General features: G+C 71.9%; 104 protein-coding genes, 7 tRNA genes and 1 pseudogene (2 of these 112 running past the window's edge). 41 read left to right on the top strand and 71 right to left on the bottom strand.

Features of this window, described 5'->3' with window-relative positions:
- From hrpA to IE182_RS04640, 3 genes are all read left to right on the top strand, one after another.
- Positions 1-2442, top strand: the 3' portion of a protein-coding gene (gene hrpA / locus IE182_RS04650; RefSeq protein ID WP_190108316.1) for an ATP-dependent RNA helicase HrpA. The gene continues 1524 nt to the left of window position 1, outside the view; 2442 of the gene's 3966 nt are visible here — the last part of the coding sequence; its start codon lies off the left edge, out of view; it ends in the stop codon at positions 2440-2442.
- Between the two features lie 112 nt (positions 2443-2554).
- Positions 2555-2629, top strand: a tRNA-Asp gene (locus tag IE182_RS04645).
- Between the two features lie 141 nt (positions 2630-2770).
- Positions 2771-3037 carry a DUF6274 family protein gene (locus IE182_RS04640; protein ID WP_190108315.1) on the top strand — a complete coding sequence of 89 codons (267 nt, stop codon included), beginning with the start codon at positions 2771-2773 and terminating at the stop codon, positions 3035-3037.
- 487 nt (positions 3038-3524) lie between these two features.
- Here IE182_RS04640 and bldC read toward each other — a convergent pair whose 3' ends face one another.
- Together bldC and IE182_RS04630 are read right to left on the bottom strand one after the other, a co-directional pair.
- The gene (gene bldC, locus IE182_RS04635) at positions 3525-3731 is read right to left on the bottom strand and encodes a developmental transcriptional regulator BldC (RefSeq protein ID WP_003949541.1); all 207 of its coding nucleotides are present in this window, start codon (positions 3729-3731) and stop codon (positions 3525-3527) included.
- Positions 3732-4214: 483 nt separating this feature from the next.
- Positions 4215-5072, bottom strand: coding sequence for a DUF8083 family protein (locus IE182_RS04630; RefSeq protein ID WP_190108314.1), 858 nt, complete (start codon positions 5070-5072; stop codon positions 4215-4217).
- 192 nt (positions 5073-5264) lie between these two features.
- Here IE182_RS04630 and IE182_RS04625 point away from each other — a divergent pair, with 192 nt between their 5' ends.
- Positions 5265-6392 carry a Leu/Phe/Val dehydrogenase gene (locus IE182_RS04625; protein WP_190108313.1) on the top strand — a complete coding sequence of 376 codons (1128 nt, stop codon included), beginning with the start codon at positions 5265-5267 and terminating at the stop codon, positions 6390-6392.
- Positions 6393-6793: 401 nt separating this feature from the next.
- Positions 6794-7054, top strand: a complete 261-nt coding sequence (locus IE182_RS04620) for a DUF3073 domain-containing protein (protein ID WP_126914880.1) — start codon at positions 6794-6796, stop codon at positions 7052-7054.
- 101 nt (positions 7055-7155) lie between these two features.
- Here IE182_RS04620 and purM read toward each other — a convergent pair whose 3' ends face one another.
- The 6 genes from purM to purS all read right to left on the bottom strand — a co-directional run bounded on the left by purM (position 7156) and on the right by purS (position 14176).
- Entirely contained in the window at positions 7156-8235 is a 1080-nt protein-coding gene (gene purM / locus IE182_RS04615; protein ID WP_190108312.1) for a phosphoribosylformylglycinamidine cyclo-ligase, read from the bottom strand.
- A 40-nt stretch (positions 8236-8275) separates the two neighbouring features.
- Positions 8276-9793 (bottom strand): amidophosphoribosyltransferase, encoded by a 1518-nt coding sequence (gene purF, locus IE182_RS04610; protein WP_190108311.1) that lies wholly within the window; start codon positions 9791-9793, stop codon positions 8276-8278.
- Between the two features lie 149 nt (positions 9794-9942).
- Positions 9943-10779: a sterol carrier family protein gene (locus IE182_RS04605; RefSeq protein WP_190108310.1), complete on the bottom strand. Its 837-nt coding sequence runs from the start codon at positions 10777-10779 to the stop codon at positions 9943-9945.
- A gap of 136 nt (positions 10780-10915) precedes the next feature.
- Positions 10916-13165, bottom strand: coding sequence for a phosphoribosylformylglycinamidine synthase subunit PurL (purL, locus tag IE182_RS04600; RefSeq protein ID WP_190108309.1), 2250 nt, complete (start codon positions 13163-13165; stop codon positions 10916-10918).
- Between the two features lie 91 nt (positions 13166-13256).
- Positions 13257-13934: a phosphoribosylformylglycinamidine synthase subunit PurQ gene (purQ, locus tag IE182_RS04595; RefSeq protein WP_190108308.1), complete on the bottom strand. Its 678-nt coding sequence runs from the start codon at positions 13932-13934 to the stop codon at positions 13257-13259.
- Positions 13931-14176, bottom strand: coding sequence for a phosphoribosylformylglycinamidine synthase subunit PurS (gene purS / locus IE182_RS04590; RefSeq protein WP_006604673.1), 246 nt, complete (start codon positions 14174-14176; stop codon positions 13931-13933). Before purS ends, purQ begins: the two co-directional genes overlap by 4 nt.
- A gap of 315 nt (positions 14177-14491) precedes the next feature.
- Here purS and IE182_RS04585 point away from each other — a divergent pair, with 315 nt between their 5' ends.
- From IE182_RS04585 to IE182_RS04550, 8 genes are all read left to right on the top strand, one after another.
- Positions 14492-14809: a histone-like nucleoid-structuring protein Lsr2 gene (locus IE182_RS04585; protein WP_190108307.1), complete on the top strand. Its 318-nt coding sequence runs from the start codon at positions 14492-14494 to the stop codon at positions 14807-14809.
- 114 nt (positions 14810-14923) lie between these two features.
- Positions 14924-14995, top strand: a tRNA-Gly gene (locus IE182_RS04580).
- Between the two features lie 47 nt (positions 14996-15042).
- A tRNA-Gly gene (locus IE182_RS04575) sits at positions 15043-15114 on the top strand.
- 47 nt (positions 15115-15161) lie between these two features.
- Positions 15162-15233 (top strand) — tRNA-Gly (locus tag IE182_RS04570).
- A gap of 77 nt (positions 15234-15310) precedes the next feature.
- Positions 15311-15386, top strand: a tRNA-Gly gene (locus IE182_RS04565).
- A 108-nt stretch (positions 15387-15494) separates the two neighbouring features.
- Positions 15495-16817, top strand: coding sequence for a sensor histidine kinase (locus IE182_RS04560; RefSeq protein ID WP_190108306.1), 1323 nt, complete (start codon positions 15495-15497; stop codon positions 16815-16817).
- Positions 16814-17443 carry a response regulator transcription factor gene (locus tag IE182_RS04555; protein ID WP_190108305.1) on the top strand — a complete coding sequence of 210 codons (630 nt, stop codon included), beginning with the start codon at positions 16814-16816 and terminating at the stop codon, positions 17441-17443. The genes IE182_RS04560 and IE182_RS04555 overlap by 4 nt, the downstream gene beginning before the upstream one ends.
- A 34-nt stretch (positions 17444-17477) precedes the next feature.
- Positions 17478-17550: transfer RNA gene (locus IE182_RS04550), tRNA-Gly, on the top strand.
- Between the two features lie 61 nt (positions 17551-17611).
- Here the strand turns inward: IE182_RS04550 and IE182_RS04545 are convergent.
- The 6 genes from IE182_RS04545 to purD form a co-directional block, all read right to left on the bottom strand.
- Complete coding sequence (locus tag IE182_RS04545; RefSeq protein WP_190108387.1) at positions 17612-18967, bottom strand: sensor histidine kinase; 1356 nt, start codon at positions 18965-18967, stop codon at positions 17612-17614.
- Positions 18968-19053: 86 nt separating this feature from the next.
- Complete coding sequence (locus IE182_RS04540) at positions 19054-19746, bottom strand: response regulator transcription factor (RefSeq protein ID WP_190108304.1); 693 nt, start codon at positions 19744-19746, stop codon at positions 19054-19056.
- A gap of 131 nt (positions 19747-19877) precedes the next feature.
- Positions 19878-20780, bottom strand: a complete 903-nt coding sequence (locus tag IE182_RS04535; RefSeq protein WP_190108303.1) for a phosphoribosylaminoimidazolesuccinocarboxamide synthase — start codon at positions 20778-20780, stop codon at positions 19878-19880.
- A gap of 70 nt (positions 20781-20850) precedes the next feature.
- Entirely contained in the window at positions 20851-22329 is a 1479-nt protein-coding gene (locus IE182_RS04530; protein ID WP_190108302.1) for a N,N-dimethylformamidase beta subunit family domain-containing protein, read from the bottom strand.
- 166 nt (positions 22330-22495) lie between these two features.
- Positions 22496-24175, bottom strand: coding sequence for a hypothetical protein (locus IE182_RS04525; RefSeq protein WP_190108301.1), 1680 nt, complete (start codon positions 24173-24175; stop codon positions 22496-22498).
- Positions 24176-24478: 303 nt separating this feature from the next.
- The gene (purD, locus tag IE182_RS04520) at positions 24479-25729 is read right to left on the bottom strand and encodes a phosphoribosylamine--glycine ligase (protein WP_190108300.1); all 1251 of its coding nucleotides are present in this window, start codon (positions 25727-25729) and stop codon (positions 24479-24481) included.
- Positions 25730-26073: 344 nt separating this feature from the next.
- Between purD and IE182_RS04515 the strand changes: the two genes are divergently transcribed.
- A complete protein-coding gene (locus IE182_RS04515; protein WP_190108299.1) occupies positions 26074-26817 on the top strand; it encodes an SLATT domain-containing protein in 744 nt (247 codons plus the stop codon).
- A 42-nt stretch (positions 26818-26859) separates the two neighbouring features.
- On the opposite strand, the gene IE182_RS04510 is transcribed toward IE182_RS04515, so the two are convergent.
- The 4 genes from IE182_RS04510 to IE182_RS04495 form a co-directional block, all read right to left on the bottom strand.
- Positions 26860-27510 (bottom strand): putative DNA-mimic protein, encoded by a 651-nt coding sequence (locus IE182_RS04510; protein WP_190108298.1) that lies wholly within the window; start codon positions 27508-27510, stop codon positions 26860-26862.
- 139 nt (positions 27511-27649) lie between these two features.
- Entirely contained in the window at positions 27650-30136 is a 2487-nt protein-coding gene (locus IE182_RS04505; protein ID WP_190108297.1) for a dolichyl-phosphate beta-glucosyltransferase, read from the bottom strand.
- Positions 30137-30242: 106 nt separating this feature from the next.
- Positions 30243-30974, bottom strand: a complete 732-nt coding sequence (locus IE182_RS04500; protein ID WP_190108296.1) for a GntR family transcriptional regulator — start codon at positions 30972-30974, stop codon at positions 30243-30245.
- A gap of 162 nt (positions 30975-31136) precedes the next feature.
- Positions 31137-32501 (bottom strand): aspartate aminotransferase family protein, encoded by a 1365-nt coding sequence (locus IE182_RS04495; protein ID WP_190108295.1) that lies wholly within the window; start codon positions 32499-32501, stop codon positions 31137-31139.
- 335 nt (positions 32502-32836) lie between these two features.
- Here IE182_RS04495 and IE182_RS04490 point away from each other — a divergent pair, with 335 nt between their 5' ends.
- On the top strand, positions 32837-33040 hold the full coding sequence (locus IE182_RS04490) for a cold-shock protein (protein ID WP_190108294.1): 204 nt from the start codon (positions 32837-32839) through the stop codon (positions 33038-33040).
- Between the two features lie 144 nt (positions 33041-33184).
- Complete coding sequence (locus IE182_RS04485; RefSeq protein ID WP_190108293.1) at positions 33185-34927, top strand: serine/threonine-protein kinase; 1743 nt, start codon at positions 33185-33187, stop codon at positions 34925-34927.
- 65 nt (positions 34928-34992) lie between these two features.
- Here the strand turns inward: IE182_RS04485 and IE182_RS04480 are convergent, their stop codons facing one another.
- Positions 34993-36279, bottom strand: a complete 1287-nt coding sequence (locus IE182_RS04480) for an adenylosuccinate synthase (RefSeq protein ID WP_190108292.1) — start codon at positions 36277-36279, stop codon at positions 34993-34995.
- A 176-nt stretch (positions 36280-36455) separates the two neighbouring features.
- Here IE182_RS04480 and IE182_RS04475 point away from each other — a divergent pair, with 176 nt between their 5' ends.
- Positions 36456-37340: a diacylglycerol kinase gene (locus tag IE182_RS04475; protein ID WP_190108291.1), complete on the top strand. Its 885-nt coding sequence runs from the start codon at positions 36456-36458 to the stop codon at positions 37338-37340.
- Between the two features lie 16 nt (positions 37341-37356).
- On the opposite strand, the gene IE182_RS04470 is transcribed toward IE182_RS04475, so the two are convergent.
- The 12 genes from IE182_RS04470 to IE182_RS04415 all read right to left on the bottom strand — a co-directional run bounded on the left by IE182_RS04470 (position 37357) and on the right by IE182_RS04415 (position 48477).
- Entirely contained in the window at positions 37357-38016 is a 660-nt protein-coding gene (locus IE182_RS04470; protein WP_190108290.1) for a response regulator, read from the bottom strand.
- Positions 38013-39305, bottom strand: a complete 1293-nt coding sequence (locus tag IE182_RS04465) for a sensor histidine kinase (RefSeq protein ID WP_190108386.1) — start codon at positions 39303-39305, stop codon at positions 38013-38015. Before IE182_RS04465 ends, IE182_RS04470 begins: the two co-directional genes overlap by 4 nt.
- An 83-nt stretch (positions 39306-39388) precedes the next feature.
- Positions 39389-40096 carry a prolyl oligopeptidase family serine peptidase gene (locus IE182_RS04460; protein WP_190108289.1) on the bottom strand — a complete coding sequence of 236 codons (708 nt, stop codon included), beginning with the start codon at positions 40094-40096 and terminating at the stop codon, positions 39389-39391.
- Positions 40093-41355, bottom strand: coding sequence for a kynureninase (gene kynU / locus IE182_RS04455; protein ID WP_190108288.1), 1263 nt, complete (start codon positions 41353-41355; stop codon positions 40093-40095). The genes IE182_RS04460 and kynU overlap by 4 nt, the downstream gene beginning before the upstream one ends.
- Positions 41348-42190 (bottom strand): tryptophan 2,3-dioxygenase family protein, encoded by an 843-nt coding sequence (locus IE182_RS04450; protein WP_229844558.1) that lies wholly within the window; start codon positions 42188-42190, stop codon positions 41348-41350. The genes kynU and IE182_RS04450 overlap by 8 nt, the downstream gene beginning before the upstream one ends.
- A gap of 120 nt (positions 42191-42310) precedes the next feature.
- Positions 42311-42724 carry a DUF3151 domain-containing protein gene (locus IE182_RS04445; protein WP_190108286.1) on the bottom strand — a complete coding sequence of 138 codons (414 nt, stop codon included), beginning with the start codon at positions 42722-42724 and terminating at the stop codon, positions 42311-42313.
- A gap of 33 nt (positions 42725-42757) precedes the next feature.
- On the bottom strand, positions 42758-44245 hold the full coding sequence (locus tag IE182_RS04440; RefSeq protein ID WP_190108285.1) for an MFS transporter: 1488 nt from the start codon (positions 44243-44245) through the stop codon (positions 42758-42760).
- 98 nt (positions 44246-44343) lie between these two features.
- The gene (gene fbaA, locus IE182_RS04435; RefSeq protein WP_190108284.1) at positions 44344-45366 is read right to left on the bottom strand and encodes a class II fructose-bisphosphate aldolase; all 1023 of its coding nucleotides are present in this window, start codon (positions 45364-45366) and stop codon (positions 44344-44346) included.
- Between the two features lie 224 nt (positions 45367-45590).
- Entirely contained in the window at positions 45591-46136 is a 546-nt protein-coding gene (pyrE, locus tag IE182_RS04430) for an orotate phosphoribosyltransferase (protein WP_190108283.1), read from the bottom strand.
- 4 nt (positions 46137-46140) lie between these two features.
- Complete coding sequence (locus tag IE182_RS04425) at positions 46141-46953, bottom strand: aldose epimerase family protein (RefSeq protein ID WP_190108282.1); 813 nt, start codon at positions 46951-46953, stop codon at positions 46141-46143.
- A gap of 57 nt (positions 46954-47010) precedes the next feature.
- Positions 47011-47748, bottom strand: a complete 738-nt coding sequence (locus IE182_RS04420) for an SRPBCC domain-containing protein (protein ID WP_190108281.1) — start codon at positions 47746-47748, stop codon at positions 47011-47013.
- 78 nt (positions 47749-47826) lie between these two features.
- Positions 47827-48477 (bottom strand): NAD(P)-dependent oxidoreductase, encoded by a 651-nt coding sequence (locus IE182_RS04415; protein WP_190108280.1) that lies wholly within the window; start codon positions 48475-48477, stop codon positions 47827-47829.
- A 97-nt stretch (positions 48478-48574) separates the two neighbouring features.
- On the opposite strand from IE182_RS04415, the gene IE182_RS04410 reads away from it, so the two are divergent.
- A complete protein-coding gene (locus IE182_RS04410) occupies positions 48575-49504 on the top strand; it encodes a helix-turn-helix domain-containing protein (RefSeq protein ID WP_190108279.1) in 930 nt (309 codons plus the stop codon).
- Here IE182_RS04410 and IE182_RS04405 read toward each other — a convergent pair.
- From IE182_RS04405 to IE182_RS04395, 3 genes are all read right to left on the bottom strand, one after another.
- Complete coding sequence (locus IE182_RS04405; protein WP_190108278.1) at positions 49492-51003, bottom strand: polyamine aminopropyltransferase; 1512 nt, start codon at positions 51001-51003, stop codon at positions 49492-49494. The genes IE182_RS04410 and IE182_RS04405 overlap by 13 nt on opposite strands.
- 87 nt (positions 51004-51090) lie before the next feature.
- Entirely contained in the window at positions 51091-51609 is a 519-nt protein-coding gene (locus IE182_RS04400; protein ID WP_190108277.1) for a DUF2617 family protein, read from the bottom strand.
- A gap of 343 nt (positions 51610-51952) precedes the next feature.
- A complete protein-coding gene (locus IE182_RS04395; protein WP_190108276.1) occupies positions 51953-53155 on the bottom strand; it encodes an aminotransferase class I/II-fold pyridoxal phosphate-dependent enzyme in 1203 nt (400 codons plus the stop codon).
- Between the two features lie 274 nt (positions 53156-53429).
- On the opposite strand from IE182_RS04395, the gene IE182_RS04390 reads away from it, so the two are divergent.
- Positions 53430-54656: a putative hexosyltransferase gene (locus tag IE182_RS04390; RefSeq protein WP_229844557.1), complete on the top strand. Its 1227-nt coding sequence runs from the start codon at positions 53430-53432 to the stop codon at positions 54654-54656.
- A gap of 59 nt (positions 54657-54715) precedes the next feature.
- Here IE182_RS04390 and IE182_RS04385 read toward each other — a convergent pair whose 3' ends face one another.
- Both IE182_RS04385 and clpB read right to left on the bottom strand, forming a co-directional pair.
- Positions 54716-55252: a YbjN domain-containing protein gene (locus IE182_RS04385; RefSeq protein ID WP_229844556.1), complete on the bottom strand. Its 537-nt coding sequence runs from the start codon at positions 55250-55252 to the stop codon at positions 54716-54718.
- Positions 55253-55330: 78 nt separating this feature from the next.
- Entirely contained in the window at positions 55331-58003 is a 2673-nt protein-coding gene (gene clpB, locus IE182_RS04380; protein ID WP_190108274.1) for an ATP-dependent chaperone ClpB, read from the bottom strand.
- 190 nt (positions 58004-58193) lie between these two features.
- On the opposite strand from clpB, the gene IE182_RS04375 reads away from it, so the two are divergent.
- Entirely contained in the window at positions 58194-58598 is a 405-nt protein-coding gene (locus IE182_RS04375; RefSeq protein WP_190108273.1) for a pyridoxamine 5'-phosphate oxidase family protein, read from the top strand.
- A gap of 4 nt (positions 58599-58602) precedes the next feature.
- Here the strand turns inward: IE182_RS04375 and IE182_RS04370 are convergent, their stop codons facing one another.
- The 5 genes from IE182_RS04370 to dnaK all read right to left on the bottom strand — a co-directional run bounded on the left by IE182_RS04370 (position 58603) and on the right by dnaK (position 63866).
- On the bottom strand, positions 58603-59538 hold the full coding sequence (locus IE182_RS04370; RefSeq protein WP_190108272.1) for a type IV toxin-antitoxin system AbiEi family antitoxin domain-containing protein: 936 nt from the start codon (positions 59536-59538) through the stop codon (positions 58603-58605).
- A gap of 132 nt (positions 59539-59670) precedes the next feature.
- A complete protein-coding gene (locus IE182_RS04365) occupies positions 59671-60135 on the bottom strand; it encodes a heat shock protein transcriptional repressor HspR (protein WP_190108271.1) in 465 nt (154 codons plus the stop codon).
- Between the two features lie 3 nt (positions 60136-60138).
- Complete coding sequence (gene dnaJ / locus IE182_RS04360; RefSeq protein WP_190108270.1) at positions 60139-61323, bottom strand: molecular chaperone DnaJ; 1185 nt, start codon at positions 61321-61323, stop codon at positions 60139-60141.
- 33 nt (positions 61324-61356) lie between these two features.
- Positions 61357-62013: a nucleotide exchange factor GrpE gene (gene grpE, locus IE182_RS04355; protein ID WP_190108269.1), complete on the bottom strand. Its 657-nt coding sequence runs from the start codon at positions 62011-62013 to the stop codon at positions 61357-61359.
- Complete coding sequence (dnaK, locus tag IE182_RS04350) at positions 62010-63866, bottom strand: molecular chaperone DnaK (RefSeq protein WP_190108268.1); 1857 nt, start codon at positions 63864-63866, stop codon at positions 62010-62012. The genes grpE and dnaK overlap by 4 nt, the downstream gene beginning before the upstream one ends.
- 287 nt (positions 63867-64153) lie before the next feature.
- Between dnaK and IE182_RS04345 the strand changes: the two genes are divergently transcribed.
- The 4 genes from IE182_RS04345 (at position 64154) to IE182_RS04330 (ending at position 68750) form a co-directional block, all read left to right on the top strand.
- Entirely contained in the window at positions 64154-66418 is a 2265-nt protein-coding gene (locus tag IE182_RS04345) for a (Fe-S)-binding protein (protein ID WP_190108267.1), read from the top strand.
- Between the two features lie 123 nt (positions 66419-66541).
- A complete protein-coding gene (locus IE182_RS04340) occupies positions 66542-67108 on the top strand; it encodes a Uma2 family endonuclease (protein ID WP_190108266.1) in 567 nt (188 codons plus the stop codon).
- Between the two features lie 50 nt (positions 67109-67158).
- Positions 67159-67647 carry a MarR family winged helix-turn-helix transcriptional regulator gene (locus tag IE182_RS04335; RefSeq protein WP_190108265.1) on the top strand — a complete coding sequence of 163 codons (489 nt, stop codon included), beginning with the start codon at positions 67159-67161 and terminating at the stop codon, positions 67645-67647.
- A 158-nt stretch (positions 67648-67805) separates the two neighbouring features.
- Positions 67806-68750, top strand: coding sequence for a Yip1 family protein (locus IE182_RS04330; RefSeq protein ID WP_190108384.1), 945 nt, complete (start codon positions 67806-67808; stop codon positions 68748-68750).
- Between the two features lie 78 nt (positions 68751-68828).
- Here the strand turns inward: IE182_RS04330 and IE182_RS04325 are convergent, their stop codons facing one another.
- The 3 genes from IE182_RS04325 to IE182_RS04315 all read right to left on the bottom strand — a co-directional run bounded on the left by IE182_RS04325 (position 68829) and on the right by IE182_RS04315 (position 70199).
- Positions 68829-69326 (bottom strand): phosphoribosyltransferase, encoded by a 498-nt coding sequence (locus IE182_RS04325; protein WP_087927366.1) that lies wholly within the window; start codon positions 69324-69326, stop codon positions 68829-68831.
- Positions 69327-69355: 29 nt separating this feature from the next.
- Complete coding sequence (gene dcd / locus IE182_RS04320) at positions 69356-69931, bottom strand: dCTP deaminase (protein WP_071962992.1); 576 nt, start codon at positions 69929-69931, stop codon at positions 69356-69358.
- An 85-nt stretch (positions 69932-70016) separates the two neighbouring features.
- On the bottom strand, positions 70017-70199 hold the full coding sequence (locus IE182_RS04315) for a hypothetical protein (protein WP_190108264.1): 183 nt from the start codon (positions 70197-70199) through the stop codon (positions 70017-70019).
- Between the two features lie 264 nt (positions 70200-70463).
- On the opposite strand from IE182_RS04315, the gene IE182_RS04310 reads away from it, so the two are divergent.
- Positions 70464-70537, top strand: a tRNA-Gly gene (locus IE182_RS04310).
- A 65-nt stretch (positions 70538-70602) separates the two neighbouring features.
- On the opposite strand, the gene IE182_RS04305 is transcribed toward IE182_RS04310, so the two are convergent.
- From IE182_RS04305 to IE182_RS04285, 5 genes are all read right to left on the bottom strand, one after another.
- Positions 70603-71301: a nucleotidyl transferase AbiEii/AbiGii toxin family protein gene (locus tag IE182_RS04305; protein ID WP_190108383.1), complete on the bottom strand. Its 699-nt coding sequence runs from the start codon at positions 71299-71301 to the stop codon at positions 70603-70605.
- 66 nt (positions 71302-71367) lie between these two features.
- Positions 71368-72003, bottom strand: a complete 636-nt coding sequence (locus tag IE182_RS04300; protein ID WP_229844555.1) for a hypothetical protein — start codon at positions 72001-72003, stop codon at positions 71368-71370.
- 20 nt (positions 72004-72023) lie between these two features.
- Positions 72024-74144: a hypothetical protein gene (locus IE182_RS04295; protein ID WP_190108262.1), complete on the bottom strand. Its 2121-nt coding sequence runs from the start codon at positions 74142-74144 to the stop codon at positions 72024-72026.
- Positions 74145-74239: 95 nt separating this feature from the next.
- Positions 74240-74458 (bottom strand): hypothetical protein, encoded by a 219-nt coding sequence (locus IE182_RS04290; protein WP_190108261.1) that lies wholly within the window; start codon positions 74456-74458, stop codon positions 74240-74242.
- A 70-nt stretch (positions 74459-74528) separates the two neighbouring features.
- A complete protein-coding gene (locus IE182_RS04285) occupies positions 74529-74744 on the bottom strand; it encodes a hypothetical protein (RefSeq protein WP_190108260.1) in 216 nt (71 codons plus the stop codon).
- 233 nt (positions 74745-74977) lie between these two features.
- Here IE182_RS04285 and IE182_RS04280 point away from each other — a divergent pair, with 233 nt between their 5' ends.
- Both IE182_RS04280 and IE182_RS04275 read left to right on the top strand, forming a co-directional pair.
- Positions 74978-75373, top strand: coding sequence for a helix-turn-helix domain-containing protein (locus tag IE182_RS04280; RefSeq protein ID WP_190108259.1), 396 nt, complete (start codon positions 74978-74980; stop codon positions 75371-75373).
- Positions 75374-75527: 154 nt separating this feature from the next.
- A complete protein-coding gene (locus IE182_RS04275; protein WP_086573506.1) occupies positions 75528-75794 on the top strand; it encodes a hypothetical protein in 267 nt (88 codons plus the stop codon).
- Positions 75795-75901: 107 nt separating this feature from the next.
- Here IE182_RS04275 and IE182_RS04270 read toward each other — a convergent pair whose 3' ends face one another.
- The 3 genes from IE182_RS04270 to IE182_RS04260 form a co-directional block, all read right to left on the bottom strand.
- On the bottom strand, positions 75902-76360 hold the full coding sequence (locus tag IE182_RS04270; RefSeq protein WP_190108258.1) for a rodlin: 459 nt from the start codon (positions 76358-76360) through the stop codon (positions 75902-75904).
- A 162-nt stretch (positions 76361-76522) separates the two neighbouring features.
- On the bottom strand, positions 76523-76942 hold the full coding sequence (locus tag IE182_RS04265) for a rodlin (RefSeq protein ID WP_190108257.1): 420 nt from the start codon (positions 76940-76942) through the stop codon (positions 76523-76525).
- Between the two features lie 135 nt (positions 76943-77077).
- Positions 77078-77374: a hypothetical protein gene (locus tag IE182_RS04260; protein ID WP_190108256.1), complete on the bottom strand. Its 297-nt coding sequence runs from the start codon at positions 77372-77374 to the stop codon at positions 77078-77080.
- A gap of 254 nt (positions 77375-77628) precedes the next feature.
- Between IE182_RS04260 and IE182_RS04255 the strand changes: the two genes are divergently transcribed.
- Positions 77629-78204 (top strand): TetR/AcrR family transcriptional regulator, encoded by a 576-nt coding sequence (locus IE182_RS04255; RefSeq protein ID WP_190108255.1) that lies wholly within the window; start codon positions 77629-77631, stop codon positions 78202-78204.
- 219 nt (positions 78205-78423) lie between these two features.
- Here the strand turns inward: IE182_RS04255 and IE182_RS04250 are convergent, their stop codons facing one another.
- The 4 genes from IE182_RS04250 to IE182_RS04235 all read right to left on the bottom strand — a co-directional run bounded on the left by IE182_RS04250 (position 78424) and on the right by IE182_RS04235 (position 82255).
- Positions 78424-79284, bottom strand: a complete 861-nt coding sequence (locus tag IE182_RS04250; protein WP_229844554.1) for an NAD(P)H-binding protein — start codon at positions 79282-79284, stop codon at positions 78424-78426.
- Positions 79281-80036: an SDR family NAD(P)-dependent oxidoreductase gene (locus IE182_RS04245; protein WP_229844573.1), complete on the bottom strand. Its 756-nt coding sequence runs from the start codon at positions 80034-80036 to the stop codon at positions 79281-79283. Before IE182_RS04245 ends, IE182_RS04250 begins: the two co-directional genes overlap by 4 nt.
- A gap of 120 nt (positions 80037-80156) precedes the next feature.
- On the bottom strand, positions 80157-80822 hold the full coding sequence (locus IE182_RS04240) for a ScbR family autoregulator-binding transcription factor (RefSeq protein WP_190108253.1): 666 nt from the start codon (positions 80820-80822) through the stop codon (positions 80157-80159).
- A 167-nt stretch (positions 80823-80989) separates the two neighbouring features.
- Complete coding sequence (locus IE182_RS04235) at positions 80990-82255, bottom strand: cytochrome P450 family protein (protein WP_190108252.1); 1266 nt, start codon at positions 82253-82255, stop codon at positions 80990-80992.
- 146 nt (positions 82256-82401) lie between these two features.
- On the opposite strand from IE182_RS04235, the gene IE182_RS04230 reads away from it, so the two are divergent.
- Entirely contained in the window at positions 82402-83385 is a 984-nt protein-coding gene (locus IE182_RS04230; protein ID WP_190108251.1) for a ScbA/BarX family gamma-butyrolactone biosynthesis protein, read from the top strand.
- Positions 83386-83403: 18 nt separating this feature from the next.
- On the opposite strand, the gene IE182_RS04225 is transcribed toward IE182_RS04230, so the two are convergent.
- Positions 83404-84717, bottom strand: coding sequence for an alpha/beta hydrolase (locus tag IE182_RS04225; RefSeq protein WP_308432058.1), 1314 nt, complete (start codon positions 84715-84717; stop codon positions 83404-83406).
- 380 nt (positions 84718-85097) lie between these two features.
- Here IE182_RS04225 and IE182_RS04220 point away from each other — a divergent pair, with 380 nt between their 5' ends.
- Both IE182_RS04220 and IE182_RS32580 read left to right on the top strand, forming a co-directional pair.
- Positions 85098-86480: a carotenoid oxygenase family protein gene (locus IE182_RS04220; protein WP_190108249.1), complete on the top strand. Its 1383-nt coding sequence runs from the start codon at positions 85098-85100 to the stop codon at positions 86478-86480.
- Between the two features lie 160 nt (positions 86481-86640).
- A complete protein-coding gene (locus IE182_RS32580) occupies positions 86641-87894 on the top strand; it encodes a vWA domain-containing protein (protein WP_190108248.1) in 1254 nt (417 codons plus the stop codon).
- On the opposite strand, the gene IE182_RS04210 is transcribed toward IE182_RS32580, so the two are convergent.
- Together IE182_RS04210 and IE182_RS04205 are read right to left on the bottom strand one after the other, a co-directional pair.
- Entirely contained in the window at positions 87836-88882 is a 1047-nt protein-coding gene (locus IE182_RS04210) for a sensor histidine kinase (protein ID WP_190108247.1), read from the bottom strand. The genes IE182_RS32580 and IE182_RS04210 overlap by 59 nt on opposite strands.
- The gene (locus IE182_RS04205; RefSeq protein ID WP_190108381.1) at positions 88879-89532 is read right to left on the bottom strand and encodes a response regulator transcription factor; all 654 of its coding nucleotides are present in this window, start codon (positions 89530-89532) and stop codon (positions 88879-88881) included. Before IE182_RS04205 ends, IE182_RS04210 begins: the two co-directional genes overlap by 4 nt.
- A 218-nt stretch (positions 89533-89750) precedes the next feature.
- Between IE182_RS04205 and IE182_RS04200 the strand changes: the two genes are divergently transcribed.
- Entirely contained in the window at positions 89751-90098 is a 348-nt protein-coding gene (locus tag IE182_RS04200; protein WP_190108246.1) for a DoxX family protein, read from the top strand.
- Positions 90099-90188: 90 nt separating this feature from the next.
- Here IE182_RS04200 and IE182_RS04195 read toward each other — a convergent pair whose 3' ends face one another.
- On the bottom strand, positions 90189-90725 hold the full coding sequence (locus tag IE182_RS04195) for a DUF1203 domain-containing protein (RefSeq protein ID WP_190108245.1): 537 nt from the start codon (positions 90723-90725) through the stop codon (positions 90189-90191).
- A gap of 186 nt (positions 90726-90911) precedes the next feature.
- Here IE182_RS04195 and metG point away from each other — a divergent pair, with 186 nt between their 5' ends.
- Both metG and IE182_RS04185 read left to right on the top strand, forming a co-directional pair.
- Entirely contained in the window at positions 90912-92633 is a 1722-nt protein-coding gene (metG, locus tag IE182_RS04190; RefSeq protein WP_190108244.1) for a methionine--tRNA ligase, read from the top strand.
- Positions 92634-92771: 138 nt separating this feature from the next.
- Positions 92772-93149 carry a DNA-binding response regulator gene (locus IE182_RS04185; RefSeq protein ID WP_190108243.1) on the top strand — a complete coding sequence of 126 codons (378 nt, stop codon included), beginning with the start codon at positions 92772-92774 and terminating at the stop codon, positions 93147-93149.
- A 76-nt stretch (positions 93150-93225) separates the two neighbouring features.
- Here the strand turns inward: IE182_RS04185 and aspS are convergent, their stop codons facing one another.
- Positions 93226-95013, bottom strand: coding sequence for an aspartate--tRNA ligase (aspS, locus tag IE182_RS04180; RefSeq protein WP_190108380.1), 1788 nt, complete (start codon positions 95011-95013; stop codon positions 93226-93228).
- 161 nt (positions 95014-95174) lie between these two features.
- Here aspS and IE182_RS04175 point away from each other — a divergent pair, with 161 nt between their 5' ends.
- Positions 95175-97313: an ATP-binding SpoIIE family protein phosphatase gene (locus tag IE182_RS04175; protein WP_190108242.1), complete on the top strand. Its 2139-nt coding sequence runs from the start codon at positions 95175-95177 to the stop codon at positions 97311-97313.
- A 31-nt stretch (positions 97314-97344) separates the two neighbouring features.
- Here IE182_RS04175 and IE182_RS04170 read toward each other — a convergent pair.
- Positions 97345-98154: pseudogene (locus IE182_RS04170) on the bottom strand (pirin family protein); the annotation flags it as partial.
- Positions 98155-98308: 154 nt separating this feature from the next.
- Between IE182_RS04170 and IE182_RS04165 the strand changes: the two are divergent.
- Positions 98309-99223, top strand: a complete 915-nt coding sequence (locus IE182_RS04165; RefSeq protein WP_190108240.1) for a trypsin-like serine peptidase — start codon at positions 98309-98311, stop codon at positions 99221-99223.
- 45 nt (positions 99224-99268) lie between these two features.
- On the opposite strand, the gene IE182_RS04160 is transcribed toward IE182_RS04165, so the two are convergent.
- Positions 99269-99721, bottom strand: a complete 453-nt coding sequence (locus tag IE182_RS04160; RefSeq protein ID WP_190108239.1) for an SseB family protein — start codon at positions 99719-99721, stop codon at positions 99269-99271.
- A 130-nt stretch (positions 99722-99851) separates the two neighbouring features.
- Here IE182_RS04160 and IE182_RS04155 point away from each other — a divergent pair, with 130 nt between their 5' ends.
- The 4 genes from IE182_RS04155 to IE182_RS04140 all read left to right on the top strand — a co-directional run bounded on the left by IE182_RS04155 (position 99852) and on the right by IE182_RS04140 (position 104069).
- Positions 99852-101678, top strand: a complete 1827-nt coding sequence (locus IE182_RS04155) for an acyl-CoA dehydrogenase (protein ID WP_190108238.1) — start codon at positions 99852-99854, stop codon at positions 101676-101678.
- Between the two features lie 87 nt (positions 101679-101765).
- Positions 101766-103058, top strand: a complete 1293-nt coding sequence (locus IE182_RS04150; RefSeq protein WP_190108237.1) for a M18 family aminopeptidase — start codon at positions 101766-101768, stop codon at positions 103056-103058.
- 54 nt (positions 103059-103112) lie between these two features.
- Positions 103113-103751, top strand: coding sequence for a DUF4232 domain-containing protein (locus IE182_RS04145; RefSeq protein ID WP_190108236.1), 639 nt, complete (start codon positions 103113-103115; stop codon positions 103749-103751).
- A 93-nt stretch (positions 103752-103844) separates the two neighbouring features.
- A complete protein-coding gene (locus IE182_RS04140) occupies positions 103845-104069 on the top strand; it encodes a hypothetical protein (protein ID WP_190108235.1) in 225 nt (74 codons plus the stop codon).
- A gap of 4 nt (positions 104070-104073) precedes the next feature.
- On the opposite strand, the gene IE182_RS04135 is transcribed toward IE182_RS04140, so the two are convergent.
- The 3 genes from IE182_RS04135 to IE182_RS04125 all read right to left on the bottom strand — a co-directional run bounded on the left by IE182_RS04135 (position 104074) and on the right by IE182_RS04125 (position 107617).
- Positions 104074-105906, bottom strand: coding sequence for an NHL domain-containing thioredoxin family protein (locus tag IE182_RS04135; RefSeq protein WP_190108234.1), 1833 nt, complete (start codon positions 105904-105906; stop codon positions 104074-104076).
- A gap of 397 nt (positions 105907-106303) precedes the next feature.
- Complete coding sequence (locus IE182_RS04130) at positions 106304-106636, bottom strand: recombinase zinc ribbon domain-containing protein (protein ID WP_190108233.1); 333 nt, start codon at positions 106634-106636, stop codon at positions 106304-106306.
- A gap of 177 nt (positions 106637-106813) precedes the next feature.
- On the bottom strand, positions 106814-107617 hold the full coding sequence (locus tag IE182_RS04125; RefSeq protein WP_190108232.1) for a carbon-nitrogen family hydrolase: 804 nt from the start codon (positions 107615-107617) through the stop codon (positions 106814-106816).
- Between the two features lie 150 nt (positions 107618-107767).
- On the opposite strand from IE182_RS04125, the gene IE182_RS04120 reads away from it, so the two are divergent.
- Positions 107768-108598: a maleylpyruvate isomerase family mycothiol-dependent enzyme gene (locus IE182_RS04120; protein WP_190108231.1), complete on the top strand. Its 831-nt coding sequence runs from the start codon at positions 107768-107770 to the stop codon at positions 108596-108598.
- Here IE182_RS04120 and IE182_RS04115 read toward each other — a convergent pair.
- From IE182_RS04115 to IE182_RS04095, 5 genes are all read right to left on the bottom strand, one after another.
- Positions 108588-109916 (bottom strand): MFS transporter, encoded by a 1329-nt coding sequence (locus IE182_RS04115; protein ID WP_190108230.1) that lies wholly within the window; start codon positions 109914-109916, stop codon positions 108588-108590. The two genes, IE182_RS04120 and IE182_RS04115, sit on opposite strands and share 11 nt — an antisense overlap.
- The gene (locus IE182_RS04110; RefSeq protein WP_190108229.1) at positions 109913-110575 is read right to left on the bottom strand and encodes a GntR family transcriptional regulator; all 663 of its coding nucleotides are present in this window, start codon (positions 110573-110575) and stop codon (positions 109913-109915) included. Before IE182_RS04110 ends, IE182_RS04115 begins: the two co-directional genes overlap by 4 nt.
- A gap of 82 nt (positions 110576-110657) precedes the next feature.
- Positions 110658-111467, bottom strand: coding sequence for a helix-turn-helix transcriptional regulator (locus tag IE182_RS04105; RefSeq protein WP_190108228.1), 810 nt, complete (start codon positions 111465-111467; stop codon positions 110658-110660).
- A gap of 228 nt (positions 111468-111695) precedes the next feature.
- Positions 111696-113198 carry a dihydrolipoamide acetyltransferase family protein gene (locus tag IE182_RS04100; RefSeq protein WP_190108227.1) on the bottom strand — a complete coding sequence of 501 codons (1503 nt, stop codon included), beginning with the start codon at positions 113196-113198 and terminating at the stop codon, positions 111696-111698.
- 21 nt (positions 113199-113219) lie between these two features.
- A protein-coding gene (locus IE182_RS04095; RefSeq protein ID WP_190108226.1) for an alpha-ketoacid dehydrogenase subunit beta crosses the window boundary here: on the bottom strand, positions 113220-113942 show its 3' portion. The gene runs 258 nt beyond the window's last position; the window shows 723 of its 981 coding nt (coding positions 259-981); the start codon falls outside the window, past its right edge — the gene reads right to left on this strand; its stop codon occupies positions 113220-113222.

The following is a 113942-nucleotide window of genomic DNA, read 5'->3' as shown; positions in this document are numbered from 1 at the left end:
GACCCGCGCCTGGCCCGCATGGTGCTGGAGGCCGACCGCAACGGCTGTGCCCGCGAGGTCATGGTCATCGCCGCCGCGCTCTCCATCCAGGACCCGCGCGAGCGGCCTTCGGAGAAGCAGGCGCAGGCCGATCAGCAGCACGCCCGGTTCAAGGACGAGACGAGCGACTTCCTCGCCTTCCTGAACCTGTGGCGCTACATCCGCGAGCAGCAGAAGACGCTGTCGTCGTCCGCCTTCCGCCGCATGTGCAAGTCGGACTACCTGAACTACCTGCGCATACGCGAGTGGCAGGACATCTACTACCAGCTGCGCACGGTCGCCAGGACGATGGAGATCCACCTCGCCGAGGAGGACGCGGCACCCGACCGCGTGCACCAGTCCTTGCTGGCGGGTCTGCTGTCGCACATCGGCCTGAAGGACACCGAGAAGAACAACGAGTACGTCGGTGCCCGCAGCGCCAAATTCGCGGTCTTCCCCGGTTCGGCGCTGTTCAAGAAGCCGCCGCGCTGGGTGATGTCGGCGGAGCTCGTGGAGACCTCCCGGCTCTGGGCCCGGGTGAACGCGAAGATCGAGCCGGAGTGGGTCGAGCCGCTCGCCCAGCACCTGGTGAAGCGCACCTACAGCGAGCCGCACTGGGAGCAGAAGCAGGCCGCGGTGATGGCGTACGAGCGGGTGACGCTCTACGGCGTACCGATCGTGGCGCAGCGGAAGGTCAATTACGGGCGCATCGATCCGGAGACCAGCCGTGAGCTGTTCATCCGCAACGCGCTCGTCGAAGGGGACTGGCGCACGCACCACCAGTTCTTCCACGACAACCGCAAGCTCCTCGGCGAGGTCGAGGAGCTGGAGCACCGTGCCCGTCGCCGCGACATCCTCGTGGACGACGAGACGCTCTTCGACTTCTACGACCAGCGGCTGCCCGAACACGTGGTGTCCGGCGCGCATTTCGACTCGTGGTGGAAGCACAAGCGTCGCGACGAGCCGGAGTTGCTCAACTTCGAGCACTCGATGCTCATCAACGAGAACGCCGAGGCGGTCACCAAGGACGACTACCCGGACTCCTGGCGGCAGGGCCGGCTGAAGTTCAAGGTCACCTATCAGTTCGAGCCGGGCGCGGACGCGGACGGCGTGACCGTCCACATCCCGCTGCAGGTGCTCAACCAGGTCTCGGCCGAGGGCTTCGACTGGCAGATCCCGGGGCTGCGCGAGGACCTGGTGACGGAGCTGATCCGTTCGCTGCCCAAGCCGATCCGCCGCAACTGCGTCCCGGCCCCGAACTTCGCCCAGCGTTTCCTGGACTCCGCGGTCCCCCTCCAGGAGCCGCTGACGACGGCGCTGGCCCGTGGGCTGCACCGGATGACGGCCGTGCGCATGGAGGCGGAGGACTTCGACCTCGCCAAGGTCCCCGGCCACCTCAAGATCACCTTCCGGGTGGTCGACGAGCGCAAGCGGAAGATCGCCGAGGACAAGGACCTGGAGGCGCTGCGGCTGAAGCTCAAGCCGAAGACGCAGGCGGCGATCACCAAGGCGTTCGAGAAGGCCGCCGAGTCCTCGGGCGGCGCGCGCCTGGAGCAGCGCACGGGCCTGACCGCCTGGACGATCGGCGCGCTGCCGCGCACCTTCGAGACCCGCCGCGCCGGCCAGCCCGTCAAGGCGTACCCCGCGCTCGTCGACGAGGGCGCCTCGGTCGCCGTGCGCCTCTTCGACACCGAGCCGGAGCAGCGCGAGGCCATGTGGCGCGGCACCCGCCGCCTCATCCTGCTGAACCTGCCGTCGAACCCTGCGAAGTTCGCCCAGGACAAGCTCGGCAATCAGCAGAAGCTGGCCCTGTCGCGCAATCCGCACGGCTCGATCCAGGCGCTCTTCGACGACTGCGTTGCCGGTGCCGCGGACAAGCTGATGGCGGCCCACGGCGGGCCCGCCTGGGACGAGGAGTCGTTCCGCAAGCTCTTCGACGCGGTACGCGCCGACATCGTGGACGCGACGCTGGACACGATCCGCAGGGTGCAGGAGGTGCTGGCCGCCTGGCAGGCGTGCGAGCGCCGCCTGAAGGCCACGACGAGCCTGACGCTGGTGCCGTCGCTGACGGACGTCAAGGAGCAGCTGGCCGAGCTCATCAAGCCGGGCTTCGTGACCGCGCACGGCGTGCACCGCCTGCACGACCTGCTGCGCTACCTCGTCGCCGTCGACCGGCGCCTGACGCAGCTGCCCACCAACGCCGACCGGGACCGCGCCCGGATGGCCAAGGTGAAGGAGATGCGCGACGAGTACCTGTGGCTGCTGGAGCAGTTCCCCCGGGGCAAGCCGGTGCCGCAGGAGGCGCGCGACGTCCGCTGGATGATCGAGGAGCTCCGGGTGAGCTACTTCGCGCACGCGCTGGGCACCGCCTATCCGATCTCGGACAAGCGGATCGTCAAGGCGATCGACCAGTTGGCGCCCTAGGCGGCCGGCGTCGGCACTGTGCTCCACGCCTCACCGGCCGGGGTTCGACCGCACCCCCTGACCTGCTGTAGAGTCTTGTTTCGCAGCCCCGCGGAAGCGGGAAAGCAAGCAAGGTCCTGTGGAGCAGTTTGGAGTGCTCGCCACCCTGTCAAGGTGGAGGCCGCGGGTTCAAATCCCGTCAGGACCGCATTATGGTGAGGCCCGTAGCCCCTGGCTACGGGCCTCACTGCTGTTGCCCGGATCCCTTCGCGGATCCGGGCCTTCGTGCGTTCGACCTTGACTGCGACACGTGCCAGGGGTACCCAGTCAGTGGGAGGTGCTGCGCCACATGACGACGACCACCCGGCCCGAGGACAGGCAGACCGAGAGCGTCCGGCATGAGACCCGTGCGCTGCTGCGTGCCCACCTCTCCGCCGCCGTCGGCTATCGCCACCTGACCAGACACTGCCCCGTCTGCCACCGGCTGCTGCGACTCGCCCAGGAGGCCGGGAACGCCCCGCAGGCGGCCACGGACGGTCTGGACGCCACAGACGGCGTGAACGGCGCGGGCAGCCGGGACGGCGCGGAGGGCCTGGACAGCGTGGACGGCGCATAGGGAAAGTCCCTCGTCCCGGTGACGGCCCCGACGGCCCCCGTGGTGACGGCCGGCCGCCCGCGGCTCAACAGGGCCGTGCGGACACGCCTTTGCCCCGATGGGCCTTTACCTCAGGGGCACAATGAGTGACAAGCACGAGCCGGTGTGACGGGAGTCACCGAAAGAGTTCCTGGAGTGGGGGAACTTACCCCCCTCCTACGCCCGGTCAATTTAATATGTGCAATTGCACCGGCCTTCGGGGTGCCCCGGCGGGCCGTCAACGCCCGCCCTCGGGCGGCGTCCGGGCGGCCTGCAGCCGGTGTCCGGGCATAAAAAGATCGCGCTGGACCCGGCGGAGTCCAGCGCGATCGACGACCAGCCCAAGTCGGTGGGCACGGATGCTGTTGGGGCAGCATCCCGTCGCTTGTTGCTTGTGGAGCTTCAGATGGAGCTCAAAAGGGCGGCAGCCGGGTTGGGGGCCCCGGAAATCGCCCGGTCATTCAGTTGTTCAGGCCTCGCTGCGCTGCTGCGGAATGCCCGCCAGCAGGGCGCGGACCTCCGCTTCGCGGTAGCGCCGGTGTCCTCCGAGCGTGCGGATGGACGTGAGCTTGCCAGCCTTGGCCCAGCGGGTGACCGTCTTCGGGTCCACGCGGAACATCGTGGCAACCTCAGCCGGGGTCAGCAGCGGCTCGGCATCAGGGGTGCGAGCGGTCATGAGCGGCCTCCTCGGGAGAACCGAACCATCACGTCGGTTCTTTCCTCTAAATTCTGCACCTTGACCCGCGTTGCCCGAAATGGCGGACGCGGGCCGAGTCGGTTATAGGACGAACGGCTTGTCCTCGGCACTACAACTACACCATCTGTCCAGCCACGTCGGCCAAACCGATGGAATTGCCCTCTCAGGTGTTCAACCTCGACGGAAGCCGATGGACCATGCCATAGCGGACAGTCACGCCACCGTGACGATCAGTCACAGCGGGATCAGAGGCCACCAGACCCTTCAAGGTGTGCAATACCGAACTATCCGCCCTTACTTGGACGGAAGGAGCCCTTCCTGGACTCCTTGTCCTATTTTGCCACGAGGGTGGGCGATGGGCGCAAGACCTTACGTAAGTGCGTTAGATCACGGTTGCGGCAATGGCCCGGATCGGGACCTAGGTCCTGACCCGCGCTCCCGGCCGGCCCCGCAGCCGCCGGATCAGTTGGCGAACTGGCGGTTGCGGACCGCCCTCCAACGTTCCGTCAGCCGCTCGTACGCCGCACCGGCCCGTGCTCCGTCTCCCGCCCGCAGCGCGGCCAGCCCCTCCGCCGTGTCGGCGGCGGAACGGTCCTCGGCGAGCTGTGCCTCGGGAACCATATGCACAAGTCCGCCGTAGTCGAGTTCCACCAGCGACCGCGGGTGGAACTCTTCCAGCCACCGCCCCACCTCGACCAGCCCGTCGATCAGCGGCCCCTCCTCGATCGCGTCCCGCAGCGTGCGCAGCGCCCGGGCCACCCGCCGCCGGGCCTGGACCATGGGCGTGCGGTAGCGCAGCAGCAGGCCGTCGTGCGCGTCGTCCGCGCCGGGCTCGCCCTTGCCGTACTCCCGCTCGTCGTCCGAGAAGAGCACGAACCAGCGCAGCGGCACCTGCCAGGTGGCCGTCCTGATCCACGGGCGGGCGTCCGGGTTGCGCTCCGCCCAGCGCTCGTAGTCCGCCTGGGCCTGGCGGCGCACCACCGGCGGCAGGACCGCGTCCAGGACGGGCGGCGGGAAGCGCTCGGCCAGCTCCTCCAGCGCCAGCCAGCCCCGCAGCCTGGTCCGCCAGGGACAGACGCACACCACGCCGTCCACGACCGCCACGAAGGCGTCCCCGCTCTCGTGCACCGGGACGGGCACCGGCGGGGTGGGCAGCAAGTCCGCCAGTGACCTGCGCAGTTCGTCCTGGGCCGTGGGGAGCGCCGCCCGGCGCGCGTAGCGCAGCCAGTGCGAGCGCTCCGGTTCGGGGAATGCGCCCAGCGGCTCGTAGACCCGTAGATATGCCGCGTACGGGACGGTCACCGACGACGCCACGCCCACGCTCGCTCCCTCAAGCCGTAGGTCACCCCCGGGGAGTTGCGCCGCGCGCCTCCCCATACCGTCCAAATCGTCCCATGGCGCAGGAGCCCGGGAGGGTGATCCTCGGCAGGGGACGGATACGGCCGGACGCCAGGTCTTACCCTCTTGGGCAACCGGCCCTCCACCACCCCCGGAGGGCGCCCTCCGCGACATATGGGAGTCACCACCGTGACTGACGTACGTCCCCCCTCCGACGCCGACGGCGGCGTGCTGCACACCCTGTTCCGATCGGACCGGGGCGGCCACGAGCAGGTCGTGCTCTGCCAGGACCGCGAGAGCGGCCTCAAGGCCGTCATCGCCCTTCACTCCACCGCCCTGGGCCCGGCCCTGGGCGGCACCCGCTTCTACCCGTACGCCTCCGAGGAGGAGGCGGTGCAGGACGCGCTGAACCTCTCGCGCGGCATGTCGTACAAGAACGCCCTGGCGGGACTCGATCACGGCGGCGGAAAAGCGGTGATCATCGGTGACCCCGATCTGATCAAGACCGAAGAACTGCTGCTCGCGTACGGACGGTTCGTGGCCTCCCTCGGCGGGCGCTACGTCACCGCGTGCGACGTCGGCACCTACGTCCAGGACATGGACGTCGTCGCCCGCGAGAACCCCTGGACCACCGGCCGCTCGCCGGAGAACGGCGGCGCCGGCGACTCCTCCGTGCTCACCGCCTTCGGCGTCTTCCAGGGCATGCGGGCCGCCGCGCAGACGCAGTGGGGCGAGCCCACGCTGCGCGGCCGCCGGGTCGGCGTCGCGGGCGTCGGCAAGGTGGGCCACCACCTGGTGGACCACCTCGTCGAGGACGGTGCCGAGGTCGTCGTCACGGACGTGCGGGCCGAGGCCGTGGAGCGGGTCGTCGCCCGGCACCCGCAGGTCACGGCGGTGACCGATGCCGACGTGCTCGTCCGCACCCCGCTCGACGTCTACGCCCCCTGCGCCCTGGGCGGCGCCCTGAACGACGACTCCGTGGCCGCGCTCACCGCGGCGGTGGTCTGCGGCGCGGCCAACAACCAGCTCGCCCACCCCGGCGTCGAGAAGGACCTGGCCGACCGCGGCATCCTCTACGCCCCGGACTACGTGGTGAACGCCGGTGGGGTGATCCAGGTCGCCGATGAGCTGCACGGCTTCGACTTCGACCGGGCGAAGGCCAAGGCGACGCTGATCTTCGACACGACTTTGGCCATATTCGATCGCGCCAAGGCGGACGGCATCCCGCCGGCCGTCGCGGCCGACCGCCTCGCCGATCAGCGCATGGCCGAGGCGCGCGCGGTGGCCACGGCCGCCCGGTAGAGCCGGCCAGGGACGGTTCCACGCCGTCACGGCGGTTCACGGTCCGTAGACCGTTCACCCGCTCGGGTGATCTGCTTCGCCCGAGCGGGTGGTCGGCGGCCGCACAGCGGTCCCCACAGAAAGCGGCACCGGCCGGTACGGAAGGAGAGATCTCTCACCACCCCTCGGCGGGTCGGCGCCCAGGACACGTTAAAATCGCAGCTGACCAGCGAGTACAGGGTTCTGCGTCGTATGTGCTCCGTGGCACGTCATGCGGGCGACGTACCGTATGGCCGCGGAAGCAGGTACCGTTGAAGCTCTACAGGCCGGACACCTTCACAGGGGTCCGCTCTGCACTCATGAACGTGAACGCGTGTCAAGACTCTGGGGCCGTCGAGCCCCGTCAATGAGGGGGTCGAGCCATGGGGCGCGGCCGGGCCAAGGCCAAGCAGACAAAGGTCGCCCGCCAGCTGAAGTACAACAGCGGCGGGACCGACCTCTCACGTCTGGCCAATGAGCTGGGCGCAACGCAGCCGGCAGCGATCAAGCCGCCGCCGGAGAGCGAGCCGCTCGAGGACGAGCTGGACGACGACCCGTACGCTCAGTACGCGGCGCGTTACAACGACGATGAGGACGAGGACGAGCAGTCGTCCGACCAGTCCGCATACCGTCGCCGCGCTTGACGCGACAGCCATAGCTTTCACCGACCCGGTCCGGGGCCTCGCCCCGGACCGGGTTCTGTGCTGCCCGGAGCCGGTGGCCCCGGGCAGGCACCCGCAGCAGGTCAGCTGCTGTAGTCGCCGGTCAGGGCCACGGCCTCGGCGTGATCACCGCGCTCGGTGACCTCACCCGCCACCCATGCCTCCACGCCCCGGTCGGCGAAGGTGGCCAGCGCGACGTCCACGGACTCCTGGGGCACGACGGCCATCATGCCGACGCCCATGTTGAGGGTCTTCTCCAGCTCCGCGCGCTCGACCCCGCCCAGCCTGCCGACCAGGTCGAAGACCGCGCCCGGCGTCCACGTGGAGCGGTCCACGGTCGCGTGCAGGCCGTCCGGGACGACCCGGGCCAGGTTGTTGGCGAGCCCGCCGCCGGTGATGTGCGAGAAGGCGTGCACGTCCGCCGTACGGGTGAGGGCCAGGCAGTCCAGCGAGTAGATCTTCGTGGGCTCCAGCAGCTCCTCGCCGAGCGTGCGGCCGAACTCCGGAACCTCCCGGTCCAGCTCCCAGCCGGCCCGGTCGAAGAGCACATGGCGGACGAGTGAGTACCCGTTCGAGTGAAGTCCGGAGGAGGCCATCGCGATGACGGCGTCACCCGGACGGATGCGCTCCGCGCCCAGCAGCCGGTCCGCCTCGACCACGCCCGTGCCGGCGCCGGCCACGTCGAACTCGTCGGGGCCCAGCAGGCCCGGGTGCTCGGCGGTCTCGCCGCCGACCAGCGCGCAGCCCGCGAGGACGCACCCCTCGGCGATGCCCTTGACGATGGCGGCCACGCGCTCGGGGTAGACCTTGCCGACGCAGATGTAGTCGGTCATGAACAGCGGCTCGGCACCGCAGACGACCAGGTCGTCGACGACCATGCCGACGAGGTCGTGACCGATGGTGTCGTAGACGCCCATGCGACGGGCGATGTCCACCTTCGTGCCCACGCCGTCCGTGGCGGAGGCGAGGAGGGGGCGCTCGTAGCGCTTGAGGGCGCTGGCGTCGAAGAGGCCGGCGAAGCCCCCGAGACCGCCGACGGCCTCGGGGCGGGTGGCCTTCTTGACCCACTGCTTCATCAGCTCGACGGCGCGGTCGCCCGCTTCGATGTCGACGCCCGCGCTTGCGTAGCTGGCGCCGCCTTCGGCACTAGCAGTCTCAGACATGAGTTTGAGATCTTTCGTGTCGTTCGGTACTACGGGGGCGTTACGGGCGACGGAGCGCGTCGGCGGCGTCCGTGCCACCGGCCAGCTCGGTCTCCAGAAGCTGCTTGCCGAGCAGCTCGGGGTCGGGCAGGTCCATCGGGTACTCGCCGTCGAAGCAGGCACGGCACAGGTTGGGCTTGGCGATGGTGGTCGCCTCGACCATGCCTTCGAGGGAGATGTACGCCAGGGAGTCCGCGCCCAGCGACTTGCCGATCTCCTCGACCGTCATGCCGTTGGCGATCAGCTCGGCGCGGGTGGCGAAGTCGATGCCGAAGAAGCACGGCCACTTCACCGGCGGCGAGGAGATCCGCACGTGGACCTCGGCGGCCCCGGCCTCGCGCAGCATCTTCACCAGAGCGCGCTGGGTGTTGCCGCGGACGATCGAGTCGTCGACGACCACCAGGCGCTTGCCCTTGATGACTTCCTTGAGCGGGTTGAGCTTGAGCCGGATGCCGAGCTGGCGAATGGTCTGGCTCGGCTGGATGAAGGTCCGGCCGACGTAGGAGTTCTTCACCAGGCCCGTGCCGTACGGGATGCCGCTGGCCTCCGCGTAGCCGACCGCGGCCGGGATGCCGGACTCGGGAGTCGGTATCACCAGGTCGGCGTCGACCGGGGCCTCGGCGGCGAGCCGGCGGCCCATCTCCACGCGGGAGAGGTAGACGTTCCGGCCGGCGATGTCGGTGTCGGGGCGCGCGAGGTACACGTACTCGAAGACGCAGCCCTTGGGGCGGGCCTCGGCGAAGCGGCTGCTGCGGACGCCGTTCTCGTCGATGGCGACGAGCTCTCCGGGCTCGACCTCGCGGACGAAGGTCGCACCGCAGATGTCGAGGGCGGCCGTTTCGGAGGCCACCACCCAGCCGCGCTCCAGGCGGCCGAGCACCAGCGGGCGGATGCCCTGCGGGTCACGGGCGGTGTACAGCGTGTGCTCGTCCATGAAGACGAGGGAGAAGGCACCCTTGACCTGCGGAAGCACCGTGGTGGCGGCTTCCTCGATCGTCAGCGGCTTGCCGTCGTCGTCGGTCTGGCCGGCCAGCAGGGCCGTGACCAGGTCCGTGTCGTTGGTCGCCGCGACCTGGGTGGCACGGCCGTTCTCCCGGGGGAGGGCGGCGACCATCTCGGCCAGCTCGGCGGTGTTGACCAGGTTCCCGTTGTGGCCCAGGGCGATGGAGCCGTTGGCGGTCGCCCTGAAGGTCGGCTGCGCGTTCTCCCACACCGACGCTCCGGTGGTGGAGTAACGGGCGTGACCGACCGCGATATGGCCCGTGAGGGAGCCTAGGGAGGTTTCGTCGAAGACCTGGGAAACCAGTCCCATGTCCTTGAAAACGAGGATCTGGGAGCCGTTGCTCACCGCGATGCCCGCGGACTCCTGTCCACGGTGCTGCAGCGCATACAGCCCGAAATAGGTGAGTTTGGCGACCTCTTCACCCGGAGCCCAGACACCGAAGACGCCACAAGCGTCCTGGGGGCCCTTTTCGCCGGGAAGCAGGTCGTGGTTGAGTCGTCCGTCACCACGAGGCACACCTGAAGTCTATGGCAGGGATGAGGTTCATCCGAACCGGGGACGGCCTGAAATGGCTCACACCACGGACAGCCACTCGACAGGCACAGCGAATCACCTATTCGTGGCAGGAACGTGCCACGAATAGACCGCTGAATTTCGGGGTCGGCTCAGGTGAGCAGAGGTAGTTGCGCGGAAATGTCCGCGCGTTCGCCACTGGCCGTGACGGTCGCTTCCGCGAGGGAAACCGCCCAGTCCGCGCGGCCGGTGGCCAGCCGGATCCAGGTGAGCGGATCGGTCTCCACCACGTTGGGCGGCGTGCCGCGGGTGTGCCGGGGACCGGCGACGCACTGCACCACGGCAAACGGCGGAACGCGCACTTCTACGGACCCGCCGGGGGCCTTGACCGCCAGGGCGTCGGTGAGCAACCGGGTGACGGTCGCCAGCGCCTGCCGGTCGTGGCGCACGGCGATGCCCGTGGCATCGGCCAGATCGTCGGCGTGGACGACGAGTTCCACCAGTCGGGTGAGCAGGAAATCGGCCACCGTCATGGCCCCGAAGGCCGTCGGCACGACGGAGGCGGGATCCGTCCCGGCAGCCGCGCCGAGCAGGCGCTCACCGGCCCGGTCCAGCCTGTCCGCAACGGTGTTGGGATCCGCGGAGGCGAACACCGCGGCCCCCTCGGCCGTCGAGGCGGCGACGTGCGCGGCCTGCGAGCCCAGGCCGTTCACATAGTCGAACAACCCGGCTTCGGCACGTGCGGGAACGGCCGGCCGCTCCGCCAGCCGGTGCGGCAACAGCTCCAACGCACCGACCAGATGGACGATCAGCTCCCTGACTGTCCACTCCCCCGCCCGGGTGCGCACGGCCAGCAGCCGCTGCGCGTCCGGTTCCGTGCACGCCACCGTGACCACGTCCCGGACGGCCCGGACCTGCCCTTCGAGGGCGGCCCGCACCTTTGCGGGATCGTAGGTGCGAACACGGGGCTTGCGCGGTGCTGGAGGCATGGCGCGAGCCTAATCGTTGGCCAGGCTTCGGGTGGGCCCAATCGGCTCAGTGCCCGCTGCCCGCCCCCCGTGGGCAGGACCCGGTCCACGACCGGGCCCGACCCACGGGCCTGTTACGGGAGTTGCAGGAGTGACGTCAGGCGAGCAGCGCCGGAATGGTGGCCTCGTGGGCCGTGCGCAGCTCCGCCAGCGGCAGGACGAACTGCCCCTGGACGTCGATCTCTTCGCCGTCGACGACGCCGATCCGCGTCGCCGGCAGGCCGCGCGCACCGCACATGTCGGTGAAGCGCAGCTCCTCGCTGCGCGGCACGGCGACGACCGCACGGCCGGCGGACTCGGAGAAGAGGAAGACGAACGCGTCCAGGCCGTCGGGGACGACGATCCGGGCGCCCTTGCCACCGCGCAGGCACGACTCGACGAGGGCCTGGATCAGGCCGCCGTCGGAGAGGTCGTGCGCCGCGTCGACCATTCCGTCGCGGGAGGCCGAGATGAGGATCTCGCCGAGCAGCTTCTCCCGGTCGAGGTCGACGGCCGGCGGCAGTCCGCCGAGGTGGTCGTGGATCACCTGCGACCAGGCCGAACCGCCCAGCTCCTCCTTGGTGTCACCCAGCAGGTAGAGCAGGTGTCCCTCGTCGGAGAACGCCATCGGCGTACGGCGGTTGACGTCGTCGATCACGCCCAGCACCGCGACCACGGGGGTCGGGTGGATGGCGGTCTCGCCGGTCTGGTTGTAGAGCGAGACGTTGCCGCCGGTCACCGGGGTGCCCAGGGCCAGGCAGCCGTCCGCCAGGCCACGGGTGGCCTCGGCGAACTGCCACATGACGGCCGGGTCCTCGGGGGAGCCGAAGTTGAGGCAGTTGGAGATCGCCAGCGGGCGGGCGCCGGTGGCGGCCACGTTGCGGTACGACTCGGCGAGCGCGAGCTGGGCGCCCGCGTACGGGTCGAGCTTGGCGTAGCGGCCGTTGCCGTCCGTGGCGACCGCGACGCCGAGGTCGGTGTCCTCGTCGACGCGGACCATGCCCGAGTCCTCGGGCTGGGCGAGCACGGTGTTGCCCTGCACGAACCGGTCGTACTGGTCGGTGATCCAGGACTTGGACGCCTGGTTCGGGGAGGAGATCACCTTCAGGACCTGCGCGCGCAGCTCCTCGGGGCTCTGCGGGCGGGCGAGCTTGTTCGCGTCGTCGGCCTGCAGGGCGTCCTGCCAGTCGGGGCGGGCGTACGGGCGCTCGTAGACCGGGCCCTCGTGGGCGACCGTACGCGGCGGTACGTCCACGATCTGCTCGCCGTGCCAGAAGATCTCCAGCCGCTCGCCGTCGGTGACTTCACCGATGACGGTGGCGATGACGTCCCACTTCTCGCAGATCTCCAGGAAACGGTCGACCTTGCCGGGCTCGACGATCGCGCACATGCGCTCCTGCGACTCGCTCATGAGGATCTCCTCGGGCGAGAGCGTCGCGTCGCGCAGGTGCACGCGGTCCAGCTCGACGCGCATGCCGCCGGAGCCGGCGCTGGCCAGCTCGCTGGTGGCGCAGGACAGGCCGGCGCCGCCGAGGTCCTGGATGCCGTCGACCAGGTCCTCGCGGAAGATCTCCAGGGTGCACTCGATGAGGAGCTTCTCCTGGAAGGGGTCGCCGACCTGGACGGCGGGGCGCTTGGTCGGCTTCGAGTCGTCGAACGTCTCGGAGGCCAGGACGGACACGCCGCCGATGCCGTCGCCGCCGGTGCGGGCGCCGTAGAGGATGACCTTGTTGCCGGCGCCGGACGCCTTGGCGAGGTGGATGTCCTCGTGCTTCATCACGCCCACGCACAGGGCGTTGACCAGCGGGTTGCCCTGGTAGCAGGCGTCGAAGACGACCTCGCCGCCGATGTTGGGCAGGCCCAGGCAGTTGCCGTAGCCGCCGATGCCCGCGACGACGCCCGGCAGGACGCGCTTGGTGTCGGGGTGGTCCGCGGCGCCGAAGCGCAGCGGGTCCATGACGGCGACGGGGCGGGCGCCCATGGCGAGGATGTCGCGGACGATGCCGCCGACGCCGGTGGCCGCGCCCTGGTAGGGCTCGATGTACGACGGGTGGTTGTGCGACTCCACCTTGAAGGTGACCGCGTAACCCTGGCCCACGTCGACGACGCCGGCGTTCTCGCCGATGCCGACGAGGAGGGCGTCGTTCTCCGGGGCCTTCTCGCCGAACTGGCGCAGGTGGACCTTGCTGGACTTGTACGAGCAGTGCTCGGACCACATGACGGAGTACATCGCGAGCTCGGCGCCGGTGGGGCGGCGGCCGAGGATGGTGCGGATGCGCTCGTACTCGTCCTGCTTCAGGCCGAGTTCGGCCCAGGGCTGGTCGACGTCGGGGGTCTCGTTCGCGTGCTTGACGGTGTCGAGAGTCATGAGGCACCCACATTCTTCGCTTCTCCGCCCGCGCGGCGCAGAGGTGCGGCGTTCGTGTTCGTCTGCGGCTGGGCGGCCGCCCGTGCGACGCTCATGCGACCAGCTTCTTCAGGATCGAGGTGAAGAATCCGAGCCCGTCGGTCCGACCGGTGCCGACGAGGGGCTCGACGGCGTGCTCGGGGTGCGGCATCAGGCCGACGACGTTGCCGGCGGCGTTGGTGATGCCGGCGATGTCGCGCAGCGAACCGTTGGGGTTGACGTCCAGGTAGCGGAAGACCACGCGGCCTTCGGCCTCCAGCTCGTCCAGGGTGCGCTCGTCGGCCACGTAGCGGCCGTCGATGTTCTTCAGCGGGACGGAGATCTCCTGGCCCGCCTCGTAGTCCGTCGTCCAGGCGGTGTTCGCGTTCTCGACGCGGAGCTTCTGGTCGCGGCAGATGAAGTGCAGGTGGTTGTTGCGCAGCATCGCACCGGGGAGCAGGTGCGTCTCGGTGAGCACCTGGAAGCCGTTGCAGATGCCGAGGACGGGCATGCCGCCCTTGGCCCGGTCGATGACGGACTCCATGACCGGCGAGAAGCGGGAGATGGCACCCGCCCGCAGGTAGTCGCCGTAGGAGAAACCGCCGGGCAGGACCACGGCGTCCACCTGCTTGAGGTCCTTGTCGCGGTGCCAGAGGGGCACGGCCTCCAGACCGGCGATCCGGACGGCGCGCTGGGTGTCGCGGTCGTCCAGGGTGCCGGGGAAGGTGATGACCCCTACGCGTGCGGTCACGAGTCCACTCGCACGGTGAAGTCCTCGATCACGGTATTGGCGAGAAACGTTTCCGCCATCTCGTGGATGCGGGCGAGGGCGGCGTCGTCCACCGGACCCTCCACCTCAAGTTCAAAGCGCTTGCCCTGACGGACGTCCGCGATCCCCTCAAAACCCAGGCGTGGCAGCGCGCGCTGCACCGCCTGGCCCTGCGGGTCGAGGATCTCCGGCTTGAGCATGACGTCGACTACGACGCGTGCCACTGGCACTCCCGGTGTGTGGTGCGTGAGCTGAAGCGGTAGGGCCAGAGTACAGTCCCGAAAAATCTACGCGCATAGATATGCTGGGCTTATCCTCCGCGTTTAGCGGGGGCCGGGCGAACCCGGTGGAAAAGTTCGGGAAAAAACAACGGAAGATCGCACCGTCGTGATTGCGATGAGGCGCACCGACAGAATTAACTGGGCTTCACCAGGCATTGCTCTTTGTTGTACAAATGAATATGTATTGACCGAGAACAACCGCAACCCTCACATCACCGCAGGTCAAAGTGGTGATACTGGCCGAAAGGACCGATTTCCGTGGCGCAGCGCGTAGTGGTCACACTCTCCGACGACATCGATGGCGGGGAAGCCGCGGAGACCCTCATCTTCGGGCTCGACGGCAAGTCGTACGAGATCGACCTGAACACTGCCAATGCGAAGAAACTGCGGGGTGTCCTCGCGCCTTACGTGGAGGCCGGCCGCAAGCAGTCCCGCTCCGGCAAGGTCTACCGCCGCACGTCCGTGGCGCCCGACCCGGCGGCGGTCCGGGCCTGGGCCCGTTCGAACGGCATGGAGGTGCCGCCGCGCGGCCGCATCCCCAAGAAGGTCTACGAGGCGTTCAACGCCGCGGGCTGAGCCGGGGCCGGACCTCGCTCCCGGCCCGACTTGCCAAGCACCCCGGATGATCAGCTAGAGTCTGGATCACGCCGAGGGGCAAGGCCGGGAAACGGGCCGGAACTTCGGGGTCATGCGGGTGTAGCTCAGTAGTAGAGCGCCCCCTTTCCAAGGGGGAGGCGCAGTGTGCGATTCCTGTCACCCGCTCTGACCGTTCGGTCGTCCACCTCTCGGTGGGCGGTCCGGATGGACGCGCGGGTGTAGCTCAGTAGTAGAGCGCCCTCTTTCCAAGAGGGAGGCGCAGTGTGCGATTCCTGTCACCCGCTCTGACCGTTCGGTCGTCCACCTCTCGGTGGCCGGTCCGGATGGACGCGCGGGTGTAGCTCAGTAGTAGAGCGCCCCCTTTCCAAGGGGGAGGCGCAGTGTGCGATTCCTGTCACCCGCTCTCATCGCTTACCGACCACGGCTGTGGATCAGGTAGAGTGATGCACGCGCCGCCCGGTGAAAGCCGGTCGGAGGCATGCGGACGTAGCTCAGTTGGTAGAGCACCACCTTGCCAAGGTGGATGTCGCGAGTTCGAGTCTCGTCGTCCGCTCCACTGAATGAAGGCCCCGGTCGGGAATCGACCGGGGCCTTCGTCGTTCAACGGCGACCGGACATCCGGGTGGCAGCCGGGACATCGGGTGACAAGGGGGCGGACGGGCGCATGGGCATGCGGTCACGGGTGCGCGAGTGGCGGGGGCGGAGCAAGGTCGCCCAGGTCGACAGCTACATGCGGTGGACGCTCTACGGGCTGCCGTGGCTGTTCCCGCTGACCACGGCCCTGTCCTGGCTCTCCGGATCCGGGCGGCGCCCGGCCCCGGCGGTGTGGCTGCTGCTGGGTCTGTGCCTCGTCCAGTGCGCGCAGGGCGTCGGGCTGCTGCGGCGTTCGCTGGACCACTACCTGCGCAAGCGGCCCGCCCCCTGGTGGGGCCTGGGCGTCTCCGCGGCCTTCTTCGTGCTCACCCTTGCGGCGTTCGTGGCCGTGGTGCGGGTGGAGGGGGTGAGACACGTCACGGCGAACGCGACCGTGCTGCTGCACGGGGGGCTGATCGTCTTCGGTTCGTACAGCCTCCTCACCCGCCGGATCCGCACGTACCTCGCCGGGTGCGCGCTGGCGGGGCTCGTGGTGGGCGGGACGCTCGCCGCGGTGGCCGCCCGGGATCCCGGTCCGGCGATGCTGGTCGCCGTGCTGATCGCCGCCTCGCTGGTGTTCGCGCTCGGAGTGTGGGGCATGGCCGCCGTGCGCGCCTCGGCCTGGTTCCTGCGGGTGCTGTGGGAGCTGGAGGCCGCGCGGGGGACCCAGGCGCGGCTGGCGGTGGCGGAGGAGCGGCTGCGGTTCTCGCGGGACATGCACGACGTGCTCGGCCGGAACCTCGCGGTGATCGCGCTCAAGAGCGAGCTCGCCGCCCAGCTCTCCCGGCGGGGCTCCTCCGCCGCGCTGGACGAGATGACCGAGGTCCAGCAGATCGCGCGGGAGTCCCAGCGGGAGCTGCGGGAGGTGGTGCGCGGCTACCGCGAGGCCGCCCTCCACACCGAACTGGTCGGGGCCCGGAGCGTCCTGGCCGCGGCGGGCATCGAGTGCCGGACCGACGACGCGGGCGGGGCGGAGCTGCCGCCGGCCGTCCAGTCGGCGCTGGGGTGGGTGGTCCGCGAGGCCACGACGAACGTGCTGCGGCACGCGGAGGCCACCCGCTGCACGGTGCGGCTGCGGGTCGACGACGGGGCGGCCGTGCTGGTCATGGAGAACGACGGCGTGCGCGCCGCCGGCGGCGCCGGTCCGTCCTCCGGGGGCGGCTCGGGGCTGGCGGGTCTGCGGGAGCGCCTGGCGGCACTGGGCGGCACGGTCTCCTCCCTGTACGACGCGCGCCGCACGTTCCGGCTGACGGCGAGCATCCCGCTGTCGGGCCACGGCACCGGTGCGGAGGATCCGGCGGAAGGGTCCGAGGCCGTCCTGGCGGCGGGCGGCGAGAAGAGGAGGGGCGCATGAGCGAGGAGAGGGGCACGGGGCCCGTGCGGGTCATGCTCGCCGACGACGAGCACCTGATCCGGGGGGCCCTGGCCGCGCTGCTGGGTCTGGAGGACGACCTCCAGGTCGTCGCGGAGGCGGCCTCGGGCCCTGAGGCGCTGGCGATGGCGAGGGCGCACCGGCCGGACGTGGCGGTGCTGGACCTGCAGATGCCGGGGGCGGACGGTGTGATGGTGGCCACATCGCTGCGGTCCGAACTGCCCGACTGCCGCACCATGATCGTGACAGGTCATGGCAGACCGGGACATCTGAAACGGGCTCTAGAGGCGGGGGTCCGCGGCTTCGTCCCGAAGACGGTCTCGGCGCAGCGGCTGGCCGAGATCATCCGTGCCGTGCACGCCGGAAGCCGGTACGTGGACCCGGAGTTGGCGGCCGACGCGATCAGCGCGGGCGACTCGCCGCTCACGGCGCGCGAGGCGGAGGTCCTCGAACTGGCCGAGGACGGCGCGTCCGTCGCGGAGATCGCCAGGCGGGCGTCGCTGACGCCGGGCACGGTCCGCAATTACCTCTCGGCGGCCGCGCTGAAGCTCGGTGCGGAGAACCGTCACGCGGCGGCGCGCATCGCACGCTCTCAGGGTTGGCTATAGTGGTGTCCGCACCGCACGGAAGCGCGGAGCGAATGCGGACGTAGCTCAGTTGGTAGAGCACCACCTTGCCAAGGTGGATGTCGCGAGTTCGAGTCTCGTCGTCCGCTCAGAGAACGAAGGCCCCGGTCGGGAATCGACCGGGGCCTTCGGCGTTCCTGCGCCTCGTCCCTACGCCGCGCCCCCGAGGGGGAAGGCCAGCCGGAAGCGGGCGCCGCCGGTCTCCGCCTGCTCGGCGGTGAGCTCGGCGCCGTGGGCCCGGGCGATCTGGCGGGCCATGGCGAGGCCCAGGCCGGAGCCGGGCAGGGCCCGGGCCTGCCGCGAGCGGTAGAAGCGGTCGAAGACGTAGGGCAGGTCCTCGGCCGGGATGCCGGGGCCGTGGTCCCGGACGGTGAGCTCGGCGGTGCCCTCCGTGCGCGTCAGCCGGACCTCCACCACCGCCCCGGCCGGGCTGAACTTGGCGGCGTTGTCGAGCAGGTTGGACAGCAGCCGGGCCAGGCGGGCCGGCACGCCGGGGACGGTGACCTCCGTCACGTCGGCGGTGAAGGCCGTGGCCGGCCAGTGGCCGCGCGCCTCGGCCACGCAGCGCTCGGTGAGGCGGTCGAGCCGCACCTGCTCGACCAGCGGCTGCGGCTCCTCGTCGCGCGCGAGCTCGATCAGGTCGTTGACCATGCCCGTCACCTCGCGCAGCTGACGCCCCAGGGCGTCCGAGGCGCGCTCGCGCTGGGCGGCGGAGAGCCGGTCGGCGCGGGCGAGGAGCTCGGCGTTGGTGCGCAGCGCGGTGAGCGGGGTGCGCAGCTCGTGGGAGGCGTCGGCCACGAGGCGGCGCTGGGCGGCGACGGCCTCCTCCAGCTCGCCGAGCATCGTGTTGAAGCTGGTGGCCAGGCGCGTGATCTCGTCCTGGCGGCGCGCCTCGTAGGGCGGCAGCTCGATGCGGTGGGCGGGGTCGCGGGTGGCGGCGATGCGTTCCGCGGTGGCGGTGAGCCGGGTGACGGGGCGCAGCGAGGTGCGGGAGGCGGCGTAGCCGAGCACGGCCGCGAGGAGCACGCCGACGGCGCCGACCGCTCCCAGGTACAGGCCGGCCTGCCGCACGCCGAGATCGACGGTGTCGGAGCGGGTCGCCACCTGCAGGGCGCGGCCCTTCCTGTCCTGCAGCGGGACGGTCAGCATGCGCATGGGCCGGCCGTCGTGGGTGATGTCGCTGTAGTACGGGCCGAGGGTGCCGGCGGCGACGCGCCGGGTGGCGCCGGTGACGGGCAGGACGAGGTCCTGCTGGCCGGGTGCCGTCGGGTCGGCGGGGACGATCTGGGCGCAGGCGGGGGCGGCCCGCCAGACGCACTGGTTGAACAGGACGCCCTTGCCGGTGCCGCCGTGGGTCTGCTGGGCGATGGTGCCGGCCTGCTGCTTGAGCTGGAGGTCGAGCTGGCGCACGAGCTCGTAGCGGATGACGACGTACGCGGCGGCCAGCACGCCGAGGGCGACGAGCGCGACGGCGGTGGCGGTGACGAGCGCCAGGCGGGCCCGCAGGGGCCTGCGGCCCAGCAGCCTGCGCCGCAGGCCGCTCCCCCGGCCCCTGCGCGGGCCCTCGCCCCGGTGCGGTGGGGCGGCCGGGGTCACCGTTCCGCCAGCTGGTAGCCGATGCCGTGCACGGTGTGGACGAGGCGGCGGGCGCCGCCGGCCTCCAGCTTGCGCCGCAGGTATCCGATGTAGACGGCGAGGGAGTTGGACTCCGGTCCGAAGTCGGTGCCCCAGACCCGCTCCTGGATCACTTCGCGCGGCAGCACCTGGCCCGGGTGGCGCAGGAACACCTCCAGCAGCGCGAATTCGGTGCGGGTGAATTCGAGGTCGACGCCCGCGCGCTCGCCGGTGCGGGTGGCGGGGTCGACGGTGAGATCGGCGAAGTGCAGCTCCGGGCACGCCCCCGTGGCCTCGGGGGGTGCTGCGCGGCGCAGCAGGGCCCGCAGCCGGGCCAGGAGCTCGTCCAGGGCGAAGGGTTTGACGAGGTAGTCGTCGGCTCCCGCGTCCAGGCCGGCGACCCGGTCGGAGACGGCGTCGCGGGCGGTGAGGACGAGCACGGGGGTGCGGTCGCCGAGCTCGCGGAGGCGGCGGCAGACGGCGAGGCCGTCGAGGACGGGCATGGCGAGGTCGAGCACGATGGCCGCGGGGGGCACCGCGGCGACGGCGGAGAGCGCTTCGAGCCCGTCGGCGGCGGCCCGTACCGCGTAGCCCTCGACGGTGAGGCCGTCGACGACGGCGGCGCGGACGTCGGGGTCGTCGTCGACGACGAGTACGGACGTCTCGGCCACGGTCTTGCCTCCGGCGGGGTGCACATGGGTTCGGGCTCCCCACGATGGCAGACGTTGTCTGAGAGGGCTCTTAGACGGCGGGCCCCCGGGGGGGCGGATCAGGCCCCCGGGTCGCCCGCCTCAGGCGGTGGCTACGCCCACTTCGTGCCCGTCAGGCGCTCGTACGCCTCCGCGTACTTGGCGCGGGTGCGCTCGACGACGTCCGCGGGCAGCGGCGGGGGCGGGGTGTCGGTGGTGCGGTCCCAGCCGGAGGCCGGGGACGACAGCCAGTCGCGGACGAACTGCTTGTCGAAGGACGGCTGGGACCGGCCCGGCTCCCACGCGTCGACGGGCCAGAAGCGGGAGGAGTCCGGCGTGAGCACCTCGTCGGCGAGGACCAGCGTGCCGTCCTCCCCGAAGCCGTACTCGAACTTGGTGTCGGCGAGGATGATGCCGCGGTCGCGGGCGATCTCCCGGGCGCGGCTGTAGACGGCGAGGGTGCTCTGGCGCAGCATGGCGGCCGTCTCGGCGCCGATGCGGCGGGCGACCTCCTCGTAGGAGACGTTCTCGTCGTGCTCGCCGACCTCGGCCTTGGTGGCCGGGGTGAAGATCGGCTGGGGCAGTTCGGAGCCGTCGGTGAGGCCCTCGGGCAGGGCGAGCCCGCAGACGGTGCGGGTCTCGCGGTACTCGGCGAGGCCGGAGCCGGTGAGGTAGCCGCGGGCGACGCACTCGACCGGGACCATGTCGAGGGACTTGCAGATCAGGGTGCGGCCGGCCCAGTCGGCGGGGGCGCCGGCGGGCACCTCGGCCGACAGGACGTGGTGCGAGGCCAGGTCGGTGAGGCGGTCGAACCACCACAGGGACAGCTGCGTGAGGATGCGGCCCTTGTCGGGGATCTCGGTGGGCAGCACCCAGTCGTACGCGGACAAGCGGTCGCTGGCGACCATCACCAGTCGCCCGGCCTCGTCGCGGTAGAGGTCGCGGACCTTGCCCGTGTGCAGGTGCGTCAGTCCGGGGACCTCGACGGGTTTGGGCTTCTCGACGAATCCGGACACACGGGCCTCCTGGTGGTTTGTCCAAGCACCTCGATTCTGCCGTACGGACCCGCCCGGCCGCCCGGAGGGGTCAGACGCGCTTGCAGATGCGGTCCAGCAGGTTGGCCGTGGCCCGCTGGACGCGGGCGTCGACGTGGCCCGGGCGGTCCAGGGCGGGGGACCAGGCGAAGGTGCCGGAGGCGAAGACCAGGGCGCCGCTGGGGGCGCGGTAGAGGGAGGTCTCCTGGTGGCGCCGGACGCCCTGGCCGTCCTCGTACGGGGAGTGGGCGAGCAGGATGCGGCGGGTGTGCTCGGGCAGGGCCGTACGGGGGAAGTAGCGGTCGGCCTCGCCGGCGACGAGGCCGGGCAGCTCGTCGCCCTCGCCGGCGCCGGTGGCCTCCCACAGCCAGTGCCCGGCGTTGCGGACGACCAGGGGGGCCGGCTCGGGGACGCGGCCGGCGTACTGGATGCCGAGCAGCTGCTGCTCGGGGGGCGACACCTCGCGCCAGAGGGCGGAGCGGCCGGGGCCGCGGCGCTTGCGGCAGGTGAGCAGGCGGTCGGGGCCGGCCGGGGAGGGGGCGAGCTCGACCTGCCAGTACATGGTGTTGGCGGAGAGGAAGACGAGCGAGGTGCCGCAGTCGCGGGCATCCTCGACGGCGCGGCGCATGGGCGCCGACCAGTACTCGTCGTGGCCGGGGAAGACCAGGCCGCGGTAGCGCGCCGGATCGATTCGCCCGGCGTGCAGGTCGCGGGTCTCGGCGTAGGCGAGGCCGTAGCCGTAGCGCTCGGCCCAGCGGATGAAGTCGTAGGCGTGGCCGACGTGCAGCGGCAGGCCGGCGCCGGCGTAGGGGCGGTCGAAGGAGACCGTGGTGGCCGCGTCGGCCTCGCCGAGGAGACGGCCGTCCTCGTCCCAGGCGTGGTAGAGGCTGGCGCCGGTGCGGCCGTTCTCCGGGTAGAGGTTGTACGCCTGCCAGGTGATGTCGGGCAGGACGAGCAGCAGGTCGGCGGGGCCGCTGTCGCGCACGGTGAAGGGGATGTGGCTGCGGTATCCGTCGGCGGTGGTCAGGACGGCGACGTAGGCGCCGGTGCTCCAGAAACTGGGGATCTGCAGCCGCCAGGACAACCACCAGTGGTGGCAGGAGACGGTGCGGTCCACGGTGAGCGGCGGGGGCTGGACGATGCCCGACAACCGGGGGCTGGTGGTGATCTTCGCGGCGCCGACGCCGCCGTAGTGGCCGATGCGGTAGACGTCGACGCCGAACTGCTGGGGCGGGTCGACGGTGATGCGGAAGTCCAGGGCCTCGCCGGGGGCCACGGAGCTGGCGGAGGCGAAGCCCTTGATCTGGCAGCGGACGTCGTCCGCGGCGCGCGGGCCCGGTCTGCGCGGCGCGGGGACCCGGGCGTCGGCCGTGGTGGTGCCCGCCTCGACGTACCAGGGGATGATCCGGCCGGTGCCGTCGAAGTAGAACTCGCCGCCGCGGAGCCAGGGCAGCGGGCCCTGTCCGAAGGGATCCGAGACGGCGTGCGCGAGTGCACCGGACTCCCAGCGGCCGACCTGGTCGGTCCCCATGCGTGCTCCCTCCCCTAGGCCCCCGCATACCTTTTCGGTTTCCCAGCAGATACCCAGCAGATCACACGACGCGCGCGACTTGTCACTGTTCGTGGGGAAATTCCCCGGAAGTGATGGCTCGGCCCCTACGGAACGTCACCACGTCACCGTGCGTCACGTGCGCTCGTCACATCAGTCGGACCGGCTTCTCCGGGCGGACCCCCACGTCCCCCAGCCAGGCCCGCAGCGGCTCGCCGTCGCCGTCCTCGATCAGGCTCAGGACCGTCCGGGCGAGGTCGGCGCGGCGGGCACCGCCGACCAGGAGGGCCGGGCCGTCCAGCCAGTCCAGCCCGGGGGCCGCGCCGGCGGTGTCGACGGCCGCGCAGCAGACCATGGCCGTCACGTGGTCGGTGAGCAGCTCCCGTCCGCTGCGCGGGGGCTGCAGGGGGAAGAGCGGCGCCAGCCCGTCGATCCACGAGCCGGCCGCGGCGCCGAACGCGCCCCGCTCGGCCGCGCGCTCCTCCTGGGCCGCCTCGCGCGCCACCTCGGCGCTCAGCCGCACCTCCAGCTCCTCGCCCACGCCGCTGCCGGCCGGGCCGGTGAGGCGGTCGAGGATGCGGGCCACGGTGGGCGCGGCGGGCACGGCGTCCGGCCCGGGGCCGGGCCGTGTGCCGTCCTGCGCTCCGGGGACGGCGCCGGTGGCGGCTATGTCGTCGAGGACGCGGTGCAGCCGGGCGGCCTCCAGGCGCCAGGTGCGGTCCACGACCTCGTCCGGGTACTGGTTCCAGGCCACCGGCGACCAGTCGGGGCCGGAGTGGGCGGGGCCGCCGTGGAAGAGCCGGGCGGCCAGCAGGGAGGCGGCCTCGTCGATGACGCCGGGCTCCTCCAGCAGGTCGCAGGCGGGCCGCTCGCCCAGCCGGGAGGCGAAGCCCTCGGCCAGCCGGTCGCGGCGGGAGAGCTCGGTGAGCGCGGAGACCACGCCGGCGTCGAGCCGCGAGGGCCAGCGGCCCATGCGCCACGCGGGCAGGGCGACCCGGTTGAGCAGGCGGTCCCAGCCGGCGTAGGCGAGGCCGACCTGCTCCTGGGCGACGATGCGCAGGCCGTAGTCGACGCTCTGGGCGCGCTCGGAGGCCGCGGCGGCCACCCCGCGCTCCATCTCGGCCGCGTGGTCGCGGCAGGAGCGCAGCAGGACCCTGGCGGCCCAGCCCACGAACGCGAGCTGGGGCCGGGTCGCCGCGACGGCCACGGCGGCGTCCAGACCCCTCACGAAGCGACGGGCCGCGGCTATGTCGGGGTGGGCGGCCGGGCCGGTGCCCGCCACCACGGGGGCCAGCAGGGCACGGAGCTCGGCCACGCGCATCCACCACAGGAAGGGCGAGCCGATCACCAGGACGGGCGAGGCCCCGGCCCGCCTGCGCAGCCGCAGCACCCTCCGGGGCACGGTGTGCGCGGGGTGGGTGCGGTCCTCCAGCCAGCTGTCGCAGTCGGGCGTGAGGGCCATGGCGGAGGGCACCGGGACGTCCAGCCGCTCGGCCAGGTCGCGGACCAGGCGGTAGAGGTCGGGGGCCGTCTCCTCCGGGATCGGGACGGTGGGGCTGAGCGCCGGGCGGGCCCGGGAGACGACCACGGCCACGGCGGCCGCGAGCGCCAGGGCCAGCAGGGCGACGGCGGAGACGACCGGGCGGACGACGTCCCAGGCGGAGCCGTCCGGGATCCGGCCCATGGCCGAACCGGCCGCCAGCACGACGGCCGCGGCCGCCGGCACGAGGGCGACGGCCAGCGCGGCGCCGCGCACGCGCAGCACGGCGAGGGCTCTGGCACGCGCGGCCAGCGCGCCTGCTTCAGGACCTGCCACGGGACCGATCACCCCCAGTTGCCTTCAGTGCTCTGCCGAGGTGCTTGCCTTACCTCCCCCACTGTGGCACCGGCCTCTGACATCGCAATGCCGGTGGGCCGGTCGGGCCGATGCGTCAGCCACGCGGCAGCCGGCCTGCGCCGCACCCTAGTTGGGGGCGCGGCGCGCGTCAGCCGGTTGGGCGAGCGGTCACCCGATGGAATGGCTTTGGGCAAAGCCTCTGCGGATCCCGCTCCGTTCTGTTCGACAGGACAGAGCGGTACCGAACGGGGCGGAGCGGGACAAGTGTGCGGAGAACGCCCGGGCAGCGGCCGCTCAGGCGGACGCGGCGGCCTTCTCCGCGATGTCCGTGCGGTGGTGCGAGCCGTCCAGCCGGATGCGGGACAGGGCCTCGTACGCCTGCGTCCGGGCGTCCGCCAGGTCGTCGCCGGTCGCGGTGACGGACAGGACGCGCCCGCCCGCGCTGACCACCCGGCCGTCGGCGTCGTGCGCGGTGCCCGCGTGGAGCACGTACGCCCGCTCGACCTCCGCCGCCTGTGCCAGGCCCTCGATCACGTCGCCGGTACGCGGGGTGCCGGGGTAGTTGTGCGAGGCGACGACGACGGTCACGGCGGCGCCCTCGCTCCAGCGCAGCGGCGGCTCGGCGGCCAGGTTGCCGGTGGCGGCGTTGAGCAGGACGCCCGCCAGCGGCGTCTTCAGGCGGGCCAGGACGACCTGGGTCTCCGGGTCGCCGAAGCGGGCGTTGAACTCGATGACCCGCACGCCGCGCGAGGTGATCGCCAGGCCCGCGTAGAGCAGCCCGGAGAAGGGCGTGCCGCGGCGGCGCAGCTCGTCCACGGTGGGCTGCAGGACGGTCCGCAGCACCTCGTCGACCAGCTCGGGGTCGGCCCAGGGCAGCGGCGAGTAGGCACCCATGCCGCCGGTGTTGGGGCCCTCGTCGGCGTCCAGGGCGCGCTTGAAGTCCTGGGCGGGCTGCAGGGGCACCACCGTCTCGCCGTCGGTGATGGCGAAGAGGGAGACCTCGGGGCCGTCGAGGAACTCCTCGATCACCACGCGGTCGCAGGCCAGCGCGTGCTCGCGGGCGGCGGCCAGGTCCGCGGTGACGACGACGCCCTTGCCGGCGGCCAGGCCGTCGTCCTTGACGACGTAGGGGGCGCCGAAGGCGTCCAGGGCCGCGTCGATCTCGGCCGGGGTGGTGCAGACGTAGCTGCGGGCGGTGGGGACGTTCGCGGCGGCCATGACGTCCTTGGCGAACGCCTTGGAACCCTCCAGCAGGGCCGCCTCCGCGGACGGGCCGAAGACCGGGACGCCGCGCTCGCGCAGCACGTCGGCGACGCCCGCGACCAGCGGCGCCTCGGGGCCGACCACCACCAGGTCCGCGCGCAGCGACGTGGCGAGCTCCGCGACGGCAGCGCCGTCCAGGGCGTCCACGGGGTGCACCTGAGCGACCTCGGCGATCCCGGCGTTGCCGGGGGCGCAGTGCAGCGCGGTGACGTCGGGGTCGAGGGACAGGGAGCGGCACAGGGCGTGTTCGCGGGCGCCGCCGCCGATGACGAGGACCTTCACGGGGCCACCCTATTGCCTGCCTTGTGGATCAGTACGACTCGGGCCCCTTCCCCGGCTCGTAGGAACCTCTTGAAGGCCCCCGGCCGGGGGCGCCGCCGCGAGCGCTCGCGAGCCCGCTCCTCAGAACGTTCCGGCGCCCCGTGCGTCGTCACTGCGGGCGCCGGGCCACACTCTTTCGGGTGAAGGCCGTGGGGCCCTATACCCGATCCCGCTGCACTTACGGACGGAAAAGGCTGGATCTTGTGCCCAACGCCAACCGTTCGGCGGTAGGAAGGAGGCTGCCCTCACGGATATCGCAACCGGATGCGGCACACGGCGACAGACGGCGGAGAAGGAGTGCAGGGGTGAGCCAGCCTGAGATGCAGCCCGAGGGGCTTCCGCGCGAGCAGGGAGGCCACCCAGCAGGGCAGCACCGGGGCGACCTGCGCGGCCGGACCTTCCCCCTCGGCGACTGGGGAGAGCCCGCCGAGCGGCTGGACGAGCTGTACCGGTGGGTCGAGGGCGGTGCGCTCAACCTCGCCGACTGGTACCTGACCGACCGCGCCTGGAAGCGCCGCTGGGCGCGCGGGCTGCGGCTGGGGACCGCGTTCTGCGCGGTGGTGGGGGCGGCCCTGCCCCTGCTGGAGCTGACCAAGGTGCTGCGCACCGGTTCGGCGTGGGCGTTCCTGGCGCTGCTCGGGGCGGTGGCCTGCGTGGCGTGCGACCGCTACTTCGGGCTGACGTCGGGCTGGATGCGCGGCGTGGCCACGGCGCAGGCCGTGCAGCGGCGGCTGGAGGTGCTGCAGTTCGACTGGGCGTCGGAGTGCGTCCGCGAGGTGCTCGGCCCGACCGAGGGCACGGCCAGCGAGGCGGCCGAGCGCTGCCTGACGGTGCTCCGGCGCTTCTCGGAGGACGTCTCGGAGCTCGTCCGGGCCGAGACGGCCGACTGGATGGTGGAGTTCCGGGCCGGGCCGGCGCCCTTGCTGACGCAGTCGCTGGTCGCATGGGGTCCGCGCGGTGAGTCGGGCGGGCCGGTGGGGCGCTTCCCGATGCCGCCCCACACGCGGCCGAACATGCCGCGGCAGCGGCCGCCGGAGTCACCGCGCTAGAGCTGGAGCAGGCGCGGCCTGACGGGCCGGGCGGCCGGCCCGTCAGCTGAAGACGATCATCGAGCCCTGACCCAGGCTTCTGGTCGCCGCCGCGTGCAGGCCCCGCCACACATGGCGCTCCCGGGCGAACGGGCTGTCGTCGTCCGGGCCCGGGGCCGCACGCTCCTCCAGGGCGGTGGGACGGTCCGGAGCGGCCGGCGGTGCGGGCGGGTTGGCCGGGTCGATGCCCAGCACCGGTGCCACCGCGAGGAGTTCGCGCAGCAGGCCGTGGCTGGAGCCCAGCGGCCCGCCGCCTTCGAGGAGTTCGTCGTTGGACAGCGGGTGCGCGAAGTCGACGGGGACGTACGCGCCGGCGTGGTCGTAGTGCCAGACCAGGTGCGACTGCTGGGCCGTGCTCTCGAACATCTCCAGCAACTGCTCGTAGTCGCCGCCCAGTTCGTCCACCGGGGTGACCGCGAGCCCGCACAGGTTCAGCAGATGGGCACGGCGCAGGAAGTGCAGGGCGTCGTAGTCGAAGCCCGCGACCGGCGCCACGTCCCCCGACAGCCCCGGCATGTAGCCGAAGACGGGCACCGGCGGGAGCCCGGCCTCGCCGAGAACCTTGTCGTAGGCGGAGATCTCCTCGGCGAAGGGGTTGTCGGGGCTGTGGCACAGCACGTCGACGAGGGGCACCAGCCAAAGGTCACAGGCCACGTGAGCTCACTCTCGTTCCCGGATTCATGCGATGGTCGGGGCATGCGATGGTCGGGCCAGAGTAGTGCCGCCCAGCCGGTTGTCACACAGGGGCGACGGAGATGGACGCCTGAATTCCCCTTGGTGTCCGGCCGGCGGGTCAACCCCGGTCGCGCACGTCCCACACCCACGTGTCGCCGAGCTGCCGCGGCTGCTGTCCCGACAGCTTCGTGACCGCCTCGCGCAGGGCCGGCGCATGGTCCCGGGGCGTGAGCACGAGCACGTCCGCGCGCCAGAAGTCGAGGTCCCAGTCGAACTGCCGCTGCTGCTGCGGGCCGATGTCGGGCACCTTGCCGCTCTCGGCGACCTTGCCCAGCAGGTCGGAGGTGAAGCGCGGCTGGGGTCCGTAGATGCCGATGCGCTCCGGCCCCCAGGGCCCGTTGAAGTAGCCGCCCGGGAAGGCGAAGCCGAGGCCGGCGTCGATCTGCCAGCCGAGGGCGGCGGTGTCGGCCGGGCTGGGCACCGGCACGGGCACCAGCGAGCGGCCGGGGCGCACGTACTGCTGCCAGGTGCCGTCGGCGATGAACGCGGGCACCGGGGCGCGCTGGACGGTCGGGTAGGGCGTCGGCAGCAGCGGCAGGAGCGCCACGGTCAGGGCCGTCCAGCCGAGCATGCGGCGGGAGGTCTCGCGCTCGCTGCGCAGCCGTCGCACGGCGAGCCGGTCGCAGCCGAGGGCGAGGAGGATGCCGAGGGCGGGCGCGCAGACCATGGCCGTGCGGGACTCGATGACCGATTCGAAGAGCGGCATCTGTGCGACCAGGCGCCACGGGCCGGGCAGCGTCTTGTCGGTGCCGAGCAGCGGGATGTTCTGGCCGAGGGAGAGGACGGCGGCGGCCAGCGCGGTGAAGCCGAGGGCGCGCACGCGCGGCTGGTCGCGCAGGCGGACGACGAGGGCGACGGCGAGGACGACGAGCGGCCAGCCGAAGAAGGCGTTCTCCTCGGTCCGGTTGAGTGAGAGGGACGCCGCGACCTTCGCGTCGCCGGCCAGCGAGCGGGTGGCGAACTCCAGCAGTGCCATGGGGTTGTTGCCGACCTGCCCGTGCAGGACGCTCTGGTAGCTCTGCGGGCCCTTGAACTGCCAGGCGAGGGGGACGGCCACCAGCGGCAGGGACACCAGCGCGGCGATGCCGAGGCCGCGCAGCAGCGGCCGGGCGACGGCCTTCGCCACGTCCGGGGCGGCGATGGCGTAGCCGAGGGCGAAGAGCGCGAGGCCGGTCACGGCCAGCAGCAGCACCTCCTCGCCGAGGAAGATCTGGTAGGCGAGGAACAGGCCCAGGACGATGCCGTCGTGGCGGACGCGGCGGCCCTCGCACAGCCGCAGCAGCCGGTCGGTGATCAGCGGCATCATGAACAGCACCACGAAGTTGGGGTGCGCGGTGCCGTGCGAAATCATCGGCGGGGCGAAGGCGCAGGAGCCGCCGCCGAGCGCGGCCGCCCAGCGCGAGCGCACGAAGCGCTTGGCTATCAGCCAGTACCAGGAGCAGGCGGTCGCGGCCAGCCCGCCGGTGAGGACGACGGCCCAGGTGACGGGGGCGCCGAGGGCGAGCGTGAGGGGTGCCAGGGGCACGGAGAGCCCCAGCATGGCGGTGTTCGCCATGAGGTTGACGCCGAGCGGGGCGTTCTGCAGACCGGTGAAGAGCGGGTTGCGCAGGTGGGCGACGTTGTCCGCGGTGACCGCGAAGAACCACTCCCACTGCTGCTGGTCGGAGCCGGAGTCGGTGAGGTAGCTGCTGCCGGGTCCGCTCCACAGTCCTCCGTAGAGGAAGAACGCGAGGAGGAGGAAGATCCCGGGTATGACGAGCTGCACCGGGCGCACGGCGTGCAGGCGGATGCGCAGCAGGTCGGCGAGGACGGTGGGGTAGGCGAGCGGGCGGACCTTGGAACCGGGCTGGTGGGCCCAGCGGACGGGCACTTCGGCGACCTCCCAGTCCTTCTGGTGGAAGAAGCGCAGGATCTCGACGTCGAAGCTCCAGCCGTCCAGCCGGGAGCCGGCGAAGGCGGTGCGGACCTTGTCGCCGTCGAAGAGCTTGAAGCCGCACTGGGTGTCCCGTATGCCGGGCACCGCGGCGGCGCGTATGAGGCGGGCGCCCAGGCGGCCCATGACCTCGCGCAGTGCGTTCTGGCGCACCGCGATCCGGGACTCGGGCAGGGCGCGGGAGCCCACGGCCGCGGCGGCGCCGGCGTCCATCCGCTCGGTCAGGAGGCCGAGCTCCTCGATGGGGGTGGCCAGGTCGGCGTCGGTGACCAGGACCCGGCGGCCGCGCGAGGCGAGGACGCCGGTGCGCACCGCGTGGCCCTTGCCTCTGTTGGCGGGCGTGGTCAGCAGCCGGATGCGGGGTTCCTCGGCGGCCGCGGCACCGGTGACGGCGCTCGTGCCGTCGGTGGAGCCGTCGTCGACGACGATCAGCTCCCACCGCAGGGGCGCGAGGGTGTCGAGGTGGGCCCGGACCGCGCGCAGCGTCGGGGCGAGCCGCTGCTCCTCGTTGTAGGCGGGGACGATCACCGTCAGGTCGACGGGGCCGGCTCCGGCGGGTATGTGGGGGTCCGGCGACGAGGAGGACCGGTCCGACGGCTGGGTCTGTGACATCACGTGACTGGGACGTCCTCAAAAGGTCGAAGGTTGCATATCCGACATCGGCGCCTTCTTCATTTCGAATCCCGTTCCGTTGGTCGACGACAGCGCGACGTCGACCCTATGTGGTGGGACCTCGATCGGTCCCGACCGTGTCCGACGGCTCCCGACCGGATGCGGCGTCGTCGCACAACCCGTTGATCAGCGCCAGCGAATGCTCGTTGTACGCCACGACGATCTGCTGCGCCCGCTCCACGTCACGGCTCGCCACCGCCTCGACCAGCTCGGCGTGCTGGTCCCACAGCAGCCCCCGCAGATCCCCCAGCGCCCGGAGCAGCGGCACCGTGAAGATCCAGCTCTGCACCCGCACCCGGTCCAGGAAGTCGGATATGTACGGATTGCCGACCAGGCCGGCCATCTCCCGCCAGAAGCGCAGGTCGTAGCCGATGAGGATGTCCAGGTCCCCCGCGAGCGCGGCCCGCGACGCCTCCTCGGCCCGTCGCCGCACCGAGGACAGAGCCTGCGGGGTGGCCGCCTGCAGCGCCCGCGCGGCCGAGCGGCGGAACATGCCCTCGACGATCAGGGTGCGCGCCTCGATCATGTCCCGGAAGTCGGCGTACGAGAACTCCCGCACCCGGTAGCTCCGGTGCAGCTCCACGTCGAGCAGTCCCTGCGAGCACAGGTCGAGCAGCGCCTCGCGGACGGGCGTGGCCGAGACCCCGTACTGCTCGGCGATCTCCTTGACGGTGAACTGCCCGCCCGCCGGAAGCCGTCCCGCGATCACCTCGTCGCGCAGCGCGTCCGCGATCTGCGAGCGCAGCGTCGTGCGCTTGACCGCGTCGCTGCCGGGCATCTGGTCTCCGTCTCCCCTTCGTGACCGCGCGCCTGGCATGCGAACGGCCCTCGCACAAGATAAGCGAGGGCCGACGCGAAGCAGTATGACCGTACGCACGGGGAGACCGAACGCTACCGGATCGGCCCGGAGGCGGAATGGGCGGCTCCGCCCAGGGCCGGGTCAGACGGTGCAGCGGTCCGCCACCGTCAGCGCCTCGTCCAGGGCCGCCAGCCCCTCCTTCGCCTCCGCCTCGGTGATCGTGCACGGCGGGACGACGTGGGTGCGGTTCATGTTCACGAACGGCCACAGGCCGGCCTTCTTGCAGGCGCCCGCGAAGGCCGCCATGGGGGCGTTGTCCTCGCCCGTCGCGTTGTACGGCACCAGCGGCTCGCGGGTGGCCTGGTCCCTGACGAGCTCCACCGCCCAGAACACGCCGAGGCCCCGCACCTCGCCCACCGAGGGGTGGCGGGCGGCGAGTTCGCGCAGGCCGGGGCCGATGACCTCCTCGCCGATGCGGGCGGCGTTCTCCACGATGCCCTCCTCGGCCATCGTGGTGATCGTCGCCACGGCGGCGGCGCAGGCGAGCGGGTGCCCGGAGTAGGTGAGCCCGCCGGGGTAGGGGCGCCGCTCGAACGTGGCCGCGATCTTCGCGGAGATGGCGACGCCGCCGAGCGGTACGTAGCCGGAGTTGACGCCCTTGGCGAAGGTGAGCAGGTCGGGGACGACGCCGAAGCGGTCGGCCGCGAACCAGTGGCCCGTCCGCCCGAAGCCCGCCATGACCTCGTCGAGCACGAGGACGATGCCGTACCGGTCGCACAGCTCGCGGACGCCCGGGAGGTAGCCGGCGGGCGGGACCATGATCCCGGCGGTGCCGGGCACCGTCTCCAGGACGATCGCGGCGATGGTCGACGGCCCCTCGAAGACGAGGGTGTCCTCCAGGTGGCGCAGGGCGCGCTCGCACTCCTGCTCCTCGCTCTCCGCGTGGAACGGCGAGCGGTAGAGGTACGGCGCCCAGAAGCGGACCACGCCCGCCGAGCCGGTGTCGGAGGGCCAGCGGCGCGGGTCACCGGTCAGGTTGATCGCGGCGGCCGTCGCCCCGTGGTACGAGCGGTAGGCACTGAGCACCTTGGGACGGCCGGTGTGCAACCGGGCCATCCGGACGGCGTTCTCGACGGCCTCGGCCCCGCCGTTGGTGAAGAAGATCTTGTCGAGGTCGCCGGGGGTGCGCTCCGCGATGAGCCGCGCGGCCTCGGAGCGCACGTCCACGGCGAAGCCCGGCGCCATCGTGCACAGCCGCCCGGCCTGCTCCTGGATCGCGGCGACCACCTTGGGGTGCTGGTGACCGATGTTGGTGTTGACCAGCTGCGAGGAGAAGTCGAGGTAGCGGTTGCCGTCGTGGTCCCAGAAGTACGAGCCGCCGGCGCCGGCCACGGCGAGCGGGTCGATGAGGCCCTGGGCGGACCAGGAGTGGAAGACGTGCGCGCGGTCGGCGGCCTTGACGGCGGCGCCCACCGCGGGATCGGGCTGCGGGCTGACGGTGCTCACGGGGCATGACCTCGCATCAGGGGGCTCGGTGGTCCGGCCGGGGGCTCGGTGGTCCGGCCGGCCCGCCCGAGCCTAGGCAGGCCGGACCCGCCCCGGTACCGGCACTGTGTCGGCCGCTCGGCGCGCCCGCCGACACAGTGCCGGGTCACCACGACACACGGCGCCGGGCGGCAGGAAATACCAATTCGACGCCATTTGCCTGCTACGGTCATTTCCAGTTGCAGTTTTGGTACCCATTTGTCATGTGCGCCTGAAGGTCTGTGACCTCGGGCGCACTTGCGTTTTTCCTGGAGCACGCAATTCCGCCGTGCACCCGATTGAGGAGAAAGATCAGCTTGGCTACGGGCATCGTGAAGTGGTTCAACTCGGAAAAGGGCTTCGGCTTCATCCAGCAGGACGGCGGCGGCGCGGACGTGTTCGCCCATTACTCCAACATCGCGACACAGGGGTACCGGGAACTGCAGCAGGGCCAGAAGGTGACCTTCGACATCACCCAGGGCCAGAAGGGCCCGCAGGCGGAGAACATCCTGCCGGTCTGACGACCCGTCGGCGCACCCTCGCCGGCCGCCCCGGGCGGCCGGCACATCCGGGGGCCGGGAACCGCACTTTTCGCCGTGCGGATACCCGGCCCTTTGCCGTGCCGCTATTCTCCGCGGAGAAACATGGGGGAAGGAGTGCCCGGCATGGAAGATCTGTCGCCGGAGGACCCGCGCACGCTCGGCAACTACAGGCTGCTCGGCAGGCTCGGCGCGGGCGGCATGGGCCGGGTCTATCTCGCCCGTTCCGACCGGGGCCGCACGGTCGCCGTCAAGCTGGTCCAGCCGGAGCTCGCGGGCCAGGAGGAGTTCAGGCGCCGCTTCCGGCAGGAGGTCACGGCCGCGCGCCGGGTCGGCGGGGAGTGGACCGCTCCCGTCCTGGACGCGGACACCGAGGCCACCGTGCCGTGGGTCGCCACGGGCTACATCGCCGGGCCCTCGCTGCGCCAGGTCGTCGGGCAGGACTACGGGCCGCTGCCCGAGCAGTCCGTGCGCATCCTGGCGGCCGGGCTCGCCCGCGCCCTGCAGGCCGTCCACGCCGCCGGCATCGTCCACCGCGACCTCAAGCCGTCCAACGTCCTGATCACCCTGGACGGCCCGCGTCTGATCGACTTCGGCATCGCGCGCGCCCTGGAGACCGTCACCGACGGGGGCCTCACCCGCACCGGCGCGGCCGTCGGCTCGCCCGGCTTCATGTCGCCGGAGCAGGTGCGCGGCGGCCGCATCACGCCCGCGAGCGACATCTTCTGCCTGGGCTCGGTCCTCGCCTACGCGGCCAGCGGCCGGATGCCCTTCGGTACCGCCGACAGCGGCGTGCACGCCCTGATGTTCCGCATCGCCGAGGAGGAGGCGGACCTCACCGGCGTGCCGGCCGGACTGCACCCGCTGATCTCCGCGTTCCTCGCCAAGGACCCCGCCGACCGGCCCACGCCCGAGCAGGCCCTGGAGCGCTCGGGCGCGGCGGACCTGCTGGCGGACCTGGGATCGGCCGAGCCCTGGCTGCCGGGCGGCCTCGTCGCCCAGCTCGGCCGGCACGCCGTGCGGCTCCTCGACGTCGAGAACCCCGCGCAGGCGGCCGGCATACCGCCGCACTCCATAGCCGGGCCGCCCACGCAGGTCGACCCGCCGCAGGACGCCCGGCCGGTGGACCCGCCCACGCTGACCGCGCCCGCCGCGGCCTCCCAGCCCCTGCCCCCGCAGGCGCCGCACGCCCCGTACGGCTACCCGGCGCCGGGCCCGTACGCGGGCAGCCCGTACCACCACCCGGCCGTCCAGGTCCCGGCCCCGCCGGCGCACCGCTCGAAGACGCCCTACATCGTGGCCGCGATCGTGGCCGCCGGACTGCTCACGGGCGGCGGCACGGTCTATCTGCTCAACCGCGACACGAGCAACGCCGCGCACAACAGTGCGGGCGCGGCCCCGGCGACGACGCCCTCGGCCTCCTCCCAGGGCCCGGCGCCGTCCGCCGCGCCCGCGCCCCCCACGTCCGGGCCGGCGACCGTCGGCAGCCCCACGCCCACGCCCAAGCCCACTCCCGAGGCCGGGCAGCAGGCGTACATCGGCACCTGGCAGTCGAGCTTCGGCAGCGGCTCGCGCGTCAACACCCGGACCATCACCATCTCCGGGAGCTCGGTCACCATCGACGGAAGCGGCGTCCTGGACGACGGCACCTCCTACGTCTGCACGTGGCAGGCGACCGCAACCGGCGGCGGCACCGAGGGCAGCCCGATGCGCGTCGGCCCCTCCAGCGTCACCCGGGCCATGCCCACGTCGGCCTGCCAGCCGGGCTCGTCGTCCGACCTGGTCCTGCTCCCGGACGGCAGGATGCGGCGCGATTTCACCGACTCCGCCACGAAGGACGCGTCGCTGGTCTACCGCAAGATCTCCTGAGAACGGACGACGGCGCCCCGGTGGCAGTGAGCCACCGGGGCGCCGTCGTCATGTGCGCGTGCCGCTTACGACAGGAACGAGTTGATCTCGATCGTCTCGGTGCGGCCCGGGCCGACGCCGATCGCGGAGATCGGGGCGCCCGACATCTCCTCCAGGGCCTTCACGTACGCCTGCGCGTTCTTCGGCAGGTCGGAGAAGGTCTTGGCCTTGGAGATGTCCTCGGTCCAGCCCGGCAGCATCTCGTAGACCGGCTTCGCGTGGTGGAAGTCGCTCTGGCTGTAGGGCAGCTCCTCGACGCGCTTGCCGTCGATCTCGTACGCGACGCAGACCGGGATCTGCTCCCAGCCGGTGAGGACGTCGAGCTTGGTGAGGAAGAAGTCCGTCAGGCCGTTCACGCGGGTCGCGTAGCGGGCGATGACCGCGTCGAACCAGCCGCAGCGACGGTCACGGCCGGTGGTGACACCGCGCTCGTGGCCGATGGTGCGCAGCTTCTCGCCGTCCTCGTCGAAGAGCTCCGTCGGGAACGGGCCGGCACCGACGCGCGTGGTGTACGCCTTGAGGATGCCGATCACGCGGTTGATCTTCGTCGGGCCCACGCCCGCACCCGTGCAGGCGCCGCCCGCGGTCGGGTTCGAGGAGGTGACGAAGGGGTACGTGCCGTGGTCGACGTCCAGCAGGGTGCCCTGGCCACCCTCGAAGAGGACGACCTTGCCCTCGTCGATGGCGTTGTTCAGGATCAGCGTGGTGTCGGCGACGAACGGCTTGATCTGGTCCGCGTAGGCCAGCAGCTCGTCGACGATCTTCGCGGAGTCGATCGCGCGGCGGTTGTAGAGCTTCGCCAGGATCTGGTTCTTGAAGTCGAGGGCCGCCTCGACCTTCTGGGTCAGGATCGACTCGTCGTACAGGTCCTGGACGCGGATGCCGACGCGGTTGATCTTGTCCGCGTAGGTCGGGCCGATGCCGCGGCCGGTGGTGCCGATCTTCCGCTTGCCGAGGAAGCGCTCCGTCACCTTGTCGACCGTCGTGTGGTACGGCGTGATCAGGTGAGCGTTACCGCTGAGCAGCAGCTTGGACGTGTCGACGCCGCGCTCGTTGAGTCCGCTCAGCTCGGAGAGCAGGACCGCCGGGTCGACGACCACACCGTTGCCGATGACCGGAGTGCACTCCGGCGAGAGGATCCCGGAAGGGAGGAGGTGCAGCGCGTATTTCTGGTCACCGACGACGACCGTGTGGCCGGCGTTGTTGCCACCTTGGTAGCGCACCACGTAGTCCACGGAGCCACCGAGCAGGTCGGTGGCCTTTCCCTTGCCCTCGTCACCCCACTGAGCACCGAGCAGCACAAGTGCGGGCACAGGCGTACACCCCTTCCGGGCGGGGCATGTCCAACGTGCACAGGTGGCCTCCGCCCGCTTGATACGGGCGTTCACCACCGCTAGAGCCGTCGAACCGGTGCCCCGGATAGACGAAGCCCCTGGCGCAACAGCGACAGGGGCTCTTGCACCGAGAGATTACCTGAGGAAGGACGAAGGTGTCGGCTGCAGACCCGAGCGGAGCGCAGCTGCTCGTCGTCATCGACCCGGTTGCACGCCGTGTGGACGGCGAGTCCACACGGATCGCGAGGGACGTGCTGTGCGCCGGAGCAGTGGCGAAAATCTGCCTCCCGAACGGGCCGGAGGAGGTGGCGCGGGCGCTCGCCCGGCGGGGTCGGCGCCGGACCGTCGTCATCGGCGACGACCGCGCCCTGTTGCGCGTCGTCGGTCTGCTGCACCGCCGCCGCGAGCTGGCCGACGCGCCCCTGGCGTGGGTGCCGGTGGGCGCCCTGCCGGCGGTGTCGGTGGCCCGGGTGCTCGGCGTCCCGCTGGGAGCCGTGGCGGCCGCACGGGCCGTTCTGGAGGGCGCGGAGCGCCGTCTGGGGCTGCTGGCCGACGACAGCGACGGCGTCGTCCTGGGCGGTCTGTGGGTGCCCGCGGGGGGCGGCCGGGGCCGGGCGCCGGCGATGGCCCCGCTGCCGCCGCGCGCCCGGGAGGGGGCGGACGTGCCGTCCGGGGCCCACGCGTGGTGGTGGACGCCGGCCGCGCGCACGGCGCGCACGGCCCTGACGCTGCTGTCCGGGCCCTCGGCCCGGCACCCGGTCCCGGCGTGCACCCGGCTGCGGGTGGAGGCCGACGGGGTGCTGCTGGCGGACCTGGACCGGCCGGTCGGGCGGGTCGCCGTGGCGGCCGTGGACGGGGCGGCGGAGGTCGTGGTCCACGAGCACGCGGCGCCCGAGCCGGTGCGCACCCGGGCCCGTACCGTCACCGTCTCCGGCCCGGACTTCCGCTACCGCGCCGACAACCGCGTCCGCGGCCCGGTCCGCACCCGCACGTGGACGGCGGTGGCGGACGCGTGGCGGCTGACGCTGCCGCGCGCCTGAGGGGGCGCCGGGGGCCTCAGCCGCCCGGGGTGACCAGGCCCGCTTCGTAGGCGAAGACCGCCGCCTGGGTGCGGTCGCGCAGGCCCAGCTTCACCAGGATGCGGCTGACGTGCGTCTTCACTGTCGATTCGGCGACGACGAGGTGCGCCGCGATCTCGGAGTTCGAGCGGCCCTGGGCGACCAGCACCAGCACCTCCGTCTCCCGCTCCGTCAGGTCGGCCACCCGCTCCAGGGTGGGCACCCGGGGCGATCCCAGGCGCGAGAACTCCTGGATGAGCCGCTTGGTGACCGTGGGCGCGAGCAGCGCCTCCCCCGCGGCCACCACGCGCACGCCGTCCGCGAGCTGCCGGGCGGAGGCGTCCTTGAGCAGGAAGCCGCTCGCCCCGGCCCGCAGCGCCTGGTAGACGTACTCGTCCAGGTCGAACGTGGTCAGCACCAGCACCTTGGCGTCCGCGTCGGCGGCCACGATCTCGCGGGTCGCGTCCAGGCCGTTCAGCCCGGGCATGCGGATGTCCATCAGGATCACGTCCGGGCGCAGCGCCGCGGCCTTCTCGACGGCCTGGCGGCCGTCCACGGCCTCGCCGACGACCTCGATGTCGGGCTGGGCGCCCAGCAGCACGGAGAAGCCCTCACGGACCATCATCTGATCGTCCACGATCATCACGCGGATGCTCATGCCGCGGCCTCGCCCGCCACGACCGGCAGGAACGCGGCGACCTCGTAGCCGCCCTCCGCGGTGGCCTGTGCCGTCATCGCGCCGCCGAGCATCGAGACCCGCTCCTGCATGCCGAGCACGCCGTGCCCGGCGCCCGGGGAGGGCTTGGCCAGGCGGTCGGGGCGGCCGTTGACGACGCGCAGGCCGAGCCCGCCCAGCACGTGGCTGACCTCCACCCGGGCCGCGGCTCCGGGGGCGTGGCGCAGGACGTTGCTGAGCGCCTCCTGGACGATGCGGTACGCGGACAGCTCCACGCCCTGCGGCAGCGGCCGCACCGAGCCCGTCGTCACCTGCTCGACGGTCAGCCCGGCGGAGCGGACGTTGGCGAGCAGGCCGCCGAGGTCGGCGAGGGTGGGCTGCGGGGCCTCGGGGGCGGCGAAGGCGTCCGGGTCCTCCGACCGGACGACGCCGAGCACGCGGCGCAGCTCGGTGAGGGCCGCCACGGCGTTCTCCCGGATGGTGACGAAGGCGGCGGCCAGCTCGGGTGGCGTGTCGGCGACGCGGTAGGGCGCGGCCTCGGCCTGGATGGCCACCACGGACATGTGGTGGGCGACCACGTCGTGCAGCTCGCGGGCGATGGTGGTGCGCTCCTCCAGGACGGTGCGGCGGGACCGCTCGACCTCGGTGACGGCGACCTGGGCGGCGACCTGCTCCTTGGACTCGCGCATGCCGCGCACGGCGGCGACGGCGAGGAGCAGGACGCCGGAGAGGACGGACATCTCGAAGGTGCCGCTGTCGTAGCCGTAGCCGCGCACCAGGGTCACGAAGGCCCCGAAGGCCGCGGTGATCAGCCACATCTCGGCGGCCAGGCGGGGCCGGGTGCGCAGCGTGACGATCGTCATGACGGCGAGGTGGGAGACGAACCCGCTCGCCGTCCAGGGCGTGATTCCGATGACCAGGCTGGAGAGGAAGGCGGCGCCGATCGACAGCCACCAGGCGCCGACGGGCCGCAGCAGCGTGGTGACCAGCGGTATGCCCGCGAAGGCCGCCAGCAGCACGCCGCCCGTCTCCGGCCGTTCGGACAGGGCGGCCAGCATGATCATCGCGGTGAGACCGGCGACGGCCGCGTGCGGCAGCCACCGCGTGTACCGGCCGGTGGCCCCGGGGGCCCGGCGCACCAGCACGTGACCGTCGCCGAGCGGCGGCAACGGGCGGAAGGCGAAGGCGTCGGTGAACAGGTCCTTGCGCACCCCCTCGGTGGCGCTCTCCAGGAGGCGCATCTCGCTGCGCAGGCCGTTCGTGTCATGCATCTCGGTCACACCCACCACGGTAGGCACCGTGCGGTGCCGGTGGCGTCCGCGCGGGTGGGGATTGTCGGGGTCCGTCTTAAGGACTACGCGCGGGCGGGGTGCGGCCCGCGGGTGAGGGGCAGGACCCACCGGGCGCACTCCGGCGTGCCCGGCGTGATCAGCTCGTAGTGGCCCGCGCCCGGGAGCACGGTGAGGTCCACCGCCGCTCCCGCCGCGCGCGCCGCGGCCGCGTAGGCCCGCGACAGCTCCACGGGCACGTCCTCGTCGTCCGTGCCGTGGACGATGGCGACCGGCACCCGCGGCGGCGGCAGCCGCAGGGGGTCGGCCAGGTGCTCCTGCTCCGGGGCGACGAGCCCGGCGACCGCGTCCCCGCTCAGCCCCAGCGCCCGCGCGCGGGCCAGGTCGGCCACCGGGGCGAGGGCGATCACGCGGTCGACGCCCGTGGCGGCCGCGGAGGCCGCCCACAGCGCCAGGTGGCCGCCTGCCGAGTGCCCCACCACCACGTGGCGTGCGGGGGCGGCGGCGCCGCGGCCGGTGCCGATCGCCCGGACGACGTCGCCGAAGGTCTCCGGCCAGCCGCCGCCCCCGCCCACCCGGCGGTACTCCGCCAGCGCTACCTCCAGGCCCTGGCCGGCCAGTGCCGCCGCCAGCGGAGCGAGGTGGTGGCGGTCGTACGTCTCGCGCCAGAAGCCGCCGTGCAGCAGCGTCACCCGCGTGCCCCGTGCCGTGCCCGGCGCGGGCGGGTGGACGTCCACGACCTGGCTGGGGTGGGGGCCGTAGGCGACCCTCACGCCAGCACCTCCCCCAGCACCCTCGCCGCCCGTTCCGTCTCCGCGAAACCCGTGTACAGCGGGGTGAAGCCGAAGCGCAGGACGTCCGGGCGGCGGAAGTCGCCGACGACGCCCCGGCGGACGAGCTCCGCCATGGTCTCCTGCCCGTCGGCGGTGCACCGCAGCGACACCTGGCTGCCCCGTTCGTCGTGCGCGGCGGGCGTGAGGGACCGCACCCGGCCCCGCGGTGCGTACGCCTCGACGCAGCGCAGGAAGAAGTCGGTCAGGGCGAGGCTCTTGGCCCGTACGGCGTCGATGCCGACGCCCTCCCACACGTCCAGGGCCGCGTCGAGGGCGAGGAGGGAGAGGATGTCGGGCGTGCCGACCCGGCCGCGGAGCGCGCCGTCGGCTGGCGCGTAGGCGGGCGCCAGGGCGAACGGGTCGGCGTGGGAGTTCCAGCCGGGCAGCGGGGAGTCGAAGCGCGGCTGCAGGTCGCGGCGGACGTAGAGGTAGGCGGGCGAACCGGGGCCGCCGTTGAGGTACTTGTACGTGCAGCCGACCGCGAGGTCCACGCCGTGCGCGTCGAGCGCGACGGGCAGCGCGCCCGCGCTGTGGCACAGGTCCCACACCACCCGGGCCCCGGCGGCGTGCACGGCGGCGGTGATGCCGGGCAGGTCGTGCAGCCGCCCGGTGCGGTAGTCGACGTGGTTGACGAGGGCGACGGCCGTGCGCGGCCCTGCGGCGGCGGCCATGGCGCCGGCCTCGACGGAGCGGATCCGGCAGCCCGTCATGCGCGCCGCGGACTCGGCGATGTAGCCGTCGGTCGGAAAGGTCTGCGCGTCGACGAGGATCTCGTCGCGGCCGCTCGCACCGGCCAGGCGCACGCCGACGACAACCGCCTTGAAGACGTTGACGCTTGTCGAGTCCCCGGCCACCACCTGCCCGGGCGCCGCCCCGACGAGCCGGCCGATGCGGTCGCCGACCCGCTCGGGCGCCGTCCACCAGCCGGACTCGGTCCACGAGCGGATGCCCAGCCGCCCCCACTCGCGGTCGACGACGTCGGCGAGCCGGCCGCGAACGCCCCGGGGCAGCGCCCCGAGGGAGTTGCCGTCCAGGTACACCACGCGGGCGGCCGCGTCCCGGCCGTCTTCTCCCGCACCCTCGTCGCCGCGCCCGTCCTGCCCGTCCTGCCCGTCCTGCAGCACGAAGTCGGCGCGCTTGGCGCGCAGTACGTCGGCGGCGTCGAGCGCCGCCGCCTCGCCCGCGAGGTCGTCAGACACGGCTGCGGGCCGTCCACAGCTCCGGGAAGACGTGCTTGGTGACGCGCTTCTCCAGCCAGGCGACGCCCGCCGACCCACCCGTCCCCACCTTCGCGCCCATCGCCCTGCGCGTGGCCACCAGATGGTCGTTGCGCCAGCGCCACACCAGCTCGGCGACCTCGGTGAGGGCCTCGCCCAGCCGGCACTCCTCGCTGCTCTGGTCGCCCGCGTAGACGCGCTGCCAGACGTCCTCGACCGCCGGGTCGCCGGTGTACCGCTCGCTGACGTCACGCTCGCGCACGGCCGCGGGTACCGCGTGGCCGCGCCGGGCCAGGAAGCGCAGGACCTCGTCGTACAGGCTCGGCGCGTGCAGCGCCTTCTCCAGCTCCGCGTGGACGTGCGGCACGCCGCGGTAGGGGACGAGCATGGCGGGGGACTTCTCGCCGAGCAGGAACTCAAGGCGGCGGTAGGTCGCCGACTGGAAGCCCGAGGCGTCGCCCAGCGCCGAGCGGAAGGCGTTGAACTGGGCCGGCGTCAGGTGCCCCAGCGGCTTCCAGGAGGCGTTGAGCGATTCGAGCTCGTACGCGGAGCGCCCCAGCGCCGCCATCGCGACGGGCAGGTCGTCCTCACGCAGGGCCCGGGCGGCGGTCTCCCACTCGTGCACGATGACCGTGAACCACAGCTCCATCACCTGGGTGGTGACGAGGAAGACCATTTCACCGGGATCGTCGGAGAGCGGTTCCTGCAGGTGGGAGAGGGTGTCGGCGCGTACGTACTCCTCGTACGGGGTCGCGCCCGCGAAGTGCCGGACGGGGCCGGGGGTGGTGGTCTGGCCGAGCTGTGGTTCGAAAGTCACGCGTCGCCTCCACTGCCGTCGCTCCCGGGATCGCCGGGGCTCGCCGGGGTACGCCGCGATCATCCGTGCCGGACGCCGCCACGGCAAGGGCCGTGACGGCGCCGGGGCGCGGGGCGCCCGTCAGCCCAGGGTGTTGGCGGCCGTCGGGGAGCTGTCGCGCAGGAACGCCGTGCAGCGCTCGTACTCCTCCTGCTCGCCGATCGACTGCGCGGCCCGCGCGAGGGCGTGCAGCGCGCGCAGGAAGCCGCGGTTCGGCTCGTGCTCGAACGGCACCGGGCCGTGGCCCTTCCAGCCGCTGCGGCGCAGCGCGTCGAGGCCACGGTGGTAGCCGGTGCGGGCGTAGGCGTACGACTCGACGACCCGGCCGCCCTCGAACGCCTCGTCGGCGAGCTGTGCCCACGCGAGCGAGGACGACGGGTACTTGGCCGCGACCTCGGCGGGAGCCGCCCCGGAGGCGAGCAGCTCGCGCGGCTCGGGGTCGTCGGGGAGGTGGGTCGGGGGCGGTCCCCCGAGCAGGTTCTCGTGAATGGACATGCGCTCCAGTCTGCCCCAGCCACCGGCGGGGGCCTACGCGTCGCCCGGATCCAGCGGCGGCGCCGACACACCGCAGTGGTACGTGCACTCGGGGTGGCAGGCGGCGGTGCGCGGCACCGGCGACCGGACGGTGGTCCAGGCCAGCAGCGCCCCGGTCACCAGCGCTCCCGCGCACAGGAGCATGGCCCGGTCGAAGGCGGCGGAGAAGGCGGGCGGGTCGCGGTAGACGTCGGGGTCCATGCCGGCGGCCAGGGGCAGCGCGGCCACCGCGATCAGCCCGGCCGCGCGGGCGGCGGCGTTGTTGATGCCGCTGGCCAGGCCCGCGCGGGAGACGTCGACGGAGGCCAGCACCGTCGCGGTCAGCGGGGCCACGAGCACGACCATGCCCAGGCCCAGCACGGCGAGGGCGGGCAGCACGTCCCGCCAGTACACCGCGCCCGCGCCGACCCGCGTCATCAGCAGGAGCCCGACCGCGCACAGCAGGGGCCCGAGGGTCAGCGGGAGGCGCGGCCCGGTGCGCTGGGCGATCCGGCCCGAGCGGGCGGAGAGCAGCAGCATCAGCACCGTCGTGGGCAGCAGCGCCGTGCCCGCGGCGAGGGCGGACCAGCCGGCGACGACCTGCAGCTGCAGCACCGAGAGGAAGAAGAAGCCGCTGAAGGCCGCGTAGACGAAGACGGTGACGGCGTTGACGGCCGAGAACTGGCGGACGGCGAAGATGCCCAGCGGCAGCATCGGGTCGGGCCGCCGCCGCTCGACGTACACGAATGCAACGCCCAGCAGTACGCCGACGACGGCGGGCACGACGACCCCGGGCGAGGCGCCCTGGTCGGGCGCGGCGATCAGGGCGTACGTGACCGCGGCGAGGGCGAGCGCGCCGAGCGCGGCACCGAGGACGTCGAAGCGGCCGTGGGCCGCGGGATCGCGGGTCTCGGGCACATGGCGCAGGGCGACCAGGACGCAGACGACGGCGAGCGGCAGGTTGATCAGGAACACCCAGCGCCAGCCGGGGCCGTCCACCAGCCAGCCGCCGACGAACGGGCCGACCGCCGAGGCGACGCCGCCCAGCCCGGACCACGCACCGACCGCGCCCGCCCGGTCGTCGGGGTGGAAGACGGCCTGGATCAGCGCGAGCGAGCCGGGGGTGAGCAGCGCCCCGCCGACGCCCTGCAGCGCCCGGGCCGCGATCAGGACCCTGGCGTCGGGCGCCACCCCGCACAGCAGGGAGGCCAGCGCGAACCACACCACGCCGACGACGAACACCTTCCGCCGCCCGTAGCGGTCGCCCAGCGCACCGCCGAGCAGGATGAGCCCGGCGAGGGTGAGCATGTAGGCGTTGACGATCCACTGGAGGGCGCCGAGGCCGGCGTCGAGGTCGCGGCCGATGTGGGGCAGGGCGACGGTGACGACCGTGCTGTCCAGCATGGCCATGCCCGACCCGAGGACGGCCGTCAGCAGGACCCCGCGCCCGGCGGCGGTGCCCAGGCGCACCGCGGGCGTGCCGCTTCCGGGGGCGCTGCTCATGGCCCGATCATCCCCCGCGGGGCGGGGGGCGGCCACGCGAAGGGGCCCGGCGCCCGCTCGGTGAGCGGAGGCCGGGCCCCTGGCGACCGTGGTGGCGCTTACTTGAGCCTGGTGCCCGTGGCGCGCAGGTCGGCGCAGGCGCGGGTGACGCGCTCGGCCATGCCGGCCTCGGCCAGCTTGCCCCAGCTGCGCGGGTCGTAGGTCTTCTTGTCGCCGACCTCGCCGTCGACCTTCAGGACGCCGTCGTAGTTGCGGAACATGTGGTCCGCGACCGGGCGGGTGAAGGCGTACTGGGTGTCGGTGTCGAGGTTCATCTTCACGACGCCGTTCTCCAGCGCGGTGCGGATCTCCTCCTCGGTGGAGCCGGAGCCGCCGTGGAAGACGAAGTCGAACGGGTCGGCCTTGCCGTGCTTGGCGGCGATGCCGTCCTGCAGCTCGCGCAGCAGCTCCGGCTTCAGGACGACGTTGCCCGGCTTGTAGACGCCGTGGACGTTGCCGAAGGAGGCGGCCAGCAGGTAGCGGCCCTTCTCGCCCAGGCCGAGCGCCTCGGCGGTCCGCTCCACGTCCGCGACGGTGGTGTAGAGGTCGTCGTTGATCTCGTGGGAGACGCCGTCCTCCTCGCCACCGGTCGGGGTGATCTCGACCTCAAGGATGATCTTCGCCTTCACGGCCTCGGCGAGGAGCTCCTTCGCGATCGCAAGGTTCTCGTCGAGCTTCTCGGCGGAGCCGTCCCACATGTGGGACTGGAACAGCGGGTTCTGACCGGCGGCGACGCGCTCCTGCGAGATGGCCAGCAGCGGGCGGACGTAGCCGTCCAGCTTGTCCTTCGGGCAGTGGTCGGTGTGCAGCGCGATGTTCACCGGGTACTTCTTGGCGACCACGTGCGCGAACTCGGCGAGCGCGACGGCACCCGAGACCATGTCCTTACTGTACTGACCGCCCAGGAACTCCGCGCCACCGGTGGAGATCTGGATGATGCCGTCGCTCTCCGCCTCGGCGAAACCGCGCAGCGCTGCGTGCAGAGTCTGCGTCGAGGTCACGTTGATGGCCGGGTAGGCGAACTTGCCTGCCTTCGCCCGGTCGAGCATCTCGTTGTAGACCTCGGGGGTTGCGATGGGCATCTGTCCGCTCCTTGTGATGTGCGGGTACGGGCGTGTACGGGCCCTGACCTAGGGGGCGACGGTCATCGTCGGACCCATCTTCCCAGACTCCCTGCGGAGCTCCACATGACGCACACCTCATGGATGCGCGAAGGGCGCGTGGTTTCACGTGAAACCACGCGCCCTTCGGCACGCCATGGGACGAAACGCCAGGTCAGACCGGGGGCACCCCCGGTCGGCCAGGGTTACGACAGGTCGAGGTCGCCCAGCGAGTAGCCCGTCACGTAGCGCAGGCCGGCGCCCTCGATGGCCGACTCGGCACCGCGGTCGACGATGGTGGCGACCGCGACGACCTCGGCGCCCGCCTCGCGGGCAGCCTCCACGGCGGTCAGCGGGGAGCCGCCGGTGGTGGAGGTGTCCTCGACCACGAGGACCCGACGGCCCTTGATGTCCGGGCCCTCGATGCGGCGCTGCATGCCGTGCGTCTTCTGGGCCTTGCGGACCACGAAGGCGTCCAGCTTGCGGCCGCGCGCGGCGGCGGCGTGCAGCATCGAGGTGGCGACCGGGTCGGCACCCAGGGTGAGACCGCCCACGGCGTCGAAGTCGAGGTCGGCCGTGGCGTCGAGCATCACCTGGCCGACCAGCGGCGCCGCCTCGGCGTCGAGGGTGATCCGGCGCAGGTCGATGTAGTAGTCGGCCTCCTTGCCGGAGGAGAGGGTCACCTTGCCGTGCACCACGGCCTTGTCCTTGATCTGCTGCAGCAGGGCGTCACGCGCATCCGTCATGGCCATGAGCTTAGGCCAGGGACCGCCAGGTCCACGTCGTGGAGATCTCCAGGGGGTCGATCGGAGTGACCAGGCGCGGGTGGCTGTTGAGCCCGTTGGGCGGGCCGGACTGCGGCTCGACGCAGACGGCCTCGGACTGCTCGTCGTAGACCACGACCCATTCGGCGCGGCTGGTGACCTTCAGCTCCAGGGCGCCGGGCCAGGTGAGGGTGACGTCGACCCCGTCGGGCATGCCGAAGCAGTCGTCCCAGGGGCCGGGGCGCGGGTCGATGCGGCGGCCGGTGGGGAGGTGGTCCTCGCCGCGCTCCTCCTGCCACTCGGGCCGGAAGCCGATCTCGACGTCCTTGCCGGTGCCGAGGTTGCGCAGGAACCAGGGGTGCCAGCCGGCCTGCGCCGGGAAGGAGTCGCCGTAGGTCTCGACGCCCATGGTGAGGGTGAGGGAGTCGCCCGTCAGCTCCACCAGCTGGGTGACCCGGCCGCTGTACGGCCAGGGGTCGGCGAGGTCGTAGGTGAACGCGGCCGAGGTGCCGCCCTCGGATGCCGTCCGCGCGGTGCGCCAGGCCGTGTCGCGGCCGGTGCCGTGGATGGCGTGGGGCGGGGAGTTGAGGGGCAGCCGGTGGATCTCGCCGCCGTTGCGGAACTGGCCGCGGTCGGTGCGGCCGCACCACGGCACCATGGGGAAGGCCCCGTAGCGGGGGCCCTGCCGGAGGAGTTCCAGGCCGCCGACGCGAAGGCCGGCGATCCTGCACCCGTTGCGGGGGTCCACGACCACTTCGGCACCGTCGGCGGCCAGCGTCACGTTTTGGCTCACTTCGTCGCTCACCCTCACGACCCTAGGGCCTGTGGCCTGGCCGGACCGGCGGAACCCGGCCGGAGCGGCTCAGCGCTTGCGCCGCAGGGCGCGCGTCACCACCACCGCGCCCGCCAGGGCGATCGCCGCGGCGGGGGCCGCCCAGCGCAGCACCGCCGTGCCGGAGGTGGTCTCCGGCGCCGGGACGGGGGCGTACCGGCCCCGCGGGGGCGCGTGGTCGACCTCTTCCGCACTGCGGCCGATCATCGTGCGGCGGGCGTGGGCCGCCTCGGCCGGCGGCTCGTCGTCGAGGGCGTTGCCGTCGAGCGGCGTGGAGGCCGTGAGGGTTGTGTCCTCGCCGGTGACGGGGACCTCCGGCGCCGGGGCGGCGGCCGCGGCGTCCTCGCGGAGCTCCTCCGCCAGGGCCGCGCCGAAGCGGTCGAGCAGCCGCCGGGCGGCGGACTCCGCGGTCTTGGCGTCGAACTCGGCCAGCCGTCCCGCGCCGCTGACGGTGCCCAGGCAGCTCAGCCGCGTGCCGCCCGGCATCTCCTCCGGCAGCGCGCTCAGCGCGAGCGTCACCGTGCCGGACCCCCGGGCCTCGGTGCCCTCGCCGGACAGCTCGTACGAACCGTCCCGCTCGGTCAGGCGCAGCGCGCCCCGGTAGGTGATCGTGGAACCGCCGATGCGCAGCCGGAGCCGCCCCGCGAGCGCCGCGCCGGACGAAGCGTCCTGCTGCAGGCCGGGGACGCACCGTGCGACGCGTGCCGGGTCGGAGAGAACCCGCCGTACCGCACCGACGGGAAACGGAACGAACACCTCATGCTCCATAGCAAGCGAGCCTACCCACCGGGCCCCTCACCAGGCCCGCCCCGGTCGAATCCGATCGAACTTTCCGTCAGAAGACGGTCAGTATCCGACCGTGAACCGCTCACCGACGTGCTTCGGCGTCTCGATCTCGTCGATGACCGCCACCGCGTAGTCCTCGGCGGAGATCCGGCTCTTGCCCTCCGCGTCCACGACGAGGTCGTCGAGCGCGGTGCGGTAGCTTCCGGTGCGCTCACCGGGCTCGATGAGGCCGGCCGGGCTGATGTTCGTCCAGCGGACGTCGGTGACCGTGCGGTAGAAGTCCAGCGCGTCCCCGTGCGCGTGCATGATCTGCAGCAGGAAGTCCGGGATCCCCTCCGCGTCCCAGACCTGCTTGCCGTCCGGGGTGCGCAGCGAGCCGGCACCGCCGACGGCGATCAGCCGCGGGGCATCGCCGCCGAGCCGGTGCAACCCGTGGACCAGCGACTTCGCAGCCGGCGCGATGGTCGCGACATGGCCGGGGCCGTCCCCGCCGCCGACCGCGCTGACCAGCACGTCATGGCCCTTGGCCACGGCGGCGACCGAGGCCGCGTCGAGCACGTCACCACTGACGACCATCAGGTTCGGGTGCTGCACGGTGAGCTTCAGGGGGTCGCGCTGGGCCGCCGTCACGTGGTGTCCGCGGTCCAGCGCCTCGCGCAGAATGCGACTGCCGATCGTGCCGGTCGCGCCGAAGAGAGCGATCTTCGCCATGGGGATCTCCTGTTGATGCGCGGGTGAACCGCTGTTGTCCGTGACGACCACGCTAGATCCGGCCCCTGCCCCCGGCCAGGTAGGCTCGCGTCTCCCCATGGTGAAAAAACGACATGATGACCCGGTCGGCGAGGGCGGCCGAACGCCCGGGATACCCGGCGTCCCCGACATCGTCGACCTCGCCTACGACGCCCCGCCCGGCACCCCGGCAGGCCTGGAGGTCCTCACCCTCGCCGAGCTGCGCGAGCGCGCCCCCGAAGGGCTGCTCACCCGGCCGCAGCGGCTGGACTTCCACCAGATCGTCGCCGTCGACTTCGGTTCCGCCCCGCACGTCGTCGACTTCACCGCCCACACCCTCGGCCCCGGCGCGGTGCTGTGGGTGCGGCCCGGCCAGGTCCAGCAGTACGGCGACGCCGGCGCCCTCGACGGCACCGTCGTCCTCGTCCAGCCCGGTTTCCTGCCGCCCGGCACGGCGGTCTCGGAGGCGGCCGACGATCCCTTCCGTCCCGTGCTCTGGCGCCCCGCCGGCGGCGACCGGGAGGCCGTCTTCTGCGCCGTGCGCCACCTGGCCACCGACTTCCGCACCGGCAGCCACCTGCCGCCCGGCATCCACGCGGACGTCCTGCGCCACCTGCTGTCGGTGCTGGTGCTGCGCATGACCCACGGCAGTGCCGCCGCGAGCGGCGTACCCGCGCCCGCCGAGGCGTTCGTCCGCTTCCGCGCCGCCGTCGAGCGCGGCTTCACCACCCGCCGCCGGGTCACCGACTACGCCCGGGAGCTCGGCTACGCGCCGCGCACCCTGGCCCGGGCGACGCTGGCCGCGGCCGGGGTGGGGGCGAAGGAGTTCATCGACCGGCGGGTGATGCTGGAGGCCAAGCGGCTGCTGGCGCACAGCGACCTGCCCGCCGCCCGGATCAGCGAGCGGCTCGGCTTCGACGACGCCGCCAACTTCTCCGCGTTCTTCCAGCACCGCGCGGGCGCCACCCCGGGCGCCTTCCGCAGGTCCCTGCGCGATCACCGCGCATAGCGCGGGTGCATCAGGGTGGACGGCAGCAGCCCGGCCTCCCCCGGCGCCGGCCGGACGGGGGACCCGGCGCCGGCCGGCAGCTCCACGGGCGGGCGGGAGGCGAGCACGATGCCCCAGCCCCGGCGCTCGCTGCGCGGCGCGGGCAGCGCCGGGACCCGGTAGGGGGCGGTGCGCAGGCCCACGGAGCGGATCGTGGCGTCGACGGTCCAGAAGGTGTGCGGGCGGGCGTCGGGATCGCCGCCGTGCACGGCCATGCGCCCGCCGGGGGCGAGGGCGCGGGCCACCAGACCGTAGAACTCCTGGGAGTACAGCTTGGTGCTGGGCGTGAGCCCGGGGTCGGGCAGATCGGAGATCACCACGTCGTACGGGCCGGTCGCGCCGCCGCGCGCCTCCCGCAGCCAGTCGAACGCATCGGCGGCCACCACCCGCACGCGCGGGTCGCGGTACGCGCGGCGGTTGAGGGCGGCCAGCTCCGTGTCGGTGGCGGCCAGCCGCAACACGGCCTGGTCGAGCTCGACGACGGTCACCGAGGCGACGTCCGCGTGGCGCAGGACCTCCCGGGCGGCCAGCCCGTCCCCGCCGCCCAGGACGAGGACCCGGCGGTGCGGCCCGGCCATGGCGGGCTGGACGAGCGCCTCGTGGTAGCGCAGTTCGTCGCCGCCGACGCGCAGCCGGCCGTCGAGGAAGAGGGAGAGCGGCCGGCCGCTCCGGCCACCGCCGGTCAGCACCACCTCCTGGACCTCCGTCTGCACCGCGACCCGCACGTCCGCCCCGTAGACGGCGTGCCGGGCGGCCCGCTCGAAGGGGCCGGTGAGCGCGGAGCAGACGGCCAGCACCACCAGGACCAGGCCGTTGGCCGCCAGGAGCGCCCAGCGGGCCCGGGCGGAGAGATCGCCGCGGAAGAGCCAGAGCACCAGCGCCCCGCCGGCGACGGCGTTGACCGCCCCGGTCAGCAACGCCCCCGTCAGCTGCCCCAGGACCGGCAGCAGCAGGAAGGGGAAGGCGAGCCCGCCGACGAGCGCGCCCACGTAGTCGGCGGCGAAGAGGTCGGCGACGGCACCGCCCGCGTCCTGGCGGCGGATGCGCTGGATGAGCGTCATCAGCAGCGGGACCTCGGCCCCGATGAGCACCCCGATGACGAGCGAGAAGCCCACCAGGGCGAGCCGGGCCTGGCCGTACCAGGCGAAGCAGGCGTACAGCGCCATGGCCGAGAGGCCGCCGGTGACCGCCAGCACCGCCTCGACGGCCGCGAAGCCCAGGGCGGCGCGTCTGCGCAGCCGTTTGGCGAGCAGCGAGCCGACGCCCATGGCGAAGACCATGACCGACAGCACGACGGACGCCTGGGTGACGGAGTCGCCGATCAAGTACGAGGCGAGAGCGACCAGTTCGAGCTCGTACACCAGCCCGCAGGCGGCGCAGACGAAGACCGTCGCCAGGACGAGGAGGCGGCCGAGCCCGGCCGGTACGGGCAGCCGCGCTGGTACCGGACGGTGGACCATGCGGGAACGCTACGTCACGAGCCCGTACCCCCTTGTCACCCACACGGGTTTAATACTCACGCGTTGGGGTGACATCTCCAGGCCTCTTCAGAGGGCGGCGGCCGTGCGCACCCCCACCCGGGTCCGGGTGGCGACCAGGCACCCTTCCTGCGGATACGCGTGCCAGGTGCGCCAATTTATCTGGCCCTCGCGGCGCTGGGCCAGCAGCGCGGTGAAGGCGTGCGGGTCGCCGGGGAAGGTCCCGGCCAGGCCCTGGGGGTGCTCCGCGACCAGCGCCAGCAGCTCCTGGGCGCGGCCCGCGAAGGAGCTTCTCGACAGGGTCTCGACGCGCGCCGCGAACTCGTACTCCCAGGCGCCCACCCGCTTGGCGACGCCGAGGGGCAGCGGGGTGCTGCTGCCGGGTATGCAGGCGACCGTCTCCGAACAGACTCCGCCCTCCTCTTCGAGTATGACCTGGTGGGAGGCGCCCAGCAGGCGCAGTTGCACCGCCGATCCAGCGAGCTGGAGGTCGAGCACGGCCAGCGCGGGGAGGGGTTCCCTCCCCAGGCACCAGGCGAGGTCGGCGGCGCGGGTATCGGTGTAGGTGGTTTTGAGGGTGGTGAGCATGGGTCGGCTCCGCGAGCGGCAAGTGGAGGGTGGGCCGGCCCGCCCCGTGGAGGACCAGATTCCTTTCGGGTGCGCCGGCTCATGCCCACATGTGAGCTCCTTGGCTCCGGTCCGGTGGATGTGATTCCGGGTGGCGGGGATTCCCAGGAGTTGTCTCTCAGTGGCTCTGAAAGAGAGGGAATCACGAATGAGCGGCTCCCACAGCGGTTTTACCCATCATCTGCAACTTTCCATCCACGCGAGGGCCATGCAGTTCACATGTTCAACAGACCGGTGTCCGGTGGAAGTCGAAAACCACCGGACGCATATGCGGACCGGCATGAGCCACTTGCAAATCCTTTGATCAAATAGCGCCCACCAGCTTCTCCACGGCCTCGGCCACCGACTTCTCCCGCCGGCAGAAGGAGAAACGCACCAGATAGGACGGGGCGTCGGGGCGCAGATGGAAGGCGGACGTGGGAATGGCCACCACCCCGGCGCGCAGCGGCAGTTCACGGCAGAATCGCACGCCGTCCGCGTGCCCCCACGCGCGGATGTCGGCCTGTACGAAATAGCCGGCGTCCGCGCGATAGGGGCGCAGACCCGCGCGCGCAAGCCCCTCACTGAGCAGATCGCGGTTACGGCGCAGAATTCCGCGAAGCTCCCCGGCCCACTCCTCCACGCCCCCCAGCGCCCGCGCGAGCGCCTCCTGGTAGGGCGTGCCCGAGGCATAGGTGAGGAACTGCTTCACGGACGCCACCGCCCGCACCAGGTGGGCCGGTCCGCACACCCAGCCGACCTTCCACCCGGTGACGTTGAAGGTCTTGCCGGCCGACGAGATGGTCAAGGTCCGTTCCCGCATCCCCGGCAGGGCGGCGATCGTCCGGTGCACGGCGCCGTCGTAGACGAGGTGCTCGTAGACCTCGTCCGTCACCACCGTGAGGTCGTGCTCCCGGCAGATGCCGGCGATGACGGCCAGTTCGGCCTCGTCGAACACCTTGCCGGTGGGGTTGTGCGGGGTGTTGAGCAGCAGGACGCGGGTGCGCCCGGTGACGGCGGCGCGCAGCGCGTCCGCGTCGAGGACGAACCCGGCCTCCTCCCCCGTCCCCTCGGCCAAGGGGACGGGCACGAGCCGGGCGCCCGCGAAGCGCGCCACGGCCGGGTAGGCGTCGTAGCAGGGGTCGAAGGCGATGACCTCGTCGCCGGGGTCGCACAGCCCCAGCAGTACCGCCGCGATGGCCTCCGTCGCCCCCGTGGTGACCAGCACCTCGCCCTCGGGCGCGTACTCCAGCCCGTAGCGCCGGCGCTGGTGGTCCGCGACCGCCTCGCGCAGGGCCGGGAAGCCGTAGGCGGGCGGGTACTGGTTGGCGCCTGCGAGCATCGCCTCGGCGGCGTCGCGCAGCAGGGACGCGGGGCTGTCCAGCTCGGGCACGCCCTGGCCCAGATTGACCGCCCCGGTGCGCCGCGCCAGTTCGGTCATCTCCGTGAAGACCGACGCGCCCATGCCCTGCACCCGTGCCGCCGGGCTCCAGCCCGCCCCCGTGAGGTCCTCGGCGTTCCTGGTCATGCGTCCCCGCTCTCCCCTCGGGCCGGCCGCGGCCGGCGTCAGTTCAGACGATCTCGCTCACGATAGGCGCGGCGGGGGCGGGGGCACAGCACATCGCGGGGCCGGGCCGGGCCGCGACACACCGTGGTGCGGCCGAGCGGGTGGAAGGCGCACCGCTTACGGGCGTTCCCGCTCGCGCGCGCGGGGCAGCGGCCGCATGGTCGGTATGCCGCCGGGATGTCGTCGGCGTGCCTCCCTCTCCCTTACTCCCGCGTACCCGCACCGGAGGTGCCCCGTGTCCGCCGGGCCAGCCGTTCAGCACGACGCAGCACCCGTCCGCGCCCCGGAGCAGCACCGCGGCCCGCGTGCGCACCGCGGGGCCGGCCGCGCGGACCGGGTGCGGGAGGCGCTGCGCCGGGCACTGCCCGCGCTCGGGCTGTACGCGGCCGCGCGGCTGAGCGGCATGACGGTGATGGCCGCCTGGGCCTGGACGATCGGCAAGCACCCGCGGACGCTGCTCGGCCACCTGTGGGACGGCATCTGGTACACGGGCATCGCGCGCAACGGCTACGGCCTGGTGCTGCCCTCCCCCACCACGCGCGGGGTCGTCTTCAACGACCTGGCCTTCTTCCCGCTCTTCCCCGGCCTGGTGCGGGCCGTGGCGACCGTGCTGCCGCTGACCGTCGTCACCGCGGGGCTGCTGGTCGCCTGGGCCTCGGCGGGCGCCGCGGCGTGGGGCGTCTACGCGGTCGGCGAGCGGCTGCACGGACGGCGGGTGGCGACGCTGCTGGTGCTGCTGTGGGGGCTGCTGCCGCACGCGATCGTGCAGACCATGGCGTACACCGAATCGCTGATGACGGCCCTTGCGGCGTGGGCGCTGTACGCCGCGCTGACCGGGCGGTGGCTGTGGGCCGGGGGGCTGGCCCTGCTGGCCGGGCTCTCGCGCCCCAACGCCATCGCCGTGGCCGCGGCCGTCGGCTGCACCGCCGCGCTCGCCCTGTGGCGGGACGGGCGGACGCGCGGGGACTGGCGGGTGTGGGCGGGCGCGGCCGTCGCACCCGTGGGCTGGGCGGGCTACATCGTCTGGGCCGGCTACCGCTCCGGGGGCGGGCCGCTGGGCTACTTCGAGGTGCAGCGGCTGTGGGGCTCGCGCTTCGACTTCGGAAAGGACGCCTTCCGCTTCATCCGGCACCTGATCGTGGCGCGGGACTACATGGCGTACTACGTGACCCTGGCGATCCTGGTCGCGGCCCTGGTCGCGCTGGTGTACCTGACGCTGGACCGGCCGCCCGCCGCACTGCTGGTGTACGTGCTGGTGCTGGTCGTCATCGCGGTCGGCGGCTCCAGCTACTTCGCGTCCAAGCCGCGCTTCCTGCTGCCGGCCTTCCCGCTGCTTCTGCCGGCGGCAGTGGCCATGGCCAGGGCCCGGCCGCGCACGATCGCCGTGACGGCGGGCGCGCTGGCCGGGCTGTCGTTCTTCTACGGGACGTACCTGCTGGCCGTGGCCAGGGTCCCGATGTAGCCGTCACGGCCCGGGCGCCCGCGGGAGGCCGTGCCGGGCCGCGAGGCCCGGGCGCCCGCTCAGGCTTCGGCGTCCGGCGTGTCGCCGTCGTCGCCCTCGGCATCGGCCTCCAGGCCGAGCTGCTCGATGAGCCACTTGTCGAACTCGATCGAGGCCCGTACCCAGCTGACCGTGCTGGACACGAAGTGCTCCAGCGAAACACCGACGCCGATCAGCATCTGCGCCTCGCCGATGAGGCGGACGGTGCCGTCGTCGTGGGTGTGGGTGTAGATCTTCGGCCACAGCGTGCGGCGGTTCCAGTCGTCGACGACCTCAAGGAGCTTGGACTTCTCCTCGATGCCGTGCGGACGGTCGTAGAACGTGCGCACGGAGAAGACCTGCTGCTCCTCCTCGCCACGGAACATGAAGTACGTGCGGAACTGCTCCCACGGGGCGGCGAGGTCACCCTCGTCGTCCACGACGTACTTCAGCTCCATCTGCTCAAGGAGCTGCTTGACCAGGTCCTGGTCGGGGATGACGGGGCCTGTCGGGCCCGCCTCAGGCTGCGGTTCGGGTTGGCCCCCGAAATTCGGAATCGAGGACGGGTCGATGCTCACCGTTTTCTTCCCTTCGTACGGTCTCCCGCCATCCTCCCCCATACCCGGCGGGCGCTGGTACCCCCGCCGGGCCGGATGTCACAGGGTTTTCCCGGTGTCTCCCCCGCGCACGGGGGAAACAGTGAGCCCGTCGCCCCCGTCCGCGACGTCGACGCGGACCGTGTCGCCGTCGCGCACCTCACCGGCGAGGATCGCCCGCGCGAGCCGGTCGCCGATGGCGGTCTGGACCAGACGGCGCAGCGGCCGGGCGCCGTAGGCCAGGTCGGGAGCGGCGCCGCCCGGCTCCGCCCCCTCCGCCTCCGGGGCGTGGCCCAGCCGGGCCAGCCACTCCAGGGCGGCGTCGCCGACGTCGAGGGTGAGCCGGCGCTCGGCGAGGCGGCGCTGCAGGTGGCCGATCTGGATCTGGGCGATCCGCTGCAGCTGGCCGGTGCCGAGGGGGTGGAAGACGACGATGTCGTCGAGGCGGTTGAGGAACTCGGGGCGGAAGGAGGCGCGGACCGTCTCCAGCACCTTGGTCTTCTTCTGCTCCTCGTCCAGCAGCGGGTCCACCAGGTAGGTGGAGCCGAGGTTGGAGGTGAGGATGAGGATGGTGTTACGGAAGTCCACCGTCCGGCCCTGGCCGTCGGTGAGCCGGCCGTCGTCCAGCACCTGCAGCAGGATGTCGAAGACCTCGTGGTGGGCCTTCTCCACCTCGTCCAGCAGCACCACCGTGTACGGACGGCGGCGCACGGCCTCCGTCAGCTGCCCGCCCTCCTCGTAGCCGACGTAACCGGGCGGAGCGCCGACCAGGCGGGCCACCGAGTGCTTCTCGCTGTACTCGCTCATGTCGATGCGGACCATCGCCCGCTCGTCGTCGAAGAGGAAGTCCGCGAGCGCCTTGGCCAGCTCGGTCTTGCCGACGCCGGTCGGGCCGAGGAAGAGGAACGACCCGGTCGGCCGGTCGGGGTCGGCGATGCCGGCCCGGCTGCGCCGCACGGCGTCGGAGACGGCCCGCACGGCCTCCTCCTGGCCGATCAGCCGCTTGCCCAGCTCGTCCTCCATGCGCAGCAGCTTCTGCGTCTCGCCCTCCAGCAGGCGGCCGGCCGGGATGCCGGTCCAGGAGGCGACGACGTCGGCGATGTCGTCCGGGCCGACCTCCTCCTTGACCATGAGGTCCTTGGCCGCGGCCTCCTGCTCGGCCTCCGCCTCCGCCTGCGCGGCCTCCTCCAGCTCCCGCTCCACGCCGGGGATCTCGCCGTAGAGCAGCTTGGAGGCGGTGTCGAAGTCGCCGTCGCGCTGGGCGCGCTCGGCCTGGCCGCGGAGCTCGTCGAGGCGCTCCTTCAGCTCACCGACGCGGTTGAGGGACTGCTTCTCCTTCTCCCAGCGCGCGGTCAGGCCCCGCAGCTCCTCCTCCTTGTCGGCGAGGTCGCGGCGCAGCTTGGCCAGCCGCTCCTTGCTGGCCGCGTCGGACTCGTTCTTGAGGGCGAGCTCCTCCATCTTCAACCGGTCGACGGCGCGCTGGAGCTCGTCGATCTCGACGGGCGAGGAGTCGATCTCCATGCGCAGCCGCGAGGCGGCCTCGTCGACGAGGTCGATGGCCTTGTCGGGCAGGAAGCGGGAGGTGATGTAGCGGTCGGACAGCGTCGCGGCGGCGACCAGCGCCGAGTCCGCGATCTGCACCTTGTGGTGGGCCTCGTAGCGCCCCTTGAGGCCGCGCAGGATCGCGATCGAGTCCTCGACGGACGGCTCGGCGACCAGCACCTGCTGGAAGCGCCGCTCCAGCGCCGGGTCCTTCTCGATGCGCTCGCGGTACTCGTCGAGCGTGGTCGCACCGACCATGCGCAGCTCACCGCGGGCGAGCATGGGCTTGAGCATGTTGCCCGCGTCCATGGCGGAGTCGCCGCCGGCGCCCGCGCCCACCACGGTGTGCAGCTCGTCGATGAAGGTGATGATCCGGCCCTCGCTGGCCTTGATCTCCGCGAGGACGGTCTTCAGCCGCTCCTCGAACTCGCCCCGGTACTTCGCGCCCGCGACCATCGCGCCCAGGTCGAGCGCGACCAGCCGCTTGTTCTTCAGCGACTCCGGGACGTCGCCCTTCACTATCCGCTGGGCGAGCCCCTCGACGACGGCCGTCTTGCCGACGCCGGGCTCGCCGATGAGCACGGGGTTGTTCTTGGTGCGGCGCGAGAGCACCTGCACCACGCGCCGGATCTCGTGGTCGCGCCCGATGACGGGGTCGAGCTTGCCCTCCCGGGCGGCGGCGGTGAAGTCCGTGCCGAACTTCTCCAGCGCCTTGTACGTGCCCTCGGGGTCCGGGGTCGTCACCCGCTGGCCGCCCCGCGCGTCCTCGAACGCGGTGAGCAGCTTGGCCGCCGAGGCGCCCTGCTGCGCCAGCAGCTCCCCGGTGCGCCCGCCCTTGGCGGCGAGGCCGATGAGCAGGTGCTCGGTGGAGATGTACTCGTCGCCGAGGTCGCGGGCGCGCTCGGCCGCGTCCGCGAGGACGGCCAGCAGCTCGCGGTTGGGCTGCGGCGGCGCCACGGTCGAGCCCTGCACGCTGGGCAGGCCCGCCAGCTGCCGCTCGGCACCCGACCGCAGCGCGGCGGCGTCGGCCTCGACGGCGGCCAGCAGGTCCATCACGTTCTCGTTGTCCTGCCCGGCGAGCAGGGCCAGCAGCAGGTGCGCGGGCGTCATGTCGGCATGCCCGGCCGATACGGCCCGGTCGTTCGCGGCGCTGAGCGCCTCCCGGCTCCTGTTGGTCAGCTCGGCATCCACGACCTGCGTTCCTCCTCGTACTCGTGGTACCCACGTTCGGATCCTGCTGGAAGCAACGTGCGATAAGTTGAGTCTATTCCACTCAACCCCACGCTCGCCAGGAACAACGACCCGGAGTTTCCCCGGATCACCCTCCCCGACCGAGCCCTTGGCCGCCCGCCGCGGCCCTCCCTCGCCTAACCTGATCGTCATGGCGATCGACCTCCGCGACCCCGGCCCCGCCTACCTCGACTTCTGGCGCGAGCGGCACATCTGCACCCTCACCACCCTCCGCCCGGACGGCTCCCCGCACGTCGTCCCCGTCGGCGTCACCTTCGACCCCGAGGCCGGCATCGCCCGCGTCATCACCAACAAGAGCAGTCGCAAGGCCACCAACGTGCAGGCGGCGGGCCCGGGCGGCGCCCGTGTCGCGGTCTGCCAGATGGAGGGCAAGCGCTGGGCGACCCTGGAGGGCCGCGCGGTCGTCCGCGCCGAGGCCGACGTCGTGGCCGACGCCGTCACCCGCTACGCCGAGCGCTACCACCGCACGCCGAGCCCCAACCCCGACCGCGTGGTCATCGAGATCACGGTCACCAAGGCGCTGGGCCGGGGCTGAGCCGTCAGGCCAGGGCGCTGCGGATGCCGCGGATCATCATCGCCGGGCGGTGGCGGACGTCGGCCGAGGTGAACCGCAGGATGCGGCGCACCTCCCGGCACGCCGCGAGGTCGTTGAACCGTATGACGTCCCGCTGGTGCTGCGCCCTGGTGCCGTGCCACGTGTACCCCTCGGTCTCCACGGCCAGGCCCTGCGGGCGGAAGAGGAAGTCGGGATAGACCCGGCGGCCGGTCGCAGGCACCACGAGCATGGCCTGGGTCTCGGGATGGAGCCCGGCGTCGTTCATCCGCAGCCGGGCGAGCGTCTCGGCGGGTGAGCCCGAGCGGGGGTCGGCCATGGCCAGCCACCAGGCGGCGGTCACGGCACCGCGCAGGGCCGGGGCGCGGGTCAGGGCGCGGCCGATGTCGTCGAGCGTGGTCAGCGGCCTTCCGCGCGAGCCCGGCGGCCCGGCCCCGCGTCCGTGCCGCCAGCCCAGGGCCGAGTCGACGGCCACCAGCGCCTCGTCCCGCGGGCCCGCCCGCAGCAGGTCGGCCATCGTCCGGGCCACGGTGGTCGTCCTCAGCCCGGCCACGACGGTCACATCGCCCGGCGCGAGCGGCAGTCGGTGCAGCGTCGCCCCTTTGACGGCCGCGGTGCCGGGGCAGATGAAGTCGGGACGCCCGCCCGGCGGGCCGGTCTCGACGCCGTGCAGCATCGCCGCCGACCAGTGACTCACCACCAGCTCGGGGCGCAGCAGCCGATGCGTCCACAGCAGCTCCGCCGGCCCCGCCTCCCGCCCCGGCGCCAGCAGCACGCCGCTGCGGATCCGCGTCCACCCGGCCGATGCCACCAGCCGGCCCAGCCTGCTCCGCGTCCACCCCGCGGCCAGCGCCTGGGCCGTGAGCACCACCCCGCCCTGGGCGTCCGCCAGGGCCTGCAATGAAGTCTCTTCCCCCGTCATGCTCCGAGCGTTCCGCACTCAGCGTGACATTACCACCCCTGTGGATAACTCTGAGTAGTCACGCGCGGTGCGGAAAAGGGCCGGGAGAACGATCCGTTCTCCCGGCCCTTCCTTCACAGCTCGTCCCGGCGCTCAGCGTTCCCGCTGGTCCCGCCTGGGCCGCCAGACGACCAGCGCACTGGCCTGCTGGACGTCCTGGTAGGGCACGAGGTCCCGGCGGTAGGAGGCGTGGACGGCGGCCTCGGCCTGCTGCATGGCCGTGGCGGCCCCCTCGACCGTCGCCTGGAGCTCGGCGACGCGCGCCTTGAGCGCGGCCACCTGGTTCTCCAACTCGATGATGCGCTTGATGCCGGCCAGGTTGATGCCCTCGTCCTGGCTCAGCTGCTGCACCTGGCGCAGCAGCTCGATGTCACGCGCGGAGTAGCGCCGGCCGCGCCCGGCCGTGCGGTCGGGAGAGACCAGGCCGAGGCGGTCGTACTGCCGCAGCGTCTGCGGGTGCAGACCCGAGAGCTGCGCGGCTACGGAGATGACGTAGACCGGCGACTCTTCGGTGAGTTCGTACGGATACGGATGACGTCGGCGGCCGGTCCCTTCCATGGGTCATGCTCCCTTCGCGGCCTGGAACAGCTCCGTTCGCGGATCCTCGTCGGCGGTGGCGTCGCGGTACGCCTCAAGCGCCTCGCGGGCCTTGTCGCCGAGGTTCGTGGGCACGGCGACCTCCACGGTGACCAGGAGGTCGCCGCGGGTGCCGTCCTTGCGGACCGCGCCCTTGCCCCGGGCGCGCATCGTACGGCCGTTGGGCGTACCCGCGGGCAGCTTCAGGGTGACCGGCGGGCCGCCGAGCGTGGGGACCTTCACCTCGCCGCCCAGCGCCGCCTCCGCGAAGGTGACGGGCACGGTGACGGTGAGGTTGTCGTCCTTGCGCCCGAACACCGGGTGGGAGCCGACGTGGACGACGACGTAGAGGTCGCCGTTGGGCCCACCGCGCTCGCCCGGGGCGCCCTTGCCGCGCAGCCGGATCCGCTGGCCGTCAAAGACGCCGGCGGGGATGCGGACCTGCATGGTGCGGGAGGACTTGGCGCGCCCGCTGCCGTGGCAGACGTCGCAGGGGTTCTCGGGGATGAGCCCGCGGCCCTTGCAGTCCGGGCAGGGGTCGGTCAGCGAGAAGCCGCCGCCCGTGCCGCGCGACACCTGGCCGGTGCCGACACAGGTCGGGCAGACCCTGGGCGTACCGTTTTTGTCACCCGTGCCGGAGCAGCTCTTGCACGCCGCCGAGGAGGACATCCGCAAGGGAACCGTGGCCCCCTCCACCGCCTCGGTGAAGTTGAGCGTCACCTCGGACTCGATGTCCTGGCCGCGGCGCGGCTGGGTGCGGGTGCCCGTACCCGTGCCGCCGCCGCGGTTGAAGAGGCCGCCAAAAACGTCGCCCAGGCCGCCGCCGAAGCCGCCGGCCCCGGCGCCGCCGCCCTGGGCGCCCCCGAAGAGGTCGCCCAGGTCGAAGTTGAACGAACCGCCGCCGCCCGGGCCGGGGCGGAAGCCGCCGTTCCCGAACAGGGCGCGCGCCTCGTCGTACTCCTTGCGGCGCTTGGCGTCGGCCAGGACGTCATTGGCCTCGGAGATCTCCTTGAAGCGCTCCTCGGCCGAGGCGTCGCCCTTGTTGGCGTCCGGGTGGTACTCGCGGGCGAGCTTCCGGTACGCCTTCTTGATCTCCGCCTCGGTGGCGTCCTTGGGGACGCCGAGGACCTTGTAGAGGTCCTTCTCCAACAAGTCCCTGCTCAGGCTCATCCCCGACGTCCCTCCTTCCGGTCACCCTTGAGGTCAGCCCTCGTCCGGGCCACCGCTCTCCTCGTCCGACGCCTCTTCGGCCTTCGGGCTCGCGCCCGGCTGCGGCTCGGCGACCGCGACCCGCGCGGGGCGGATCGTCCGCTCGCCGATGCGGTACCCGGGCTGCAGGATCTGCACGCAGGTGGTCTCGGTGACGTCAGGCGCGTAGCTGTGCATCAGCGCCTCGTGCACCAGCGGGTCGAAGGGCTCGCCCTCCTTGCCGAACTGCTGCAGGCCCATCTTGGACACGACCGTCTCCAGCGACTCGGCGACGGACTTGAAGCCGCCGACGAGCTCGCCGTGGTCACGGGCGCGACCGATGTCGTCGAGGGTGGGGAGGAGCTCGGACAGGAGGTTCGCGACAGCGATCTCCTTGACCGTGGCCCGGTCCCGCTCCACACGGCGACGGTAGTTCTGGTACTCCGCCTGGAGCCGCTGGAGGTCCCCGGTGCGCTCGGTGAGCGCGGCCTGGGCCTGGTCCAGCTGTGCCTGGAGACCTACCTCGACCAGTTCTTCACCGGACGCGGCCGGGCCGGCCGGGCCCGCCTTGTCGGCGGACCCGGCGGCCTTCGCCGCGTCGTCGGGGGTCGTGGCGTCGGAGGGGCCTTCAGGCTTCTCGTTCTCGTTGAAGCCCGGGGTCTCCTCCGTCACGCCGACGCACCGCCCTTCGGCTTCTCGTCGTCCACGATCTCGGCGTCGACGACGTCGTCGTCGGCCTTGGCCTGGCCCGCACCGGCGTCACCGGCGGCACCGGCAGCGCCCTGCGCGGCCTGGGCGTCGGCGTACATGGCCTGGCCGAGCTTCTGGCTGACCGCGGCGACCTTCTCGGTCGCGGTGCGGATCTCGGCCGTGTCCTCGCCCTTGAGCTTCTCCTTCAGCTCGGCCACAGCGGTCTCGACCTCGGTCTTGACCTCGGCCGGGACCTTGTCCTCGTTGTCCTTGAGGAACTTCTCGGTCTGGTAGACGAGCTGCTCGCCCTGGTTGCGGGTCTCGGCGGCCTCGCGGCGGCGGTGGTCCTCCTCCGCGTACTGCTCGGCCTCCTGACGCATGCGGTCGACCTCGTCCTTGGCGAGCGAAGAGCCGCCGGTGACGGTCATCTTCTGCTCCTTGCCCGTGCCCAGGTCCTTCGCGGTCACGTGCATGATGCCGTTGGCGTCGATGTCGAAGGAGACCTCGATCTGCGGGACGCCACGCGGGGCCGGCGGCAGGCCGGTCAGCTCGAACATGCCGAGCTTCTTGTTGTACGCCGCGATCTCGCGCTCGCCCTGGTAGACCTGGATCTGCACGGACGGCTGGTTGTCCTCGGCCGTCGTGAAGATCTCGGAGCGCTTGGTCGGGATCGTGGTGTTGCGCTCGATCAGCTTGGTCATGATGCCGCCCTTGGTCTCGATGCCGAGGGACAGCGGGGTGACGTCGAGGAGCAGGACGTCCTTGACCTCACCCTTGAGGACACCGGCCTGGAGCGAGGCGCCGATGGCGACGACCTCGTCCGGGTTCACACCCTTGTTGGCCTCCTTGCCGCCGGTCAGCTCCTTGACGAGCTCGGCGACGGCGGGCATACGGGTGGAGCCACCGACCAGGACCACGTGGTCGATCTCGGACAGGCTGATGCCCGCGTCCTTGATGACGTTGTGGAACGGGGTCTTGCAGCGCTCCAGCAGGTCCGCGGTCAGCTGCTGGAACTGGGCGCGGGTGAGCTTCTCGTCCAGGTGCAGCGGGCCCTCGGCGGACGCCGTGATGTAGGGCAGGTTGATCGAGGTCTCGGTGGACGAGGACAGCTCGATCTTCGCCTTCTCGGCGGCCTCGCGCAGACGCTGCAGCGCCATCTTGTCCTTGGACAGGTCGACGCCGTGACCGTTGGCGAACTGCTTGACCAGGTAGTCGACGACGCGCTGGTCCCAGTCGTCACCACCGAGGTGGTTGTCACCGTTGGTGGCCTTCACCTCGACGACGCCGTCGCCGATCTCCAGCAGCGAGACGTCGAAGGTGCCGCCACCGAGGTCGAAGACCAGGATGGTCTGGTCGTCCTTGTCGAGGCCGTAGGCCAGGGCGGCCGCGGTGGGCTCGTTGACGATGCGCAGGACGTTCAGGCCCGCGATCTCGCCGGCCTCCTTGGTGGCCTGGCGCTCGGAGTCGTTGAAGTACGCCGGGACGGTGATGACCGCGTCGACGACCTTCTCGCCCAGGTACGCCTCGGCATCCCGCTTGAGCTTCTGCAGGATGAAGGCGCTCATCTGCTGCGGGTTGAAGTCCTTGCCATCGATGTTGATCTTCCAGTCAGTGCCCATGTGGCGCTTGACCGAGCGGATCGTCCGATCGACGTTGGTGACGGCCTGGCGCTTGGCGACCTCGCCGACCAGCACCTCGCCGTTCTTCGCGAAGGCGACGACGGACGGCGTGGTCCTGGCGCCCTCGGCGTTGGTGATGACGGTGGGCTCACCGCCTTCGAGAACACTGACGACGGAGTTCGTCGTACCCAGGTCGATGCCGACCGCACGTGCCATGTCGATTCCTCCAGCTGACTTGAGTGGAACAGACTCAAGAGTGCAGCACGACGGCAAACCTGTCAACGGACCTGAGTCGAGCCCGCTCAACTTTTATGTCAGTCTTACAGTCAGTCGCAGACGCTCACGGAGGGGAAAGGGTTGCCTGCGCGACACAGATCACCGGCACGGCAGGTTCATGCGCCGCCGAATCCTGGGTAATCTCGGCTGGGACTGGATAAGTTACTGCTTAGTAATCCGCATAATCCGCTCTCCGCTAGCTCTCGAAGGTTCGAGGAGCCCCCGCAATGCAACTCGCCGCGATCATCGTGTCGCTGGTCCTCAGCGCGGTCGGTGTTGCGCTGCTAGGCCGCGCCGTCGCCCAGTTCGTCCGCTACTTCCGGCTGGGGGCGTCCATCCCGGCCGGCACCCGCACCGACGAGCCCGTCCAACGCACCGTGACGGTGGCCAAGGAGTTCCTCGGCCACACCCGCATGAACAAGTGGGGCGTCGTCGGCGTCGCCCACTGGTTCGTGGCCGTCGGCTTCTTCTCGCTGCTGCTGACCATCGTCAACGCCTTCGGCCAGCTGTTCCAGTCCGACTGGGTGATCCCGATCATCGGCGACTGGGCGCCGTGGGAGATGTTCGTCGAGTTCCTCGGCCTGATGACGACGCTCGGCATCCTGACGCTGATCGTCGTCCGGCAGCTGAGCAAGCCGGGCAGGGCGGGCCGCAAGTCCCGCTTCGCGGGCTCCAACACCGGCCAGGCGTACTTCGTCGAGGCCGTCATCCTCATCGTCGGCATCTGCATCATGACGCTGCACGCCCTGGAGGGCGTGCAGCACGGCGTCGAGGGCGTCGAGCCCGGGTTCTTCTTCTCGTACCCGCTGATCGCGGCCTTCAAGGGCCTGAGCGTCGGCACGATCCAGAACCTCGTCTACGTCTTCGCGATGATCAAGATCGCGACGTCCTTCATCTGGATGATCACGGTCTCGCTGAAGACCGACATGGGTGTCGCCTGGCACCGCTTCCTCGCCTTCCCGAACATCTGGTTCAAGCGCGAGTCCAGCGGCGACGTCGCCCTCGGCGCCCTGCTGCCGATGGTCAGCGACGGCAAGCCGATCGACTTCGAGGACCCGGGCGAGGACGACCAGTTCGGCGTCTCCCAGATCGAGCACTTCTCCTGGAAGGGCCTGCTCGACTTCTCCACCTGCACCGAGTGCGGCCGCTGCCAGTCGCAGTGCCCCGCCTGGAACACCGGCAAGCCGCTGTCGCCGAAGCTGCTCATCATGTCGCTGCGCGACCACGCGCACGCCAAGGCGCCGTACCTGCTCGCGGGCGGCGGCAAGGACGCGGAGGGCAACGAGAAGGCCACCGGGGAGCAGCTGAAGGACGTTCCGGCCACCGCCCTCGCCGAGGCCGAGCGCCCGCTGATCGGCACGCTGGAGGAGAACGGCGTCATCGACCCGGACGTGCTGTGGTCCTGCACCACGTGCGGTGCGTGCGTCGAGCAGTGCCCGGTCGACATCGAGCACGTCGACCACATCGTCGACATGCGCCGCTACCAGGTGATGATCGAGAGCTCCTTCCCGTCCGAGGCGGGCACGATGCTCAAGAACCTGGAGAAGAAGGGCAACCCCTGGGGCCTGGCGAAGAAGCAGCGCCTGGCGTGGACCAAGGAGGTCGACTTCGAGGTCCCGGTCGTCGGCAAGGACATCGAGGACCTCACCGAGGTCGAGTACCTCTACTGGGTCGGCTGCGCCGGCGCCCTGGAGGACCGCGCCAAGAAGACCACGAAGGCATTCGCCGAGCTGCTGCACATGGCGGGCGTGAAGTTCGCCATCATGGGCGGCGAGGAGAACTGCACCGGTGACTCCGCCCGCCGTCTGGGCAACGAGTTCCTCTTCCAGCAGCTCGGCCAGCAGAACGTCGAGATGCTGAACATGGCCTTCGGCGAGGATGCGGACGAGGGCGTCAAGGTCGAGAAGGCGAAGAAGAAGATCGTCGCGACCTGCCCGCACTGCTTCAACACCATCGCCAACGAGTACCCGCAGCTGGGCGGCGAGTACGAGGTCATCCACCACACGCAGCTGCTGCAGCACCTCATCGACGAGGGCAAGCTCGTCCCCGTCACCCCGGTCGAGGGTCTGATCACCTATCACGACCCGTGCTACCTGGGCCGCCACAACAAGGTCTACACGCCGCCGCGCGAGATCATCGCCAAGGTGCCGGGCCTGCGGAACGAGGAGATGCACCGCCACAAGGAGCGCGGCTTCTGCTGTGGCGCGGGTGGTGCGCGCATGTGGATGGAGGAGCGCATCGGCAAGCGCATCAACAACGAGCGTGTGGACGAGGCCCTGTCCCTCAACCCGGACATCGTCTCCACGGCCTGCCCGTTCTGCCTCGTCATGCTGACCGACTCGGTCAACGGCAAGAAGAACGACGGCAAGGCCAAGGAGTCCATCCAGGTCGTCGACGTCGCCCAGCTGCTGCTGGAGTCGGTGAAGACCCCGGCCGCCCCGGAGGGCGACGGCGAGCCGGCGGACGCACCGGAGCCGGAGCCTGCGAAGTAGGCACGCGCAGTACGAGCACCCGGCCGGGCCCCGCGACCTCTCGCGGGGCCCGGCCGTTGTCGTAGGTGCGTGGGACGATGAAGTCGTACGCGGTAGCAGCTCGCTCACAGCAGGAGCCAGGTCATGGATTACGCCCGGATGCGCGCCATCGCCGATGAGCTGATGAAGCACGCTCCCGAGACGATCAAGAGCTTCGAGATCAGTGGCGACGGGATCTTCATGATGATGTCGCCGTCGAGGTTCCACGACTTCAATGCCATGCGCCTCAACCGCCAACTGGACGGCCAGCTGGACGACGGTCTCGTCTCCTTCCCGGGCGGTGACATCGAGGACCTCTCGCTCGGCAGGCTCCGCCGTCCAGACCTGATCGTCGTGCCGGACGAAGTCTTCGGCGAGGAGAACGCACCGTTCGCCCCGCACGACCTGCTCCTGGTCGCCGAGATCGTCTCGCCGTCCAACCACAGCAACGACTACATGGACAAGATGGACGAGTATCCGGCCATGGGCATCCCGCTGTACCTGCTCGTCGACCCCCGCAAGGGCACCGGGTCGGTGATGTCCGATCCCGGCCCAGGTCCCGACAGGCGGCCCTGCTACCGCACCCGCCACGACTACGTCTTCGGCGACAAGGTGGCCGTCGGCCCCTGGACCGTCGACACCTCCGAGTTCCGGCGCTACCCGGCCCCGTGACCGCCAACACACTTGATCTCAACCATGCTTGAGGTCCTACCGTCGTTCCCATGACGACGACACAGACGACGCAGCTGGAAACCCCGAACCCCGACACCGCCAACCTCGCCGGCCAGCCCATCGGCTACTGGAGCTGGGCCGCCAACAAGTCCGTCATCCGGCACATCCGCTCGGCCATGGCCCGGGTCGACATCACGCAGCCCCAGTGGTGGGTCCTCAACCGGGTCGACGCCACCCCGGACGGCAAGACGCGCCAGGAGCTGCGGGACCTGCTCGCCGCCAGCCTCGGCGAGGGCGACGACGGGATCGACATCGCGCTGGACACCGCCGTCGCCCGCGGCTGGGTGAGGGGCACGGACGAGGGCCGCTTCCTGCTGACCGACGCCGGACGCGAGGCCAAGGAGCGCACCATGGAGGTCGTCGTGCGGGTGCGCGAGGAAATCCACGACGGCATCCCGGACGAGGAGTACGCCACTGTGGTCCGGGTGCTGCAGCGGATGGTGGAGAACACCGGAGGCGTCGAGGCCCTCTCCCGTTAGCGGCACCGCACCGTTCAAACGTCCGCCCGGCCCGCCGCGACCCTGGGCTTTCCCCTAAGGGATGTCACAGGTCGGCCGCAATGCCGGGCCCCTGCGCCCGCGCCCGGCACCGGGACCTCCGCGGAACGGGTACGTTCGAAGGCGTGGCTGGATTCAGGATGGGACGCGGGCAGGACCCGCACGGCGCCGACCGCGCGCGGCAAGGACAGCAGCAGGCCCCGTACGGAGGGCCGGGTGCCCCCGGGCACCCCGGCGCGCCCGGGGGCGGCTACGGCGGCGGGCAGCAGCAGTGGCAGCAGCCCGGTGGGTACGACGAGCCGGAGTACTTCGGCGGTGGCCAGCACCAGGGGCCCCCGCAGCCGCCCGGGCCCCAGCCGGGCTACGGGCAGCAGCAGTACGGCGGCGGGCAGCACCCCGGCGCCCACGACCCGTACTACGGACAGCCCGCCGGGGATCCCGGCCGGACGCAGCAGTTCAGCCTGGGCGAGGCCCCGGACGCGTACGGCCAGTACGACGACGGCGGCGGGTACCAGGGCGCGCCCGCGCCCGCCCCGCCGGCCGGGCCGCGGCTGCACTGGAAGGACCTGCTGACCGGCATCGTCCTGCGCCCCTCCGCCACGTTCTGGCAGATGCGCGACCACCAGGTGTGGGCGCCCGCGCTGATCGTCACGTTCGTCTACGGCCTGCTCGCCGTCTTCGGCTTCGACAAGGCCCGCACGGACGTCCTCAACGCCTCGCTCTCGCAGGTCCTGCCGGCCGTGCTGATCACCGGCGTGATCATGGTGATCGCGGGGCTGATCCTCGGTGCGGTCACCCACACCCTGGCCCGGCAGCTCGGCGGTGACGGCATATGGCAGCCGACGGTCGGCCTGTCGATGCTGATCATGTCGATCTCCGACGCGCCCCGGCTGCTGTTCGCGATGTTCCTGGGGGGCGACAGCACGCTCGTGCAGGTGCTGGGCTGGGCCACCTGGCTCGCGGGCGGCGCGCTGCTGACCTCGATGGTGGGCAAGTCGCACGACCTGCCGTGGCCGCGGGCGCTCGGGGCGTCGGCGATCCAGCTGATCGCGCTGCTCTCCCTGATCAAGCTGGGCACGCTGTAGCGGACGGCAGCCACGGGAAAGGGCCCGCTCGACCTCGGTGGAGGTCGGGCGGGCCCTTTCCCGTGTGTGTGCGCGCGCCTACGCGTCGAGGACCTGGCCCTCACGGCGCACGACCGGCGGCTCGACCGACCACGGGAAGTTGATCCACTCGTCCGTCTTCTTCCAGACGTACTCGCACTTCACGAGCGAGTGGCTCTTCTCGTAGATCACGGCGCTGCGCACCTCGGCGACGTGCTCCAGGCAGAAGTCGTGGACGAGCTTGAGCGTCTTGCCGGTGTCCGCGACGTCGTCGGCGATCAGGACCTTCTTGTTGGAGAAGTCGATCGCGTTCGGGACGGGGGAGAGCATGACCGGCATCTCCAGCGTGGTGCCGACGCCGGTGTAGAACTCCACGTTCACCAGGTGGATGTTCTTGCAGTCCAGCGCGTAGGCGAGGCCGCCCGCGACGAAGACGCCACCGCGCGCGATGGACAGGATGATGTCCGGCTCGTAGCCGTCGTCCGCGATGGTCTGTGCCAGCTCACGGATCGCCTGCCCGAAGATCGGGTAGGTCAGGTTCTCGCGGATCTCACTCACTGTTGCTCTTCGCCTTGTTCCCTGGTCGCTCAGACCTGCGTGCGGTGGAAATTCTGGAAGGACCGCGAGGGCGTCGGCCCGCGCTGGCCCTGGTAGCGGGAACCGTGCTTCGCGGACCCGTAAGGATGCTCGACGGGGGAGGTCAGCCGGAACATGCACAGCTGGCCGATCTTCATCCCCGGCCACAGCTTGATCGGCAGCGTGGCCATGTTCGACAGCTCCAGCGTCACGTGCCCGGAGAAGCCCGGGTCGATGAAGCCGGCGGTGGAGTGCGTCAGCAGGCCGAGGCGGCCGAGGCTGGACTTGCCCTCCAGACGTGAGGCGACGTCGTCGGGGAGCGTGATCACTTCGTACGTGGAGGCCAGCACGAACTCGCCCGGGTGCAGGATGAACGCCTCGTCGCCCTCCGGTACCACCTCGCGCGTGAGGTCCGCCTGCTCGACCGCGGGGTCGATGTGCGGGTACCGGTGGTTCTCGAACACCCGGAAGTAGCGGTCGAGCCGCACATCGATGCTCGACGGCTGCACCATCGATTCGTCGAACGGGTCGATCCGCACACGGCCGGCATCGATCTCGGCCCGGATGTCCTTGTCTGAGAGAAGCACGAGTCGAGGATACGCAAAGAAGCCGGACAACCTGACAACGCGGGCCCGGGCCCGAGATCGTCTCCGGCCCGGGCCCGCGCCCGACTCACTGCTTCTCGACGCCCACCGGTACGGAATGCCTCAGCCGGGCGCAGCGCGGGCAGCGCAGGAGCCGCCCGGGGCCGATCCGGCCGGGTCCGAGATTCTGCATCGGGAACGAAGCGGTGCTGAACACGTGCCCTTCGGCACAACGGACGACGGTGCGCTCCATCGAGCTCCCTTTCCCCATGGCGGTACTGAACGCGTGCCTCCGGCACAAGCGGCAATAAAAGCCACATTAGGGGATCATTCAGGCCGAGCTTAACGCGGCACCCCGATGCCCCCCGGCGATTGCCGCGTCCCCACGGTACGCCCCAACTCCCGCTCCCCACGCGCGCGTCCCCACCCCCGCCACACCCCCCTCACACGACAAGAAGGCCCCCGGGGCAAGTGCACCGGGGGCCTTCGATGGGGTAGAGTGTGCGACGATGCGACGCCCTGTAGGGCGCCTCGCGCGGGCGTAGTTTAATGGTAGAACATGAGCTTCCCAAGCTCAGAGCGCGAGTTCGATTCTCGTCGCCCGCTCCACTTCATCACCCCCAGGCCGACGGCCTGGGGGTGCTCTGTTTTCCCGCCCCTGCTTCTTCTTCCCGCTACCGCTCCTCGCCGTCCTCGTCCGGGGCCTCGTCCTCGTACGGCGCCTCTTCGAGCAGCCGCTCGCCGATGTCGTCGGCCCACTCCTGCGCCCAGCGGCGCAGGTCGGCGCTCGCCCCGGCGTCGAGGCCGCAGGCGGCGAACTCGCGGTCGTCGATCCAGTCGGCCCCTTCGAGCCGGGCCCGCAGGTCGGCGAGGTCGAAGTCGTCCCGTGCGTGGCGGCGGCCGAACTCCTCCAGGTCGGTGCGCGACCAGCGGCCGGCTGCGGCGTGCACGTCGACGAGGTCGCGGGCCAGGCCGCGGTCGGCGAGGGCCCGCGTCTTGGTGCCCGCGACGTCCTCGGCGGCCAGGGCGGGCCCGTACGGGGTGGGGGCGGGCGGGCGCCACATCGTCTCCTTGAGGACGTGCACCTCGCAGTCCTCGCCGGTCACCGGCTCGGTGACCACCAGGCGGGCGGAGAGCGGTTCGGCGTCCGCCTCGCGCACCTGCAGGCCGCGTGCCTGCAGCCCGGTGCGGAGGGCGGCTGCGATGTCCGCCATCGGCACCGGGCTGTCGGTGGCCAGGGCCAGGTCGGTGACGGGCCGGATCAGCAGGCCGTGCGCCTGGACGGCGACGCCTCCGGTCAGCACGAGCGGGTAGGGCTCGCCGAGCTCCACCAGGTCGGCGAGCAGCCGCTGCTGGAGCCCGGTGAGCCTCATGCCGCGGTCCGCTTCCATGGCCGTGATTATGGCGCGGCCGTCACCGCCCGCCGGTCAGTACGCGCCTCAGCGGGCCGGCCAGCCGTCCAGCTGGCGGTGGACCCGGACGGCCGGGCGGGTGCCGGCGGTGGTGGTGGAGTCGGGCCTCGCGAGGAGGGCGGTGACCTCGGCGGCCAGGGCGTCGGCCTTCTTCTTCAGTTCGGCGGCGGGGAGCCGGGAGCCGCCGAGGGCGTCCAGGCGGCGGTGGACGTCGGCCAGCCGGCGCTGGGCCGCGGCGGTCAGCCGGGTGGCCTTGGGCGTGGAGACGACGAACTGGTAGGCGCCGGCCAGGGTTTGGCAGCCGGTGCAGTGGTCGTTGAGGGCGCGGCCCTTGTTGACGGTGTCGAGCCGGACGTTCTTGCCCGCAAGGGTGACGATCTGGAAGGACAGGGCCACCGAGCGGCAGGCGTCGTCGGCGGTGCAGCCGGAGGAGGAGGCGTTCGCCCGGTTGGTCAGGCGGGCCCCGGCGACCGTGCCGAGCTGGTGGACGCGGAAGCTGTCGCGGTACTCGGTGTGGTGGCGGTGGTTCGCGGTGGTGCGGACGCTGTCGAAGGTCACGGCGACACCCTCGGACGCCTGGGCCGGGCCGGCGGTGGCGGCCGTGGCGACGCCGGCGGCCAGCAGGCCGAGGCGCAGGAGGTGGCGGGAGAGGAACGGGTTCACGGTCTGCTCCTTGGGAGTTCTCACGGTGACGGTGTCGGGGAGGGTGCCGGGGCCGTCGGAGCCGGGGCGGAGGGCTCGGCGGGCGGCGGGGAGGTCGTGGGGGCCGGGGCCGGGGCGGTCGTCGCGGGCGCGGCCGTCGGGGCCGCGGTCGTGGCCGCCGGTGTGGGCACGGGCGCGGGGGCGGGCTTGGGCGGGGCGGAGGGCGGCAGGGCGGGCGGCAGGGCGGGCGGCAGGACCGGCGGCATCGTGGGCGGCAGGACCACCGGCGGCGGCGCGGCCGACGCCCCCGGGGCCGGTGCGCGGTCCCCGGCCGGGGCCGCCGCCGGCGGCTGCGTGAGCGCCGGGACGGGCGTGGGCAGACCGGGCCTGGCCGGCGGGGTGCGCCAGGGCAGCGGGGTGACCGCCGGGGCCTGGCCGTCCGGGCTCCAGATCCCCGGCATGCGGCCCTCGGCCGGGTCGTGGCCGGGCAGCGACGGGTGGCCCGGCTCCGGCGGCGCGGTCGGCACGTGCGGCTGCAGGATCGGGGCGATGGGCGGCGCGGGGGGCAGCGGCTTGGGCGTGACGCCGCTGGTCCACGCGTAGGCCAGGGTGGTCGCCACCGCCGCGCAGGCCAGGGCGAGCCCGATCCGCAGCCGCGGACGGCCCGCGGTGTAGCGCAGGGCGTTGCGGCCCAGCCGTCCGGAGAGCCGGATGGACAGGTACGTCATGCCGCCCAGCGGAACGATGAGCATGAGGCTGCCGAGCACGCCGGCCAGCCCGGCCGGGATCTCCCCGGCGACGAACGCCTCGTAGGTGCCGGTGAGTTGCTGGGTGAGCGAGCGCACGCCGGTGGCGACGAGACGCGGCAGGTTCCACAGGGCGTAGCAGAGCTCGCCGAGCAGCAGCGGGACCATGGTGAGCACCCAGGTGGTGACGATGATCCGCGTCTTGCGCTTGAGGTCGGCGACGGCCGGGTCGGGCTTGCGCCACGGCACCATGCTGAGCAGGATCGGTTTGATCTTGCCGTAGAGGTCGGGTACCCCGGCGAGGTCGCCGAGGATGAAGTAGCCGTCGAGCCGGACGGCCGGCATCAGTTGTTCGAGCACCTCGAAGTGGCCGAGGTAGACCGCGCAGAGCAGGAAGGGCTGCCCGGTGACGAAGTAGGCGCCGGTCAGCAGCAGCATGAAGACGACGTTGAAGTAGACGCCGCCGAGGTCGGTGCGGATCCGCCCGGCGCGCCCGAGGCGGTAGACGTCGGTGACGTCGGTGTACATGGACGGCCAGATCAGGAAGATCCCGCAGCCGATGCAGCCGGGTTGGGCGCCGTCGTATCTGCAGGCCGAGGCGTGGCCGAACTCGTGGAAGACGAGGGAGGCGACGGTCAGCCCGAAGACCGCGAGCAGCAGCAGCGGCTGGTCGAGGACGTTGAGCACGGGCGTCATGGCGCCGTGGAAGGCGAAGAGCCACACGTCCATGGCGGCGGCCAGCAGCAGGACGGCCACCACGACGAGCGGCCGGTGCAGCCAGGCCAGGGACCGGGCGATGGCGTTGACGCGCCGCTCGTCGAACACGACGCGGTGTCCCTTGAGGGCGAGCAGCAGGTCCGAGCGCGGGCCCTGGACCCGGTCGTCCTCCTGGCCGGGCGGCACGGTGATGCCGAGGGGTTCGAGCTTGTGCTCCACGAGGTAGGCGATGTTCTCGGCGCTGACCTCGCGCCCGAAGCCGGCGCTGACGTGGCGGGCGACGGCGTGCAGGTCGCGGTGGCCGTCGATGGCCGAGGCGACCAGGTGGAGCAGCCGGGAGAGCTGCACCACCTGGCCGTCGCCGCGGCGGGCGATGTACTTGGGCTCGTTGAAGCCCGAGCCCTGGTACTCGCCGTGCAGGCGCAGCCCTGCGCCGAGCCGTGGGACGACGGCTTCCGTTGCGGGCTGCGGCTGCGGTGCGGGCTGCCCCGGCACGGGCAGCTGCAGGGTCGCGGCGGCTTCCTCCCCTGTCCCGTACTCCTGCGCGACGGTGTACGGGAAGCCGCCGGGACCCGGCACCGGGGCTCCGGCGTCCCCTGTCCGGACGCCGGTCCCTCCGGTGTCCCGGTGAAGCGTTGCGGTCTCGCCGATGGTGCGATGGCGGCTGCGGCCGGCCTCGTGGTCTCCGACCACCGTCATCTGGTTCCTCCCCCTCGACGAAACCGCTGTTCCCCCCTCTGGCCGGCGGACCGCGCCTTCCCCTGGACGCGGTCCGCCGAGTGTGTGGGCCGGGCCTACTGCTTGATGGAGATGGACTGGCTCGCCTCGGACTGCGCGACCGCCCAGGGCGAGGCGTCGTTGACGGCCAGGGACTCGTTGTGCGCGTGGACGTTCGCCACGTGCTTGGTGACGTTCGTGGTGCGGGAGAAGCTGAACTTCAGCTTCCCGAGCGCCTCGCGGCCGGGCAGCAGCTCGGCGGACTCGGCGTCGAGCTCACGCGGGTTCATGCTCATGGCTTGGCCTTTCTGATCTGACGACGTGCTGATCGGCGTGCGGACGGCGTGCGGTGCGGACCGCCGCCGGCTACTGCTGGATGGCGATCGTCTGTCCGGCCGCGGACTGGGCGACGGCGTCCGGCGAGCAGACGTTGAGCGCCGACGAGGTGTTGTGCGCCGAGACGTTGGCGACGTGCTTGGTGACGTTGGTCGTCCGGCTGAAGCTGAACTTCAGCTTCCCGAGCGCCTCGCGGCCGGGCAGCAGCTCAGCGGACTCGGCGTCGAGCTCATGCACATCGAGCATGGTCGTCCCCCTCCGGGATGGTTCTCCGCGGCTTTCGCGGAGAACGCGAAAACGGCTGTCGGGCACGGGCAGGACCCCCCAGCCCGCGTCCGATGCGGTCGGACGTGCTGTCCAACGAGATTGGACACTAGCGGCGGCCGTCGACGCCGCGCAAGCGGTTCCGGTGGACACCGCCCGTAGAATCGGTTCACCCGAGCGGACCCGAGCCAGCCGAGAGCAGGAAGCGACCGTCAGTGGCCAACGCACTGCAGCAGATGATGAGACAGCGCCTGGACCGTCAGGGCTGGTCCTACGGGGACGTCGCTCGCAGGGGCGGCATCCCGCGCTCGACGGTGCACCACCTGGCCACCACGGACCGCCTGGTGCGCATGCCGCAGCCCGCCACGCTCGAAGGGCTCTCCCGCGGCCTCGACCTGCCGTTGGACACCGTGCGCCGCGCCGCCGCCGAAGCCTGCGGCATCCACCTCTACCCGACGGCCGAGGACGCCCCGGAGTCCCGGCCGGACCCGGAGGTGGACCTGCTGATCGCGAGCGTCCAGCGGCTGTCGTCCGACGACCGCCGGCATGTGGCGGCCCTCGTCGAATCACTGCTCGAACGCGCGCCCAAGGATCACCCGAACGAGGGCTGAACCGGCGTTTGGCGCCCGGCTGTTGAGTAACAGACGCCGCGTCGCACGCGCCCGGTTCCCTGGAACGGTTGAATCCCGCGAATATTCCCGTCCGGCCGAGGAGCACGCCCCTTCCCGGCTATCGTCTCGGTCTGCCCGAGGCCAGGGGGAATGTGTGCTCGTTGTCAGTGGTGGCTCGACGTCCAACGCCGTCGTCAGGGGACGCACCGGGGAATCGGTGGTCCTGCTCTCCGGCGACCTGCCCGAAGTGCTCACCGACCGGAGCGTCGACGAACTGCTCGATCTGGCGGCCGCCGTGCTGACCGATGAGGAGATGGGCATGTTCCGCACGTGCCTGGGAGCACTGCGCCGCGGCGAACGGCTGGGCCGGCGACGGGTGGACGTGGGCGGCGCCGTGCTCACCGTCTACTACGAGGGCTGACCGCGCCGCCGCGGTGTCCGGAACGTCACGCGCCGGCGGCCCGTGACGCGGAGAGCCGCCCCCCGGGATCGCCGGGGGGCGGCTCTCGTGTGCGGGGCGCGCCCCGGTCAGTGGCGGCGGTGCTTGCCGTGCCCGCCGAGCCCGCCGAACAGCCCGCCCTCGTTGCCGGAACCGTTGCCGGACAGGATCGGGATGTCGTCCAGGATGTGCGACAGCGGGTCGTCGCCGTCGTTGATCACGGAGTTCTCGGTGCACTGCTGCTGCTGCGAGGACAGGATCGGCACGTCCTGGAGCCCGATGGGCGCTGCCCCGAGGAGCCCCTGGAGGCCCACCTTGCCGATGGCGATGCACGGCTTGTTGAACGAACCGTTGATCAGGCCCATTTGGGGGCTCATATAGCCGCTCGTGTAGGTGTTGCCGTACATCTGGGCAGCGCCGTTGGCGTTGAAGACGTCCCTGCTGTCACCACCGCCGGCCGGGGCCGCCGGGGCCGCCATGGCCGGTGCCGCGGCGCCGCCGATCGCGGAGAACGCCAGCACAGCCGAGGCCACTACCTTTTTGATCACGATTGTTTCCTCGCTCCGGGTCGACGAATTGCAGGAACACCAGGTCTAACCCGCCACCGACGGGTGAGGTTGTGCTACTTCATTCCTTCGGCCCAAAGGGAAATCCCCCCGCAGCGGGTCCCGCACACCCGCCGCGAAGGGATTTCCCGAAAGGCGCTCCGGTCAGTGGCCGTGCTCGCCGAACAGCCCGCCTTCGTTGCCCGAGCCGTTGCCCGAGATGATCGGGATCTCGTCCAGGATGTGCGACAGCGGGTCGTCGCCGTCGTTGATCGTGGAGTTGTCGGTGCACTGCTGCTGCTGCTGCGAGGACAGGATCGGGATGTCCTGGAGGTTGATGGGCACCGCGCCGAGGAGACCCTGGGCGTTGATCTTCCCGATGCCGAGGCACGGCTTGTTGAGCGTGCCCTGGATGAGGCTCATCTGCGGGCTTTCCTTGCCGCCGGTGTGCGTGTTGCCGTAGCCGGTCTTGGCGCCGTTGGCGTTCCAGACATCGCTGTCGTTACCGATGGCCATCGCGGGGGAGGCGATGGCGCCGACCGCGGAAGCCGACATGGCGGCCGTGGCGAGAACCTTCTTGAGCACGTCTATGCCTTTCGATCGAGTAGCGCCCCCACTGAGAAAGCGTTCTGAATAACTCCGGCCCATTCGGGAAGTTCCGGGCATTCGTCAGGCTTTCACTCATTCGATCCAGTGGGATGCACTACCGCGAAATAGGCATCAACGGGTCAGCCGTCGATAGGAAAAAATGCTGGTCAGGGTGACGTAGCGGTACTGCCCGCCGCGCTCGCTGCGCAATTCACCGCGTTCTATCAGATGGGCGACGGCCCACGGGGAGAGGCCGAGCAGCGAGGCCGCGGTGCGCACCGGGACGCTCAGCCCCTCGAAGACCTCGGGCAGGGGGTCCTCCACCGCGGCCGGCCGGCCCACCGTGCGCTCGTCCACCGCGTGGCCGCTCACCGCGCCGTAGTCGTGTGCGGCGTAGTAGTCGATCGCGGCAGCAACGTGTCGTGCCATGTCGACGCGCACCATCCCCTCGGTCCAGTCGCATTTCCGTACTTGCCGCCAGGCTAGTTACCTCGGTCGGAAGAGTATGCATGTACTTGCCGGGCGTCAAGTACGGTATTGCGCGCGCAGGACCCCGCCCCGGTCGGCGCCCGGGTGCCCGTCGGCGCCCCTAACGTGTGCGGGGAAAACGACGGGAAACTAACTTGCCGACCAGCTAGGTGCCGGGTCGGCGAGAGCGGAAGACGGAGAGCGGGAGAGAGACCATGGCCAGCAACCCCAGGGCCCGTAGGAGCAACACCCGCGAGCGGATTCAGAAGGCGGCCCTGGACCTCTTCGTCTCCCGCGGCTACGAGAAGACCTCGCTGCGGGAGATCGCCGAGGAGCTCGGCGTCACCAAGGCCGCGCTGTACTACCACTTCAAGACCAAGGAGGACATCCTCAGCGCCCTCTCCGACCAGCTCGGCGAGCCCGTCGACGAGCTCATCGCCTGGGGCCGGAGCCAGCCCCCGACGCTGGAGACCAAGCGGGAGCTGCTGCGCCGCTACAGCGCCGTGCTCAAGGACGCGGCCCCCCTCTACCGGATCCTGCAGGAAAATCAGGCCACGCTGCGCGAGCTGACCATCGGGGAACGGCTCAAGGAGCGGGTGGTCTCCGTCTCCCGGCTGATCCAGGCCGGCGACGCCCCCGTCGCGACCCAGGCCCGCTTCTCCAGCGCCATGCTGACCGTGCACTTCGGGGCGCTGGCCCTGGACACGCTGCAGGGCGACCCCGAGGAGAAGCGCACCGCGCTCCTGGAGATCGCCCTGGAGATCGTCGACTCCACCACGCAGGCCGGCTGAGCCCCGTCACCCTGCAGGTGACGCGAGGGTCACCCGGACGGGTGCTTCCCCGCCCCGGTGACGGTCTCGCACCCCGTTCACGGTCTGTTTTCTTCCGGGACACCAGTGACGGCGAGCGCCGCCTGAGAAGCCAGTGAGAGCCCCGGCCCCCGCGGAGCAGCGGCTGCACAGACCGTATGTGCGGTTTTTAATCGCCGCGGTGTGACCGCACCACGGCCATCAACCGGCGAAGAGCGCCGCGTTCTCGCGGGCCCACTGCTCGTACGTACGGGCCGGCCGTCCCAGCAGTCGCGCCGCCTCCGGCTCCACCCGGCTCGTGCCCCCCTGCACGCGGCGCTCGGCGCTCTCCTGCAGCGCCCGCGCCACCTCGGCCCCGTAGCGCACCTCGGCCGCCCGGCGCACCCGGTCCGCGTCGAGCTCCTCGAAGGCCAGCGGACGTCCCAGCACCCGCGCGAGCACCTCGGTCTGCTCGCGGGCGGTCACCGCCGCCGGACCCGTCAGCGCGTAGGCCCGTCCGGTGTGCCCGGGCTCGGTCAGGGCCCGGACCGCGACGCAGGCGATGTCGTAGGGGTCCACACACGCCGCCCGGGCATCGGCGGGCCAGGCCCGTACCGTGCCGGACGTCCTGATGCCCTCGGCCCACGCCAGGGTGTTGCTCATGAACGCCCGGGGCCGCAGCATCGTCCACGCGATGCCGCAGGCGCGGATGCGCTCCTCGGCCTCGCGCTGCCAGCGCGTGATGAAGTCCTGGGCCCCGGGTTCGGCGACGGCGAGCGCCGAGAGCTTGACCAGACGGCCGACGCCCGCCTCCTGCGCCGCGCGCACCACGTTGGCGTCGTGCCCGGGCAGCCGGGGGTCGGCGGTGACGACCAGGACCGCCTCGATCCCGCTCATCGCCGCGCGCAGTGCTGCCGGATCGGCGAAGTCGCCCGTGACGAGCTCGCCGTTCGGCCCCGGGTCCGGCAGCCGCGCGGCGTCGCGGCCCAGCAGCCGGACGGGATGGCCGCCGGCGGCGAGCAGCCGGGCCGTGGCCCCGCCGACGGTGCCGCTCGCGCCGGTGACCAGGATCCGGGCGCTCACCGCGCGGTGAAGCCGCCGTCCACCGGGACGGTGGCGCCGGTGACGAAGGAGGAGTGGTCGGCGCAGAGCCAGGCGGCGGCCTGGGCGATCTCCACCGGGTCGGCGACACGGGGGAGCATGGAATTGCCGGTCAGGAGGGCCTCGACGCCCGGGTTCTGGTCGAAGCCCTGCTGCATCAGCTCGGTACGGGTCACGCCGACGGCGAGGGTGTTGACGCGGATGCCCTGGGCGCCGTACTCGTCGGCGGCGGCCTTGGTCAGGCCGATCACCGCGTGCTTGGCGGCGATGTAGGGGGCGGAGGGCACGCCGGGGGCCACCAGGCCGGCGGTGCTGGAGGTGTTGACGATGGCGCCGCCGCCGCTCTCCAGCATCGCGGGTATCTGCCGGCGCATGCAGTTCCACACACCGCGGACGTTGACGTCCATGATGCGGTCGTAATCGGCGTCGTCCATCAGGTGCATGGGCTCCCGGGCGGTGCCCCACCCGGCGTTGTTGAAGGCGGCGTCGAGCCGGCCGTGCCGCTCCACGGCGACCTCCACGGCGCGGGCGGCGTCCGCCGCCACGGTCACGTCGCCGGTCACCGCGGTCGCCGTGCCGCCCGCGGCGTTGAGCTCGTCGGCCAGTCCCTGCAGCATCTTTGTCCTGCGGGCCATGAGAACCACCGCAGCACCCTGCGCGCTGAACAGACGGGCCGCGGCGGCCCCGATACCACTGGAGGCCCCGGTAATCATGACCGTCTTGCCTGCGAGCATTCCTTGCTGAGCATTCATGGCGCGATCATGGCCCAGGGCACAAAGCGGGAGCAAGGTGAAAGCCGACCGCCGCCGGTGATTCCCGTGCCTGAATCACGCGTTCCGCAAAGGGAATCGGGGCTATCCCGCCGCCACGGCCGTGGCCTCCGCCAGGCGGCGCCCCTCGGCGACGACCCGGGCCCCGCGGTCGGGAGAGGTGTCCAGCTGCACCAGGATCGCCGGCGTCGCCAGCGCCGGCAGGATGTGCCGGAAGAGCACGGAGATCTGCTCCTCCAGGTCCTCCAGGGCGGTGGTGACCTGCGAGACGAGCAGGACGCCCGTCCACGCGCTGATCACGAACCGCGCGGTGGCCGAAGGCTCCACGTGCGGCAGCACCTCGCCCCGCGCCTTGGCCTCGGACAGCAGGTCGGCGGACACCTCGCTCCAGGTGGCCCACGGTCCCGTGCTGACCAGCTTCTGCATGTGCGGGTCCGTGGCCAGCCGGGCGCCGGCCCGCAACAGCGGCTCCTGGGGCAGCCGGTGGGCCAGGGCCATGCCCACGTCCACCCACTCCTGCAGCTTCGACGCCTGCGGGGCCACGCCCTCCAGGGAGACCTGCTCCTCCAGCACGCCGCGCGCCAGGGACTCCTTGGAGTCGAAATGGAAGTAGAGCGCCCCCTTGGTCACCCCGGCCCGGGCGAGGATCTCCGAGATGGTGCACGCCTCGTAGCCGCGCTCGGCGAAGAGGGCGGCCGCCGCCTCCAGCGCTGCCCGGCGAGTTCTGATCCCACGCTCCTGCTGCGCCATCCTGCGACCTCCAGCCGTGTCATCCCGCTCAGCCTTCCGGCAGCGGTGACGCCACGCCGGGTCAGGAGACGAGACCCCTTGGGGGAAACCAAACCGAACGCGACGCATTTTACCCGGCAGCGCATTCTCGAACTCACCACGGAGCAAAGGCGAGAGGCGTTATTCGGTCAATTAATCGGGGCTGGTTCCAGCAACACCGGCAGGCTCCGGTGGCCGTGCGAAATGAACGACTCCAGGGGTTCCAGCGCCTCGGCCGGAACGGCGAGCGAGAGTTCCGGAAAGCGGTCGAAAAGGGCAGGCAGGGCGAGGGTCGCCTCCAGCCGTGCGAGGGGTGCGCCGATGCAGTGGTGGACGCCGTGGCCGAAGGCGAGGTGGTCGCGCCGGGTGGGGCGGGTGAGGTCGAAACGGTGGGCGTCCTCGCCGTGTTGCGCCGGATCGAGGCCCGCGGCGCTCACCGAGATGACGATGGCGTCGCCCGCGGCGATGACCTCGCCGCCCGCCTCGATGTCCTCGACCGCGAAGCGCAGCGGAATGTTCGCCACCGGCCCGCGCGCCCGCAGCGTCTCCTCGATGACGTCGTCCCACGAGGCGCGGCCGGAACGCACCAGCTCCAGCTGATCCGGATGGGTGAGCAACGCGAAAACGGCTTGTTCGAGGAGGTTGGCCGTGGTCTCGTGCCCTGCCCCGATGATCAGCAGCAGCGTGTCGAGGAGCTCCTTCTCCGACAGTCGCTCCTGCGCGCCGTCCGCGGCCCCGTCCCCCGCGTCGTCGCGGGCGGCGATGAGGTCGCTCGTCATGTCGGCGGCCGGCGCGGCCCGTTTGGCCGCGATGAGCCCGGACAGCAGGGTGTAGAGCTCGTACTGGTTGGCCTGCGCCTCCTCGGGCGTGGCCGAGGTGCGGAAGGTGGTGTCGACGACCCGGCGCAGGTCGGCCCGCACCTCCTCGGGTATGCCGAGCATCTCGCAGATGACCTGGATGGGCAGCGGGTGGGCGAACCGCTCGCGCAGGTCGACGACCTGACCGGGCGGCACGGCGGCGAGGTCGTCGATCAGCCGGGCGACGTGCCGCTCGACGCGCGGCCGCAGCGCGGCGGTGCGACGGGCGGTGAACGCCTTGGCCACGAGCTTGCGCAGCCGCCGGTGCTCGTCGCCGTAGGCCGTGAGCATGTTCCTGACGGACACCCACATCGCCATCGGCCAGCTGTCGTCGAGCTCGCCGTCGCGCCAGGCCGGCCAGTGCCGGTAGGCGTCCTTGGAGACCCTCGGGTCCAGCATCAGCCGGGCGGCCAGCTCGTGACCGGTGACCGCCCACGCCGCCACCCCGCCCGGCAGCTCCACCCGGACCACCGGCCCGATGCCGGCCAGCCGGGCCGCCTCCCCGTGCACATCGCGTCCGGTGGGGTCGAGAACTACGGGGCAGATCTGCTGCTGCATCAGCTGTCTCCATCAGTGGTACGCCGCGCGGGACCGTCGCGCGCCGCCGGGGATCCCGGCCTGGGCCTTGAAGAAAACCGGCCAACCGTTATCTTAGAACAGGACAAGATTTTCGGGTTTCTTGACTCGTGGTCACATCGGGTTTCATGGAGAGTTCCGTGCATCAGTCACCCACTGCGAACGGGCGCCCCGCACCTTCCCCGTCCGCCGTCGAACCCACACTGACCAGCACGGTTCCCAAGGAGCTCGTTCATCGCGCGGCCGTCGCGGAGGTCTTCCTGACCGGGTGCACGGAAGCGGACGGACATCATTTCCTGCTCACCGCCCAATGGCCGCGGGCACACGGCTTCTTCACCGCCGACGGCGGCAGACGGCATGATCCCTTACTGGCCGCGGAAACGATTCGGCAGACGGGCCTGTTCCTCGCCCACACGGAATTGAATGTTCCGATAGGACATCAATTCCTGCTGCAGGAGATGGAATTCACCGCGCACGACGAGCGCCTCCTCATAGGGGACTCGCCCACCGATCTCACCATCGCCGCTTCGTGCGTGATCCTCGATCACCGGGAACGGCGTTTCGCCTTCCGCATGGACATCACGGTGCGGCGCGAGGGCGAGACCGTGGCCAGCGGCGGCGGCCGCTTCACCTGCCTCCCCCCGGAGCTCTACGGCCGGATCCGCGGCCACCGCGGGTCCACCGCCGATCTGCTGCCGGCCGGCCGCCCCGTCCGGGCCGAGCCCCGCGACGTCGGCCGGGACGCCCCCATCGACGTCGTCCTCTCCCCCACCGGCCGCTCCGACCGCTGGGTGCTCAACCCCGACCCGCGCCACGCCACGCTCTTCGACCACCCCAGCGACCACATCCCCGGCATGGTCCTGGTGGAGGCGGCCCGCCAGGCCGCGTACGGCGCGCTGCGGCCGCACGCGCGGCGGCCGTCCTCGGTCGCCGTGGTCTTCCACCGGTACGCGGAGCTGGACAGTCCCTGCACCATCGAGGTCACGGCCACGAGCGGACAGCCGGGCGAGCGGCTCGCCGCGCGGGTGACGGGAACACAGGACGGCGCGCCCGTCTTCACCTGCACCCTCACCGGGGCCGCGGGGCGGCTCCGGGGCGTGGCGGCGGCCTGACGGCCGCCGCCGGGCGCGTCACTCGTCCTCTTCGGGCTCCGCCCCCTGGGACGCCTCCGGCTCGCCGGAGGCGTCCGACGGCGCCTCCTGCGCCCCGGAGGAGCGCTCCTCCTCGGCCTTCCGCTTCTCCTCGTCGGCCTTCCGCTTCTCCTCGGCCCGCTTGCGCTCCTCCTCGGCCGCCTTCCCGCTCTGCGAGCCGTCCGCCGGCTTCGACCGGTCGACGGTGTCCTGCGGGAAGGTCATCTGCTTGCTCATCCACTCCAGCGTCGGGGCGATCTCGCGCCGCCAGGTGGTGAAGTTGTGGCTCCCCGCGGGCAGGACGATCTTCGCGGCGGTCATCGGCTCCTTGACGGCCTTGAGGAACTTCTGCGTCTCCCCGTAGTTCTTCTCGCCCTTCTCACTGCTGGTGACGAGCACCGAGACGCGCGGGGCGGGCAGGTTCTGCAGGCGCCAGATCAGGTCGTGCTCGCGCTGGCGCTTGCCGGCCTCCGGGCCGCTGCCGAAGAGCTTGCCCGTGGTGAGGTCGTTCTTGACCTTGTAGTCGGCGGAGAGGGCGCCCGCCACCGGGTACGTGCCGGGCGAGCGCATCGCGAGCTCCAGGGCGCAGGTGCCGCCCGAGGAGTAGCCCATGACGCCCCAGGCGCTGGCCTCGTGGCCGACGCGGTAGGCGCTCTTGAGGGCCTCGGGCAGGTCCTTGGTGAAGTAGGTCTCGGCCTGCGGCCCGTCCGGGACGTCCACGCACTCGGTGTCGCGCGGCGGGGCGATCGTCGGCCGGACCATGACGATCACCGTCGGCTGCATCCGGTTCTCCGAGATCAGCGTGGACGCCGTCTTGGGCACCTGCAAGTACTGGGTGAGGTTGGTGATGCCGCCCGGGTAGCCGCTGACGGCCACGATCACGGGGAAGCGCTGGCGCTCGTACTGCTTCTGGAAGTACTGCGGCGGCAGGTAGACGATCGCCGGCTCGACGACGCCCGCGCGGCGGGCGACGAGGCGTACGGACTCCACCGCACCGACCTTGTCCTTCGGCCCCTTCGGGAGCCCCGCCTTCTCCAGCCCCTCCGACCCGGCCGGCCGCACCAGACCGCCCTTGGCCGCGTCGACACCGGTGTTCGGGCCCGGCTCGGTGGCCTGCGTGACCTGTCCGGGCGAGCGGTCGTACTTCCCGATCAGCTCGCCCCAGGTGCCGTAGAAGCTATTGGCGGAATTCACCGCGAGGAGCACCGCGGACATGATCGTCAACTGGGTCACCAGGATCGACCCGAGCCGTCCCAGCACGGGCAACGTGCCGCGCCCCGCGAGGCGTGGCCACAGCCATATCGTGAGGCCCACACACACAAGGGCGACGAACACCACCGTGTACAAGAGTGACCGGCTGGTCAGGCCCATGCGCCTCTCAACTCCCTGCCCCCGTGTGGGTACTCATGTTCGGACTTGCGAATACTCACCGATAAAGAGTCGGGAACGGGCGCACAGGGTTGCCCTGCGGCCATTAATTGCCCTGCTCTTGTCCTGCCCGTGTACTACGCTTCCCCGGCTGTTCCCGGCAACGAATCCCGCTCGGTGGCGGTTACCCGCCTTCGATGAAGAGTGTTCGACGCGTGGATGGAGGCTGGCCGAACCTTCCCTTCCGCTGGATGGTGGAGGGACGGCCCCACGGGTGGGGGACCCGCCCGGCGGCAGCCGGGGAAGGGCCGGTGGAGGTGGGTGCCATGACCGAGGGCCGTCCGCACGCGGGCACGAACCCCTACCTCCGAGGTCTGTACGCGCCGGTCCACGAGGAGATCACCGCGGTCGACCTGCCGGTGACCGGCCGGATCCCCGGCTCCCTGTGCGGCCGCTACCTGCGCAACGGCCCCAATCCCCTGGAGGTCGAAGACCCGGCCGCCTACCACTGGTTCAGCGGCGAAGGCATGATCCACGGCGTCCGGCTGCGCGACGGCCGCGCCGAGTGGTACCGCAACCGCTGGGTGCGTTCGGACGCGGTGGCCGGGCAGCTCGGGGAGAAGCTGCTGCACGGGCCGCGCCACCTGGACCTGGACTTCGCCCCCAACACCCACGTGCAGTTCTTCGCCGGGCACTGTCTCGCCCTGGTCGAGGGCGGCACGCTGCCGTACGAACTGGACCCCGAGCTCCACACGATCGGGCCGTTCGACTTCCACGGCACCCTGCCCGGCGGGCTGTCCGCACATCCCGTACTCGACCCGCGCAGCGGTGAGCTGCACGCGGTGGCGTACTGCCCGGCCTGGCCGTACGTGCAGTACGTCGTCGCGGGGACGGACGGACGGGTGCGCCGCAGCGTCGACGTCCCGGTCGGCGAGCGGCCGATGATGCACGCCTTCTCGCTCACCGAGCGGTACGTGCTGCTCTACGACCTGCCCGTCGTCTTCGCCCGGCTGCCCGGAACGGCCGGGCACCATCCGGTGTGGGTGCCGGGCCGGCCGGCGCGGCTCGGGGTGCTGCCGCGCGAGGGCCGGGCGGAGCAGGTGCGGTGGCTGGAGACGGATCCGTGCTTCGTCTTCCACCCGATGAACGCCTTCGAGCACGGGCCGCCCGACGGCGGACGCGGCCGTCGCTTCCTCACCGTCCATCTCGTGCGCTACGACCGCTTCTTCGACGCCGCCTCGGCCGGCCGCCCCGCCCCCGGGGAGCACCTGGCGCACCTGGAGCGCTGGACGGTCGACCTCACCGCCGGGACCGTGCGGCGCGAGCGGCTGGACGACCGGCCGGTGGAGTTCCCCCGCGTCGACCCGCGCCGGCTGACCCTGCCGCACCGCTTCGGCTATGCGATGCACGAGCGGCAGCCGGGGCGGGACACCGGACTGCTGAAGTACGACCTGGAGCGCGGCACGGCCGAGGAGTTCCGGGTGCCGGCGGGCGGCGACGTGGGCGAGGGGGTGTTCGTGCCGGCCGCGCCGGGGGCCGCGGAGGACGAGGGCTGGGTGCTGGCGTACGCCTACGACCCGGCGCGGGCGGCCTCGGACCTCGTGGTGCTGGCGGCACAGGACTTCGCGGCGGGTCCGGTGGCCCGGATCCACCTGCCGGTGCGGGTGCCGCTGGGGTTTCACGGGACCTGGGTTCCGGACCACCCCTGATGCCAGTGATACAAGGTAGGACACGCGGGTAGGGCGTGTCGGGTGTGAACGTACTGGACCAAGCTTGACGGCTAGCCTTACGTAGTCGCCACGCCAGGGGACTTATCCCCGCACTACGGACAATTCACTTGCACCCGAGACACATGAAGGACATCTCCCCATGGGCATTCGGAGTCTGCTGCGGAACGCGTTCGGCCGGTCCAGAGCTGCCGTGCGTGACGAACCCAGCCTGCCCCAGCAGAGTGCGGGGCCCGACGGCGGCGCCGCGCCGGCCGTTTCCGTACCGGCGCAGCCGACGGCCGGGGCCGCGGACCGCGCCGCCGAGCGCATCCCCGACCCGGGCCCGCTGGGCCCGATCCCCACGCCCGGCCCGCACCGCCCCGAGCCGGTTCCGCAGCCGGAGCCGGAGCCGACGCCGATGCCGTCGCCCAAGCCCGTCCCGGAGCCGGAGCCGGTGCCGACGCCCGACCCCAACCCCGTGCCCGAGCCGGCCCCCGGCCCGGACCCGGAGCCGGCCCCGGCGATGACGACGGCGGACGTGACGCCGGCGCCCGCGGTGCCGGCTCCCACTGTTCCGGCCCCGGCCGTTCCGGCCCCCGCGACGGCACCGGAGGCGACACCGGACACGGCGGTCCCGGCGGAGGCGACCCCGGACACCGCGGTCCCGGCGGAGGCGGTCGCGGGGGCGGAAGGCGGCGCGGCCATCAGCCTGGAGAAGGTCCAGCAGACGGCCCCCAAGCTCGTCAGCCTCTACAAGTCGGCCGGCGTCTCCCTGCGCAAGCAGGGCCTGGCCGGACAGCGCGCGGCCGTCTACCTCGTCCTCGACCGCTCGGGCTCGATGCGCACCTATTACAAGGACGGCACGGTCCAGCATCTCGCCGAGCAGGCCCTGGGCCTGGCCGCCAACCTCGACGACGACGGCGTCGTACCCGTCGTCTTCTTCTCGACGGACATCGACGGCACCGCCGAGCTCGACCTCACCGACTTCGACGGCCGCATCCAGGAACTCCACGAGTCCTACGGCCACATGGGCCGGACGAACTACCACTGGGCCATCGAGGCCGTCATCGACCACTACCGGGCGTCGGGCGCCACCGACCCCGCCTTCGTCATCTTCCAGACCGACGGCGCCCCCTACAGCAAGCCGGCCGCCGAGCGGGCCCTGTGCGAGGCGGCGAAGCTGCCGATCTTCTGGCAGTTCGTCGGCTTCGGCGACCCGGAGGGCAAGGGCTTCGACTTCCTGCGCAAGCTCGACGACCTGCCGGTGCCGGAGAAGCGCGTCGTCGACAACGCCGGCTTCTTCCACGCCGGCCGCGATCCCAAGGCGCTCGCGGACGCGCGGTTGTACGAGGAGCTCATGGTGGAGTTCCCCGAGTGGCTGGCCGAGGCCAGGGCCGCCGGGATCCTGCCGTAGGCAGGTCGACGACCACACGGAGGCCGCCCTGCGGGTTGGGGGCGGCCTTCGCCGTTCCCCCGTGGGCGCGCGCGATCGACCGCACGATGGACAGGCCGAGTCCCGCCCCGCCGCCGAGCCGTTCGCGGCCCTCCCCCCGGCGGAAGGGTTCGAAGAGGGTGCCGACGTCGCGGGCGGCGACGCGCGGCCCGGTGTTGACCACGGTCAGCCGGCCGGGCCGCACGCACACCTCGACGCTGCCGCCGCCGTGGTTGTAGCCCACGGCGTTGCGCAGCAGATTGCCGGTGAGCTGGGCGAGGAGCAGCCGGTTGCCGGTCAGGGGCGCGGGGACGGCGCGCACCCGGATCCGTACGTCCGCCCGTGCGGCGTCGGTGGCCAGGCCGTCGGCCTCCTCCCGCACGACCTCGGCGAGGTCGAGCGGTTCGCGGCTCTCCAGTCCGCGCTCGCTGCGGGCGAGGAGGAGGAGCCCGTCGATGAGCCGCTCGGAGTGGCGGTTGGTCTCCAGCAGCGTCCGCCTGGTGCGGGCGAGGTCCTCGGGCGAGGGGGCGCCGTCCAGCCCGACCTGGATGGCGGCACGCTGGGTGGCCAGGGGCGTGCGCAGCTCGTGCGAGGCGTTGGCGATGAACCGCCGCTGGCTGTCGAAGGCCCCCTGGACCGGCCGCAGGAACAGCCCTGCCGTCCACCAGCCCACGCCCACCGCGAGCAGCGCGGTCACCAGCAGCGCCACCGCCGACCAGACGATCAGCTCGTGGGAGGCGGCGGCGCTGACGTCGCCCGACAGCCGGTAGATCGTGGAGACGGTCACGGTCTGCTGCGGCGGCCACGCCTCCGCCGGCACGGCCGTGCGCGCGATCCTCGTCGCCCGCTCCTGCGTGCCGGCCCGCGACAGGACGTTGACGGTGACGAGCAGCCCCGTACCGAGGACGGCGAAGACGGCTCCGAAGGCGACGGCGATGCGGGTCCGCGCCGTCAGGACGGGCCGTCTCACAGGGCGTACCCCACGCCCTGCACGGTACGGATCAGGGGCGGGTCGCCGAGCTTGCCGCGCAGCTTGCTCATCGCGACGCGCACCGCGCCCGTGAAGGGGTCGGCGTGCGCGTCCCAGGCCCGTTCGAGCAGTTCCTCGGCGCTGACGACGGCCCCGTCGGCTTCGAGGAGGATCTGCAGCACGGCGAACTCCTTGGGCGAGAGGTCGAGCGCGTGCCCCTCGCGGCTGACGGTGCGCCGCACGGTGTCGAGCCGGAGCCCGTGCCGCTCCAGCTGCGGCGGGGCGGGCCGGGCGCTGCGGCGGCGCAGCGCCCGTACGCGCGAGACGAGCTCGGGGAACTCGAAGGGCTTGGGGAGGTAGTCGTCGGCCCCGAGGTCGAGGCCGGCGACACGGTCCTCCATGGAGCCGGCGGCGGTCAGCATGAGGATGCGGGTGCGCGAGCCGGCGGCGACGAGGCGCCGGGTGACGTCGTCGCCGTGCACCCGGGGCAGGTCGCGGTCGAGGACGACGACGTCGTAGTCGTGCAGCCCGAGGTAGGCGAGGGCGGCGTCGCCGCTGTAGACGGTGTCGACCGCGAACCCCGCCCGCCGCAGCCCGGTGGCCACCAGCTCGGCCAGCACTTCCTCGTCCTCGGCGACCAGCACCCGCATGATGTCGTTCCTCCCGTCCGGCACGCCCCCTTCCTTCCAGAATGGGGGTGTACCAGAGGGGATGTTTCGCGAATGTCTCCACCCGGGGGCCGGTGTCCGGAAAAAAGTCCGGCAGGACGGTCACACCCGTGGCGCGCGGCGTGTCAATGCGGTGACGGGCTCACCCCGTCCGGCCGGCGCGAGCCCGCACCGGCCCCGTCCGATGAGGAGCGTTCCGCATGTCCACCGCCTACGTCGTCGTCACCCTCCTGGCCGCCGCCATGGCGGGCTTCTCGGCCGCCGCCCTCCTCCTGCGCGCCACGTGGGTCGTGCAGCCCCTGGTCGAGTACGGCGTGCCCCGCTCGTGGTGGAACCTGCTCGGTGCGGCCAAGGCGGCGGGGGCCGTGGGCCTGGTGGCCGGCCTGTTCGTGCCGTTCCTCGGCGTCATGGCCGGGGCCGGCCTGGTGCTGTACTTCGCCGGGGCCGTCGTCACCGTCGTCCGGGCGCGCTCGTACGCGCACATCCCGTTCCCGCTGCTGTACGCGGCACCGGCCGCCGGTGCCCTGGTCCTCGGGCTCGCCGCCTGAGCACCACTGCGGGCGGCGGGGCCGGTTCACGACACGTACGTGCCGCACACGTGCTCCCGCCGCCCGTCGGCGAGTTCGCCGCCGCGCGCCCTACCGGCGCCGCACCTCCAGCAGGAAGCAGCCGAACTCCACGGCGCGCACGTGCACCAGCGCCACCTGCGGGTCGGCGAACACCTCGGCCAGCGCGGTGTCCACCTCGGCCGCGCGCTCGACCGGGATCTCGATGAGCCTGCCGCCGAGGATGCGGCCCTGCGCGTCGTACGCGCGCAGCACGCGCCGGGCGCCGTGCATCCGCACCGGGTAGGCGGGGTCGGTGCAGCCGTCCGGGGCCGGGGCCGGGCCCCCGCATTCCTCGGCGTGGATGAAGACCGGGCCCCGTTCGTCGTACGGGCCCGGCTCCGCGCCCGTCTCCGCCGCCCAGCGCTGCAGGGGTGCGTACGAGACGAGGAGGATGCGTTCGCCGGCGGTGCTGTGCCGCAGGCAGCAGCGGAGCGGAGCGCCACCGTCTGGATCGGCGAGGGGGGTACGGGTGACGCCGGCGTCGTCGCGCGTGCGCAGCTGCCGCAGGACGGCGGGGCCGATGGGGCGGGACACGTGGGCGGGCGGGGTTGCCGCGGTCGTCGTCATGACGTCCAGACTGTCCCGGTGTGCACGGGTGTCGCTGGCGGTGATCGGACGTCACTCTCCCGCCCGTTCGGGGGGCGCGAACGCTTGACACAGCCGTCATCAACGCCGCGCGGCACCCCCCTGGCCCTCGGATACGCTAAAGGTGCACCTCAACCCCGACCACACAGCGACCAGGGAGCAGCCGCAATGGCTCGACACCTCATCACCAGCGCCCTTCCGTACATCAACGGGATCAAGCACCTGGGCAACATGGTGGGGTCCATGCTCCCTGCGGACGTGTACGCGCGCTTCCTGCGTCAGACCGGCCGCGAGACGCTCTACATCTGCGCCACCGACGAGCACGGCACGCCCGCCGAGCTCGGCGCCAAGGAGCTCGGCCTGCCGGTCGACACCTTCTGCGCCCAGCAGCACGACGCGCAGAAGGCCGTCTACGAGGGCTTCAACCTCTCCTTCGACTACTTCGGCCGCAGCTCCTCCCCGGAGAACCGCGAGATCACCCAGCACTTCGCGCGCCAGCTGCAGAAGAACGGGTTCATCGAGGAGCGGGCGATCCGCCAGGTGTACTCGCTCACCGACGGCCGCTTCCTGCCCGACCGCTACATCGTCGGCACGTGCCCGCACTGCGGCTACGACAAGGCCCGCGGCGACCAGTGCGAGAACTGCACCCGCGTGCTCGACCCGACCGACCTGATCGACGCCCGCTCCGCCATCAGCGGCAGCAGCGACCTGGAGGTGCGCGAGACCAAGCACCTCTTCCTCCTGCAGTCGAAGCTGCAGGGCGAGGTCGAGGCGTGGATCGACGAGCACGGCAAGGACTGGCCCGTGCTGGCCTCCTCCATCGCCCGCAAGTGGCTGACCGAGGGCCTCAACGACCGCGCCATCACCCGCGACCTCGACTGGGGCGTCCCCGTCCCGGCCGACACGTGGCCGGAGCTGGCCGCCGAGGGCAAGGTCTTCTACGTCTGGTTCGACGCGCCCGTCGAGTACATCGGTGCGACGAAGGAGTGGGCCGACCAGGACCCGGAGAACCGCGACTGGAAGTCGTGGTGGTACGAGGCCGCCGACGTCCGCTACACGCAGTTCATGGGCAAGGACAACGTCCCGTTCCACACGGTGATGTTCCCGGCCACCCAGCTCGGCACGCGCGAGCCCTGGAAGAAGGTCGACTACGTCAAGGCCTTCAACTGGCTCAACTACTACGGCGGCAAGTTCTCCACCTCCCAGAAGCGCGGCGTCTTCACGCACGACGCCCTGGAGATCCTGCCCGCCGACTACTGGCGCTACTTCATGATGGCCAACGCCCCCGAGTCGGACGACACGTCCTTCACCTGGGAGCTGTTCTCCGCCACGGTCAACAAGGACCTCGCCGACGTCCTCGGCAACTTCGTCAACCGCGTCCTGTCCTTCTCCCGCAAGCGCTTCGGCGACGAGGTCCCGGCGGGCAGCGAGGAGGGCGAGGCCGAGGCGGAGCTGGGGCGTCAGATCGCCGAGCTGCTCGCCGAGTACGAGCGGCACATGGAGGAGCTGCAGTTCCGCAAGGCGGCGCAGGCGCTGCGCGCCCTGTGGAGCGCGGGCAACTCCTACCTGGAGACCAAGGCCCCCTGGCTGGAGATCAAGACCGACCCCGAGGGCGCCGCGCTGACCCTGCGCACCGCGATGAACCTCATCCACCTCTACGCGATCGTCTCCGCGCCGTTCATCCCGGCCTCGGCCGCGGCCATGCGCGCGGCGTTCCAGCTGGAGGGCGACACCGCCACCTGGGTCACGCAGGACGAGGCCAGGTCCCTGACGTTCGTCCCGGCCGGTACGCCGTTCACCGTGCCGCCGGTGCTCTTCGCGAAGATCACCGAGGACGACCTGGCCGCCTACCGCGAGCGCTTCGGCGGCGGTGAGGAGCCCACCGCGTAAGCGCGGCAGACCGCCCGAAGGGCCCGGAACCCATGGTTCCGGGCCCTTCGCACATGCGTTGATCGTTCGGCAATCGTTCGTTGACCCCGCCCCGCCACGCTGGGGGTGTTCGGTACGCGGGGGAGACGAGGAAGTGCAGTGTTCGAGAAACGCATCACCGTGAGCGTCCACGCCGACGACGAGCTGGGCCGCCACCGGCTCGTCCGGCAGCTGCGCGCACTGCCCGGCATCCGGGTCGCCCGGCGGGGCGAGGGGAGCGCCGCCGTCGACGTCCTGGTCATGGGACGGCACGACCGGGACGCTCCGGGCACGCTGCGCCGCATGGCCCGCGCGGACCGCGCACCGCTCGTCGTCGTCGCCGACGAGCTCGGCGAGACCGAGCTCATGGCCGTCGCGGAGTACGGGGTGCGCTCGGTCCTCCACGGCCACCGGCTCACCCCGGGGCGGCTGCAGCGAGCCGTGCACAACGCGGCGGGCTGCTGCCCGAGAGTGCCGATCAGCGCCGCCCTGGTGTGAACGGGGCCGTCCAGCAACACGAAGGGGCCCGGCAGTCGTGCCGGGCCCCTTCGCGCTGGATCGTGCCGTCGCGCCGTTACTTCGTCGGCTTGTACGGCGTCGGCTTGGCCGCGCCCTTGTAGAGGCTCAGGTGGAGCTCCTTCAGACGGGCGTCGTCGACCTCGCTCGGCGCGCCCATGAGCAGGTCCTGCGCGTTGCCGTTGAGCGGGAAGGCGATGGTCTCGCGGATGTTGGGCTCGTCGGCCAGCAGCATCACGATGCGGTCGACGCCCGGGGCGATGCCGCCGTGCGGCGGGGCGCCGAACTTGAAGGCGCGCAGCATGCCGCCGAACTCCTTCTCGACCTCCTCGTTGCTGTAACCGGCGATCTCGAAGGCGCGGTACATGACCTCGGGCTCGTGGTTACGGATGGCGCCGGAGGACAGCTCGGTGCCGTTGCAGACGATGTCGTACTGCCAGGCGAGGATGTCCAGCGGGTCCTTCGTGTTCAGCGCTTCGAGGCCGCCCTGCGGCATGGAGAACGGGTTGTGCGAGAACTCGATCTGGCCGGTGTCCTCGTTCTTCTCGAACATCGGGAAGTCGACGATCCAGCAGAAGCGGAAGACGTTCTCCTCGAACTGGCCGGCGCGCTTGGCGGCCTCGACGCGCACGGCGCCCATGATCTTGGAGACCTCGTCGAACTCACCGGCGCCGAAGAACATCGCGTGGCCGGGCTCCAGGCCCAGACGCTCGGTGAGGGCCTTGACGTTGTCCTCGGTGAGGAACTTGGCGATCGGGCCGGTCAGCGCGTTGCCCTCGCCGACACGGACCCAGGCCAGGCCCTTGGCGCCCTGCTCCACCGCGAAGTCGCCCAGGCCGTCGAAGAACTTGCGCGGCTGCTCCTGGAGGGCCGGCACGGCGAGCGCGCGGACGTGCTTGCCGGCGAACGCCTTGAACTCCGAGCCCTCGAAGACGTCGGTGACGTCCACGAGCTCCAGCTTGGAGCGCAGGTCCGGCTTGTCGGAGCCGTACTTCAGCATCGCCTCGCGGAAGGGGATCCGCGGGAAGGGCGAGGTGACGTGACGGCCGTTGCCGAACTCCTCGAAGAGCTCGGTCATGACCTTCTCGATGACCTGGAAGACGTCCTCCTGCTCGACGAAGGACATCTCCATGTCGAGCTGGTAGAACTCGCCCGGCGAGCGGTCGGCGCGGGCGTCCTCGTCACGGAAGCACGGCGCGATCTGGAAGTAGCGGTCGAAGCCGGCGATCATCAGCAGCTGCTTGAACTGCTGCGGGGCCTGCGGCAGCGCGTAGAACTTGCCGGCGTGCAGGCGCGAGGGCACCAGGAAGTCGCGCGCGCCCTCGGGGGAGGTGGCGGACAGGATCGGGGTGGCCAGCTCGTTGAAGCCGAGCGCGGTCATCTTCTGGCGCATCGCCGAGATGACGGCGGAGCGCAGCATGATGTTGCGGTGCATGCGCTCGCGGCGCAGGTCGAGGAAGCGGTACTCCAGACGGCGCTCCTCGTTCACCCCGTCCTCGGCGTTGATCGTGAAGGGGATCTGCTCGGCGCCGCCGAGCACCTCCACCTCGGTGACCTCGATCTCGATCTCGCCGGTGGGGAGCTCGGGGTTGACGTTCTCGGCGCCACGGCTCATGACCTTGCCGTCGACGCGGACGACGGTCTCCTTGGTCAGGTGGCTCAGGGCCTCGTTCGCCTGGGTGCCGGGGCGGGCCACGAGCTGGACCAGGCCGTGGTGGTCACGCAGGTCGATGAAGAGGATGCCGCCCAGGTCGCGCCGATTGTGCAGCCAGCCACTCAGTCGCACGTCGGTGTCGACGTCAGCCGCACGGAGCTCGCCGCAGGTGTGGGACCGGTACCGATGCATCATTCATCCAAGTCGTGGTCGGAGGCGTAGATCGAGGGCGCGCTGCAGAAGACCGCCGGCCTGGGTTAGCGTGCGGTCAGCGTGCATACAGCACCAAGCAAGGGTATCGCCCCACCCGGCTTCGGTGGTCTCCCCTCCACAGACCTGCATAAAGTGGGGCAATGCGCACCGAGGACGTGCTGGCCGCCGTCGCGACCGGCCTCTGGCAATGGGACAACGTCTCGCGCACCGTCACGTTCGACGCCGAGGGGGCACGGCTGCTGGGCCTGCCGCCCACCCGGGTGGAGCTCAGCGAGTCCGCGGCCCGGGCCCGCTTCCACGCCGTGGACTGGGTGGAGGTGCAGGGCATCATCAACCTCGCCGTGGCCGAGGGCACCCTCGCCGAGGCCCGGATCCGGATCGTCGACGACGAGGGCCGGGTGCTGCGGACCGTGCGCAGCCGCACCAGGCCGTACGGGCACGGGAGCGAGTACTCGCTGGTCGGCACCATCGAGGAGGTTCCGGAGCCGCAGCCGGGCACCTCCGCCGCCCGGACGCAGGTCACGGGCGACTGGCGGCGCAACCGCGAGGCGTTCCTGCTGGACGCGGGCCGGGCGCTGGCCGAGGCGCGGTCGACGTCCGAGGTGCTGCGGGTGGCGGCGATGCTGTCCATGCCCGGCTTCGAGCCGTCGGGGCTGGCGGTCTTCGCCAACGAGGGCGGCCGGGTGAAGCTCATCGGCCACCACGGCTACGGGCCCGGCGACATGGACGACTTCCTCGACCAGCCCATGGAGGCCGACGACCCGGCCGCCGAGGTCATCCGCACCGGCCGCGCGGTCTACCTCCCCTCCCCCGAGGACTACCGGCGGCGCTTTCCGGCCGTCCACGCCCTGGTGGAACGTTTCGGCAGGCAGTCCTGGGCCTTCCTGCCGCTGATCAACGCGGGCCGGACCATCGGCGCCTGGATGGCCGGCTTCAGCGTCCCGGTCACCTTCACCCCCGACGAGCGGTCGGTGCTCACCACGGTCGCCCGGATGCTCGCCCAGGCCCTCGGCCGCGCCAGCGTCCACGAGTCGGAGCGCGAGCTGACTGTGGGCCTGCAGCGCTCGATGATGCCCACCGTCCAGCCCGACATCCCCGGGATGACCGTGGCGGCCCGCTACGTGCCGACCGGCGGCGGGCTGGAGGTCGGCGGCGACTGGTACGACATGATCCCGCTGCCCTCCGGGAAGATCGCCCTGGTCATCGGCGACGTCCAGGGCCACGACGTACGGGCCGCCGGGCTGATGGGCCAGCTGCGGATCGCACTGCGGGCCTACGCCTCCGAGGGCCACCACCCCGACGCGGTGCTCTCGCGGGCCTCGCGCTTCCTCGCCGGGATCAACGGCGACGTGACCTCCGAGGAGGCGGTCGCCGACCAGCGCTTCGCCACCTGCCTCTACATCGAGGTCTGCCCCAGCAGCGGTCTGCTGGTCATCGCCCGGGCCGGCCACCCCGACCCGGCGATCCGGCTCAGCGACGGCACCCTGCTCGTCCGTCCCACGGCGGGCGGGCTGCCGCTGGGGATCATCCCGGACACCGACTACCCCACCAGCCGGATCGTCCTGGAACCGGGCGAGACGATGCTGGTCTGCACCGACGGCCTCATCGAGACCGGCGGCCACGACCTGGAGACCGGCTGGAGCCGGCTGCGCGAGATCATCGAGGGCCACCCCCTCGACGAGGACGGCGGCAACCTGGAGGAGCTCGCCGACACCCTCGTCCAGGCCGTGCACGGCCCGCCCTCGCACTACACCACCGGCCCGCTCATCGACCGGCGCGAGGACGACATCGCCCTGCTGCTGCTCCGGCGCGAGGCCCCGGCCCCGGCCGAGCTCGGCGCCCCCGCCGTCGCGCCCCGCCCGCCGCGCCGCACGGTCCTGACCATCGCCCAGGCCGAGCCCGAGCGCATCGCCGAGGCCCGCCGGCAGATCCGCGACCTGATGCACGACTGGCCCGACGGGGACCAGACCGACTCGGCGGTGCTGATGGTCTCCGAGATGGTCACGAACGTGCTCGTGCACACGGACGGGGACGCAGTGCTGACCGCCGAGATATCGGGCCGGGCGGGCGGCCGGCGCATGCGCGTCGACGTGGCCGACGGCAGCGACGAACTGCCGCACCGGCGCCACCCGGGGGAGATGGCCTCCTCCGGGCGGGGCCTGGTCCTCATGGAGCTCCTGGCCGGCGCCTGGGGCGTGGACCCGCGCGGCGAGGGCAAGAACATCTGGTTCGAGCTCTACGAGGCCGATTCCGACGCGGGCTTCGAGGCGATCACGTAGCCGGGCGGCCCGCGCCGGCCGGCGACGTGCGCTACGCCGCGTCCGCCGGGACCGTGCCCAGGCGGCCCGCCTGGAAGTCCTCGAACGCCTGGGCGAGCTCGGCGTGGGTGTTCATGACGAACGGGCCGTAGTGCTTCATGGGCTCCCGGATCGGCCGCCCGCCCAGCAGGACGACCTCGAAGTTCGGGCTCCGGGACTCCTGGGAGGCGTCCGCCTTGAGCGTGAGCGCGTCACCGCTGCCGAAGACCACGGTCTGGCCGGTGCGGAACGGACGGTGCTCGGCGCCCGCGGTGCCGCGGCCGGCGAGGGCGTAGGCCAGCCCGTTGAAGTCCGCGCGCCACGGGAGGGTCAGCTCCGCGCCCGGGTTCAGGGACACGTGCAGCATCGTGATGGGCGTGTGGGTGATGCCCGGCCCCTCGTGCCCGTCGACGCTCCCGGCGATCAGCCGGAGCAGCGCGCCGCCGTCGGACGAGGTGAGCAGGGCGACCTTGCCGCTGCCGATGTCCTGGTAGCGGGGCGGCATCATCTTGTCCTTCTTCGGCAGGTTCACCCACAGCTGCAGGCCGTGGAAGAGCCCTCCGCTGACGACGAGCGCCTCCGGCGGCGCCTCGATGTGCAGCAGGCCCGAACCGGCGGTCATCCACTGGGTGTCGCCGTCGGTGATCACACCGCCGCCGCCGTGGGAGTCGCGGTGCACGAAGGTGCCGTCGATCAGCTGGTAGGGGATGCCCGCGAAGGCACGGCGGACGGGGAAGCCCTCGCCCTCGAAGCCGCCGGGAGCGGTGCCGACGTGCAGCACCGGGCGCTGGACGCCGTCGGCGGGCGCGGCGACGCGCGGAAGGAGCCTCCTCGGGTTGTGCGGTCAATTTAGTTGAACACTTAACAACCGACAAGGGCTCACCTATTCCCGGCGCGTTTCCGTCGCACCCCGGCGCGTTCCCGTCGCGCCGGAAATCGGAACACATCATTCCGATCTCAGGGTGGACACTTGATCAATGCGCCTGAGATACGCCGCCCTCGTCGCCGCCCTGGCCGTGCCGGCCCTGATCGCCGTCGGCCTGTTCGTCGCGCGGCACGGGCTCGCGACGGACGCGCCGCTGGCCAAGGGAGACGCGACCGGGCACTACCGGCAGCCGCCGGAACTGGCCGACAAGGCCGCAAGGGCACTGGAGGGCGTCGTCCGGCGGACGCCCGCCCCCGGGCGGCCCGCGGGCGGCGCGGAGCGCGGCGACACCCTCCGCGCGGCACAGCGGCCCGCGGCGGCCGAGGCGCCCGCGACGGCGGCCGTGGGGCCGCTCTTCTACACCGCCCAGGGCGAGCCGGCGCACGGCTGCACCGCGAGCGTGGTGCACAGCCCGGCGGGCGACCTCGTCGTCACCGCCGCGCACTGCGTGTACATGGACGGCTTCCGCACCGACCTGGCGTTCGTGCCCGGCTACCGGGACGGCGACGCGCCGTACGGGGTGTGGGTGCCGACGTCGATCGACATCGACCCGGAGTGGGCCGCGGACCGGGACCCGGACCACGACGTGGCGTTCCTGCGGGTGCGGCCCTCCGTCGGCGACCCGAGGGGGCGGATCGAGGGGGTCACGGGGGCCGAGCGCGTCCGCTTCCGGCCGGCGCGGCGGCTGCCGACGCAGGTCCTGGGATATCCGAACGCCGGGGAGCGGCCGGTGGCCTGCCGGAACACGACGGAGGCGGAGAGCACCTCGCAGGTGCGCTTCGACTGCGAGGGGCTGCCGAACGGGACGAGCGGCAGCCCGTTCCTGACGGAGACGGACCCGGCGACGGGCCTGGGGACGCTCGTGGGCGTCCTCGGCGGCAAGGACGAGGGCGGCGACGAGCGCACGTCGTACAGCGCGTACTTCGGCGACGCGGTCGAGCGGCTCTACCGCCGCACGACGCGCTGACCGGGCCCCGGACACCACCGGCGGCACCCGGGCCCCGAGGGGCTGCTAGCCGTACATGCGGCGCATGGCGAAGTCGACCATCTGCTCCACCGACTTGGCGTCGAAGACCATGCGGTGGTCGCCCTCCATGTCCAGGACGAAGCCGTATCCGGTCGGCAGGAGGTCCAGGACCTCGGCGCCCGTGATGACGAAGTACTTGGACTCCTTGCCCGCGTACCGCCGCAGCTCCTTCAGGGAGGTGAACATCGGGATCACCGGCTGCTGGGTGTTGTGCAGCGCCAGGAAGCCCGGGTTGTCACCGCGGGGGCAGTAGACCTTGGAGTGGGAGAAGACCGTCTGGAAGTCCTCCGCGGCCATCTGGCCCGTCGTGAAGGCGCGGACCGCGTCGGCGAGCGAGGGGGGCGACGGCTCGGGGTAGAGCGGCTGCTCGCCGTAGCCGCCCTGCTGCTGCGGAGGCACGTAGCCCTGCTGTGCCGCGTTCTGGTCGTAGCCGTACATGCCCTGAAGAGTAACGAGTCACAGTTGGTCGATCAGGTCTTGCGTCTTATTACCGGCCGGTAGCATCATGGAGCTTACTGACCGGTACGCACAGAGGATCGCCCTCCCGTCACCTACGGAGCCGTCTGTCATGGGCCACTACAAGTCGAATCTCCGCGATATCGAGTTCAACCTCTTCGAGGTTCTCGGCCGCGACAAGCTGTACGGCTCCGGTCCGTTCGCGGAGATGGACGTCGAGACCGCCAAGGACATCCTGTCGGAGATCACGCGCCTCTCGGAGAACGAGCTGGCCGAGTCCTTCGCCGACGCCGACCGCAACCCCCCGGTCTTCGACCCCGAGACCAACACCGCCCCGGTTCCGGACACCTTCAAGAAGAGCTACCAGGCGTACATGGACGCCGAGTGGTGGCGTCTGGGCATCCCGGAGGAGATCGGCGGCACCACCGCCCCGCGCTCGCTGATCTGGGCCTACGCCGAGTCCATCCTGGGTTCCAACCCGGCCATCTGGATGTACTCCTCGGGCCCGGCCTTCGCCGGCATCCTCTTCGAGGAGGGCACCGAGCAGCAGAAGCACATCGCGAAGATCGCGGTGGAGAAGCAGTGGGGCTCCACCATGGTGCTGACCGAGCCGGACGCCGGCTCGGACGTGGGCGCCGGCCGCACCAAGGCCGTCAAGCAGGAGGACGGCACCTGGCACATCGAGGGCGTGAAGCGCTTCATCACCTCCGGTGAGCACGACATGGCGGAGAACATCTTCCACTACGTCCTCGCCCGCCCCGAGGGCCACGGCCCGGGCACCAAGGGCCTGTCCCTCTTCCTCGTGCCGAAGTTCGAGTTCGACTGGGAGACCGGCGAGCTGGGCGCGCGCAACGGCGTCTACGCCACCAACGTCGAGCACAAGATGGGCCTCAAGGCGTCCAACACGTGCGAGATGACCTTCGGCGACAAGCACCCCGCCAAGGGCTGGCTCATCGGCGAGAAGCACGACGGCATCCGCCAGATGTTCATGATCATCGAGTTCGCCCGCATGATGGTCGGCACGAAGGCGATCGCCACCCTCTCCACCGGCTACCTCAACGCGCTGGAGTACGCCAAGGAGCGCGTGCAGGGCCCGGACCTGGCCAACTTCATGGACAAGACCGCGCCCAAGGTCACCATCACCCACCACCCCGACGTGCGCCGCTCGCTGATGACGCAGAAGGCGTACGCGGAGGGCATGCGCGCCCTGGTGCTCTACACCGCCTCCGTCCAGGACGAGATCATGGTCAAGGAGGCCGCGGGCGAGGACGCCAAGGCGCTGCACGGCCTCAACGACCTGCTCCTGCCGATCGTCAAGGGCTACGGCTCCGAGAAGTCCTACGAGCAGCTCGCCCAGTCGCTGCAGACCTTCGGCGGCTCCGGGTACCTGCAGGAGTACCCGATCGAGCAGTACATCCGCGACGCGAAGATCGACACCCTCTACGAGGGCACCACGGCGATCCAGGGCCAGGACTTCTTCTTCCGGAAGATCGTCCGTGACCAGGGCCAGGCCCTGAACACCCTCTCCGAGGAGATCAAGAAGTTCCTGGCCTCCGAGGCCGGCGGCGAGGACCTGGCCGGTGCCCGCGGTGCGCTCGCCAAGGCCGCGGTGGACCTGGAGGCGATCGTCGGCAAGATGATCACCGACCTCACCGCCACCGGCGAGGACGTCAAGAACATCTACAAGGTCGGTCTGAACACCACCCGCCTGCTGCTGGCCTCCGGTGACGTCGTCGTCTCCTACCTGCTCCTCAAGGGCGCGGCCGTGGCCGCCGAGAAGCTCGCCGACGCCTCCGCCAAGGACAAGGCGTTCTACACCGGCAAGATCGCGGCGGCGAAGTTCTTCACGACCGAGATCCTGCCGCGCGTCTCCGTCGAGCGCTCGCTCGCCGAGGCCGTCGACAACTCCCTGATGGAGCTGGACGAGGCCGCGTTCTAGCCGACCCCCTGCGAACCGTTGGACAAGGGCAAGAGCCGGGCGCCGAAAGGCCCGCCCGGCTCTTGCCCTGATCCTTATCCTGAGGCCATGAGCTCTGCGCACCGCTTCGACCGCGGCCACACCGACGACCTGATGACCTTTCTGGCGGCCAGCCCGTCGCCGTACCACGCGGTGGCAGGCACCGCCGAGCGGCTGGAGAAGGCCGGTTTCCGTCAGGTCGCGGAGACCGACGCGTGGGACGGCACGACCGGCGGCAAGTACGTGACGCGCGGTGGCGCGATCATCGCCTGGTACGTGCCCGAGGGCGCGGGCCCCGCCACCCCGTTCCGCATCGTCGGGGCGCACACCGACTCCCCCAACCTGCGCGTCAAGCCGCTGCCCGACACCGGTGCGCACGGCTGGCGGCAGGTCGCCGTCGAGCTCTACGGCGGCACGCTGCTCAACACCTGGCTCGACCGCGACCTCGGCCTGTCCGGCCGGCTGACCCTGCGGGACGGCAGCCACCACCTCGTCAACGTCGACCGGCCGCTGCTGCGCGTGCCCCAGCTCGCCGTCCACCTCGACCGCGGGGTCAACCAGGACGGCCTCAAGCTCGACAAGCAGCGCCACATGACGCCCGTCTGGGGCCTGGGCGAGGTGGGCGAGGGCGACCTGATCCGCTTCGTCGCCGAAGAGGCCGGCGTCGCCGCCGAGGAGGTCGCCGGCTGGGACCTGATGACGCACAGCGTCGAGGCGCCCGCCTACCTCGGCCGCGACCGCGAGCTGCTGGCCGGCCCCCGCATGGACAACCTGCTGTCGGTGCACGCGGGCCTCGCCGCCCTCATCGCCGCGAGCGCCTCCGCGAACCTGTCGTACATCCCCGTGCTGGCCGCCTTCGACCACGAGGAGAACGGCAGCCAGTCCGACACCGGCGCCGAGGGCCCGCTGCTCGGCAACGTCCTGGAGCGCTCCGTCTTCGCACGCGGCGGTGCCTACGAGGACCGGGCCCGCGCGTTCGCCGGCACCGTCTGCCTCTCCTCCGACACCGGCCACGCCGTCCACCCCAACTACTCCGAGCGGCACGAGCCGGGCCACCACCCGATGCCCAACGGCGGCCCGATCCTCAAGGTCAACGTCAACCAGCGGTACGCCACCGACGGCGGCGGGCGGGCCGTGTTCGCCGCCGCGTGCGAGCGGGCGGGCGTGCCGATGCAGCACTTCGTCTCCAACAACGCGGTGGCCTGCGGCACGACCATCGGCCCCATCACCGCCGCGCGGCACGGCATCTCCACCGTCGACATCGGCGTCGCGATCCTGTCCATGCACTCCGCGCGCGAGCTGTGCGGCGCCGAGGACCCCCACCTGCTCGCGTCCGCGCTGACCGCCTTCCTGGAAGGCTGATATACAGCCCCCCGAGACGCATCACCGATCGAACGTCCCACCGGGGGAACCATCATGACCAGCCGTAACCTTCGGATCGCCGCCGCGCTCGCCGTGGCCGCCCTGACCCTCACCGCCTGCGGCGGCGGTGGGGGCGGCACGAAGGAGAAGGCCGACAAGGCCGCACCCACCTCGGCCGCGACCGGCTCCACCGGACCGGCGTCCGCCGCTCCCGAGCCCGTCGTCCCGACGCCCGAGAACCCCTGCGGCGGCGCCCTCAAGGTCGAGGTCAGGGCGGCGAAGTCCCCCGCCGGGCACGCCCTGCTGACGGCGACCAACACCTCCGACAAGATCTGCTTCGTCGACGGCTTCCCCTACCTGCGCTTCGACCAGGACCAGGCCACCGTCGCCCCCGTCGAGGAGAGCGCGACGCAGGACAGGATCGCGGTCCGCCCCGGCAAGGCCGCGTACGCCGCGATCCTGACCACCGCCGCCGACGGCTCGGGTGGCAAGGGCCGCGACGTCAGCCGGCTCTCGGTCACCTTCCAGGCACCCGACCGCCTCAAGCTGGATCCCCTCCCGGGCGCCCCGGCCCGGCCGGCCCTGCCGGACGGGAAGCTGCACGTGGACGACAAGGTCCGCACGACGTACTGGATGTACGACGAGGCCCACGCCCAGGAGTGGGTGGGCCCCGCCGCCAAGCCCGCCATGTGATTCGCCGCCCCGGCCCGGGGTACCCGCACTCGTGCCCGACCGGCGAGCCCTCCGGCCCGCCGACACGGCCCATTACTCCGGGAGGCGTTTCCCATGGGCATGGGATGGTGCATCGCTCTGATCGCGGCGGGGGGCATCCTCACGTTCGCGGTCGACTGGCACATGCAGGGCATCAACGTCACCCTGGTGGGCCTGATCCTCATGGCGGCGGGCGTCCTCGGCCTGTGCGCCTACGTGAGCATCTTCAAGCGGCGCCGGGTACAGCCGCCGCCCCCGGCGGCCCCCGTCGTCGAGGAGGACCACCGGTTCGTCCGCTGACCGGTCAGCCGTCGAGGCCCGCCAGCACCAGCGGCAGCCGGCCCGCGCCACCGGCGACGACCCGCACCGGGACGCCCCAGTCCTGCTGGTGCATGTGGCAGGCGGGGTACTCGTTGGCCGGGTCGTCGTCGCACGACGCCGCCATCGCCGAGACGTGCAGCACGCCCTCGGTCACCCCGTCCGCCAGCACCAGCTCGCGGTGCAGGTCCGTGCCCTGCCCGGCGCCCTCCGCGAGCAGGCCGGGCGGCGTGGAGCTGACGAGCAGGCGCGTGGACGGCCCGTAGCGGGTGTCCAGCTTCTGGCCCGCCGGGGCCTGGAAGACCACGTCCAGCAGCAGCGTGCCGGGGGCCACCTCCGTCGCCTCCCGCTGCGTGCGGTGGGCGACCGCCTCGATGCGCACCGCCTCCTCCGGCAGCCGCAGCCGCGTCAGCCGGTGCCGGGCCGACTCCACCACGACGATGTCGTCGTCGACGAGGACGGCGTCCGACGGCTCCCGCAGGTCCGTCGCCAGGGTCGTCACCTCGCCCGTCGCCGGGTCGAAGCGGCGCAGCGCGTGGTTGTAGGTGTCCGCCACCGCCACCGAGCCGTCGGGCAGGGCGGTGACCCCGAGCGGGTGCTGCAGGAGCGCCTGCGCGGCGGCGCCGTCACGGTGGCCGAAGTCGAAGAGGCCGGTGCCGACGGCGGTGCGGACGACGAAACGGTCGCCGTCGCGCTCGACCCAGCGCACCGCCGAGGTCTCGGAGTCGGCCACCCACAGCCGGTCCCCGGTGGCGGCCAGCCCGGAGGGCTGGGCGAACCACGCCTCGGCCGCCGGGCCGTCCACCAGGCCCTCGTTGGTGGTGCCGGCCGCCGCCCCGACGGTGGCCGTGGCCGGGTCGTACGTCCACAGCTGGTGGACGCCCGCCATGGCGATCCACAGCCGGTCCGCGAACCAGGCCACGTCCCAGGGCGAGGACAGCGCGACGTCGCGGGCGGGCCCGGAGGTGGGCTGCCCCTGCATCCACTGGCGGCCGGTGCCGGCGACGGTCCCCACGCTGCCGTCGGCCGGGTCGTAGGTGCGCAGCGCGTGGTTGACGGTGTCGGCGACGATCACCGTGCCGTCCGGCAGCAGGGCGAGGCCCTGCGGCTCGCTGAAGCGCGCGGGGCTGTCGCTGAAGCCGCGCTCGCCGGTGCCGGTGCGGCGCACGACCGTCTCGCCGTCCGCAGCCAGCTCGACCAGCTGGTGCCGGGTGGTGTCCGTGACGAGGAGGTTCCCCGACGGCAGGCGCAGCGCCTTGCCGGGGAAGCGCAGGTCGGTGGCGACGGGCTCGGGGGCGACGTAGGGGCCGTCGCCGCGGCGCAGGGTGCCCTTGGCCTCGTGCTCGGCCTCCAGCTCGGCGACGAGCGCCTCCAGGGCGTGGGCGTGGCCCTCGCCGGCGTGCTGGGCGACGACGTAGCCCTCGGGGTCGATGACGACGAGGGTGGGCCAGGCGCGGACGGCGTACTGCTTCCACGTGGCGAGCTCGGGGTCGTCGAGGACGGGGTGGTGCACCTCGTAGCGCTCGACGGCGTCGACGACCGCCTGGTGTTCGGCCTCGTGCACGAACTTCGGCGAGTGCACACCGATGATCACGACGGTGTCGCGGTGCTTCTCCTCCAGCTCGCGCAGCTCGTCCAGGACGTGCAGGCAGTTCACGCAGCAGAACGTCCAAAAATCCAAGATCAATACGCGACCTCGGAAGTCGGCGAGCGTCAGATCCTTCCCGCCGGTGTTGATCCATCCGCCCTTGCCGATCAGCTCGGGGGCACGGACACGGGCACGTCGGGGGGACGCGGGCGCAGGGGCGGCATCGTTCATGCTTCAAGCTTGCCATCCGCCTGTGAACGCAGGATCACGCCCGTACGAAGCACCTGCTCAGGGCATGCGCTCCGCCATGGCGACTTCCGAGAACTCCCGGAGGAAGGTCATGTGATCCGTCCGGCGGTCTGCTGGACGCACATGTCAGTACGTCCGTCCCCGTTCCCGGTCACCGCCCCGCGACCGTCTCTCGCCGCCCAGACGATCCGGCAACGCTCGTCACCGTCGAACCTGACGCCCACCTTCCCGCGCCGGACTTCCACGCGATCGATCGCGAGGCCGAGGCGTGCCCGCCTTCCGCCCGTATCGTCGGCTTCCCAGGCTGCCCGCAGGAGGCCAGCATCCAGGAGGGGAGAGATGTCGACGGAAGGTGTCGGCATCCTCAGCAGATCTGCACTCAGCCCCTCGATCCGGTCGCGAAGCCGTCCGGCGAGCCGGTAGGGGACGGCAGGCGTGACAGGAACGCCCGGGTCACGTAGTCGTCGATGCTCTCCACCCGAGCCGGGACACCGGAGCATCCACGCCCCATCCGGTGGCTGGAGCACTGGTACGACGTGCCGGCCTTGCCCATCCGGGCCCCGCAGAGACCACAGCGCGCTATGCCGGTGAGCAGCGACTTCCCTTGCTTGTGCCCATGGCGCTTCCCCGCCAGAGGGAACGTGCGCGCTTCAAGCTGGCGGAGGATGAGTTCGCGCTCCCCGACCGTGATGATCCCCTCGCCGACACTCACGGTTTCGAGCGTCTCCGGGTCTCGGTAGGGAGAGACCCGGTTCAGGTACTTCCGTGTTCCGTCCGCTGAGGAGTGCTCACATCGGTTCAGGAAATCCAGAAGTCCAGGATGGCAATGTGCCCTCAGGCCGGCGCAGGTGAGGTCGTGACCGCCGGTGTTCAGCCAGCCGCTCCGGTCTCAGGAGCGCAGGACGCGGTCCTTGAGCGCCGGGAAGTCCTCGCGGATCGCCGCCACCCGGTCCGGGTCGAGGTCCACGGTCAGCACCTCCTCGCCCGCCCCCGCCTCGGCGAGGACCTCGCCCCAGGGGTCGACGACGATGCTGTGCCCGGCCTGCTCGACGCCCGCGTGCGTGCCCGCGGTGCCGCAGGCCAGGACGTAGGACTGGTTCTCCAGCGCCCGGGCCCGGGCGAGCAGCGTCCAGTGCTCACGGCGCCGGGCCGGCCAGCCCGCGGGGACGACGAAGAGCTGTGCGCCCTCGTCGACCAGGGCCCGGAACAGCTCGGGGAAGCGCAGGTCGTAGCAGGTCGCCAGGCCCGCGGTGATCTCCGGCAGGCGGACGGTCACGGGCTCGGTGCCGGCGTCCATCAGGACGGCCTCGCCCTTGTCGAAGCCGAAGCGGTGGATCTTGCGGTAGGCGGCGGCCCGCTCCCCGGAGGGGGAGAAGACGAGCGAGGTGTTGTAGAGCGGGCTGCCGTCCGCGGCGGGGGCGTCGGCGGGCGCCGTCCGTTCGACGATGGAGCCCGCGTGCAGCCAGACGCCCGCGTCGCGGGCGGCCTGCGCCATGGCGGTGGCCGTCGGGCCGTCCAGCGGCTCGGCGCCGGGGGCGAAGGACTCGTAGGCGAAGGCACCCACCGTCCACAGCTCCGGCAGCACCACGAGGTCGCTGCCGCGCTGCTCGCGCACGAGGGCGGCCGCGCGGGCGCGGCGCGCGTCAACCGGCTCGGCCGGGTCGACGCCCAACTGGATCAACGACGCGCGCACAGTACCACCACTCTCCGCATCCCTCACCCGAAACCTCTGCCGGGGCGACCACGGGCAGCGTAACTTAACTGCATAGGACCCAGACAGCACTTGCTTCGCACGTACGCACGCCCCCGCCCTGCCGTTCAGCAACGCCCGAGGGATCAGCCCGTGACAGTCCACCCCAGCCTCCAGCCCGCGATCGATGCCTGGACCCACTCGATCGACGCCATCAACGAGTTGGTGAACCTCCTCGCCGCGAGCGACTGGAACCGGGCGACCGAGTGCCCGGGCTGGTCGGTGCGCGACGTGGTCTCGCACGTCATCGGGGTCGAGTGCGAAATGATGGGCGAGCCACGGCCGATCCACACCCTGCCGCGCGATCTGCGGCACGTCACCGACGAGTTCTCCCGCTACATCGAGGTCCAGGTCGACGTGCGGCGCTGTCACACCGCGCTGGAGATGACCTCGGAGCTCGACTACACGATCATCCGGCGCTCGCGGCAGCTGCGCAACGAGCACCGCTCCCCGCAGACGCCGGTCCGCTGGCCTCTGGGCAGCGGCGTCGAGCGCACCCTCGAACGGACGCTGCAGCTGCGGGCGTTCGACGTGTGGACGCACGAGCAGGACCTGCGCCGTGCCCTCGGCATGCCGGGCAACCTGGACTCGCCCGGCGCGGTCGTCGCCCAGGAGCACCTGCTGGAGGCGCTGCCGGGTGTGGTGGCCCAGAACGCGGGCGCGCGGCCCGGGTCGACGGTGGCCTTCGACGTGCACGGGCCGCTGGAGTTCCTGCGGACCGTGCGCGTGGGGCCGCAGGGCAGGGGGACGATCGACAGCAGCGTCTCGCTGGGGCCGACGGTGACGCTCTCGCTGGACTGGGAGACCTACGCCCGGCTGGCGTGCGGCCGGGTGCGGCCGGAGGCGGTGGCGGACCGCATCGAGGTCGAGGGCGACCAGGAGCTGGCCGGCGCCATCCTGCGGAGGTTCGCGGTCACGCCCTGAGGCCGCCGCTGTCCGGCCGTACGGGCACGTGCACGGTCTCCACGCGGGACGCCACGACGCGCTCCCGCTCGCGCCGCTGCGCCTGGCCGCGCAGCCGCAGGATCTGCGACAGGCCCAGTCCTTGGAGGACGAACACGCAGGCGAAGGCCGTGCCGTAGTCGCCGCCGGTCCAGTCGAGCAGCAGCCCCACGGCCAGCAGCGTGGTGATGGAGGCGAGGAAGCCGCCCATGTTGACGATGCCGGAGGCGGTGCCCTGCCGCTCGGGCGGGTTGGCGGGACGGGCGAAGTCGAAGCCGATCATCGAGGCGGGCCCGCAGGCGCCGAGCACCGTGCACAGCGTGATCAGCAGCCACCGGGGGGCGTGCTCCCCCGGCCAGCCGATGGCCGCCGCCCACAGCAGGGCCGTCGCACCGAGGGTGCCGAGGACGAGCGGCAGCCGGGCCGCGTGGTGGCGGCCGACGATCTGCCCGTAGACGAGGCCGACGGCCATGTTGGCCAGCACGACCAGCGTCAGCAGGGAGCCGGCCGGGCCACGCGCCATCCCCTGGGCCTCCACCAGGAACGGCATCCCCCACAGCAACAGGAAGACCATGGCGGGGAACTGCGTGGTGAAGTGGACCCACAGGCCCAGCCGGGTGCCGGGCTCCCGCCACGCCAGAACGATCTGCTGCCGCACGGAGCCCTTGCCGGGGCGGGCGCCGGGGGCGGGTTCGAAGCCCTCGGGGTGGTCCTTGAGGAAGGCCAGCATCAGGACGAGCACGACGACGCCCGCGCCCGCGCTGCCGGCGAACGTCCGCGTCCAGCCGGCGTCGTGCAGCAGCCGGGCCAGGACGAGGGTGGAGACGAGGTTGCCCGCCATCCCGAACAGCGCCGCCACCTGCGCGATCATCGGGCCGTTGCGGGCGGGGAACCAGCGGGCGCCCAGGCGCAGCACGCTGATGAACGTCATCGCGTCGCCGCAGCCGAGCAGCGCCCGGCAGGCGAGGGCCGTGCCGTAGGAGTGGGCGAGGGCGAAGCCGAACTGGCCGGTGGTGAAGAGCACGACGCCCAGGGCGAGCACCTTCCGGGTGCCCAGCCGGTCGACCATGAGGCCGACGGGTATCTGCATGCCCGCGTAGACGAGCAGTTGGAGGATGGAGAACGTCGACAGCTCCGAGGCGTTGATGTCGAAGCGCTCGGCCGCGTCGATGCCAGCGACGCCGAGGCTGGTGCGGAAGATGATGGCGACGAAGTAGACCGCGACGCCGATCCCCCAGACGGCCATGGCCCGGCGGCCGCCGGGAGGGTCGCCGGGCAGTGCTGTGGAGCCTGAGCTCATCGGATGTCCCCCCGGGCCAGATTGCGTACCCAACTGACGTGCCGGTCGACGACGGCGGTGGCCGCCGCGGCGTCCCCGGAGCGCAGCGCCTCCAGGATCTCGGTGTGTTCGGCGATGTTCTTGGCGATCCGGTCGGGGTGCGCCTGCATGACGGCCACCCCCATGCGCAGCTGGCGGTCGCGCAGCTGCTCGTAGAGGCCGGAGAGGATGCGGTTGCCGGCGTTGCGCACGATCTCGGCGTGGAAGGCGCGGTCGCTGAGGGAGACGGCGGCGAGGTCGCCCGCGGCGGCCTGCCGGCGCATGTCCTCGACGAGTTCCTCCAGCCGGGCGATGAGCTGCGGCGGCGCGGGGACGGCCTTGCCGGCGGCGTGCTTCTCCACCAGCAGCCGGGTCTCCACCACGTCCGCGATCTCCTGTGCGGACACGGCGAGGACGAGCGCCCCCTTCTTCGGGTAGAGCTTGAGCAGCCCCTCCGCCTCCAGCCGCAGCAGCGCCTCGCGGACGGGCGTGCGGGAGACCCCCACGGCCTCCGCCAGATCGCCTTCGGTCAGGAGCGTGCCGCCTTCGTAACGCCGTTGCAGTACGGCGTCCTTGACGTGCGCGTACACGCGCTCGGCGGCGGGGGGTCGTCTGACCTGGACGGCGGGCGCGGATGGCATGCGCACAGCATAGATACAACACAGATGCGTGGAGAGGCCCCGTCCGCGATCCGGACGATCGCGCGCCCGCGGCGGTGCTCGTTCAGATGCCGGCCCAGCCGTCGGCCGGGGTGATGAAGACGAACCTCAGGTCGGTGCGCTGTATGGGCAGCAGGACATGGCTCGTCACACGTATCTCGCGGCGGCCGTGGTACGGCAGGCGCAGCCGGAAGACGTGGCCGTCGCGGTGCTCGACCACGTCGTACTCCTCGGCCCATATGCGCCGGCAGTCCGCGTCGGCGTCGAGTATCTCCTCGACGAGGGCGCGCAGCTCGCCGTTGCCGGGGTTGCTGTTGGCGGCGACGCGGAGCATGGCGAGGTAGATGCGGGCGCAGCTGTCCTCCCAGTCGAGCATCTGCTCGCGCGCCTCGGGGTGCAGCAGGGCCCAGCGCATGAGGTTGGGCTTGGGGCGCAGCACCCAGGGAAACCATTCGCCCATGAGGGAGTTGGCCGCGACGACGTTCCAGGCCAGGTCGGAGAGGTAGGCGGGATAGGAGACCTGCTGTTCCAGCAGGGCCTTGACGCCCCGCGGCAGGTCGGTCTGCTCCCGGCCCGAACCCGGCGGCCTGCGGCCGCAGACGGCCAGGAAGAGCGTGAGCGTCTCCGCCTCGCTCAGCCGCAGTGCCTGGGCGACCCGCAGGAGGAAGTTCTCGGAGAAGTCCTGCCGCCGGCCGGCCTCCAGCGCCCGGTACCAACCCTCGCTGACGCCCGTCATGCGGGCGACATGCGCCTGGGAGAGTCGCCGGCCGGGACGCGGGACGACGCCGCGCAGCTCGCGCACGGTTCTCGCGTCGATCCGGCCGCGCCAGGCACGAAGCAGACGGCTGATGGATTCGCCATCCACACGCTCCACTGCGCCCTCCAAATCCGACAGTGCAAGTGTCGGTCATTGTTAAGTAAATTGCACAGCACGGGCCATTCCACCTCCCGACCAGGGGCGGAGTGCGTCCCGAGGCCGCTCCGTACACAGACAGAGGGCCCGGACAGCCACTCTCTCCTCACGGGAGGGGGGTGAGGAGTGATGTCCGGGCCCTCTGTCTTACCTGCGCGGCCCGTCACGGGGGTGCGGGCCGCGCAGGGATCACGCCCAGGTGATCAGTCGCTGGGGGTTCTCCAGGACCGCCGCGATGTCGGCGAGGAACTTCGAGCCCAGCTCGCCGTCGATCAGGCGGTGGTCGAAGGAGAGCGCCAGCGTGGTGACGTGGCGCGGCTTGACCTTGCCCTTGTGCACCCACGGCTGGAGCTTGATCGCGCCGACGGCCAGGATCGCGGACTCGCCCGGGTTGAGGATGGGCGTGCCGGTGTCGACGCCGAAGACGCCGACGTTGGTGATCGTGAGCGTGCCGCCCGACATGTCGGCGGGGGAGGTCTTCCCCTCACGGGCCGTGGCGACCAGGTCGGCCAGGGCCTGCGACAGCTCCGGGAGCGTCTTGGCCTGGGCCTCCTTGATGTTCGGCACGATCAGGCCGCGCGGGGTGGCGGCGGCGATGCCCAGGTTCACGTAGTCCTTGCGGACGATCTCCTGGTTCGCCTCGTCCCAGGCGGCGTTGACGTCGGGGTGCCGCCTGACCGCCACGAGCAGCGCCTTGGCGACGAGCAGGAGCGGGTTGACCCGCAGCCCGGCCATGTCGGGGTCGTCCTTGAGCTTCTGGACGAGCTTCATCGTGCGCGTGACGTCGACGGTGACGAACTCCGTGACGTGCGGCGCGGTGAAGGCGCTGGCCACCATCGCCTGGGCGGTCGCCTTGCGGACGCCCTTGACGGGGATGCGGGTCTCGCGCGCCGCCTGAGCGACGGCCGGGGCCGCGGGCGCCGCGGCCTGCGGCGCCACCGGCTCGGCGGCGGCCGGTGCGGTGGTCAGGGCCGCGTGGACGTCCTCGCGGGTGACGACCCCGCCGGGGCCGGTCGGGACGACCGCGGCCAGGTCGACGCCGAGGTCCTTGGCCAGCTTGCGCACCGGCGGCTTGGCCAGCGGCCGGGCGCCGGGCACGACGGGCGCGGCCGGAGCGGCGGGGGCCGGCACCACGGGGGCGGCCGGGGCCGCGTGCCCGTTGAGCTCCGCCTGGATCCCGGCGGCGAACGTCGCCTGCGGCGCCGCGGCACAGGCACCCGCCTGCTCGCGGACGGCCGGGCGCGTCCCGGTGACGGCCGCCTTGCGCGGCCTGCGCTTGGTCGAGGACGGCGCGGCGCCGTAGCCGACGAGCACGGCCTGGCGGCCCTGCTGCTCCGGCTCGGCCTCCTCCGCCAGGGCGGACGCCGCGCTCTTCTCCGCGTGGGCCGCGGTCGAGGCGGGGGCCTCCTCCGCGGGCCCCGCGCCGGGCTGGGTGTCCACCGAAATGATCACCTGGCCGACGTCGACCGTCGTGCCCTCGGGGAAGCGCAGCTCGTGGACCACGCCGTCGAAGGGGATCGGCAGCTCGACGGCCGCCTTGGCGGTCTCGACCTCGCAGACCACCTGGCCGTCGGTGACGGTGTCACCGACGTTCACGTACCACTTGAGGATCTCGGCCTCGGTCAGTCCCTCGCCCACGTCGGGCATCTTGAACTCACGGAAGCGCTGACCGGTGTTGGCGGTGCTTGTCATCGTCACGACTCTCCCTCTGCCCTAGTACGCCAGCGCGCGGTCGACGGAGTCGAGCACGCGGTCGAGGCCGGGCAGGTACTCGTCCTCCAGCCGGGACGGCGGGTAGGGCGCGTGGTAGCCGCCGACCCGCAGGACGGGGGCCTCCAGGTGGTAGAAGCAGCGCTCGGTGATCCGGGCGGCGATCTCGGCGCCGGAACCGAAGAAGACGGGGGCCTCGTGGACGACGACCAGGCGGCGGGTCTTCTCCACCGACCGCTGGATGGCGTCGAAGTCGATGGGCGAGACCGAGCGCAGGTCGAGGACCTCCAGGGACTTGCCCTCCTCCGCGGCCGCGGCCGCGGCCTCCAGGCACGTCTTGACCATCGGCCCGTACGCGACGAGCGTCAGGTCGGTGCCCTCGCGGACCGTGCGGGCGGCGTGCAGCGGGCCCGGGATCGCGGTCGTGTCGACGTCGCCACGGTCGTGGTAGCGGCGCTTGGGCTCGAAGTAGATGACCGGGTCGTCGCTCTGGATGGCCTGCTGCATCATCCAGTACGCGTCGGCGGCGTTCGACGGCGAGATCACCTTCAGGCCGGCGACGTGCGCGAACAGCGCCTCCGGGGACTCGCTGTGGTGCTCGACCGCACCGATCGCACCGCCGTAGGGGATGCGGATGACCACGGGCAGCTTGATCTTGCCGAGCGCACGGGCGTGCATCTTGGCCAGCTGCGTGACGATCTGGTCGTAGGCCGGGAACACGAACCC

The sequence above is a fragment of the Streptomyces cinnamoneus genome (assembly GCF_014650495.1).
GTDB classification, from domain to species: Bacteria; Actinomycetota; Actinomycetes; order Streptomycetales; family Streptomycetaceae; genus Streptomyces; species Streptomyces cinnamoneus.
The sequence above is the reverse complement of the archived record's forward strand: the minus strand, read 5'-3'. Positions and strand labels throughout refer to the sequence as shown.

Excerpts from the sequence above, each read along its gene's own strand:
- IE182_RS04640 (WP_190108315.1), top strand. The coding sequence starts at position 2,771 with ATGACGACGACCACCCGGCCCGAGGACAGGCAGACCGAGAGCGTCCGG.
- bldC (WP_003949541.1), bottom strand. The coding sequence starts at position 3,731 with ATGACCGCTCGCACCCCTGATGCCGAGCCGCTGCTGACCCCGGCTGAG.
- IE182_RS04625 (WP_190108313.1), top strand. The coding sequence starts at position 5,265 with ATGGGAGTCACCACCGTGACTGACGTACGTCCCCCCTCCGACGCCGAC.
- IE182_RS04620 (WP_126914880.1), top strand. The coding sequence starts at position 6,794 with ATGGGGCGCGGCCGGGCCAAGGCCAAGCAGACAAAGGTCGCCCGCCAG.
- purM (WP_190108312.1), bottom strand. The coding sequence starts at position 8,235 with ATGTCTGAGACTGCTAGTGCCGAAGGCGGCGCCAGCTACGCAAGCGCG.
- IE182_RS04605 (WP_190108310.1), bottom strand. The coding sequence starts at position 10,779 with ATGCCTCCAGCACCGCGCAAGCCCCGTGTTCGCACCTACGATCCCGCA.
- purL (WP_190108309.1), bottom strand. The coding sequence starts at position 13,165 with ATGACTCTCGACACCGTCAAGCACGCGAACGAGACCCCCGACGTCGAC.
- IE182_RS04560 (WP_190108306.1), top strand. The coding sequence starts at position 15,495 with ATGGGCATGCGGTCACGGGTGCGCGAGTGGCGGGGGCGGAGCAAGGTC.
- IE182_RS04555 (WP_190108305.1), top strand. The coding sequence starts at position 16,814 with ATGAGCGAGGAGAGGGGCACGGGGCCCGTGCGGGTCATGCTCGCCGAC.
- IE182_RS04530 (WP_190108302.1), bottom strand. The coding sequence starts at position 22,329 with ATGGGGACCGACCAGGTCGGCCGCTGGGAGTCCGGTGCACTCGCGCAC.
- IE182_RS04505 (WP_190108297.1), bottom strand. The coding sequence starts at position 30,136 with ATGTCACAGACCCAGCCGTCGGACCGGTCCTCCTCGTCGCCGGACCCC.
- IE182_RS04500 (WP_190108296.1), bottom strand. The coding sequence starts at position 30,974 with ATGCCCGGCAGCGACGCGGTCAAGCGCACGACGCTGCGCTCGCAGATC.
- IE182_RS04485 (WP_190108293.1), top strand. The coding sequence starts at position 33,185 with ATGGAAGATCTGTCGCCGGAGGACCCGCGCACGCTCGGCAACTACAGG.
- IE182_RS04470 (WP_190108290.1), bottom strand. The coding sequence starts at position 38,016 with ATGAGCATCCGCGTGATGATCGTGGACGATCAGATGATGGTCCGTGAG.
- IE182_RS04465 (WP_190108386.1), bottom strand. The coding sequence starts at position 39,305 with ATGCATGACACGAACGGCCTGCGCAGCGAGATGCGCCTCCTGGAGAGC.
- IE182_RS04445 (WP_190108286.1), bottom strand. The coding sequence starts at position 42,724 with ATGTCCATTCACGAGAACCTGCTCGGGGGACCGCCCCCGACCCACCTC.
- IE182_RS04440 (WP_190108285.1), bottom strand. The coding sequence starts at position 44,245 with ATGAGCAGCGCCCCCGGAAGCGGCACGCCCGCGGTGCGCCTGGGCACC.
- fbaA (WP_190108284.1), bottom strand. The coding sequence starts at position 45,366 with ATGCCCATCGCAACCCCCGAGGTCTACAACGAGATGCTCGACCGGGCG.
- pyrE (WP_190108283.1), bottom strand. The coding sequence starts at position 46,136 with ATGGCCATGACGGATGCGCGTGACGCCCTGCTGCAGCAGATCAAGGAC.
- IE182_RS04420 (WP_190108281.1), bottom strand. The coding sequence starts at position 47,748 with ATGGAGCATGAGGTGTTCGTTCCGTTTCCCGTCGGTGCGGTACGGCGG.
- IE182_RS04415 (WP_190108280.1), bottom strand. The coding sequence starts at position 48,477 with ATGGCGAAGATCGCTCTCTTCGGCGCGACCGGCACGATCGGCAGTCGC.
- IE182_RS04410 (WP_190108279.1), top strand. The coding sequence starts at position 48,575 with ATGGTGAAAAAACGACATGATGACCCGGTCGGCGAGGGCGGCCGAACG.
- IE182_RS04405 (WP_190108278.1), bottom strand. The coding sequence starts at position 51,003 with ATGGTCCACCGTCCGGTACCAGCGCGGCTGCCCGTACCGGCCGGGCTC.
- IE182_RS04400 (WP_190108277.1), bottom strand. The coding sequence starts at position 51,609 with ATGCTCACCACCCTCAAAACCACCTACACCGATACCCGCGCCGCCGAC.
- IE182_RS04395 (WP_190108276.1), bottom strand. The coding sequence starts at position 53,155 with ATGACCAGGAACGCCGAGGACCTCACGGGGGCGGGCTGGAGCCCGGCG.
- IE182_RS04375 (WP_190108273.1), top strand. The coding sequence starts at position 58,194 with ATGGCGATCGACCTCCGCGACCCCGGCCCCGCCTACCTCGACTTCTGG.
- IE182_RS04370 (WP_190108272.1), bottom strand. The coding sequence starts at position 59,538 with ATGACGGGGGAAGAGACTTCATTGCAGGCCCTGGCGGACGCCCAGGGC.
- IE182_RS04365 (WP_190108271.1), bottom strand. The coding sequence starts at position 60,135 with ATGGAAGGGACCGGCCGCCGACGTCATCCGTATCCGTACGAACTCACC.
- dnaJ (WP_190108270.1), bottom strand. The coding sequence starts at position 61,323 with ATGAGCCTGAGCAGGGACTTGTTGGAGAAGGACCTCTACAAGGTCCTC.
- dnaK (WP_190108268.1), bottom strand. The coding sequence starts at position 63,866 with ATGGCACGTGCGGTCGGCATCGACCTGGGTACGACGAACTCCGTCGTC.
- IE182_RS04345 (WP_190108267.1), top strand. The coding sequence starts at position 64,154 with ATGCAACTCGCCGCGATCATCGTGTCGCTGGTCCTCAGCGCGGTCGGT.
- IE182_RS04340 (WP_190108266.1), top strand. The coding sequence starts at position 66,542 with ATGGATTACGCCCGGATGCGCGCCATCGCCGATGAGCTGATGAAGCAC.
- IE182_RS04335 (WP_190108265.1), top strand. The coding sequence starts at position 67,159 with ATGACGACGACACAGACGACGCAGCTGGAAACCCCGAACCCCGACACC.
- IE182_RS04330 (WP_190108384.1), top strand. The coding sequence starts at position 67,806 with ATGGGACGCGGGCAGGACCCGCACGGCGCCGACCGCGCGCGGCAAGGA.
- IE182_RS04315 (WP_190108264.1), bottom strand. The coding sequence starts at position 70,199 with ATGGGGAAAGGGAGCTCGATGGAGCGCACCGTCGTCCGTTGTGCCGAA.
- IE182_RS04305 (WP_190108383.1), bottom strand. The coding sequence starts at position 71,301 with ATGAGGCTCACCGGGCTCCAGCAGCGGCTGCTCGCCGACCTGGTGGAG.
- IE182_RS04295 (WP_190108262.1), bottom strand. The coding sequence starts at position 74,144 with ATGACGGTGGTCGGAGACCACGAGGCCGGCCGCAGCCGCCATCGCACC.
- IE182_RS04290 (WP_190108261.1), bottom strand. The coding sequence starts at position 74,458 with ATGAGCATGAACCCGCGTGAGCTCGACGCCGAGTCCGCCGAGCTGCTG.
- IE182_RS04285 (WP_190108260.1), bottom strand. The coding sequence starts at position 74,744 with ATGCTCGATGTGCATGAGCTCGACGCCGAGTCCGCTGAGCTGCTGCCC.
- IE182_RS04260 (WP_190108256.1), bottom strand. The coding sequence starts at position 77,374 with ATGGCACGACACGTTGCTGCCGCGATCGACTACTACGCCGCACACGAC.
- IE182_RS04255 (WP_190108255.1), top strand. The coding sequence starts at position 77,629 with ATGGCCAGCAACCCCAGGGCCCGTAGGAGCAACACCCGCGAGCGGATT.
- IE182_RS04245 (WP_229844573.1), bottom strand. The coding sequence starts at position 80,036 with ATGCTCGCAGGCAAGACGGTCATGATTACCGGGGCCTCCAGTGGTATC.
- IE182_RS04240 (WP_190108253.1), bottom strand. The coding sequence starts at position 80,822 with ATGGCGCAGCAGGAGCGTGGGATCAGAACTCGCCGGGCAGCGCTGGAG.
- IE182_RS04235 (WP_190108252.1), bottom strand. The coding sequence starts at position 82,255 with ATGCAGCAGCAGATCTGCCCCGTAGTTCTCGACCCCACCGGACGCGAT.
- IE182_RS04230 (WP_190108251.1), top strand. The coding sequence starts at position 82,402 with ATGGAGAGTTCCGTGCATCAGTCACCCACTGCGAACGGGCGCCCCGCA.
- IE182_RS04220 (WP_190108249.1), top strand. The coding sequence starts at position 85,098 with ATGACCGAGGGCCGTCCGCACGCGGGCACGAACCCCTACCTCCGAGGT.
- IE182_RS32580 (WP_190108248.1), top strand. The coding sequence starts at position 86,641 with ATGGGCATTCGGAGTCTGCTGCGGAACGCGTTCGGCCGGTCCAGAGCT.
- IE182_RS04205 (WP_190108381.1), bottom strand. The coding sequence starts at position 89,532 with ATGCGGGTGCTGGTCGCCGAGGACGAGGAAGTGCTGGCCGAGCTGGTG.
- IE182_RS04200 (WP_190108246.1), top strand. The coding sequence starts at position 89,751 with ATGTCCACCGCCTACGTCGTCGTCACCCTCCTGGCCGCCGCCATGGCG.
- IE182_RS04195 (WP_190108245.1), bottom strand. The coding sequence starts at position 90,725 with ATGACGACGACCGCGGCAACCCCGCCCGCCCACGTGTCCCGCCCCATC.
- metG (WP_190108244.1), top strand. The coding sequence starts at position 90,912 with ATGGCTCGACACCTCATCACCAGCGCCCTTCCGTACATCAACGGGATC.
- aspS (WP_190108380.1), bottom strand. The coding sequence starts at position 95,013 with ATGCATCGGTACCGGTCCCACACCTGCGGCGAGCTCCGTGCGGCTGAC.
- IE182_RS04175 (WP_190108242.1), top strand. The coding sequence starts at position 95,175 with ATGCGCACCGAGGACGTGCTGGCCGCCGTCGCGACCGGCCTCTGGCAA.
- IE182_RS04165 (WP_190108240.1), top strand. The coding sequence starts at position 98,309 with ATGCGCCTGAGATACGCCGCCCTCGTCGCCGCCCTGGCCGTGCCGGCC.
- IE182_RS04160 (WP_190108239.1), bottom strand. The coding sequence starts at position 99,721 with ATGTACGGCTACGACCAGAACGCGGCACAGCAGGGCTACGTGCCTCCG.
- IE182_RS04155 (WP_190108238.1), top strand. The coding sequence starts at position 99,852 with ATGGGCCACTACAAGTCGAATCTCCGCGATATCGAGTTCAACCTCTTC.
- IE182_RS04150 (WP_190108237.1), top strand. The coding sequence starts at position 101,766 with ATGAGCTCTGCGCACCGCTTCGACCGCGGCCACACCGACGACCTGATG.
- IE182_RS04145 (WP_190108236.1), top strand. The coding sequence starts at position 103,113 with ATGACCAGCCGTAACCTTCGGATCGCCGCCGCGCTCGCCGTGGCCGCC.
- IE182_RS04140 (WP_190108235.1), top strand. The coding sequence starts at position 103,845 with ATGGGCATGGGATGGTGCATCGCTCTGATCGCGGCGGGGGGCATCCTC.
- IE182_RS04135 (WP_190108234.1), bottom strand. The coding sequence starts at position 105,906 with ATGAACGATGCCGCCCCTGCGCCCGCGTCCCCCCGACGTGCCCGTGTC.
- IE182_RS04115 (WP_190108230.1), bottom strand. The coding sequence starts at position 109,916 with ATGAGCTCAGGCTCCACAGCACTGCCCGGCGACCCTCCCGGCGGCCGC.
- IE182_RS04110 (WP_190108229.1), bottom strand. The coding sequence starts at position 110,575 with ATGCCATCCGCGCCCGCCGTCCAGGTCAGACGACCCCCCGCCGCCGAG.
- IE182_RS04100 (WP_190108227.1), bottom strand. The coding sequence starts at position 113,198 with ATGACAAGCACCGCCAACACCGGTCAGCGCTTCCGTGAGTTCAAGATG.